Origin of the sequence: Chryseobacterium sp. Marseille-Q3244 (genome assembly GCF_940807095.1) — a bacterium.
GTDB lineage: Bacteria > Bacteroidota > Bacteroidia > Flavobacteriales > Weeksellaceae > Chryseobacterium.
Window position 1 is genome coordinate 1 of sequence record NZ_CALNWX010000020.1, and the last position, 81388, is coordinate 81388.

General features: G+C 35.7%; 64 protein-coding genes and 1 tRNA gene. 18 read left to right on the forward strand and 47 right to left on the reverse strand.

All coding sequences use genetic code 11. The features are described 5' to 3' along the window. Nucleotides 1–110: 110 nt before the first annotated feature. The 10 genes from NBX25_RS22095 to catB all read right to left on the reverse strand — a co-directional run bounded on the left by NBX25_RS22095 (nt 111) and on the right by catB (nt 15157). The gene (locus tag NBX25_RS22095; RefSeq protein WP_250255443.1) at nt 111–3779 is read right to left on the reverse strand and encodes a DUF6443 domain-containing protein; all 3669 of its coding nucleotides are present in this window, start codon (nt 3777–3779) and stop codon (nt 111–113) included. A 7-nt stretch (nt 3780–3786) separates the two neighbouring features. After that, nucleotides 3787–6645, reverse strand: coding sequence for a hypothetical protein (locus tag NBX25_RS22100; protein WP_250255445.1), 2859 nt, complete (start codon nt 6643–6645; stop codon nt 3787–3789). Nucleotides 6646–6649: 4 nt separating this feature from the next. Continuing rightward, nucleotides 6650–8281: a T9SS type A sorting domain-containing protein gene (locus tag NBX25_RS22105; protein ID WP_250255447.1), complete on the reverse strand. Its 1632-nt coding sequence runs from the start codon at nt 8279–8281 to the stop codon at nt 6650–6652. A gap of 146 nt (nt 8282–8427) precedes the next feature. Beyond that, entirely contained in the window at nt 8428–9072 is a 645-nt protein-coding gene (locus NBX25_RS22110; RefSeq protein WP_250255449.1) for a hypothetical protein, read from the reverse strand. A gap of 1229 nt (nt 9073–10301) precedes the next feature. Further along, on the reverse strand, nt 10302–11237 hold the full coding sequence (locus NBX25_RS22115) for a hypothetical protein (RefSeq protein ID WP_250255450.1): 936 nt from the start codon (nt 11235–11237) through the stop codon (nt 10302–10304). Nucleotides 11238–11240: 3 nt separating this feature from the next. Next, a complete protein-coding gene (locus NBX25_RS22120) occupies nt 11241–11519 on the reverse strand; it encodes a helix-turn-helix domain-containing protein (RefSeq protein ID WP_250255452.1) in 279 nt (92 codons plus the stop codon). A gap of 61 nt (nt 11520–11580) precedes the next feature. Next, complete coding sequence (locus tag NBX25_RS22125) at nt 11581–12339, reverse strand: polysaccharide deacetylase family protein (RefSeq protein WP_250255454.1); 759 nt, start codon at nt 12337–12339, stop codon at nt 11581–11583. Between the two features lie 5 nt (nt 12340–12344). Next, nucleotides 12345–13592: a site-specific integrase gene (locus tag NBX25_RS22130; protein WP_250255456.1), complete on the reverse strand. Its 1248-nt coding sequence runs from the start codon at nt 13590–13592 to the stop codon at nt 12345–12347. A gap of 267 nt (nt 13593–13859) precedes the next feature. Continuing rightward, a complete protein-coding gene (locus NBX25_RS22135; protein WP_250255458.1) occupies nt 13860–14420 on the reverse strand; it encodes an NADPH-dependent FMN reductase in 561 nt (186 codons plus the stop codon). A gap of 107 nt (nt 14421–14527) precedes the next feature. Next, nucleotides 14528–15157 (reverse strand): type B chloramphenicol O-acetyltransferase, encoded by a 630-nt coding sequence (gene catB, locus NBX25_RS22140; RefSeq protein ID WP_250255460.1) that lies wholly within the window; start codon nt 15155–15157, stop codon nt 14528–14530. Between the two features lie 393 nt (nt 15158–15550). Here catB and NBX25_RS22145 point away from each other — a divergent pair, with 393 nt between their 5' ends. From NBX25_RS22145 to pyk, 5 genes are read left to right on the forward strand one after another with little or no spacing between them, the layout of a single operon-like run. Beyond that, on the forward strand, nt 15551–15790 hold the full coding sequence (locus tag NBX25_RS22145; RefSeq protein WP_002976354.1) for an acyl carrier protein: 240 nt from the start codon (nt 15551–15553) through the stop codon (nt 15788–15790). A gap of 34 nt (nt 15791–15824) precedes the next feature. After that, entirely contained in the window at nt 15825–17069 is a 1245-nt protein-coding gene (gene fabF / locus NBX25_RS22150; protein ID WP_250255462.1) for a beta-ketoacyl-ACP synthase II, read from the forward strand. A 9-nt stretch (nt 17070–17078) separates the two neighbouring features. Beyond that, entirely contained in the window at nt 17079–17843 is a 765-nt protein-coding gene (rnc, locus tag NBX25_RS22155; RefSeq protein ID WP_123909949.1) for a ribonuclease III, read from the forward strand. Next, complete coding sequence (locus NBX25_RS22160; RefSeq protein ID WP_123909948.1) at nt 17821–18294, forward strand: IPExxxVDY family protein; 474 nt, start codon at nt 17821–17823, stop codon at nt 18292–18294. Before rnc ends, NBX25_RS22160 begins: the two co-directional genes overlap by 23 nt. Then, nucleotides 18287–19732, forward strand: a complete 1446-nt coding sequence (pyk, locus tag NBX25_RS22165) for a pyruvate kinase (protein WP_123909947.1) — start codon at nt 18287–18289, stop codon at nt 19730–19732. Before NBX25_RS22160 ends, pyk begins: the two co-directional genes overlap by 8 nt. Before the next feature lie 70 nt (nt 19733–19802). Here pyk and NBX25_RS22170 read toward each other — a convergent pair whose 3' ends face one another. The 6 genes from NBX25_RS22170 to hutI form a co-directional block, all read right to left on the reverse strand. Further along, on the reverse strand, nt 19803–21740 hold the full coding sequence (locus NBX25_RS22170; RefSeq protein WP_250255464.1) for a WG repeat-containing protein: 1938 nt from the start codon (nt 21738–21740) through the stop codon (nt 19803–19805). A 3-nt stretch (nt 21741–21743) separates the two neighbouring features. Beyond that, nucleotides 21744–23039: an aldehyde dehydrogenase family protein gene (locus NBX25_RS22175; RefSeq protein ID WP_250255466.1), complete on the reverse strand. Its 1296-nt coding sequence runs from the start codon at nt 23037–23039 to the stop codon at nt 21744–21746. A 137-nt stretch (nt 23040–23176) separates the two neighbouring features. Continuing rightward, complete coding sequence (hutG, locus tag NBX25_RS22180) at nt 23177–24100, reverse strand: formimidoylglutamase (protein ID WP_250255468.1); 924 nt, start codon at nt 24098–24100, stop codon at nt 23177–23179. Nucleotides 24101–24225: 125 nt separating this feature from the next. After that, a complete protein-coding gene (locus NBX25_RS22185) occupies nt 24226–26241 on the reverse strand; it encodes a BCCT family transporter (protein ID WP_123909943.1) in 2016 nt (671 codons plus the stop codon). 428 nt (nt 26242–26669) lie between these two features. Next, nucleotides 26670–27746, reverse strand: a complete 1077-nt coding sequence (locus tag NBX25_RS22190; RefSeq protein WP_250255471.1) for a DUF695 domain-containing protein — start codon at nt 27744–27746, stop codon at nt 26670–26672. Nucleotides 27747–27766: 20 nt separating this feature from the next. Further along, the gene (gene hutI, locus NBX25_RS22195) at nt 27767–28993 is read right to left on the reverse strand and encodes an imidazolonepropionase (RefSeq protein ID WP_250255473.1); all 1227 of its coding nucleotides are present in this window, start codon (nt 28991–28993) and stop codon (nt 27767–27769) included. Between the two features lie 251 nt (nt 28994–29244). Here hutI and ruvB point away from each other — a divergent pair, with 251 nt between their 5' ends. From ruvB to coaE, 4 genes are all read left to right on the forward strand, one after another. Then, the gene (gene ruvB, locus NBX25_RS22200) at nt 29245–30267 is read left to right on the forward strand and encodes a Holliday junction branch migration DNA helicase RuvB (RefSeq protein WP_123909940.1); all 1023 of its coding nucleotides are present in this window, start codon (nt 29245–29247) and stop codon (nt 30265–30267) included. Between the two features lie 66 nt (nt 30268–30333). Next, nucleotides 30334–30945: an FMN-binding negative transcriptional regulator gene (locus tag NBX25_RS22205; protein WP_123909939.1), complete on the forward strand. Its 612-nt coding sequence runs from the start codon at nt 30334–30336 to the stop codon at nt 30943–30945. Between the two features lie 12 nt (nt 30946–30957). Further along, nucleotides 30958–31824 (forward strand): MBL fold metallo-hydrolase, encoded by an 867-nt coding sequence (locus NBX25_RS22210; RefSeq protein ID WP_123909938.1) that lies wholly within the window; start codon nt 30958–30960, stop codon nt 31822–31824. A gap of 9 nt (nt 31825–31833) precedes the next feature. Then, the gene (gene coaE, locus NBX25_RS22215; protein WP_250255475.1) at nt 31834–32460 is read left to right on the forward strand and encodes a dephospho-CoA kinase; all 627 of its coding nucleotides are present in this window, start codon (nt 31834–31836) and stop codon (nt 32458–32460) included. Nucleotides 32461–32639: 179 nt separating this feature from the next. On the opposite strand, the gene NBX25_RS22220 is transcribed toward coaE, so the two are convergent. The 11 genes from NBX25_RS22220 to lpxB all read right to left on the reverse strand — a co-directional run bounded on the left by NBX25_RS22220 (nt 32640) and on the right by lpxB (nt 50740). After that, nucleotides 32640–37796, reverse strand: a complete 5157-nt coding sequence (locus NBX25_RS22220; protein ID WP_123909936.1) for a fibronectin type III domain-containing protein — start codon at nt 37794–37796, stop codon at nt 32640–32642. 666 nt (nt 37797–38462) lie between these two features. Continuing rightward, a complete protein-coding gene (locus NBX25_RS22225) occupies nt 38463–39128 on the reverse strand; it encodes a DUF6048 family protein (protein WP_250255477.1) in 666 nt (221 codons plus the stop codon). Beyond that, complete coding sequence (locus NBX25_RS22230) at nt 39094–39546, reverse strand: DUF6452 family protein (protein ID WP_228412737.1); 453 nt, start codon at nt 39544–39546, stop codon at nt 39094–39096. The genes NBX25_RS22225 and NBX25_RS22230 overlap by 35 nt, the downstream gene beginning before the upstream one ends. Before the next feature lie 54 nt (nt 39547–39600). After that, the gene (gene rlmD / locus NBX25_RS22235) at nt 39601–41013 is read right to left on the reverse strand and encodes a 23S rRNA (uracil(1939)-C(5))-methyltransferase RlmD (RefSeq protein ID WP_123909933.1); all 1413 of its coding nucleotides are present in this window, start codon (nt 41011–41013) and stop codon (nt 39601–39603) included. Between the two features lie 108 nt (nt 41014–41121). Further along, the gene (locus NBX25_RS22240) at nt 41122–42651 is read right to left on the reverse strand and encodes a TlpA family protein disulfide reductase (RefSeq protein ID WP_123909932.1); all 1530 of its coding nucleotides are present in this window, start codon (nt 42649–42651) and stop codon (nt 41122–41124) included. 313 nt (nt 42652–42964) lie between these two features. Beyond that, the gene (locus NBX25_RS22245; RefSeq protein ID WP_123909931.1) at nt 42965–43732 is read right to left on the reverse strand and encodes a succinate dehydrogenase/fumarate reductase iron-sulfur subunit; all 768 of its coding nucleotides are present in this window, start codon (nt 43730–43732) and stop codon (nt 42965–42967) included. Between the two features lie 24 nt (nt 43733–43756). Beyond that, nucleotides 43757–45769, reverse strand: a complete 2013-nt coding sequence (locus NBX25_RS22250; protein ID WP_123857908.1) for a fumarate reductase/succinate dehydrogenase flavoprotein subunit — start codon at nt 45767–45769, stop codon at nt 43757–43759. 15 nt (nt 45770–45784) lie between these two features. Beyond that, nucleotides 45785–46447, reverse strand: coding sequence for a succinate dehydrogenase cytochrome b subunit (locus NBX25_RS22255; protein WP_123909930.1), 663 nt, complete (start codon nt 46445–46447; stop codon nt 45785–45787). 147 nt (nt 46448–46594) lie between these two features. Beyond that, the gene (locus NBX25_RS22260; RefSeq protein ID WP_250255479.1) at nt 46595–48367 is read right to left on the reverse strand and encodes a ComEC/Rec2 family competence protein; all 1773 of its coding nucleotides are present in this window, start codon (nt 48365–48367) and stop codon (nt 46595–46597) included. A 143-nt stretch (nt 48368–48510) separates the two neighbouring features. Then, a complete protein-coding gene (locus tag NBX25_RS22265) occupies nt 48511–49602 on the reverse strand; it encodes a glycoside hydrolase family 99 protein (protein WP_250255481.1) in 1092 nt (363 codons plus the stop codon). Nucleotides 49603–49636: 34 nt separating this feature from the next. Then, nucleotides 49637–50740 carry a lipid-A-disaccharide synthase gene (gene lpxB / locus NBX25_RS22270; RefSeq protein WP_250255483.1) on the reverse strand — a complete coding sequence of 368 codons (1104 nt, stop codon included), beginning with the start codon at nt 50738–50740 and terminating at the stop codon, nt 49637–49639. 146 nt (nt 50741–50886) lie between these two features. On the opposite strand from lpxB, the gene NBX25_RS22275 reads away from it, so the two are divergent. Continuing rightward, nucleotides 50887–51396, forward strand: coding sequence for a DUF2480 family protein (locus NBX25_RS22275; protein ID WP_250255484.1), 510 nt, complete (start codon nt 50887–50889; stop codon nt 51394–51396). Between the two features lie 209 nt (nt 51397–51605). After that, nucleotides 51606–52259, forward strand: a complete 654-nt coding sequence (locus NBX25_RS22280; RefSeq protein WP_250255486.1) for a DUF937 domain-containing protein — start codon at nt 51606–51608, stop codon at nt 52257–52259. A gap of 58 nt (nt 52260–52317) precedes the next feature. Here the strand turns inward: NBX25_RS22280 and NBX25_RS22285 are convergent, their stop codons facing one another. Further along, nucleotides 52318–52437, reverse strand: a complete 120-nt coding sequence (locus tag NBX25_RS22285; protein ID WP_123857915.1) for a 30S ribosomal protein THX — start codon at nt 52435–52437, stop codon at nt 52318–52320. 184 nt (nt 52438–52621) lie between these two features. Next, nucleotides 52622–54016 carry an MATE family efflux transporter gene (locus NBX25_RS22290; RefSeq protein WP_123909924.1) on the reverse strand — a complete coding sequence of 465 codons (1395 nt, stop codon included), beginning with the start codon at nt 54014–54016 and terminating at the stop codon, nt 52622–52624. 297 nt (nt 54017–54313) lie between these two features. Here NBX25_RS22290 and aspS point away from each other — a divergent pair, with 297 nt between their 5' ends. Next, nucleotides 54314–56068, forward strand: coding sequence for an aspartate--tRNA ligase (gene aspS, locus NBX25_RS22295; RefSeq protein ID WP_250255488.1), 1755 nt, complete (start codon nt 54314–54316; stop codon nt 56066–56068). A gap of 169 nt (nt 56069–56237) precedes the next feature. Here aspS and NBX25_RS22300 read toward each other — a convergent pair whose 3' ends face one another. Beyond that, nucleotides 56238–57506: an adenylosuccinate synthase gene (locus NBX25_RS22300; protein ID WP_250255489.1), complete on the reverse strand. Its 1269-nt coding sequence runs from the start codon at nt 57504–57506 to the stop codon at nt 56238–56240. 312 nt (nt 57507–57818) lie between these two features. Then, entirely contained in the window at nt 57819–58391 is a 573-nt protein-coding gene (locus NBX25_RS22305; protein WP_123857919.1) for a Crp/Fnr family transcriptional regulator, read from the reverse strand. Between the two features lie 144 nt (nt 58392–58535). Between NBX25_RS22305 and ku the strand changes: the two genes are divergently transcribed. The 4 genes from ku to NBX25_RS22325 all read left to right on the forward strand — a co-directional run bounded on the left by ku (nt 58536) and on the right by NBX25_RS22325 (nt 62454). Beyond that, complete coding sequence (gene ku / locus NBX25_RS22310) at nt 58536–59321, forward strand: non-homologous end joining protein Ku (protein ID WP_123909921.1); 786 nt, start codon at nt 58536–58538, stop codon at nt 59319–59321. Then, entirely contained in the window at nt 59321–59926 is a 606-nt protein-coding gene (locus tag NBX25_RS22315; protein ID WP_123909920.1) for a DNA polymerase ligase N-terminal domain-containing protein, read from the forward strand. Before ku ends, NBX25_RS22315 begins: the two co-directional genes overlap by 1 nt. A 71-nt stretch (nt 59927–59997) precedes the next feature. Then, nucleotides 59998–61881, forward strand: a complete 1884-nt coding sequence (gene ligD / locus NBX25_RS22320) for a DNA ligase D (RefSeq protein ID WP_250255491.1) — start codon at nt 59998–60000, stop codon at nt 61879–61881. Nucleotides 61882–61911: 30 nt separating this feature from the next. Then, nucleotides 61912–62454, forward strand: a complete 543-nt coding sequence (locus tag NBX25_RS22325) for a hypothetical protein (RefSeq protein WP_250255493.1) — start codon at nt 61912–61914, stop codon at nt 62452–62454. A 78-nt stretch (nt 62455–62532) separates the two neighbouring features. Here the strand turns inward: NBX25_RS22325 and NBX25_RS22330 are convergent, their stop codons facing one another. The 5 genes from NBX25_RS22330 to nusB form a co-directional block, all read right to left on the reverse strand. Beyond that, nucleotides 62533–63378 carry a mechanosensitive ion channel family protein gene (locus tag NBX25_RS22330; RefSeq protein ID WP_123909917.1) on the reverse strand — a complete coding sequence of 282 codons (846 nt, stop codon included), beginning with the start codon at nt 63376–63378 and terminating at the stop codon, nt 62533–62535. Between the two features lie 318 nt (nt 63379–63696). Beyond that, nucleotides 63697–64431, reverse strand: a complete 735-nt coding sequence (locus NBX25_RS22335) for an SDR family NAD(P)-dependent oxidoreductase (protein ID WP_250255495.1) — start codon at nt 64429–64431, stop codon at nt 63697–63699. 273 nt (nt 64432–64704) lie between these two features. Further along, the gene (gene yajC, locus NBX25_RS22340) at nt 64705–65070 is read right to left on the reverse strand and encodes a preprotein translocase subunit YajC (RefSeq protein WP_123857925.1); all 366 of its coding nucleotides are present in this window, start codon (nt 65068–65070) and stop codon (nt 64705–64707) included. A 10-nt stretch (nt 65071–65080) separates the two neighbouring features. Beyond that, entirely contained in the window at nt 65081–65596 is a 516-nt protein-coding gene (locus NBX25_RS22345; RefSeq protein ID WP_123909915.1) for a DUF1573 domain-containing protein, read from the reverse strand. A gap of 1 nt (nt 65597) precedes the next feature. Further along, the gene (gene nusB, locus NBX25_RS22350) at nt 65598–66503 is read right to left on the reverse strand and encodes a transcription antitermination factor NusB (protein ID WP_123909914.1); all 906 of its coding nucleotides are present in this window, start codon (nt 66501–66503) and stop codon (nt 65598–65600) included. Between the two features lie 91 nt (nt 66504–66594). Here nusB and NBX25_RS22355 point away from each other — a divergent pair, with 91 nt between their 5' ends. Together NBX25_RS22355 and NBX25_RS22360 are read left to right on the forward strand one after the other, a co-directional pair. Then, nucleotides 66595–68256, forward strand: a complete 1662-nt coding sequence (locus NBX25_RS22355; protein WP_123909913.1) for an ABC transporter ATP-binding protein — start codon at nt 66595–66597, stop codon at nt 68254–68256. A 99-nt stretch (nt 68257–68355) separates the two neighbouring features. Further along, nucleotides 68356–68691, forward strand: coding sequence for a DUF3276 family protein (locus tag NBX25_RS22360; protein WP_027375472.1), 336 nt, complete (start codon nt 68356–68358; stop codon nt 68689–68691). 114 nt (nt 68692–68805) lie between these two features. Here the strand turns inward: NBX25_RS22360 and NBX25_RS22365 are convergent, their stop codons facing one another. The 11 genes from NBX25_RS22365 to NBX25_RS22415 form a co-directional block, all read right to left on the reverse strand. After that, entirely contained in the window at nt 68806–73851 is a 5046-nt protein-coding gene (locus tag NBX25_RS22365) for a DUF4132 domain-containing protein (RefSeq protein ID WP_250255497.1), read from the reverse strand. 26 nt (nt 73852–73877) lie between these two features. Beyond that, complete coding sequence (locus NBX25_RS22370; RefSeq protein WP_250255498.1) at nt 73878–74312, reverse strand: hypothetical protein; 435 nt, start codon at nt 74310–74312, stop codon at nt 73878–73880. Nucleotides 74313–74658: 346 nt separating this feature from the next. After that, a tRNA-His gene (locus tag NBX25_RS22375) sits at nt 74659–74734 on the reverse strand. 35 nt (nt 74735–74769) lie between these two features. Continuing rightward, complete coding sequence (bshB1, locus tag NBX25_RS22380; protein ID WP_250255500.1) at nt 74770–75489, reverse strand: bacillithiol biosynthesis deacetylase BshB1; 720 nt, start codon at nt 75487–75489, stop codon at nt 74770–74772. 82 nt (nt 75490–75571) lie between these two features. After that, nucleotides 75572–77224 (reverse strand): tetratricopeptide repeat protein, encoded by a 1653-nt coding sequence (locus NBX25_RS22385; RefSeq protein ID WP_250255502.1) that lies wholly within the window; start codon nt 77222–77224, stop codon nt 75572–75574. 90 nt (nt 77225–77314) lie between these two features. Further along, the gene (locus NBX25_RS22390; RefSeq protein ID WP_250255504.1) at nt 77315–78187 is read right to left on the reverse strand and encodes a PstS family phosphate ABC transporter substrate-binding protein; all 873 of its coding nucleotides are present in this window, start codon (nt 78185–78187) and stop codon (nt 77315–77317) included. Further along, nucleotides 78177–78374: a DUF308 domain-containing protein gene (locus NBX25_RS22395; RefSeq protein ID WP_185145561.1), complete on the reverse strand. Its 198-nt coding sequence runs from the start codon at nt 78372–78374 to the stop codon at nt 78177–78179. The genes NBX25_RS22390 and NBX25_RS22395 overlap by 11 nt, the downstream gene beginning before the upstream one ends. A 78-nt stretch (nt 78375–78452) precedes the next feature. After that, nucleotides 78453–79295, reverse strand: coding sequence for an energy transducer TonB (locus tag NBX25_RS22400; RefSeq protein WP_123909908.1), 843 nt, complete (start codon nt 79293–79295; stop codon nt 78453–78455). Nucleotides 79296–79323: 28 nt separating this feature from the next. Then, entirely contained in the window at nt 79324–79890 is a 567-nt protein-coding gene (locus NBX25_RS22405) for an ExbD/TolR family protein (protein WP_250255506.1), read from the reverse strand. An 11-nt stretch (nt 79891–79901) separates the two neighbouring features. Then, a complete protein-coding gene (locus tag NBX25_RS22410) occupies nt 79902–80510 on the reverse strand; it encodes an ExbD/TolR family protein (RefSeq protein ID WP_123909906.1) in 609 nt (202 codons plus the stop codon). A gap of 61 nt (nt 80511–80571) precedes the next feature. Continuing rightward, a partial coding sequence (locus tag NBX25_RS22415) for a MotA/TolQ/ExbB proton channel family protein (RefSeq protein WP_250255508.1) occupies nt 80572–81388 on the reverse strand: 817 nt, incomplete at its 5' end.

An 81388-nucleotide genomic window follows, 5' to 3' on the forward strand; every position in this document is an offset into this window, starting at 1 on the left:
CTTCACAAACCATGAATCCAAAGGATAGTATAATACCGGTTTGTCAGTTCTCCAACAGTGTGGGTAGGAGTGAACATATTTTTCTACTTTGAAAGCTTTGTTCTCTGTTTTCAACAAGATTGCAAGCCTCCTTTACCATTAGGGTGCATTGTTTTCCAAAATATACTTCCGTTAGTATGTTGAGCTTTTGGAACTAATTGCATAACTCCCTGCCCTACATCATGATGCCAAACCCAATTTTTTGGAGATGTACCTCCAATATTTCCTGTTACAGACTTTGGAATTGTAATTCCTAAATCTGTAATTCCTGCCGCAAATTTGGCATCTTTAGCCATAGCTTGAGATAATGCGGTATTTGCAGTTTTAAAATGTGTATAGGATCCCACACCTGGATACAAATTATCTGCTAATTTCATTTCATAGGCCACCGAATAATATGCGCCTGTCGCTTCTTTTGTAGCTAACCCTGGTTTTCTTAATGCTATAGCCCCTATAATTCCGGCAGCCATTGCAAGATATCTATTTTCAGGTTCCCATGTACTTAAAACTTGCCCTCCAATGTCAAATATTCCGGCAGGATCTCCCGCACCACCAATCATCATAATACCTCTGTCACCTCTCACCCCAGACAATCTCCAAGCCATATCGTCAGCTTTCACACGGTGTGTCCAGCTTTCAGATGCTTTTATAAAGCCATTCATCATGGCCATTGCATTAGGAAGGTAATTGCTTCCGAAATTCCATGTAGAGGCTGTTCCTTTACCACTCATAATAACCGGATCAAGGTTAAAATGCAAACCTCCTTCTTCGCCATTTAGCCCGCTCCAGAATGCACTGTTGTTTCCGCCTCCCCAGCCATTCAACTGTCCTGAAAAGAAACCATAATCTCCGCCACCACTAAAATAGCTTCCGAGACGGTCAATATCGCTTCCTGTAAATTTCCAGCCGCTTCCGGAACCTATTATTTCTCTTCCGTCCGGGTCAAAGAAGCTGACAGGGTTATTGGCTACATAGGCATATGGTGAATGTGAAGCATAACTTTCAGATAATTGATCTATCCCATTCCAACGGCCTAAGTCAGACATGTATTGTCTCCATCCGTAGTCGTACATTCCTGTTTCCTGTACCTCTTGGTCATTATATTTGTAAGCATTATAACTTCCTATACCAGACAGAAAGGAATTCCCAATATGGTTTAACCCAAAAGGATAATAGTTATTAGTGTCTATAATTTCAAGAACGCCTGCGCTGTTTTTGGCAAAATTGACCCTGTTGTTTCCAATCTGGTCTTTGTATTGGTAAATATAACGGTTTTCAGTGAAACTGTAGAATCCTTCTGCAGTAACAACAAAATCAAGTTTCCATTCAGGAGTTGTCACAATAGGACCGTTAATTCCCTTATATGCCTGTGCTTCATAGGCTACTCCCAGCCTACAGGTGATACAGCTTCCGCCTTCCTGATACTGGTATTGAAAACCATCCAGATAATCCGTTATCTGGGTAATATCTAAAGCTCCTTTTCCTTCGCGTTTAGAACGTTTTGTTTTTCTCAGCTTTGTTCCATCTGCGCTATACAACGTATTGATATTAGCATTTGATACTACACCAAGAGAATTTTCTATTACAGAAAGCTGGTTAGGCAGATCAAGGAAGTTATACCCAATTGACTGTATTCCTTTATCCAGCATATCCTTCATATTTCCATTCTGGTCATAAGTGACAAGATTATTTCCGCCTTCATATCCAGTTTCATTCAGTGCATTTTCTATCACTTTGGTTAAACGGTTTCCAGAGTATTCATATACAAGATCATCAACCTGAGTGGCTGTATTTCCTGTTGCTGGAAAAGCATTTCGCTTCAATGTGGCAATATTTCCGTTCAGGTCATAGGTCAGGTGTTCATTGTAATAGTTGTTAAACGGAGCGGTAGCATTAGGCTCCGAATAAACAGCATCTTTCAAACGGTTAAGGGCATCATAAGAATAGGTATATCTTTTCAGAATATTTTCAGAGGCATTTTTCCAATCTACTTCCGTAATATTCCCGCTAAACTTTCCTGGTGTAATATTGGTATTTAAAGGATTGGTATATTTCATTTCATATCCAAACAGTTTTCCGCCAAGGTTCGCAGGATCGTTCACGCTGGTCATCCAACCCTGAATATTATAAGCATAATCTATGCTCTGTAGATTGTTTCCAACTTTTTTATTGGTAAGTTGAGAAAGTTCATTGTAAGTATACTCTGCCAATAATTCTCTAGCGTTACCATCTACCTGATGCCATTGTTTCTTCAGGCGGTTCCCATCATCATATTCAAAGGTCTGGGTAATGATTTTTTCAGTATCGGAAGGAATTCTTTTATGGTATACCTTTGACTGTTTTGCCATTCCGGTAAAATCCAGCTCAGACTCCGTTCTGGTGTACCCACCAAGATGATTCATAGAGTGGACAGCAACAGCTCTTTGTTTAGTATCATACCAGACATAGTTTTTTGTCCAGTTGTCATCCTCTATATTTTTTACAAGACTTAAAGTAGGCAGTGTCCGGGTATTAACGGACGTATTTTGTGCATCTGTAATAACAGGCTGTTCCAATATTGTAGCCGGAAATGGTGGCGCAAAACTGTATGACGGATAGGTATCATAATAATTAACTGACAGAAGAGTTACCCAAGTCCCATTGGGATAAGTGCCATTAGGATCATAAAAAACATCCATGCCCTGTACATAGAAAAATGATTGTAAGGTTCTTTTTACATTATTATTATCAAACACATCTGCAACAGACTGTTCTCCCTGTCTTGTGCCATTTCCCTGGTTTGTACAAATACCTGTTATCGCTACTCTTCCAAACTGATCATATTGGGTATATAACCAGTGTCCTTTCGTCCTTAAATTAGCATCCTGAGTAGAGACCAACCGATCTTTTTTATCATACACCATATATTCCCAACCTTTTCCGGGAATTTTCTTCTCTACCAATCTTTTCCAACCATCATAATGATACTGGTAGCAGAGATTATCCAGAGTTACCTGGTCTACTAAACCGGATTGTGAGGCCAGTGGTGGAATTACATAAGCAAGCTGGTCAAATTCATTGTATACATAATAGGTATCTGCATTCTGCCCATTAATTTTCTTTCTTATGAGTATCGTTTGTCCTTTTTTGTTGTTGAATGTGGTACTCATATTTCCATCTTCATCGGTAACTGTATTTTTAGCCAGTGTATTGCTACTGAAAGTCCCCGGCCTGGTAATTCCATATTTTGTTCTTCCTTCCTGCCAGGAGGTTGAAATGATATACTGAGACACTTCACCATCCACATTAACATCATAATTAAAACTAACAGGTTTATCAGCCCATTGATTCCCTGTATGTATTTTTTTCACTAGCCTGCTTAAAGGAGAACTTTCCAATATGTTTTCTGAATAAATCTTTTCTGAACCATATACAGCTGGGGCATTGGCTAATGGAGCGGTATAGATGGCTCCGTTCAGGGTTCCCGCCTGGGGTACCGGAAGATAATTTTTCACCTGCCTTCCAAACGGGTCGTATTCAATATGGCTTACCATATCTTTTCCCTGTGGGGTAGCTTTTATATCAATAACCTGAACCGGTTTTCCCCATCCGTCAAAATATTGCACGGTTTCTGAAACTTTGGAACAGTCATTAGAAAGACAGGTTTTACTGTAAATATAGTTTTCTGAAGAAGTTAGATTTGTTTGTGCAAAATACAAGCCTGCAAACAACAAACTTAAAATACTTAAAATCTTTTTCATGATTACATTAGGGTTTATTGTTGTACTGATATTCTTTTAATGTGGTATAGGATACAGATCCGCCGGCATCTTTTTCCATTCTTTTCACAGCTTTAAGTCTTCCTGTACTGTCATACTGAAAGATGTTCCTTAATCCGGAAGGAGATGTTGTGCTGGTAATGCCCACACCCGGATCATAGGTGTAAGTAGTTATCTGATAACCTGACAGAGCGGGATTCTTTCTGAAATTATCCAGTGCAGCAATCAGTGCAGGTTCATGAGCTCCATTCAGGTTATCGCTGTTAGACGCCTGAATAATATCGGCTGCCAAAGACACAACCTGGCTATAGGCAGCTCCCTCCACTTTTGCAATTAAAGAGGTTTGGTTGTACCCATAGATCATTGCAGTAGGGTATCCTACGGAATTGGAAACCTGAAGAAGGTTACCTTTACCATCGTACAAATCCATTTTTAAGCTTTCTTTGCTGCTTCCATCTGCTATATTGGTTGTAATAACAGAGGTTGGCAGTAAAGAGCTATTGCTAAATAACGTTTTAGTCCCGGATAAGATCTTTCCGTTTTTCTTTTCCTGGATTTCTACAGGAAGTCCTGTTATAGAAGCATTTTGAAGCTGTGTATAGCCAGGTAGGTTGGCAGGATAGGTTAAAAATTTTTCAAGAATTTCTCCATCAGTAACAGATTTCGTATAAGAAGGCTTAAAATTCAGCGTATTAATCTGGGTTTCCGATTCATTCTCCAGTACTTTTCCTCCGGGATAAAACAACTTTTGTTTTTGAATTACCCTTTTTATAAAAGAGGGTTTGGTGGAGTGTTGAGTCGCTATAAAATTTAAATTATATTCATTATCAGAATAATAGTCTAATTCATAATTAGATTCATTAGAAATCAATAAAGTATTCTGCTCATCATAAACATCCTCTTTATAGGGCACACCTGAACTTGTCACCGAATAATACGGCCAAAAATAAGTAGGTTCTAATTGAGTTCCTCCATTTTGAACTTTGGGATAATCATCAGGCGTTTTATATGTTTTTTTAATGTAGCCTTTGCCATTTTCCGAAACCTTGACATTTTTGTAAAGAATATAGGAAGATAACCTGTCTCCGGCATCTTCTCTCTCGCTATTAAACTGGTACCCACTGGTACTATTGGATAAGGTGAAAGAATCATATCCATAACTGATGGTTCTTTCAGGTAAAGTTGCCGATATATCTTTATAATACTGAATATTTTTAATTCTGCTGCCTTCTGCCGGAACTGAATTCCTAAATGGACCTGGTAAAAATTTAGTTCCTATGATTGAAAAATCACCATTTCCTTTAGCCTCATCTACAGATACAATTTCAAGAGTATAGTTTCCTGGATTATTTCTGAAGATAAATGTATCCTGATACGCTATATTATTGTATGTTTTCGTCCAGATTTGCTGTGTCCCTTTCTTTAAAACAAATTTTAATTTTGGATTCTTACTAACAGGTTTTGGAAAGAAAGGATCATCAGGTACTTCGGGAGAGGGAAAATCAAAGTTCTGTATGTTAATTAATAATTCAAATCTCTTTACTTTACCTGCATCTCCGGGAATGGTGAAATTGTATGTTTTTGCGATTTCAGTATTAAGAGAAGAACTGTATAATGATTCTTTAGTTTGAACAACAGGATTAAAATCATACTCTTCCAGATAAGCCAGATAATTCGGATCGCTATAATCAAAAAACTTTTCATTACCTTCATAATTATAATGGATGACACCACCTGCAGGACTCACTATTTTTTCTAAAATACCGTCTTTTCTAATCCGCCCAAATTCGTCTGTAATGTTCTTATAGACAAAAGAAGTTTGTTCGATCTTGATTCCGTTTTTATCATTTTTCTTTACAAGGTTTAAAAGTCTTTTGCTTTTCAGCGGATCATCATATGGATAAGTAAGAATGCTGTTATCTATTGCATAGCTGTACAGCACTTCACCGGCCGGATTTTTTAGGGTAACCTTTTGCAGGGTGTAAGGGTCATTAACTGTCTTTTGGAGGTTTTCATCATAGGCAAAATCAAACGAAACTTCTCCTTTTGGTGTTTTTATTGATTTGATTTTACAATACTGATATATAATTTGTCCGGCAGATACAGATGAAGTTTTTGTCTTTTTTTCGTAGTCTAATGTTGCAACTTCGATCCCTATAGGGCTTATAATTTTTGTCAGATAATAAGCTGATTTAAAGACGGGGATGCTACTGGTACAGTCAAACTGATTATAATCATACTGCTGGAAATAGTATTTATATCCATTATCAGCAGTTATCGTAAAAGTGTCTGCTCTGAATATGATTCCAGTACCACTTTCTCTCACATATTCTATTTTGGCATTATTGGGGCTTAGATTAACCAGAGTAATAGTATTGGCTGTAAAATCTCTTTTAAATATAAACTTCCCTGATAAGCCGGGTAAACTGTAATAGTAAATATCATCAGATTGAACGGCAAAATTTGGAGATGAAGACTGAGAATCATAGCACTCATCCAAAGTACCTACTATTTTTTTATAAATAACACTGGTTCCCAATAGAGACCATCCAAAGCCAACATCACTGATCCTATCCGAATTCTCAGAATTTTTAACATTATAGCTCAGACTGATCGGATAGCTGATATTATTATCCAAGGGAAAATTTAAGAGTGGAATATCAATACTTGGGAGTCCTGTGGCTTCATTGACCGGAACATTGGAATAGCTGGATAGTGAAGCATTGGATGAAGAGGCAATTGAGCTTTTTATTGGTCCGCCAATACTGTTTTGTGCATACCCTTGCTGGAACCCCATTGTAAGAAAGAGTGGTAATATTAAAGTATGTATATCTATTTTCTTTTTCATCATTTTATTTTTTAATCAGCTTTGCATTCGCTGTTTTATTATTATCTGTTTTGATGGTTATTAAGTAAGCTCCCTGAATTAAATTTTGTGTATTAATCTTAGTCACTCTATTCTTTGTTTTTACATTCTGAAGCAGCCTTCCACTCATATCATACAGCATAATATCAGCCTCTTTGAAGTCAAAGCCGATTTCTACATACGCATAATCCAATACAGGATTTGGATAAATCTTAATATCATACTTCTCTATCAGGTCGTTTACCTGTTTATCACCCAGCTTTACAATCTTCCAGTTTTCTTTTCCTAGTTCCTTTGCACTGGTTCCGGCCAGGATAATAGAACCATCCCTATTTAATTTCAAATCTGAAAGCCGTTCTTCTTTTTGCCTGGATTCTCCGCTTACATATTTTCGCCACTGTTCATTTCCATTGCCATCCAGGTACAACATCCAAAAGGTTTCATCATCTTTTTCTATCCTTCCTTCTGCCTGGGTGTAACCGCCTAACAGGATTCCTTTGGAAGACTTATCATCTGCGGAATGAATAACACTTGCTCCCATTAAAATATCACGGTTTTTGAAATTATAAGACTTCTGCCACTGCTCTTCCCCTCTTTCGTTAAGGGCAATAATCCAAAGGTCAGTACCTTCTTCAATTCCTACAGTTTTGTTTCCTGATCTTTCTGAACGGGATTCCCCTCCAATGATAAAACCATTTGAAGTTAAAGACAGGGTTCTCACATGGTCGTCTCCTTTACCCCCAAAGTTCTTTTCCCATTCTACTTTTCCCGTTTTATCCAATTTGATGATCCAGTAGTCCCCTTCACCGAAGTTTTCTGTGGATTTTGCGGTGCGGGATACGGGATTCGAGTTTTGACCATTTGATACAGAACCTGCATCTCGCATCCCGGAACCTTTCTCAGAGCCCGAATCACGAACCTCGGAACTTCTGGAATAAATTCCCAATAAAGCACCGCCATCTTTTGTTGGAATCATTTTCTCCACTTCATCCAACCCTTTTCCACCTAAAATCAATTGGGAGAGTTCTTTTCCATCTTTGTCTAACTTTATAATCCAGACATCTTTAGAACCGTAGCCTTGGGAAGAATTTTGCACATTTCCAGCAACAAAAAAGCCTAAATCAGTAGTCTGGATGACTGATTTTGCTTCTTCATCGGAAGACGTTCCCAACGTTTTCTGCCATAATTCATCCCCGGATTCGTTAATCCTGATGAGCCAGATATCGGAGCCGCCTCTGGAGTCTTCTTTTTTGTCCAGCCCTTTCCCGGAATAAGAGGTTCCTGCTAAAAGGAATCCGCCATCCTGGGTATTTACGGTTGATGATAAATAATCGTGGTTGTTTCCTGAGAAATAATTTTCCCAGGCCTGTTCTCCCTGTTGGTTTAACTTTACCAGATGAAAATCGTAGCCGTTATTTTGCCTGTTTCCAGCCTCTATCTTTCCGCTTCCTGACTGTATAGAGCTTCCCGTAATAAGATACTGCTGATCGATCGTAGTGGTTACCTGGCTTAAAAAATCCTGGGTAGAGGATTTGATGTCTTTTTGCCAAAGTATTTCCTGGGCAGACAGCCCAAGAACTGTGCATAAGAGAAATGCACTTAAGTAATTTTTTTTCATTGTTCATTTAAAAATTTTGTGTGAATTTATATAAAGTCAAAAAACTATCATGTAGGTATTTTCCCTATATTTTGATTTATTTTAACTGTGGTAAATCTAAAGATAGAATGCGACAGAACCTGTCGCATTATCTTTACAATTAATATTTATTTACCAGCCTTAATAAGAGGTGTTAATTTTTCTTTTAAGGCATCAAATTCCTCTTTTCTAATAATTTCAAGATCTAATTCTTCTTTTTTCTTTTTAAGGATTTCTATCGCTTCTTCTCTGGTCAAAGGTCGAGTATTTCTCAATGGTTTAATTTCTCCTTTAGCAAGAGCATTATCAACCATTGTTACGGTAATATACTTGTCAAGCAGATTAAAATTAGTAGAAGGCAACGGTTTCACATAGAAGAAAACATAATTTTCCAATCCTAAAGAGCCTTTATTAAATTGAATCTTTTCAACCGTTACTTTATAATCCTTATACTCTTCCTCAACATACCTCATCCCTTTAAGAAGTACACCAGCAGGCTTTCCGTAAAAGAGGTATTCAAAATTTCTTTTTTTACTGAATGCTGATTTTGATTCTCCCGTAGGATTACCAAGCACTAAAGTATCTCCGACCTTGTAAACATTCTTATCTGAGGCTAAATAATGCTTAATATCCATTCCCATTTTAAAGCTCTTTGCTTCCTGTTTATCTACCATTTTTGCATAGGTCAAAGTGTCAATTTCAGATAGCTTTTGTGCACTTGCTGAGGAGAAAACAATTAGCAATAGTCCTAATGTGTAAAGTTTTGATTTCATTTATTTGATTTTAATAAGTTTTTATGATTTAGAGATAACTTTATACACTGTGGGATAATAAGAGGATTTTTGAGCATCTTTTGATTCTAATAAGAATGCAAATACTTGATAATGGATGAGGTTTCCTTACGGGAATCCACAGGAAAGAATAAAAGTTTAGTAAAACATTTGTCATAATTTGATATTGTTCTACCAGTTCCGAAAATAGAGAGTTAATAAAAAGAGCGCGGAACTGAAGCCAATCGGTCAAGAGGTACCGCGAAGAACCTAACATCCAGAATGACTCAGCCCGCGCCAATATAGGACACGGGCATAAGCCTATTACTCTTTGGATGTTTGTAGAAAATTCGCGGTTTTCTTGAACCAATTATAATAGCTTACGCCTTTGTTTCGTTAAAATTTGAACTTCAAAATTAGTATTTTTTTCTTTCCTACAAAATGGGACTAAAAACGAAAAATTGGAAAGATTTTGTTTTGACGTTACTACTATAGTCTTTTTTGCAAGGCAACTGACTGTGTTCAATTAGCAAAAACACCCATGAATAAAAGCAATCTATCTCTTTTTAATCGCCCAAAACAGTTTTAATTAAAATGGGCATTTTTTATCTCTTAATGATTGAGAATAAACTACATTTTTGATTTTCAATTGTTGTTTATATTATATGTTTAAACAGTCATAAAAAAACCATTTAAAACATTAATTAGTCTTTTTCATTTAGAAAAGTAACTAATCATAAAAGGCACACTTTATAAAATGCTTGTAAAATAATTTGTCATGCGAAAACATTGCTTTATTTAATGAGAGAAACAGAAAAAAGGCAAAAAGATATTTTTTATCAATTGTAAAGCTCCTTTGATGTAAAACATAGTAAAGCAGAAGAAAGGCTATGAATAAAGCTATTTTACTAATTAAAATAGAGCTTTACACCTTATACCTTCTGCGTTTGCTTTTCTCTTCCTATGAAGTACTATAGTGTGAAGTAGCTCTTTTCCATTTTCATTAGTAAAGTATGATGAATAGGATAAATTAGCTACTTCACAAAATTACTTAATATTTTAATTTTAAAATGGGCTTAAGTGATTCAGAACTTTGCTCATTTTCTTTTCTTTTTTTACTGCTGATAATTTTTACATTTATAATAGGGCAAGGCTCACGAACTTCAGAATAGTACTTTTGTATTACTAATATATTTTTATTATGTATTAAAAAAATTCCCATGTTTCCGAACTCACATTTGAACTTCGGAAACATGGGATTTTGTAAAATATTCTTTTTGCAAAAGCTCTAAAGTTCGTATAACGTTGTCTTTGATAATTGATAAATAATTTTCGTAGCCATACTTTTTAATGATAGTACGGAATTTATCTTTTGCGCTCCTACGTCCCTCTGCATCCAAACCCTTAAACAAGATATTTTTTTGATTTTTATCTTTCCTACACCAATATTCACTATTTCGATACTTTGCCAGTTCCACTTGCTGTTTGGTTGTTAATTTATTTTCGTCTATACTCCAATCATCGAAAATAAAAAACTTAAATATTTTTAATAACTCATTGGCAAGCTTTTCTACATTTATTTTTTTGAACAGGTCTGCCAGTGTATAAATACCCTTTTTACGCAAATAAACACTATCAGTGACCTTTCTTTCAATTCTTAGAACATGGGTAGATAGACCGCACTGAAAACTCTTGCTATAAAATTTATCCTCATACTCTGTAAGAGTAAATCTACGTCCAATCTTTCCCATTCGGTCAAAAGAAGTATGCCCATAGGCAATCAATCGGTTAATAAAATCGAACGGATCAAAATCAATTGGAATATTTACTCCGAACTCAAGTTTTAAAATCAAACAATTTATAAGTTTAATACCGAATTGACCTAACAAATGAGTAAACGCCTTTTCTATCTCAGTAAGTGTAATAGAACTGTAATTGTTTCCGTTCCAGTACTTATGGATGCTACCGCTTATCCAGACCCTACCTGTTTCAAATTGAATAATCTCAAAACTACATCCTTTTCTATCGAATATTTTTAAGTAGGCTTTGTAATTTTTTCCAGTTATATCTCCTGTTTTTTTGCACGTAACTATTTCCCAGTCTAATTTTTCTATAAGGATATCCGAAAAAGGTCTTAATACCTCAATTTTAAGCCAGTCGTAGCCCATAGTCTATTTTTTAAGGATTAGACTTTCTAATAGCTCATTCTTTTTGTAATAACGTCGATTGGCTATTCCATAAGCTTTTACTTTACCTTTATTTGTCCAATGCCATAATGTAGAGGCATCAATTTTGAGCAGTTCGCATACCTCAGCACGGGTTAACAACTCTTCGGAGTCTTTAGGTGAATAAGACTTTAAAACCTCTTCCAACTGAACACGTACAGTTTCGCTAATTAGCTCCGAAAGAGTTTCTTTGTCAATGCTTTGTAAAATGATTGCTTTATCCATATCTATTTGCTTTGAGAGCAAAATTAGATACACTGCAAACCATACAAATTATTGATACGTATTACTTTTGTATTGTTTTTGATTGGTGTTGAATAGTATTGTATTTCTTGAGAAACTCACGGCAAAGCTCAAAATTATTTTCAATACAATATTCATAAATTATTTTAGTATGTTCAGGATCGTAATAAATATTCTTATTTTTATCAGGAGCACTATCACCAAAAGAAGAACTAAAATACGGAGCATAACTTCTATTTCCTAATTCATCAGCAATATAAGCGAAAGACTTAAATCGCCCATTAGGTTGCTTTTCCTCTCTCATTCTGTACAAATCCCCATTTGCAATGTGTATACCTGCCTTAAACCAAACTTTATCCTTAAAATTACTAACGTTTTGGATACTTTCATTTATTTTTTGGGTGGAGTACCTTTGTTCTAACTGAATTACTCCTACAAGCTCTTCAATACGACTTTTAAAATATTTGTATTGAATTTTATTGATGAGGTCATCCGCTTTGTGTGTTTTCAGTACATTTAATAGCAACTGATACATATCTAAAAATACAGCCAAATTATATTTTTTGGCTTGAATTCTTTTTAACTCCTCACTGTAAAACATATCAATATTATGCTTAAATTCTTCATTAAGTATGTCCTTTGAATCGTAATCAGGTTTTCTGCTTGCCAACCTTTTAAATCGCTCTATATAAGCCTTTCTCAAATGAAAATTTTCATCGATGTTAATAAATTCAGGACGCTTTTGTAAAAAATTTTCTATTGGTATTGAGTTACCATTTTCATCTATAATGTGCGTAATCATAAAGCCTAAAAATAATTAAAAAGTTCAAGAGCAGTATCTTTTGTACTTTTCCCTATATATTCTAAAAACATTCTTTCGGTAGTATGCCCAGTCATAAAAATTAAATGGCTTGTTGGTATTTTACCGTAGAAGTTGGTAGCAAAAGAACGTCTCCCTATATGTGAGGACACAAGTTCCCATTTTTCATATACCCCCTCATCTTTCCTATATTTCCCGCTGTTTACTTCTACCTCCATTTTTTTGCTACCCTCTATTTCTTGATTTATTTCCGCTTTTTTACAGACTTCTTTTAAATAATCATTGTATTTCTGGTCAGATATTTTGTTAGGGAACTCCCCACCTCTTTTTTCTAATATCTCCATTACTTTAGGAAGTACTGGGATAGTCATTAATTTATTGGTTTTCTTTTGTCTAAACTCAAGCAGGGGCTTACCATTTTCTACACGAATCATACTTGCATTGAAATTCATAAAATCGGATATTCTTTGCCCTGTGTAGCACGAAATAATTAGCCAGTCTCTAACATTGGAAAGACTTTCGTTTAGCTTCGTTTTTTCTATTTGTTCAAGTTCTGAAAGTGATAAATAGGGATGCTTAATTTCTTTTTTGACTTTTATACGTAGTCTGTTGAGGTTTCTATCTACTTCTAATCCTTTTTCATAAGCATAATTACAAAAAGTTTTAATAAATACTAAATCTCTTTGTATAGTACCAATTGCGTAGTTTTCCTTTGTACAGTATGCTATAAAATTATTTTTGAATTGCTCATTTATTTCAGAAATAAGCAGCGTAATTCTCTTGTCTTTTTCGTAACGCTCTAATTTATGCTTGACTACATTTAACTTTTTAACTGTAGATGGAGTAATATCATTACCTTTCTCTTGTATGTAATAATCCACAAACTGGATTAATCCTTGCGGAATTCGAACCCCCTCAGGTTCTCGGTTATAATAGTTGTCTATTTTCGTTTGTAGCCAAGACTTATCAACCTCAGACGGCAAGGCTTTTTCAAACGCACTTAAAACAAAGTTCTGAATATTATTAATCTCTGCGTTTACTTCTCGTTGTCTGTTCGCAATTTCAATAGATTTAGGACGTTTTTGGTCATGGTATTTCTCCCAGTATTCCTTATCAACTTTTAAAAGGGTTTTCGCCCCATATACATAATCTATTCCTTCGAGACGGTATAATAATCTTATATTAAGAGGTGCTTGTTCTTTTGTAGAACGGTAAAGAAAATTTATTGTAGCCAAGCTGTTTGTTTTACCGTACAAATATATAAAATACTGTACGATTTTTGTACGGTAAATTTCAATTTAATCAAACCCACCTCAACTTACATCAAAATAAATCAGCTTTAAAATTATATCTAAAACATTGTAAATAAAACAAAAAATATACAAAATAGATATTTTACAAGATGTATAAAATTGAATAATTAGTACTCCCTCCAACTCCACTAAAAATAAAAAAGCCACTGAATGATTCAGTGGCTTTTTTTTATTCTAAATTCCAATCTATTACGAACTACAATTCTTCTTAAACCACTCAATATAAGCATCCACAGCCTTCTGAAGAAAATCTTTCACCTCTTCATCATTTAAATTTCCGTTCTCATCCCATGCTTTATCAATATGAGGAAGATAAACTTCTGGTTGCTGCATTGCCGGGACATTAAGAAACACAAGACTTTGTCTAAGGTGATGATTAGCCCCAAAAGCAGAAAGGTTTCCTGGCGAACTACTAAATACCGCACCTGGCTTTCCATCCCAAACATTTTTACCTGCCGGCCTTGAACCAACGTCAATTGCATTTTTCAATGCTGCAGGAACCGACCTGTTATGTTCTGGGGTAATAAAAATAACACCGCCGATAGTTCTTATTTCATCTCTGAATTTCATATAAGATTCGGGGACCTTATTATAATCATCAAAATCCTGATTATATATAGGTAAATTGTCAATTGAAATAATTTTAAATTCAAAACCCTGAGGAGCCATAGGAAGTAATGCCTTCGCTATCTTTTTAGAGAAAGATTCTTTCCGCAAACTTCCTGCAATAAGCCCAATTTCTGTATTCATAATGATAATATTTAGGTGATTGATATTTTTTAAACAGCAAAAACGATGCGAAACATTAAATGATATTATTTATAAAATACAGAAGGTTCCGAAATGGAATCTTCAAATTATTTTATTTTTTTATAAAATTCGTAGAGCGCATCAATATCTGCTGAGCAAAGTATTGGAACAGCTTTTTCAAGAACATTTTCATCCCAATCCCACCATTTCATTTCAAGAAGTAGCGCGATATGTTGTTCGCTGAATCTTTTTCTGATAGGCTTTGCAGGATTTCCTCCTACAATAGTATAAGGTTCTACATCTTTTGTCACCAATGCACGGCTGCCAATAACAGCTCCATCTCCGATTTTAATTCCAGCCATTACCATAGCCTCCGTACCAATCCAAACATCATTTCCAATAACAGTATCTCCTGCCAATTCGAAAGCATCCTTGCTATTTTGGAAACACTCTACTTCTGACATATAATAGAATGGGAAACTTGAAATCCAGTCATAACGGTGTCCTTGATTTCCACACATGATAAAACTGGCACCACTTCCAATAGAACAATAGGAACCAATAATTAATTTATCTACATCATTTCTGTCAGGAAGCAGATATCGAGCACAGTCATCAAAAGAGTGTCCGTGGTAGTATCCAGAGTAATAGGAATATTTACCAGCAATAATATTGGAGTTTTGAATATGGTCTTGTATGATTTTGCCTTTAAAAGGACTTTCAAAGAAATTTTTCATTTTTTAACTTTTTAAATATAACAATAGTGAGAAAGAGAACAGCTATAAGCCATCCTTTATAGAAAAGAGATTGGTTAATTTAAAAAAGCTAACGTGTTAATTTCATAACACACAAATATAGGTAAAAAAGCATAGACTTTTCATTCATTTTTATTCCGAAAAAGTCAAATCTTGACCTTTTTCAACCTTTTTGTTTAGAAATTTTTTCGGTTCATTTGAAAATAAAAATTAAACCTCTCTAATACAATTAAATATAAATAGCTGAAAACTAAAACACTAAACCTAGCATATCTAAAATGAAAAGTCTCTGTCCACAAAAAAGACTAAAAAAATGTTTTATCGTAAAGAATTTTATATATTTGCAGCATCTAACAATTAAAAAAATAATTTACTATGTCAGACATTGCATCAAGAGTAAAAGCTATCATCGCTGATAAGCTTGACGTTGAAGAAACAGAAGTAACTCCTGAAGCTAGCTTCACTAACGATTTAGGAGCAGATTCACTAGATACAGTTGAGTTAATCATGGAATTCGAAAAAGAATTTAACATTCAGATCCCTGATGACCAAGCTGAAAAAATTACTACTGTAGGGCACGCTATCGCTTACATCGAAGAAGTAGTAAATAAATAATATTCTTCAACAAAAAAGAAATTAAACAAAGTTTATGGAATTAAAAAGAGTAGTTGTAACAGGTTTTGGAGCAATAACACCAATCGGAAATAATGCAAAAGAATACTGGGAAAATCTTGTGAAAGGTGAGAGCGGAGCCGCTCCGATTACTCTTTTTGATGCCACAAACTTTAAAACCAAGTTTGCTTGCGAGGTAAAAAAATTCGATCCATTACAGCATTTCGATAAGAAAGAGTCTAAAAAAATGGACCGAAATACTCAATTGGGACTTGTTGCTGCTAAAGAAGCAGTAGAACATTCTGGTATTATTGAAGATAATGTAGATAAAAACAGAGTTGGTGTAATTTGGGGCTCCGGAATCGGAGGTCTGGAAACCTTTGAAACGGAAGTTTTAGGATGGGCTAATACCGAAATTCCTAGATTTAATCCGTTCTTTATTCCTAAAATGATTGCTGATATGACTCCTGGTCAGATCTCAATTGAATATGGTTTCCACGGACCGAATTATACAACGGTATCTGCATGTGCATCTTCAGCAAATGCTATAATTGATTCCAAAATGCTTATCCAATTAGGAAAAGCAGACGTGATTGTATGCGGAGGCTCTGAAGCAGCCGTTACAGCAAGTGGTGTCGGTGGATTTAATGCAATGATGGCACTTTCTACAAGAAATGATGATCCTACAACAGCTTCAAGACCTTTCGACAAAGACAGAGATGGATTTGTATTAGGTGAAGGTGCTGGATGTATCATTCTTGAAGAATATGAGCACGCGGTAAAACGTGGTGCTACAATTTATGCAGAATTACTAGGAGGCGGTATGAGTGCTGATGCATATCATATGACGGCTCCGCATCCTGAAGGCCTTGGCGCTTATCTGGTAATGAAAAACTGTTTGGAAGATGCAGGTTTAACTGCTGATGAAGTAGATCATATCAACATGCATGGTACCTCTACTCCATTAGGAGACATCGCAGAATCCAACGCAATTTCGAAGTTATTAGGCGAGCATGCTTTTGACATTCAGATCAATTCTACAAAATCAATGACAGGTCACCTTTTAGGAGCAGCCGGTGTTATTGAAGCTATCGCTGCGTTAGGAACTATTATTCATGGTATTGTTCCTCCTACCATCAACCATTTTACTGATGATGAAAAGATTGACAGCAGACTAAACTTTACGTTTAATACTGCCGTTAAAAAAGATGTAAAAGTAGCCATGAGCAATACTTTTGGATTTGGCGGGCATAATGCTTGCGTTCTATTTAAGAAAATCTAAATTCAATGAATGGAGTTACAGAAATACTTTTCTAAATTCCTTCTCAAAAAAAGAAAAAGACAATTAACGGAAAGAGATTATTTTCTCAGCACTGAGCTTAAAAAAGTCTTGGGTGCAGAGGTACAAAATATTGCTCTTTACCGCGAAGCTTTTTCTTTAAAAAATTCTTCTAAAAATCAAGACATCAACTATGAAAGGCTTGAATTTTTGGGAGATTCTGTTTTGGGTACAATTATTTCTTGTCATTTGTTCCAGACCTATCCTCAAGCTAATGAAGGATATCTGACACAGATGAAATCTAAGATTGTTAATAGGAAAAATCTCAATAAATTAGGGGAAGACCTTAAGCTTACAGACCTTCTGCAAAAGCAGAATAATTCTTCGGCTCTAGGGGAAAATATCTCCGGGAATTTATTTGAAGCTTTAATTGGTGCCGTTTATTTGGACTTTCATTATGATGCTTGCAGAAAGATCATTCTGGAAAGACTTCTGACGCCTTCCGAAATTAACAAACTTGAAAATAAAATTGTCAGCTATAAAGGTCTCCTTCTCGAATGGAGCCAGAAGAAGAAGGTAAATATAAAGTACGAAACTTGCGAGGAAATACAGGCTAATAAAGCAGTCATGTTCCGTTGTCATGTATGGCTGGGAGATGAAAAAATTGCTAATGCTATGGAAACCTCCAAGAAAAAGGCTGAGGAAAAGGCAGCACAGAGAGCTTTTTATATTTTAAATAAAAAAGAAAATATACTTGGAAATTCAAAAACTTTATGATCTTGATGATATAGAATTTGAAGATATTGCCATAGGATTGGTAAGATTAGCAAAAGATATACCCGCTCATGAGTTTTTCTACAAAATAAATCAACTTAACAATCTCAGTTTTTCAAGAAAAAAAGATCTTGTCTTTCATGGAGATTATTATGATTATCTTTTTCCCAGGTTTGAAGCCTACCACAAGTTTTCCAAGACCTGTTTCACCTTCATTTCAAATAAATCTTCAGAAAGTAAACAAAAAAAAGTTCAGACCGAGCTCTTTACAGAAGAAGAAAACATTAAATTTTTATTAAATAATCAGGTAGGTGTGGAATATATTCTGCATAGTTCGGATCAGTTTCCTGATTTTTCCGTAATTTTGCTCCCTGAAAATCTTGTGTTTCCAATTCAAGACTATACACTGAGTTCTGATGAGGAACTTTATCAAATTATCCAGTATTATGAATAAGTATTTAAAGAAGACAAAAATTATCGCAACACTAGGGCCGGCTTCATCATCGAAGGAGGTAATGTTAGATCTAATGAAGGCAGGTGTTGATATTTTCAGAATAAATTTTTCCCATGCAGATTACGACTTAGTTCGAAACAATATTGAAATAATTAGAGAACTAAACAGCGAGTACGGATATTCAGTGGGTATTTTAGGAGACCTTCAGGGACCTAAGCTAAGAGTAGGTGTCGTGAAGGAAGGATCTTACCTGAATCCAGGGGATATTCTTACTTTTACCAATGAAAAGATCGAGGGAGATTCTACTAAGGTATACATGACTTACCAACAGTTTCCACAGGATGTAAAAGTAGGGGAAAGAATCCTTATTGATGACGGGAAACTGGTATTAGAAGTTACTGAAACCAATGAAGTAGATACAGTAAAGGCTAAAACGATTCAAGGGGGACCTTTAAGCTCTAAAAAAGGGGTTAATCTTCCTAATACATTGGTATCTCTTCCTGCATTAACAGAGAAGGATATTCAGGATGCTAATTTCATGCTTGATATGGAGGTAGACTGGATCGCTCTTTCTTTTGTACGTCATGCACAAGATATCATTGACTTGAAAGAATTAATTGCAAAACATCCAAACGGTAAATTCAAAACTCCGATTATTGCGAAGATTGAAAAGCCTGAAGGGGTTAAAAATATTGAAGAAATCTTATTGGAATGTGACGGACTAATGGTTGCCCGTGGTGACTTAGGAGTTGAAGTTCCAATGGAAGAAGTTCCAGCCATCCAGAAAAACCTGGTAGAAAAGGCAAGATTCTATTCTAAACCGGTAATCATCGCAACACAGATGATGGAAACAATGATCAACAGTTTAACGCCAACCAGAGCGGAAGTAAATGACGTTGCGAACTCTGTATTGGATGGTGCTGATGCAGTAATGCTTTCAGGAGAAACTTCTGTAGGAAGATATCCTGTACAAGTAGTAGAAAACATGGCTAAAATTGTGAAAAACATTGAAACCACTCACTTCTACCAACACAAGAATGAACCGATTGAAAAAGACTACAACTGTATCGATGAGAGATTCATTACCAACAGAGTATGTCTTGCAGCAGTAAGAATTGCTAAAACAACGAATGTTTCTGCTATTGTTACATTGACTCATTCAGGGTATACGGCTTTCCAGCTTGCAGCACACAGACCAAATTCTCACATCATTGTTTACAGTGGTAACAGAAGAGTAATTACGATGCTAAACCTTCTTTGGGGTGTTCACGCTTACTACTATGATATGAAGAAGTCTACTGATGAAACGATTATCCAGGTAAATATGTTAACGCATAACTACGGTTATATTGAAACTGGTGACTTCGTTATCAACATCAATGCAACTCCGTCATATGAAGGTGGAAAAACGAATACGTTGAGATTAACGACAGTTTAAAAGCAATAAGCAAAGTTACTTTTTGCCAAAGCATACAAAAAACTCCCGGAAATTGATTTCCGGGAGTTTTTTACTTAAAATCATTACTGATAAATCTATCTTTGTAATAATATTCATAGTTGTTTTTGTAGAGATCAAATAAAATCCCATCAGTAGAAATTCCTATTCCGTTAGAATAAGACCAAACTTTATTGTAAAACTTCAAGAATTGGCTTCCATTAAGATTCAATATATAAGAAGTATCCTGATCTCTTAAATATATTAACCGCTCATCAAGAACAATTGGTTCTGCAAATTTCGGATAGCTAAGAATAAAATCTGTTTTAAAAACCATATTATTATTTTCATTAATACCAACAAGGTTTTTATCTTTAAACAAATAATAAATACCGTTTTCAAGCAAAGCATAACTTTTATTATATTCTGCAGGAATTACTTTCCCATTCTTTGTCATAATCCCCATTTTAGAATTCTTACCATAGGCAATAAAATTCTCATAAGGCTCCTGAAAATCAAATTCAAAAGGATCTATTGTCTTATTAGTATAATCAATAGTCCCCACTTTATCATTTATTTTCCAAATAAAAAAATAAGATTTTATATTATTAATCTGAGTCGTGTCTTTAATGTAATAGATATCCCTTGAAGCAGAATATTCGTTGGTAAAAGGAAGAATAGTTGTATTATTAGCACTAATCAGACCTGTCTTAAGATCTAAATTAGTAGCGAGAAAGTAACCTGTATTATCAACAGGATTAATATCCTCATAAATATAAGGAACTAATAATTTTCCATTAAAATCAAGAATGCCTTTCTTCTTATTCTTACCTATTGCTACAAAATATTTATTTTCCAGAATTGACTTTTTATCAGTAAAAGAAACTGTTTCTGACAAATTATTTAAGTATATAGCATCGGTTTTTTTAAATTTCACCTTTTTTATATCAATAAAATTCAGGGTTCCATCTTTTTTTTCAAAAACATAAACCGGAGAATCAACAGTATCTCTTAATGCATGACTTTCAATGTAAATATTCGGAGATTTTAAAACCTCTTTCCCCTTCAAATTTAATAATCCAATATTTTCTTTATCCAAAAATAAAATTGAACTGCCATATTGTTTAAGATAGTCATATTGTTTAGACTTTACAAAACCATTATTATTAATCAGAAAGTATTTTTCTTCATTTCTTACAATAACGGTATTACTACCTTTAATACTCTCAGAAATATAATCTATTAAAAGATTATTATTAAAAGGGATTTTGGTATAAGGGTTAAGCAGGGTATACTTTGTTACTTCACTGTTAATATATAATCCCACAAAAAGGAATCCATTTCGAGAATCTATTGATTTGTATTTAAAACCGGTTAAAGGCTTCCCTTCCTTATCTAAAAAGTCCTCTCTATTATTTGTATAAGCCTTTAATCGATAATCATTCCCTCTATTTAAAATCAATATTCTATATTCTCCTTTTGAATCTGCTACAACCTTTAAAGAAGACGCATCAAGTATCTTTTGAATGTTATTTATACGACAGTCATAAAAATCACCGCTTTTATCTTTTTTCACCTCATCAAAATAATCAGAAACTTTTTTATTTTGACTGTCAACAAAGTAATAATATGTTTTTCTCTCCTGTCTAACACAAGGTTTCTGGCTGCCGCATTTGTATTCTGTACTGATTTCAACGTTATCTTTGACTAATATATATCCGTTCTCAAAAGGTGAAACAGATATATATTTTGGTGGGATTATTTCTTCCTTCATTAGATTAATATACCCCCAATAAGGAATCCCACTACGATCTTCTTTTAAAATACGAGCATATTTCACTTCAGACTTTGGAGAGACCTTGTGAAATACGCCTATAATTTTATATTCTTTCTTTAGATATTTAATCTCCACAGAATCTGTAACCACTCCCAATCTATCTATAGTAAGCTGCTTTTGGGCAAAGCTTAAAATAAATCCAAACAGAAAAGATAATAAGAGTGATTTCTTCATATATCAATTATTACCTACAATAGTCTTCGCTGTTACAAACTCTTTTAAAGCGTGTAAAGAAAGCTCTGTTCCGTATCCAGAAGCCTTTGATCCACCAAAAGGGAAACGCGGGTCAGAACTGGTCATTCTGTTGATATTAACCGTTCCTGACTCAAGATTTTCAATAAAGAATACCTGACGGTCTTTATCTTTGGTCCAAACCGAATTGGAAAGTCCGAAAGGAATATCGTTAGCAATTTGTAATGCTTCTTCAGCATTTTTAGCAATCATCACCATCCCAAGAGGTCCAAAAAGTTCTTCTTTTAAAATTGGATTTCCTTCCTGAACTCTGATTAAACCAGGTTTAAATTCATTATCAGAAACTCTTTCCAAAGGAAGGATAATTTCTGCGCCATTTTCCAATGCTCTGTTAAATTGAGCTTCCAACTCATCAGCTAAGTCAGGTCTTGCCATCCCAGCTAATTTTGTGTCTTTATTCAAAGGATCTCCAATTTCATACTTCTTATATTCCTCAATGAAAATGGGTAGAAACTGATCTTCAATCTTTTCATCAATAATAAATCTTTTAGCTGCAGTACAGGTTTGTCCACAGTTCTGCAGTCTTGATTTTGCACCAGCTTTTGCCGCTGATTCAAGATCTCCATCTTCAAAAATGATGAATGCATCACTTCCTCCTAATTCAAGTAAAGATTTTTTGATGTTTAAACCTGCAATAGAGGCTACTTCACCTCCAGCTTTACCACTACCGGTAAGACTTACTCCTTTTACGGCATCATGCTCAAGGATTTCTTTTACCGCTTTGTGACCTACTTCAAGATTTTGGAATACACCTTCCGGAAAACCTGCTTCTAAAAGAACTTCTTCTATTGCATTTCCACTTCCGAAACAAATTGAAGCATGTTTTAGAACCACTGTATTTCCTGCTAAGATTGCAGGGACCGCAAACCTCAATACCTGCCAGAACGGAAAATTCCAAGGCATTACTCCCAGGATGACTCCTTTCGGAGCATAATGAACTTCAGAATAGGTAAATTCGGATTCTATTTTTTCAGGTTTCAAAATATTTTCAGCATCAGCATAATAATGCATCATTAAAGCACATTTCTCTACCTCAGCAATGGATTCCGAAATAGGTTTATTCATTTCAGTAGTAATGATCCTTCCAAATTTCTCTGAATTATTTTTTAGTATTTCTGCCGCTTTTGCAATTAACTTCTGCTTTTCTTCAAACGGCACTTTGCGCCACACTGAAAACACGTCATCTGCTTTAATAAGCTTGTTTTCAATAAATTGTTCCATAATATAATTTCTGTTTTAAATTCAGCTAATGAATTTATGAGTGCTTTTATTTTAAAAGCACGATAAAGTCAGCAAATTCTATTCCTTAAGGGTCAATAAAAGAATGATTTTCTCTATCGGAAGAATATAGCTTTATCTTAAATCATTAGCCATTCATTCACCAGACAAGCTGCCAGCCTTGCCGTCCTGTCCTGAATATCGAACGACGGATTGACTTCTGCCACGTCCAGTGCAACCAGTTTTTTGTTTTTTAAGATATGCCTGTAAAAATGCATAAAGGTTGCATCTGCAAAGATACCATTATATGCTGAAGCTGAAACCCCCGGAGCAATAGATGAATTAAAAACATCCATACAAATAGTGAGATAGGCATAATCCACGTTCTCCAGCAAGTCATCGATGCGTTGATAAATGGAAGGAAGGTTTTCAAAAAACAATTCGTCCGAAAGGATATACTTCATTCCATATTGATGTGCGGTATCAAAGAGTTTCAAGGTGTTTGAGTTTCTTTGAATCCCAATGTGAAGAGAATTGATAGGGCCTTCCTGAGCAATTTGCCAGAATCCTGTTCCTGAGCTTGGTCCTACTCCTTTTTCCGGCTGTCTGTTATCAAAGTGAGCATCAATATTGATAATTCCTATTTTTTGCTCCGGAAAGGCTGTTTTAATCCCTAAATAATGAGCATAGGTCACTTCATGTCCACCACCCAGAACAAGCGATTTTCCTCCTTTTAAAAGTACTTTTGAAACATTTTTAGCCAAATTATTCTGAGCATTCTCAAGATTACCGTCTTCACAGGTAACGTTTCCAAAATCCAGCATAGAGAAATTGGGAAGAATCACCGGAAAATTAGACATATTTTTTCGGATCACGTTGGGAGCATCTTTAGCACCCTGACGGCCTTTATTCCTCCTGACTCCTTCATCCACGGCAAAACCATGCAATGCAAAATCATTCGTTAAAATATTGTCGTAATTCTGTTCTTCCTTTACTCTCTGAAATAGTCTGTGGAAAAGAAGCTCTTCCCCATCTAATCTACCCTGCCAAATATTTTGAAGCATAATCCTTTAAAATTCAATTTTAGTCACATCATTCTATTCAGTAAAGCTAATTAATATTGTTTACATATAAAAACTCCTTTCATATATTACCTAAATAATTTATTGTAAGATGAATAGCTTATTTTTTAATCCTTATTCTGATTGGCATTGCTGCTGATAAACATTTCATTTCGTTCTTCTGAAATAATTTCTAAAAACCGTTCGTAATGTTTCAGTACATCAGAAATCAGTTCATTTTTGGTAAAATACTGAACATCATAACCTTCTCTTCCATCTCCAAAATAGGATCTTGGATAATGTGTTTTATTATCGTCAAGATCCGGAAGGTTCTCTTCATTCATGATATATTCAGAAACTGTTTTTATTTTATTTTCCACTCCATAAACGAAGTTATTAACAACTCCCTGATGGATTTCGATCTCTATTCTGACAGGATTTTGATGATGATTTATTTTAGCTTCAATTCCATTAGCTGCAAATTCCTGCTGTAAATCTGTAAAGGCTTCTTTTGCTTTCACATTAATAAAACGGTCTACAGAAGCATTATCTTTAAAAGAAACGATATTTTTTAATCGTTCTTTCCAGAATTCACCAGACCAAGGCACTGTAGAGGCTGAAAAATTTGTATCGTAATATTTCTGGTCAATCACTAATCCTTTCATCAAGCTTACAATGAACAAAATAACCACAATAGAAAACGGCAATGCGGTAATTAAGGTCATACTTTGAAGTGCTTTCAAACCTCCTACATTCAATAATAAAAGGGAAAGAACAGCCAGTAATACTCCCCAGAATACAATTTGCCATTTTGGAGACTTACTGGCATTTTTAGTGGCAATACTGTTCATCACAAATATCCCAGAATCTGCTGATGTTACAAAAAAGATAAGAATGATAAGGATGACGAAGAATCCTGTAAACTCTGATAAGGGTAAATAATCCAGGAAACGGAACATTAAGGCATCCGGATCTGTTGCAAATTGGCTTAATTGCCCATTGGCAACATTTAAATCAAACCAAATAGCACTGTTTCCAAATACGGACATCCATATAAAATTGAATAATGTAGGAAGTATTAAAACTGCCAGAATAAACTCTTTGATAGTTCTTCCTTTAGAAATTCTTGCAATAAATAAACCTACGTAAGGGGACCATGAAATCCACCATGCCCAATATAAAATCGTCCAGTCGTAAAACCATGGCAATGCATTTTTCTCATAAACATGGGTATTGAAGGTAAGATTGAAGAAGTTATTGATATAGTTTCCCAGCCCTTCTGTAAAGCTTCCAATCAGATAAACTGTTGGCCCCAATATTAATACAAAAAGAAGGAGACCGATCACACTGACTACATTAATATTACTCAAAATCTTTACTCCCTTCCCTACTCCTGAAATGGCGGATATAACGGAAAGAGTGACAAGAGTAACTACAATGATAATCTGATACGTAAAACTATTCTCCGGAGTAACGTGAAGAATATTTAATCCTGAACTAATCTGTACGACTCCAAAACCTAAGGTTGTTGTAATTCCGAAGAAAGTACAACATAAAGCAAAAACGTCAATGGCATTTCCCCATTTTCCGTTAATTTTATCTTTTAACAGTGGATAAAAACAGCTTCTTAATGAAAGAGGTAATCTGTAACGGTATGCAAAATAAGACAAAGAAAGTCCTACTACTCCATAAATTGCCCACGCATGAATTCCCCAATGGAAAAAAGTATAGAGCTGCGCCTGCTTAGCCCGGCTTACATAATGATTGTCTGCGAAAACTTCTGAGGAATAGTGCTGCATAGGTTCTGCCACACTGAAATAAATCAATCCGATCCCCATTCCAGCGGCAAACAACATGGAAATCCAGGAAAAGAAAGAATATTCTGGTTTACTGTCATTAGCCCCAAGCTTTATATTGGCATATTTACTGAATAACAAGTATACCAGAAAAATAACGAATAACGTTACAGACCATACATACACCCAGTTTAAGTTGACAAATATAAATTGTTTAATCTCATTCAGGATGCTTTCAGTCGGTTTTGGATATACCGCTGAAAGAAAACAGGTTCCTATAATAAATATCAAACTCGGAATAGTAACCCCTTTGTTAAAAGTAGATCTAATATTTTTAAAATTCATCATTTTTATGTTCGTTTATAATATTGACAAGTTTTCCTTGTACGGGATATAGCTGTAAAAAAAGTACTGAGAAATAATAAAATATCCAGTTTTTCCGGTGCACTTAAGAACTATAGAAAAATGCGTTATTTATCTAAAAATCAACGCTAATTGCAGTGCAAGATAAGAAAACTTATAGAAAATATGAAAAATATGGAAGATTTTATGATTTGGCCCTATGGCTTTCTATCGTTGTCGACCAACAGAACTTCCCTTTGGTATTTATGTGATTTCCCTTAGATTTCACAAATTACACAGATCATTGTAAACATTAGACTACCATGCTTTTAAAACACATAGTTTTTAGCTTAGGGCTCTATGATTTTAAGGAAGTGGGAGAGATAATTTTATCCATAAAAAATGTGGAAAAAAAATTCTTCCACATTCTAATTTTAAACAGCATTATTATAATATTTAAAATACTGCCAATATTTATCTTTAAAGATTCTGAATGAAATTTGATATTCAGGATTGTTATCTTTTATGGCTTTAAAAACTTTAGAGATTTCTCTGAAATCTTTACCGGCAAAATAGCTTTCTTTGCTATTATCTGCCGTTTCTCTGCCTATATACAAATATCCTTTCTCTTTTAGATCTTCAATGACTTTATCTTCAATATCACTTAATTTTTCAAAATCTTCTTTTTCAGGAAGTCCATCATTGTTCTCTCCGTGATAATGAAATGTAAGAACTGAAATCCATGGATAGGAAGCCTTTGCATCATAATTCAGTAAAGGAAGATTCATACAGGCGATAAGAGGTTTCTCATTATCTAAAGTAGCTCTGAGAACAGAAAATTCTTCTTCCACATCAGCTCTCTTTACGCTCTTATACTTTTCTGTAAATTCTCTTTCCCTCCATAGTAGAAAATCTTTCAGCTTTTCAATAGGGACAAGTTCTTGTTTGGCTTGCTCTCTTCCTACAACGGTAAATGTATCAATTTGTGTGGCAAAATTTAATTCCCCTAAAAAATTATCTAAAAAGATGCAGACACCTGTTGTGATAGCCTCTTTGTTTTCGGCATTTCCATCGTAAATAAAGACAAGATCTATCTCATCAGGATATTCTTCCTGTTCATTGGAATAGAAAAAAATATTATCCTTTGTAAACCTGTAATCCCCCATCGTAACGTTTACATTCTTTGCATCCATTGCCGGTTTTAAAGCAGTAAACTTCCAATGATCGAGCTGGGGAGCAGCTTCAATAAGTTCTTCAATAAAAACAACATTCCTGATCTCTCCATCTGCTGTTAAAACTAATTCTGCTGTAGAATCATCGCTCATTCCGGTCAGAAAGTAATATCCTTCATTGATCTGGCTGAGTCTGGGAGCAATATGGTCAAAAAAATCTTTTTCAATAGATTCCTGACCTCGGTTTTTAACGGCATCATAAAAGTCTTTTTCTTTTGTTAAGAACCAATCCCAAAAACCTTTATAGTCAAATTCTTTTCCCAACTGCTTTTCTTCCATTTGAATTAATCTTTTATATTCTAGTCAACTAGTTCTCCATCAATATAAACGTGTTCAGCGCTCAGGCTTCCCTGATTATAAAGAACATTCTGGAAATTATCGGTTTTAAAAGTCACAAAATCGGCTTTTTTACCTGTTTCAAGTTTTCCTCTGTCTTCCAAATTAAGGGCATAAGCTGCTCGATAAGTCATTCCGGCTAGTACCTCAGCTGTTGTCAGCTTTTGGAAAGTCGCTAAAATAGATGCTTGAGTGATTAAGTTCCCCATTGGGGCTGATCCCGGATTCCAGTCACTTGCGATCGCTACAATGGCTCCTGCATCCAATAATTTTCTTGCCGGTGTAAATTTTTCACCCAATCCTAAGCTTGCTCCCGGGAGTGCTGTTGCTACAGTATCAGATTGTGCAAGGAAGTCTATATCTTCATCAATGGTTGCTTCCAAATGATCTGCCGATTTTGCTCCTACTTCTACAGCAATTCTTGAACTTCCGGGGGTAAACTGATCGGCATGAACAGTAATTTCAAAACCTAAATCTTTAGTTTTAAGTAAAAACGCTTTACTCTCTTCAGGCTGGAACGCTGATTTTTCAATAAAGATATCTACACGGTTAGCCAGGTTTTCATCTTTTACTTTTGGAAGAATCTCGGTAAGAATATAGTCCAGATATTCCGGATTGCTTCCTTCAAAATCTCTTGGTTTTAAATGTGCCGAAAGACAGGTAGGAACTAATGTTGCCTTTGTTGACTCCTGTGCCTTTTTGATCATTCGAAGCATTTTCAGCTCGTTTTCTACATCCAGTCCATATCCACTTTTAATCTCAATAGTTGTAATTCCAAGATCAACCAGGAACTTTATCCTTTCCAATAATGTCTTCAGTAATTCTTCTTCTGAAGCATTTCTTGTATGCTGTACGGAACTCCAGATTCCGCCGCCACTTTCAGCGATTTCCAAGTATGTTTTCCCTGCGTTACGCATGGCAAAATCATTGGCACGGTTTCCTCCGAAGCAGATATGAGTATGTGAATCTACAAAGGCAGGAAGAACTACCTGTTCTCCTTCAATGGTTTCTATTTCTATTGTTGGATTTTCATTTTTTAACAGTTCAAAATCACCAATTCTCTGAATGGTACCATTTTCAACAATTATTCCTCCATCCACAATAATTTCTAATTGTTCGTCGGTAAGTTTTCCTCTTAATGGAAGATTGGCAAGTGTTACAACCTGCTTAAATGGGCCTATTAATTTCATTTATTTAGGTTAAAGGTTAGAAAATGACTGATCTCTGTTGACAATTTTCATCAAGCAAATTATTCATTCAAAATGAAATCAATCAAATTTTAATTTTCCTCTCAAAAATACTTAAAATATCTCAATTCTGTTCTTAATCTCAGTCTAAACCTCAGCTCTAATCTTAATCTCAGTTTCAAATTCACCTTTTCTCAATCTTCATTTCAATCTTAGTCTAAATTTGCTATCTTTGAGGTAAATGAAATGAATTAATGCCAGATTTTTTACATCCAGATAAGGAAAACTACTCACGAGAGGAGCTGATGCAGGAAGAACAAATTCGCCCCCAAAGCTTTAAAGATTTTGCGGGACAGAGAAAAACGCTGGAAAATCTTGAGGTTTTTGTGACTGCTGCCAAGAGGCGTGGCGGTGCACTAGATCATGTGCTTTTGCATGGTCCGCCAGGGTTGGGAAAAACAACTTTAGCTAATATTATTGCTAATGAACTTGGGGTAAACTGTAAGATTACTTCCGGTCCTGTATTGGATAAACCGGGAAGTTTAGCCGGATTACTCACTAATCTGGAAGAAAATGATGTTCTTTTCATTGATGAAATTCACCGTCTTTCTCCTGTTGTAGAAGAGTATCTGTATTCTGCCATGGAAGATTATAAGATCGATATCATGTTGGAAACAGGTCCTAACGCAAGAAGTGTACAAATCGGACTAAATCCTTTTACTCTTGTGGGAGCTACTACCAGAAGCGGAATGCTGACTAAGCCGATGCTTGCGAGATTTGGTATTCAAAGTAGACTTGAATATTACTCTATTGAACTTTTATCTATGATTATTCAGCGAAGTGCTAGAGTTTTAGGCGTAGTAATTTATGAAGATGCTGCTATTGAAATTGCCAGAAGAAGTCGTGGAACTCCAAGAATTGCGAATGCATTGCTGAGAAGAGTCCGTGATTTTGCTGAAATTAAGGGAAATGGTGAAATTGAGATTAAGATTACCAAATATGCACTAGATTCTTTAAATGTAGATGAGTTTGGGCTGGATGAAATGGATAATAAAATCATGCGTGTCATGATTGAAAACTTTAAGGGAAAACCTGTTGGAATTTCTGCTTTAGCCACCTCTATCGGAGAAAATCCGGAAACCCTGGAGGAAGTTTATGAACCATTTTTGATTCAGGAAGGTTTTATCATCAGAACGCCGAGAGGTAGAGAGGTTACCGATAAAGCGTATACCCATTTGAATATTTCCAGATCTAAAAATCCGGGAGAACTTTTTTAGTTTAAAGTTCAAGGTTTTGGATTCAAAGTTTTGAGTTTAAGATTTTAAAAGAAGAGTTGTTAATATATGTTTATACCTAAACTGTATAGAAGTGAAGATATGGAGGTGATGAGAGAAATTATCAAGGTAAATTCTTTTGCATTACTCATTTCTTCTGTTGATAAAATCCGTGCTACCCATTCCATGATGATGCTGAATGAAAGTGATCCGGAAAATTCTTATATTGAAACTCATATTTCCAGAGCTAATCCTCAGGCAAAAACTCTGAAAAACGGCGATGAGGTATTGTGTGACTTTTTAGGAGCGCATACTTATATCTCCAGCAGCTGGTATGACCATATCAATGTTTCTACATGGAACTATGAAGCGGTCCAGATCTATGGAAAGGTAGAATTAATGAATCAGGAAGAGCTATATACACATCTGGATACATTAACCTCAAAATATGAGCAGTTTCAGCAATGCCCTATGATGGTAAAAGATATGGGAAAGGAATTTGTAGAAAAGGAAATGAAGGGAGCTTTTGGAATTAAGGTGATTCCTACGGAAATATTTATCAAACAAAAACTGTCTCAGAACAGAAAGGAAAATGATTTTAACACGATCATTTCGCATCTGGAACAATCGGATGAAGATGCTAAAAAAATTGCTGAGAAAATGAAATTAATAAAGAAATAAATCAAAATATATATGAAGTTATATCCAATACAATGTGGAAAATTTAAACTGGACGGCGGTGCTATGTTTGGTGTCGTCCCAAAGAGTCTGTGGGAAAAAACTAACCCAGCAGACGAAAAAAACTTAATCGAACTGGGAACCCGTTCCCTGCTTATAGAGGATGGAAAGAAGCTAATCCTTGTAGACTGCGGTCTGGGCAATAAACAGGATGATAAATTCTTTGGACACTACTCTCTTTGGGGAGATGATACTCTGGATAAAAATTTAAAAAAATATGGTTTTGTAAAGGAAGACATTACTGATGTATTCCTTACTCATCTTCACTTTGACCACTGCGGTGGCGCCATAGAATGGAATGATGACAGAACGGGATACAGACCCGCTTTTAAAAACGCTCACTTCTGGACGAATGAAAATCACTGGCAATGGGCAACGGAGCCTAATGCAAGAGAAAAAGCAAGTTTTCTGAAGGAAAACATCATGCCTATGCAGGAAAGCGGGCAGCTGAACTTTTTACCTCTTCCTACTACCGGAAATTATGGATTTGCTCCGGATCTGAAAATGGATGTCATCTTTGTAGACGGACATACGGAGAAGCAAATGCTTCCGGTCATTCAGTATCAGGAAAAAACGATTGTTTTTGCAGCAGACCTTATCCCTACTGCCGGACACATCAATCAGGTATATGTGATGGGGTATGACACCAGACCTCTTTTAACATTGGAGGAAAAGGGAAAGTTTCTTAAACAGTGTGTTGATAATGAGTATTTATTATTCTTTGAACATGATGCTCACAATGAACTGGCTAGTCTTAAAATGACTGAAAAAGGCGTAAGACTTGATGAAACGTTCAGTTTTAATGATGTTTTTGGGTATTAATTTTTAATTATGGAAGAATTACATTCAGAGGGCCAACAGGCCGAGCCGCCCGCACCCAAGATCATTGGTTTAACCGGGGGAATTGGCTCAGGAAAAACTACAGTTGCTAAGTTTATTGAAGAATTCGGTTTTCCGGTGTATTATTCTGATGACCGGGCAAAAGATATTGTCAATGACAGTGAAGAACTGAAAATTAAAATCAAGGAGCTTCTAGGTGAAGAATCTTATGATGAAAATGGTCTATATGACAGAAAGTTTGTAGCAGATAAGGTTTTCAATAATAAAGAGCTTCTTCAGCAGTTAAATGAGATTATTCATCCTGCAGTACGTATTGATTTTGAGCAATGGGTAAAGCAGCAGACCAAATATCTGGTTTTTAAAGAAACAGCCTTATTATTTGAGTTAAGACTTAACAGACAATGCTATAAGTCTCTTTTGGTAACTGCAGAGGATAATATCCGAATCAAAAGGGTCATGGACAGAGATAACAAAACCTACCGTGAGGTAGAGGCTGTTATGGAAAAGCAAATGCCAGAAAGGGATAAGATTAAAATGGCAGATTGTATCATTTATAATAATACCAATCTGGAAGAGCTAAAAGAACAGACGGAAAAAGTCATCTTTGCTATTGAATAAAAAAGCTTTTAGAACATTCACTAAATACAAAAAGCCCTCAGAAGTGAGGGCTTTTTCAATATCCATTATATCGGTCTTATAATGAATGAATAACAAATCAACTTATTCTAAAATGAACTGCTGAACAAAAAAATAAGCCTTCATTTCTGAAGGCTTATTCTATTTGAAATTTAAATTATTTATTCTTTAATAAATTTCTTTTGAGCAGTATTACCATTGTCATCAATATCTATTACATACACTCCATTAATCAATTTTGTTACATTAATTTCGTTATTTAATAGAATACCTTCTACGATGATCTGCCCTGCAGCATTGTAAATTTTATATTTAGCTCTTTTGCTAATATTTTTCACATACAATATTGAACTTACTGGGTTAGGATAGATTAGGATATCCTTCTGGTTAATTGGATTAGCAACTCCCGGTTTAGAAATTCTTACCGTATAGTCCTCAACTTCTCCATTCTTAACGTTCATACAGCTTACAGGAACACCATCTCTTTCCATTGCCACTCTCATCACAACATATTTATAATCTGTTGTACTTACAAAAGCATCTGCCGGTACATTAAATTTACCTGATACAGGAGTTGTTGTGTTTGGAGATGAAGTGAATATTTTTTCGTAAATATCAAATTCACCATTTCTATCGAAGTCGATCCAAACTGCAATTCCTTCATTATAAGTTTTTCCTAACCATTTTTTCTCGATGATAATCTCATTATCTGTAGATCCTTGGATTAGCTCGATAAATGTTTTAGGAACTCCAGTATAATCTGTATAAGTAGATCCTTTTGATTCATTCTCCATTTTATCTTTTCCGTTTGGAATAACAGTTACCTTGGAAATATATTCTCCTGCTGAGCTTTCTGACTTCATCTGACAGTAAATTACTGTAGGGGTTGTAAAGTAGTAAGGAGGAGTATAATTTCCTGGTTTTCCACTACAGATATTGACTACCTGCATTTCATACTTCGTCATTTCTACAAGGCCATTCAATATAACTGTGTTAACCGCTGTAGGGACTTCTGTCCAACTTGGAATACCTACTTTTCTGTATCTAAGAAGATATGTTGCGCCTGGATATGCATCCCATGTAACCTCTGCAGTTGTAGGCAATAGTTGAGTAATTGTCAATCCCGGAGGTGGAATCTCACATATTCTTACCGTTGTAAATACTTTAGAATTTGAGAAATTATTCCAAGTGGTTTCACCAGCACACTGATTAGCAATCTGAACTTCATAAGTAACAAACGAATCCAGATTATTTAACAAGAATGTATTAGGTGAGCTTGGAAGAGGAATTTCCGGTTCCCAAGCCGGAGCACCCACTTTTCTCCATCTCATTTTATAAGTTGCACTTATTACGACTGGGTTCCAAGTAATTAAAGCACTTGTTGGAGTAATATTGCTTACTGTTACTGTTGGAGGTGTAGGATCACATCTTGTTGAGAATGTCTTAATTGCAGTAGCTGTACCTGTAGTACCTCCACAAACAGCAGCCACTTCCACTTCATAAGTTGTTGCCGGGCTTAATCCAGTAAGCGTAAGTGGAACGTTACCTAATGCTGCAGAAGCATATATTTGCGTCCATGTACCAGTTCCTGCCACTCTGTATCTTACAAGGTAAGTTACCGTATTAGCACCACCGGTTAAATTAACAACAGCCGTTGTATGGGTTATTGTAGTAAAGGTCGGTGCATTTGGCATCGCATTACTACACGGTCTGATTCTTACTGCATAATCTTCAACTTCCCCATCAATAGCATTAGCACATGCTGTAGGAATAGTTGTACCTGTTGAACGTTTCAATACGACTCTCATCGTAGTTGTATACGGTCCAATATAAGCAGGAGGTGCGTTAGGAACATTAAACAGGCTGGTAACCGGTGTAGTAGTACTAGCTGCAGAACCAAGAATTCTTTCAGAAGTATCAAACTGTCCGTTTCTGTCAAAGTCAATCCAAACGGCCACAGCATCATTCCCTGTTGATCCTGTCCATCCTTTCGCAACAAGAATTTTATTGTCAATAGAACCTGCATCTAAAGTAATAAGAGTTGCCGGGGTTGTATAGCTTGTATATGAATTCTGAACAGTAGTGTTGCTCATAGGCGGCACTCCTGAATTAGCAGACGTAACAGTAACATTTGAAATATGATCGTTATCTCCACTACCTGTTACAGGACAATATTGCAGTGGTAATGTCGTAAATTGTACTGAGCTTGAGAAAGCTCCAAAAGTAGTAGTACATTTCGTTGATACCTGTACTTCATATTTGGTTTGCTCTTTCAAAGGAGGAGTTGCAGGTGTAGTGTATATATTCCCTGGTGCAGGAACAGCAGCAACGGTTGTCCAAGCAGTAGTTCCAACTTCTCTATATCTCAATTGATATGTAGCACCTGTAGAAGCTAACCATGAGAACGTAGCACTTGTATCTGTAATGTTTGAAACCGTTATGTTTGTTGGCGGATTCGTTGTACATACCGGCTCGTCAATTAGTCTTACAGCATAATCTTCTACTTCTCCTACATTGTATGTTCCAAATGATGAACATGGTGCATTAACAGTACCATCCATCATAACGACACGCATACGGGTAAGAAGAGTACCATCATAAGTAGCAATATTAGGTGGAAGTTCTATTTTGAAACCAGCTGCTACAGTTCCCACAGGGTTTGTAGTACTGCTAGTAGCGTTCACAACTCTTTCAGTTGGTTCAAAAATTCCATTTCTATTCAGGTCAATCCATACTCCCACTCCATAACTAGATGTACTTCCAGGCCAGAATTTTGTAATACTAATTTTATTACCTGATGTCCCTCTAATCAGAGTAACTAATCTTGTAGGATCAGTAGAATAATCTTTATATCCGTCATATCCTGAACTACTTACCATTAAAGGTCCATTTGTAGGAGTAACAGTCACTTTACCAATATATCCACTTGGCGTACCTGTAGGAGGTACGTTAGGACAGTAAGTCAGAGCTAACGTTGTAAACTGAGTACTTGTAGAATATGCTCCCTGAGTACCGCTACAGATTGTTGCAATCTGAACTTCATACAGAGTTCCATCTATCAAATTATATAATGGCCAGCTGCTTGTTAATGGAGCTGTAATATCAATTACTTTCCAAGCTCCACCTGCTGCTGGTCTGTATTGTAATTTATAAGTAGCCCCTATTGCAGGCGTCCATGAAACGATAGCTGTACTCGCTGTAATACTATTTACTTTAATATTAGTAGGTGGTGCAGTTGTACAGGCTACTAATTCTATACCTTTAAGGACAATCTGTGGAATGTTGGCCTGCTTAGTACCTGATGGCGGAGAAGCAGGATCAGGATTAGTACCATCACTAATATATTGTAATCCTCTTTCAGGTGTTCCTCCGGCAAAAGCTCCCCAATTAGCATATGGAGTTGAGGAATAGGCTGGTGCATTTTCATCTACAGCCACTACAATATTACTTGTTCCGTCCCAAAGCAAAGGAGTTGTTAATGGTATAGTTACCCAAGTCCCTGCCGTCATTGTAGGTAAAATTCCTGACCAAACCTGTTTCAATGAAGAGATTGGCACCCAACTTGAGGTTGTTGCAAAATTATTCTGTGTAGTATTCCCCATATAAACTACCCAATCATTGTATTTACTTTGATCAGGAGCGGGATTATCTACATAGAATTTAAGTTCAGTAATGAATTTATTTGGCCCCACAGCTGCCGACACTTCGGAAGCTTTATAAATTTGCTGAGAATAATTATATCCCCAGTTTGAATTTACTGGAAGTTGAGTACTCTTACCACTACCAGATCCTATTTGTCCTAATTGAAATGGAGGTCCCGGCACCCAAGCACTTCTATCTGTAGAAGTACAAACTGCTCTTACCCACCAATAATAGGTAGTCCCTGCAACTAATGGAGTTAATGGTGTAGAGTTTCCTGGAACAATAGTACCTTGTGTAGTGGCATTATTTGTTGGCGCTACACCAGTAGTATTGTAATATACTTCATATCCTCCCGCAGGTGCAGAAGGTGATGCTGCCCAACCAACAACAGCACTGTTAGTTGTCATTGTTCCTACCGTTAATGAACCTGCAGTCGTAGGAACTGGCAGACATGTAGGTGGTGTTGCAAAAGATTTTGGTATAATATTCCAAGTACTTTGATCTGTTGAGCTACATCTTGCTCTCACCCATACATAATAAGTTGTATCAGGAAGTAAAGGGCTTAATGTTGCCGTTGTTCCTGATGGAACATTTTGCGATGGCAAAGTAGTACCATTAGGTGCAGCACCTGTGGTATTGTAATAAATATCATATCCTTCTGCAGGGGTATAACCAAATGAAGTCCAGTTAATCACCCCAGTTGTTGGTGTAATCGTTCCTGTTGTGATCGTTCCAGAAGTAGGCATCGCCGGACAGGTTGCCGGTGTAGCAAATGATAATGGTGTAGACCATTCACTTTGTTCTGTTGCACTACATTTTGCTCTTACCCACACATAATAGGTTGTCAATGGAGTTAATGGTCCGATAGTCGCAGTGGGTGCTCCTGGCGGAACAGTTAAATTAGGTGTTGATCCTGCTACTGGCGGTACGTTCGTTGTATTATAAAATACGTCATATCCCGCTGCCGGAGCCGGTACGTACGCAGTCCAATTGATTACAGCATTGGTTGCGGTAACCGCTCCTGTACTTAGTGATCCTCCCGGAGGCATAGGTAAACATGCCGGTGGTGTACCGAAAGTCATCTGAATATTGGGTCTGTTACTGGTAACTGTTCCGGTCTTAGTCGTAGGAGGTGTACTATCCTGCTCAATATACATGTGTCCTGATGTAACACTAGAATAAGCAATCTTCGCTCCTGTACTAAACGATCCGGAACCACCATAATTGGTTTCAACAAGTACCATTAGGTTATCTATTCCATTATAAGTATAAGGAAGCTGTAAAGGAATTGTATACCATCCTATGGGTATAAGACCTACACTTCCACTATATAATAAAGTAGCTCCGGTAGTTAAAGTATTCCAGCTTTGCGCTGTCATAGTTGTTGTAGTTCCTACCGGTTTTATATAAACTTTTACCGGCATACCAATATTAGAAACTCCGGTAGAATTCCATCCCAAAGATAGAATACTTCCAGTAGTTCCAATTTCAGCTGCCGTGTAAATAGATGCAGAACGTTCAAACCCCCAACTAGCTCCTAAAGGATACTTTTGGGTAGACGTTCCGGTACCAATTGTAATGGTTTGAGCCTGTATGGACAATCCGATGACCATACAGAGCAATGCAATGAGCACCTTAAAAGGTCGGCTCATTTTACAGAGTAAAAGTCCACTCATATTTTTTAAATTTAATAATGATAACGATAATTAAGAATTATAGTATTTCGCATTTTATGAGGCTGATTCACAATTCTGAAACCTCATTATTTACAGAAAATCTGTAGTAAAAAGAATAATTTTATCCCATAAGCTAATATTTTAATATTTACACAAATCTAATGATTTTTTCATTATAATATATCTATTAAAATGTTTTTTTGAAAAAGTTAAGCAACATTACCCTATATGATTGAAAATAAAAAATAAATCAAAATAACACAAATTCACCACCATTTAGCATCATTATTAATTTTTAATTAATTATTTACTTTCTAAAATATTATCACCTTTTATAGCAATAGCGTGCTTTACTTTTAACGGTTAATACTCATTTATATTATTATTATCAATCCTATTTTTTTTTACGATTTAATATACCACATCATATATTACAACTATTTTTCACGATAAACCTTTACAATATTTACGATACTGCTGATGAGATTAAAATAAATTCTGAAGTTTTTATCTTTTTATCATTCATGCAGGAAACATAAGTGCTCATTTAAAATCCTTCCAAAACCACATAGCTTCCTTAAGGATAATCTCCATAAAAACAAATGAGCCTTAGGAAATTTCCCAAGGCTCATTGATATGATAAACAAATTGTTTAATAAACTTTCATTAGAACTTATACGCTATATTCCATGCGAATCCCATATTAAATTTTGAAGAGCTTTTTCCAAACCCTGGAATAATCATTGGAGAAATATTATCCTGTTTGGAAGTATAAGCTAAATAACGAGGCTGTAGATTTACATCTATATAAAAATTAGAGTCAAATAACTGTACTCTTCCTCCCAAGGTTCCCTCCAACCAGAAAGAAGATTGTGATGATGCAGGAAAAGCCACAGAAGAACTACTTCCCCCATATCCTCTGACTGGGATAGCCATATATTCCTGATTATAAAAGGAGCCGGCTACTTTTCCTCCCGCATAGAATCCATTGAATTCGTTTTCTTTATCTTTAGCCAGCATATAGAATGCTCCAAGTTTAATAAATGGGCCATTGGCTTTAGCATCGTATCCATTTTTCTGGTATATATTTTTTTCAAAACCAGCCTCTGCAATACCATGAACACTTCCATTAATTTTTGAGGAAATAAATCCCTGATACAGTTTCCTGTCTGAAAAAAATCCAACACCTGCATTCAAAACATCAAACCCAACCATAAAATTCGGTTCATACTTCCAATGAGTTTTTTTTACTTCTTCTTTCTTCTCCTCCTGTGCCCAGGTTAAGATTCCAAACAGGCTAAAAAATAAGGTAAAGATTAGTCTTGTCTTCATTCAATATTTGATTTTGTCCGTTTTCCACATTTTGAACAGGATCAGGAGTTATTAATTGTGAGCTTACATTCTCATATGTTTTTTTAGCACCACATCCAGCAGAAACATAGGCAGCCTTTGTTGTGTAAGTTACTCTTACTTTTGATTCTTTGCTTTTAGTAGATGTTTTAAAATAAATATCTGTATAAGGAGAATCATCCACTCTCAAAGGAATAAGCCTTGAATCAATATTTTTCTGCCATCCAAGATCTACCTTCCCTGAGCCATAATCTACGGCTACAGATAATGAATCCATTGTTCTCTCCTTTCCCGAATCTGCTGTTTTAAAAGCAACCTTCATTCTTGGTGTACCTTCACCGCTTTCACAGATGTCATCATCGCTGCCACATGAAAAGAACATTCCAACCAAGCAAAGCATTATGAGAAATTTAAAATACTTCATACTAAAGATTTGAACTCAAATTTAATTAAATTATTTTTTAATCAGCAATGCTATATTTTCCACATGATGAGTTTGTGGGAACATATCAACCGGTAATATCTTTACTACGGTATAGTGTTCTTTCATCAATGCCAGATCTCTCGCCTGTGTTGCAGAATTACAGCTTACATACACTACTTTCTCCGGGGCTAATTTCAAGATTTGCTCCACTACTTTTTGGTGCATTCCATCTCTTGGAGGATCCGTAATCAGGACATCTGCTTTAGGATGGTTTTCCATAAACTCGTCATTAAAGACATTCTTCATATCTCCACAATAGAAAGTTGTATTGGTAAGACCGTTTAATTCAGCATGTTCAATGGCCGCATCAATAGCTTCCTGAACAGATTCTATCCCAATGACCTGTTTTGCATTTCTTGCCACATACTGCGCAATTGTACCTGTTCCGGTATACAAATCATATACTACTTCATCTCCTTTTAGATCTGCAAATTCAAGTGTTTTTCTGTATAATTCAAGTGCTTGTTTATAATTGGTCTGGAAGAATGATTTTGGTCCGATTTTAAACTTCAGCCCATCCATTTCTTCCATTAAATATCCTTCTCCAAAATATACATTGATGTCAAGATCATAAATAGAGTCATTGGCTTTTGGATTAATAGCATACACCAATGTTTTAATTTGCGGAAATTTCTCTAAAATAAAAGCAAATAATTTTTCTCTATTCTCTTTTTCTTCTCTAAAAAGTTGGAATAATACCATCCATTCTCCTTTAGAGTTCTGTCTCATCATCAAAGTTCTCAGGAACCCTTCATGATTTCTTACATCAAAAAAGTCTAATCCATTGTCAACAGCATATTTCTTCACCGCTAATCGGATTGCATTAGATGGATCTTCCTGTAGAAAACATTCTTTAAGGTCTAAGATCTTACTCCACATTCCCGGAATATGGAACCCTAAAGCATCTTTGCTTCCAAAATTCTCTTCAGAACTGATCTCATACTGAGTAAGCCATCTTGCATTGGAGAAAGAAAACTCCATTTTATTTCTATAAAAATACTGTTCTTGTGAACCTAGAATGGATACAGTTTCAAAGTCTTCGATCCCTCCAATTCTTTTGATATTGTTATATACTTCTTCCTGTTTAAAATCAAGTTGTTTTTCATAGCTCATATTTTGCCACTTACAACCGCCACAAGTTCCAAAGTGAACACATTTTGGTTCTGTTCTGAAAGGAGATTTTTCCAAAACATCTACCGCTTCTCCTTCATAATATTTGGATTTCGCTTTTTTCACTCTTACATTCACAATATCTCCCGGAATTGCTCCTGAAACCAATACTGTTTTTCCGTCTTCTGTTTTTCCGATAGCCACTCCTTTTGCTCCGGCAGTTAACAGTTTTATATTTTCAAGAACTAAATTTTTCTTATTCTTTCTGCTCATTCTAAAATTTTCTATTTTCCTAATTGAAACTTTAAAAGTTTCATCTTGCAAAAATACAATAAAAAAAACCTTATCCGAGGATAAGGTTCTGATCTATATTAAAGTTTATTATTTTGTAGGTGCTGGCTGTGGATTTGTTTGCTGCGGTGCAGTAGGATCAATCTGCAATTGCTGCTGCATCTGTGCATTCGGATCTACTTTTGGAGCTGCAAGCCCTGTTAGTTTATCTAGAATGGTTACAAATTCCTGTTCACCAAGATTTACAAATGATCTGCTGGCAATTTTACCGTCTTTATCAACGATTACAAAGCAAGGTAACTTAAATCCGTATACTCCATATTTTTTAGCAATATCAGACTCCATTCCTTTTTCTCCGTAAACATTTACTCCCGGAATACCTTTTAATAACGAATTGCTTGTTTTGATAAACTGATCTTTTGTATCATCTACATTTACAAAAACAAAGTTCATTTTAGATTTGTAAAAATTAACTACTTCTTTTAAAACCGGTACTGTAGCTTCACCGATATAAGGATTCCATGAAGCGTAGAAAAACAACATATAAGGTTTTCCTTTGTTTTCAGAAAGTTTGTATGCTTTTCCATCCTGTTTTACTAATGCTGCTTCCGGAGCTGCTTCTCCAATCTTAAGTCCTGTAATTGCCATCTGCATTTTTAACAGGTCACTTTTGATAGTAGCATCTTTGATATCTGTATCAATAAGTTTTTTGATTTTATCAATATTAGCAGTAGTTGTTGTTGGATGAATATCAGCCTGAGCCATTACAAATGCTAAAAGATAATCTTTTGCTGTTTGAGAAATATCTTTTTTAGTTCCCAAATATTTAGCAAACATTTCTGAAGTGGTAATTCCAGTTTTGTTTTTACTGTTTGCCTCTGCATATTTTTGGAAATCAGGAGTCATTTTTACAAGAAGATATTGTCTGTAAAGTGGAATAGTTTTTACCATCGCCTCTTTATCATTATCTAATTTAGCCTCATAATCTGTTAAAGCCTTAGAAGCTTTATAAGATGGGTTACCAGCCATGGCTCCATGAGACATTTCATAATTGGCAAGAAGGTTAAGAATGGTTACTTTAACATCGTTTTTCTTCCAATTCAAAAGAGCTTTACTAGGATTATTTTTAGCCGCAAGATCATCAACATTCTTATTGATATCTGCTTCTACTTTTTGCATGCCTTTAACGAATGCTGCTTCATCACCGGCCATTAATTGTCTTAAATCAATTTTATTACCATAGTCACCTAAAAACTTCTGGCTTGCTGCAAGAAAATCATTATTCTTTTTAGCATCGCCGGTAATAACATACTCGTTCGGGAATGTCATTGCATTTCCTGAGATATTTACTTTTTGTCCTCCTTCAAGGTAGATCAGGTTTTGTTTGTTAGCATAATTGATAACATACATTCCATCTTTAGGTGCTTCAAAGCTTCCTGAAAAGTTACCCTCTTTATCCAGACCGATATTAATTAAAGGCAATGTCCCTACTCCGGAAGCTTCTACAAATTCGATTCTTTCCAATGGTGAGCTTCCTGTAATTTTTCCTTTTACTTCTACTTTTTTTGAACAAGACATCACGAAAATCGCGATGATAAACAATAAAAGATATTTTTTCATTTCAATTTTTAATATTACACAAAAATACGCTTTTTAGGGCATGTTAATTCACACTGATAATTTTTTTAAAAAAAATTTATTATTACCGATAGAAAGGGAACTTTCAATTATTTTATCTATCCATTTTTTACCGGTAAAAAGCAACGGAAATGATGTACTTTTTACATCCTCCAACTGCCCTCCAAATATATACTTATTCAGCAAAGTAAACCTATATTTTACTGATAAGTTAACAAACTTTAACAGCTAAAAGGTTTCTATAAAAAAAATCGCCCCCGAAACGGAGGCGATTTTTAAGTATTCTGAATCAATTCTATCCTTGATCTACAAGAGCAGACATGTATTCTCTGTTCATTCTTGCGATATTTTCAAGAGAAATACCTTTAGGGCATTCAATTTCACAAGCACCCGTATTTGAACAGTTTCCGAATCCTTCTTCGTCCATAGCTTTCACCATGTTCAGAACTCTTCTCTTAGCTTCTACTCTACCTTGAGGAAGTAATGCATACTGAGAAACTTTAGCTCCTACGAATAGCATTGCAGATCCGTTTTTACATGTAGCGACACAGGCTCCACATCCGATACAAGCAGCAGCATCCATTGCTTTGTCTGCATCTTCTTTAGGAACAGGAATTGCGTTAGCATCCAGCGTATTTCCTGAAGTATTTACAGAGATGAAACCACCTGCTGCCATTACTCTGTCGAATGCGCTTCTGTCTACCATTAAGTCTTTGATAACAGGGAAAGCTGCACTTCTCCAAGGTTCAATAACGATGGTCTCACCATCTTTGAACATTCTCATGTGAAGCTGACAAGTAGTAATCCCTGTGTCAGGTCCGTGAGCTCTACCATTGATGTAAAGGGAACACATCCCGCAAATACCTTCACGACAGTCGTGATCGAAAGCGATAGGTTCTTTACCTTCGTTAATTAAATTTTCGTTCAGAATATCCAACATCTCCAGGAATGAAGAATCTGTAGATACATCTGATATTTTATAGGTCTCAAACTGACCTTTAGTTTTACTATTTTTTTGTCTCCAAATTTTCAGCGTAAGATGTAAGCCTTTTTTTGCACTCATAATGTTATATTTATAGGTTGGAGATTATTTATAACTTCTTGTTTTAACCTCGATGTTGTCATATATCAGTTCTTCTTTATGCAATACTTCCGCATTGATATTTTCTCCCTGATATTCCCAAGCTCCGACGTATTTGAAATTTACGTCGTCTCTTTCCGCTTCTCCATCCGGAGTAGCGTGATCCCAACGGAAATGACCACCACAAGATTCTTCTCTGTTTAACGCATCGATAGCCATTAGCTGTCCTAGTTCAAGGAAGTCTGCCACTCTGAATGCTTTTTCAAGCTCAGTGTTCATCCCATCACCTTCTCCAGGTACTTTTACGTTCTTCCAGAAGTCGTTTCTTACTTCTTCAATTTCTTTGATTGCTTCTTTTAATCCTTCAGGAGTTCTACCCATTCCCACTTTATTCCACATAATGTGTCCTAGTTTCTTGTGGAAGTGATCTACTGAGTGAGTTCCCTTATTATTAATGAAGAAATCAACTTTATCTTTAATTCCTTTCTCAGCTTCGTCAAACGCTGCTGAATTCGTAGGAATTGCTCCTGTTCTGATGTCTGCAGAAAGGTAATCTGCGATTGTGTAAGGAAGTACGAAATATCCGTCTGCAAGACCTTGCATCAATGCTGATGCTCCCAATCTGTTAGCTCCGTGATCTGAGAAGTTAGCTTCACCAATTACGAAACATCCAGGGATCGTAGACTGAAGGTTATAATCAACCCATACACCTCCCATTGTATAGTGAACAGCCGGATAGATTTTCATTGGCGTTTTGTAAGGATCATCAGCTGTAATTTTTTCGTACATTACGAATAAGTTACCATATTTCTCCTCAACCCAACTCTTACCAAGATCATAGATCTGCTGATCTGTAGGATTATGAATATGTTTTTCGATAGCGGCTTCTTTACCTTTTTTCATGATCTCTGTAGAGAAATCAAGGTAAACCCCTTCTTGAGTATCATTATTTTCGATTCCGAATCCAGCATCACATCTTTCCTTAGCAGCTCTTGATGCAACGTCTCTAGGTACAAGGTTACCGAATGCAGGATATCTTCTTTCTAAATAATAATCTCTATCTTCTTCTTTAATATTTTCAGGTCTTAATTTACCTTCTCTGATCGCTACTGAATCTTCAATCTTTTTAGGAACCCAGATTCTTCCTGAGTTTCTTAATGATTCAGACATCAAAGTTAATTTAGACTGCTGAGTTCCGTGAACCGGAATACAAGTCGGGTGAATCTGTACGTAGCAAGGGTTTGCGAAGTAAGCTCCTTTTTTGTGGATCTTCCAAGCTGCAGAAACGTTAGATCCCATTGCGTTGGTAGAAAGGAAATATACATTTCCGTATCCTCCTGAAGCGATAACTACTGCGTGAGCAGAGTGTCTTTCGATTTCACCTGTTACAAGGTTTCTTGCGATAATTCCTCTTGCTTTTCCGTCAACAATTACCAGGTCAAGCATTTCATGACGGTTGTACATCTTGATTCTTCCTTTACCGATCTGACGGCTCATTGAAGAATATGCTCCTAATAATAACTGCTGTCCTGTTTGTCCTTTTGCGTAGAATGTTCTTTTTACCTGAACCCCACCAAATGAACGGTTATCTAACTGGCCACCGTAATCTCTACCAAAAGGAACCCCTTGAGAAACACACTGGTCAATAATATTTGCAGAAACTTCTGCTAATCTGTAAACGTTAGCCTCTCTTGCTCTATAGTCACCCCCTTTAATAGTGTCATAGAATAATCTGTAAGTAGAGTCACCATCTCCCTGGTAATTCTTAGCTGCGTTGATCCCTCCCTGAGCTGCAATAGAGTGCGCTCTTCTTGGTGAATCCTGGTAGCAAAATGCTTTCACATTATATCCTTGCTCAGCTAAAGTAGCTGCTGCAGAACCTCCTGCCAAACCTGTACCTACAACAATAATATCAATCTTATCTCTGTTGTTTGGTGCAACAAGGTTCATATGATCTTTATGATTTTTCCACTTGTCTTTAAGAGGACCCGCTGGAATTCTTGAATCTAATTTACTCATACTAGTATATTGATATTATTGAGTTATAAAATGATAAACTGCCACAATGATAAATCCTGCCGGAATAAGGATAGAATACCATGTTCCGAAAGCCTTAATCACAGGCGTATATTTTGGATGTCTTGCTCCAATAGACTGGAATGAAGACTGAAATCCGTGAGCTAAGTGTAAGCCCAATAGTACAAAAGAGATCACGTATAAAGCAACTCTCCAAAGGTCAGCAAACTTCTCATGAAGCTCTGGCCAGAAACGTTCTGAATCAGGAGCTATTCCCTCTACATACTTATAGTTGATTTCATGTAACCAGAAATCATATAAGTGAAGCGCCAAGAAAGCCAACACAACTGCCCCGGAAATAATCATATTTCTAGACATCCATGAAGAATTTACAGCAGCATTGTTTGATGCATACTTTACTGGACGCGCTTTATTATTCTTGATCTCCAATACAAATCCCATCGCAAAATGGAAAATTACTGCAAAGCCAAGAATAGGCTGCATTAAGAACTGCACAAAAGGATTATAGCCCATAAACTCAGATGCTGTATTGAACGCATCTCTGTTTAGAACTGATAACAAATTGGTTGTCAAATGCAGTATAAGAAAAATCAGCAAAAACATAGCTGATAATGCCATAGCGTATTTTCTACCTATCGTAGAACTCGTTAAACCTGCCATATAAGTTTAAATTTGAATTTCCCACAAAATTAAGAAATGTTAACAATATCGGGAAGTGAGAAATCTCACAATTAGACAGTTTGTAATCTTTCTAAATAAGAGCCTAACACGTTATAAATAAAGAAAAATCAAAAAAATCAAAAATATTTATTTCATATCATAAACATGATCTCCAAAAACTATTTTTTTAGTTGAAAAAGGAATCTGTTTTATTTCAAAATGATCTATTCTTCTGGAAGAACAGTAAGGCTCAATGATAAATTGTAAAACCTTTTCCCTGTCTGCCTTATCCTGAATCCAAAAGCAGGCCTTACTTCCTTTCTTTATTGATATAATTTTGTTCTTACTAAAGGAATGTAAAAGCACTTCTTCTTTCTGATTTTCAATAATATTACATCCTATTCTTATCATCATAAACACTAAAACAGCAATGATGAAATTCATTGAATTTTTAAAGTTCAGTTTTAAAATCAATGCTCTTAACAAATATATTGCTATTAAAACGGATATTACTTCCATCAGATTCATGGAAATGTTTTTAATGAATACCATATCTGCACTGGCAAACCAATGAATACTCTTCAGAAATAATTGTATAACACCATCATAAAGCTTATCAATAAAGCCAAAATCAAGACCAAAGACAATAAGAAGTGTCATCAGAAATGAAAACACAATAATCAATTCGGAAAAAGGGATAATGATAAAATTGGCTGCAATTGAAACGAATGAAAACTGATGAAAGTAATACAACACCAACGGAAGTGTGGCTAACTGTGCGGATAAGGATATTGTAATGGTATTAAAAATCAGTTTTTTAAAATAATTATCAGCTCTTGAAAAATATTTCAGAAGTGGTTGATTCAACAAAAAAATTCCTAATACCGCCATAAAACTCAGCTGAAATCCCACATCAAAAAGCTGTTGGGTATCCAAAATCAGAATAATAAAGGCTGACAGTGCCAATGAGTGCAGTAAATCTGGTTTCCTCTGTAATAAAACAAACATAAAATATACACTCAACATGATACAGGACCTCAACACGGAGTTACCAAATCCAATAAATAAAGCAAATAGCCAAATAAAAACTAAACTAAAAATAATCGCATATTTTCTGAATTGTAAAGGAATACAACGGGTCATCAAAAAATAAAAAAGTCCAAAAATAATCACGATATGGGTTCCTGAAATAGCCAATAGGTGAACCAACCCAGATCTGTTAAAATCCTGTACAGTTGTCGCCTCCATCTCCGTTCGGTCTGCCAGGATAATTCCTTTTAAAAATTCTTTGGTACTCCCGGACATTTCTGTTTTGTCAATTTTCTTTAGAACATGGGCTCTGTATTGTTTGATCTGCTCTATAAAACTCAGATCATTTCGCTCTATAGAAGAAATGTTTTTTGAAATATAAGCCTGATAGTCAATATTCTTTCGTTTCAAATAGTGTGCATAATTGAACTGGAAATCATATTGTGGCTGTTGGGGTTGTGCAATATAGGCTTCAGCCTTGTAGTAATGTTCATAATCTAATTCTTCATGATTTTTCGGGATGTAAACCATCGAATTAAAGCTATTCTTCCCTAATTGAGCGATCCCTTCATATTTCTTATATTTTTCTGTTGAATTTAATTTCTGAGAAATTTTAAAAACAATAGTCTCATTTTTATTCACAGCTATTGCCATTTTTTGAGGCAAAGAATTACAGAAATGAAGAACTACACCTATTCCAAAAAACAGTATCCCAAGCAAAATAACTTTGATCTTATGGAGAAAATAGGTGTTGAAGAATAGAGAAATTAAAATCCCAACATTTATAATAATTACACCATAGATCCATCCTTTTCCCAATAAAAATGTATCCTGAAAAAAAATTCCAAGAATAAAATAGAGAACTAAAATCAGTAACGGTTCCTTATTCAATTTCAATTGTTTATATCACCAATATAGGAAATTGAAAATTTGATTGCTATCACTGTAATTACTAATAAAACACCCTGCTATCTTCAAAGAGATTAACAGGGCGCTTATTTTTTTGCTATGAAATTACGTTTAGGCTAAAAGTTTTACTTTCCTTTCAAAAACTTATCCGTTAAACGTTTCGTTTCTTTGATATACATCCATGGATCTTTTCCATAGTCTTCGTAGATGAAACTTCCAGTCTTTTTAGGAATTGCAGGCTCTATTTGTGTGCCTTCGTGCCATTCGTTAAATGAAGTAATTCCTATAAATTCAGGATTGACTTTAATCGCAGCATCAAACATCTTTTCGTAATATTTGCCATTATCCCGGCTTTTAAAGTTGGCTTCATTCCAAGGTCTGATTCTTGTATCTGAATAGCCTGGACCAACACATGGAATAAAAATAAGATGATGATCTTTCGCATATTGAGCCATAAAATTCCAATTGGAAGTTGTGCTTCCATACACAAAACCTTCACTGGCAAAATAAGTGTAAAAACCATCAAATCCGCTTGTATTGAAAAATGCAGAATCTTTTTCTTCTACCCATAATCCAATATATAATGCATCCAGTTCCGTATTGCGTAAAGTCTTCTCTCCATTTTTAGAAAGCAACTTTGACCATTCTTCCGGAGCTATTTTATAACTGTCATACACGTAATACAGAGGCTTTCCGTCTTTTTTATAAAAAGCATGATGATGGCCATATGTTTTAACAAGATAAGAAAGCTGCTCTCTAAACTCTGTAATTGATTTATAGAAAGGCTCTATATGAAATGCTATTTTCAAATTAAAACGGTCTGCAATGTCCAGATACTTCATCAAGCTTTTATCAGTAAAAGAATCTTTTCCCAACCAACTCACCACCACAACCCCTACACCAGAATCTTTAATCATCTTCATGTGCTTCTCTATGATTGCTTTATCATTGGAGCTATAATTACCTAATGCCGGATAAAAGTTGGCACCAATATCATCCCCGCCTTTGTGATTCTCAAGATTATTCCATTTAGGATTGCTCCAGTGCGGGATAATTTCGTGATTCCAGTGTTGTAGGCTTCCATCAGTTTTTGGGTTTCCATACCAGCCATAATAAAAAATCTGAACTTTATCTCTCAATGCTGTTTCTTTCTGAGCAAAGCTTATTGAGAAAATGGTACAGGCAATTAATAATAGAACATTCTTTATATGTTTCATTGTAATAAAGGAATTATATTTCCTGAGATTCTTCTCAGACATTTAAAATCACCTCAGCTGCATGATCACTGGCTCCGCTCCCCCCAAGCTTTTCTCTCAAAAGGCTATAGTCGTTCAGGACCTGTTCTCTTTTTTTTCCTTCTAAAATTTTGTTGAGTTCGTCCACCAGATTTTTAGTATTCAGATCACTCTGGATAAGTTCTTTTACGACTTCCCTATCCATGATAAGATTCACCAGGGAAATGTAGTTTATATTTTTAACCAATCTTTTGGCAATGGCATAAGAAACAGTGCTTCCGCGATAACAAACCACTTCAGGAATATTCAACAGAGCCGTTTCTAATGTAGCAGTTCCTGAAGTTACTAAAGCCGCTTTTGAGCACCTCAGCAGATCATATGTTCTATTTGAAACAAAGTGTACATTATCATCCACATATTTCTCATAAAATTCTTTAGGAAGACTTGGTGCTCCAGCAATAACGAACTGATAATTTTTAAAATGCGGTCTTACAGAAAGCATGATTTCAAGCATTTTTTCAACCTCCTGTTTTCTGGAGCCTGGTAAAAGTGCAATAATTTCTTTTTCGTTCAGTCTATTTTCTTTCTTAAAACCATCAATATTGATTTCCTTTAAATCAGAGATTGCATCCAGCAAAGGATGCCCAACAAAGTGTGAATGTACACCATGTTTTCTGTAAAAATCTTCCTCAAACGGAAGAATTACCATCATTTCATCCACATATTTTTTAATAATTTCCACTCTCCCCTCTTTCCAGGCCCAAAGCTGTGGTGAAATATAATAAACTACCTTAATACCTAATTCTTTGGCAAATCTGGCAATCCTTAGGTTAAATCCCGGATAATCCACCAGAATTAAAACATCAGGTCTGTTGTTCTGAATATCTTCTTTGCAGAATTTAATATTATTTAAAATGGTTCTCAGGTTCATGACTACTTCCAAAAACCCCATGAATGCCAGATCACGATAGTGTTTTACCAATGTTCCGCCCTGAGCTTTCATCAGATCACCGCCCCAAAACCTGAACTCCGCATTTGGATCCTTTTGTTTAAGAGCTTTCATCAAATTACTTCCATGAAGATCACCGGAAGCTTCTCCTGCAATAATGTAATATTTCATTTCTTCCGAAATCTTTATTTGTTTTAATAACCGATAAAAACAACCTGTTTCTTTAAATCATGGGCAGTTTCTATGGTAAGGATAGAGAACAAATTAAAATGTATATTGATCTTAATTCGTAAATTTGTTCAAAGATAATGATAAAAATGTCAGAAGAATTTGAAATACGAAATAAAGTTGCTGAAAGCGGCCTTGTGAATTTTGACCTTACCACTTTGCTTCCAAAAGGGGAAAGAAAAGGTATTGACCTTAAAGATTTTCTTTTCCAGGAAATGATTCTGAAGGAAAAGGATTTCCGTGAAAAAGTAGAAGCAATCAACGTTGAAGAATACAGAGATTCTTACATCTATATATACAATTCTGTAGACACTATTATTCCACTTTGGGCTTATTTTGTATTGACAGCTAAGCTTACTGATGTCTCCAAGAAAATTGTATTCGGAAACCGTGAAGATCTGGAGGTTATTTTGATGCATAATGCGATCCAGATCTATGATTTTGAAGACATGAGAGGAAAAAGAGTTCTGGTAAAAGGATGTTCAGATAAAGAAATTCCTGAAAACGCTTATATTGAGTTGGTAGAACAGCTGAAACCTATTGTAAAATCTCTGATGTTTGGAGAAGCGTGCTCTAATGTTCCTATTATAAAGAACTAAGACTCAGACAGAAATTTTATACTTTATTGTTTAACAATTTTTCTCCTTTCTATTTTGTTTTGTTGATGAGTATCTTTCAGAGAAAAATCCATAGACTATTTCAAATGGGAGATCAGAAAAACTTTAACAATAATTATGAATCCGGAGTATTTTATCAGGCACATTTTTTGATAACTTTGAGTCAATTAATACTTTAACAAACACAAACAATGAGCTTATTAGACCTACTTACAGGGAACACTAGCAACCAGGTTGCTGAACAGGCTGAAAACAAATTCGGAATCAATAGAAACCAGGTAATTGCTTTATTGGCAGTAGCTACTCCTCTCATCATTTCTTATTTAAGAAATAAATCTCAGGATGCTAAAGAAGCGGAAGCATTAAACAGTGCTTTAGACAAAGACCACAATGGAAGTATCTTAAATGATCCTTCACAAATTGAAGCCAGACAGGCTGAGGGTGGATCTATCCTTGACCATATCTTTGGTGGACAAAAGAGCACCGTAGAAAATCAGTTATCACAAAATACAGGAATCTCAATAGATAAGATAGGACCTATTCTTGCCATGTTGGCTCCGGTTGTAATGGGATATATTGGTCAACAAAAACAACAAAGTAATGTGGGTGCCGGAGGTTTAGGAGATCTTTTAGGAGGAATTTTAGGAAATGCTTCTAATCAGGCACAAGCTCAACAATCTAATCCATTAAATGACATTCTTGGAAGTGTTTTGGGGAATAATGGACAAGCTCAGTCATCAGGAAATCCATTGAATGATATCTTAGGAAGCGTACTTGGTGGTGGAAATCAGCAACAGCAAGGCGGCGGATTAGGAAGCATCCTTGGAAATATTTTCGGAAAATAATTAATTTAATTTTTAATAAAAAAGGGCGGAGAAAAATTTCTCCGCCCTTTTTATATCATTACTTTTTAGATTTCTCTTCAGAGGCTACAAAAGATTTTGAAGCTTTTCTAGGCCTTCTTTTTCCATAGTTTCCAGAATTGATCTTACCTCGTCTTGATTTTTTGTCTCCTTTTCCCATAGTAATAAATGTTTGTTGTTCTTACGAATTTAGGGAATGCATGATTAATATCCAACTATTTAAGCTATTAAAGTTGATAAGAAAGGAGAACTAAGACCGAAAGAAGGAAGTTATGCGCGTCGTTAATTCGATATTATTATATAAGAAAAGATGACATAAACTTCCAGCTCATGCTTTTCTGCTATTAAACCTGAACCGTTTTCCATTTTCCTTTTCTAAACAGAATAAAAGCAACAATAGTAATCAAAGTCTCTGCGGCCGGGATTGAAATAAAAACTCCTTTCGGCCCCATTTCCAGGTATTTGGAAAGGAAATAAGCTAAGGGAATCTGAAACAGCCAGAATCCGAAAAGATTCACCCATGTTGGGGTCCAGGTATCCCCTGCTCCATTAAAGGCATTAATCATTACCATTCCAATTCCGTAGAATATAAAACCTATACTCATGATATGAAGTGCATTTTTAGCAAAATTCTTGATCTCAATTTCCTGGGTAAAGAAACTCACCAGGAAATTACCGAAAAGAACAAATATTAAACTTACAATCACCATGAAAATCACATTGTATTTTACCGTTTTCATCACAGACTGTTCTGCTCTCAACATTTCATTCGCCCCCATATTCTGTCCCACCAACGTGGATGCTGCATTACTAAGCCCCCAGGCCGGAAGCATAAAGAACATCATTAACCGTAAGGCAGTCTGATAACCGGCAGAGGCATTTTCACCTCCTGTAGTAGCCACCAGTTCTGCGAGAAAGATCCAACTGCATGATGCAATCACAAACTGGAAAATTCCTGGAGTCGCAATTTTTATGATGGATTTAATTAACCCATAGTCTGCTTTAAAATAAGGAAGTTTAATACGGATCTGCGTATCCGCTACCAAAAGATGATACAGCTGATAGAATACTCCGATACTCCGTCCAATAGTCGTTGCCAACGCTGCTCCGGTAAGTCCCATGGCAGGAATAGGCCCAAAGCCCTTAATCAGAATAGGGCAAAGAATGATATTGGCAATATTGGCAATCCACAAGCTTTTCATTGCAATCATCGCATTACCTGCTCCTCTAAAAATCCCATTGATAAGGAATAAAAGCATAATAATGGTACTGCTTCCCATCATAATCCTCGTAAAGTTTTTTCCATAGGCTGCGGCTTCCGGTCTTGATCCCATCAGGATCAGAATTTCTTCGGCATAAACAACACCTAAAATACTTAAAACAAGAGTTATTGCAAATGAAACCAACAATACCTGTGCGGCACTCCGGGAAGCTTGTTCCGGATTTTTCTCACCAATTCTTCTCGCTACCATTGCTGTTGCCGCCATACTCATCCCAATGGCAATAGAATACATAATGGAAAGTACAGACTCCGTAAGTCCTACGGTCTGAATTGCAAAGCCACTCTCTTTCAAATGTCCCACAAAATAGAGGTCAACCAGTGCAAATACTGACTCCATCGCCATTTCTAGCATCATCGGTATAGCCAGAAGCAAAACTGCACTCCTGATGTTTACCTTGGTAAAATCGGTTTCTTCTCCTCTAAAGGCTTTCTTGAAAAAGTCAATATATCTGGTCATTTCTTTGGTTATAATTTTATTATCCTCAAAAATACAAATCTGTATCGGAGTAAGTCTTAGCAATTGGCAATAAAAATTAATAAGAAGTTTTTTTATTTATAAAACCTGCAAAAATCTTATCTTTGCCAACGAAAAAAAAGAGGTTATATCAAAAGTTTCATTCTGAACGAAATGAAATACAGTAAAGAATCTTAAGTATTTGATTCTTAGAGATTATTCAGCAAGCTCAGAATAACAAAAATCAATTTCAACAACTTTTGAGACGGTCTCCAAACATTGAACTTTAAACAAATAATTATGTTTCGATCACACACCAACGGAGAGCTATCTCTGAAAAATCTGAATGAAGAAGTTACACTATCAGGATGGGTACAGACTATCCGTGATAAAGGATTTATGATTTGGGTAGATCTTCGAGATCGTTACGGAATTACCCAGCTGGTATTTGACCAGGAGCGTTCTTCTGCACAATTGATGGAAGAAGCTAAAAAATTAGGCCGTGAGTTCGTTATTCAGGCTACCGGAAAAGTAATTGAGAGAGTAAGTAAAAACCCTAATATTCCTACAGGAGAAATTGAACTTTTAGTTGAAAAACTAACGATTCTGAACGATTCTCAGCTTCCTCCTTTCACTATTGAAGATGAAACTGACGGTGGAGAGGAATTAAGAATGAAATACCGTTATCTGGATATCAGAAGAAATCCGGTAAAAGATAAATTGATCTTCCGTCACAAGATGGCTCAGAAAGTAAGAAATTATTTATCTGATGAAGGTTTCATCGAAGTGGAAACTCCTGTTTTGATTAAATCTACTCCGGAAGGAGCAAGAGACTTCGTAGTACCAAGCAGAATGAACCCGGGACAGTTTTATGCATTGCCACAGTCTCCACAGACTTTCAAACAGCTTTTGATGGTAGGTGGAATGGATAAATACTTCCAGATTGTAAAATGTTTCCGTGATGAGGATTTAAGAGCAGACAGACAGCCGGAATTTACACAGATCGACTGCGAGATGGCTTTTGTAGAACAGGAAGATGTAATGAATGTTTTCGAAGGAATGACCAAAACGCTTATCAAAGACATTACAGGTCAGGAATTCGGTGATTTCCCAAGAATGACATTCGCAGAAGCGATGCAGAAATACGGAAATGACAAGCCGGACATCCGTTTCGGAATGGAATTCGTAGAGCTTAACGAGCTTGTAAAAGGAAAAGACTTTAAGATATTTGATGATGCTGAATTGGTTGTCGGAATCAATGTAGAAGGATGTGCAGACTATACAAGAAAGCAGATTGATGAACTTGTAGATTGGGTAAAGCGTCCACAGGTTGGAGCTTCAGGAATGGTTTGGGCAAAATTCCAGCATGATGGAGTAAAAACCTCATCAGTAAACAAATTCTACAACGAAGAGGACTTAGCAAAAATCATTGAGAAATTCGGAGCGAAAGAAGGTGACTTAATGTTGATTCTTTCCGGAAACGAAAACAAAGTAAGAGCTCAGCTTTCTGCTTTGAGAATGGAGCTTGGAAACCGCTTAGGATTAAGAAAAGGAAATGTATTTGCACCACTTTGGGTGGTTGACTTCCCTCTATTGGAATGGGATGAAGATACTGAAAGATTCCATGCCATGCACCACCCTTTCACCTCTCCAAAACCTGAAGATATTCACTTATTGGAAACTGATCCTGGAAAAGCAAGAGCCAACGCTTACGATATGGTACTTAACGGTAACGAAATCGGAGGTGGATCTATCAGAATTTTCGACAGAGATCTTCAATCTAAAATGTTTGACCTGTTAGGATTCTCAAAAGAAGAAGCAGAAGCTCAGTTTGGATTCTTAATGAATGCATTTAAATACGGAGCACCGCCACACGGTGGTCTGGCATTCGGATTTGACCGTTTGGTAGCTATTCTGGATGGAAATGAGGTAATCAGAGATTATATTGCATTCCCTAAGAACAATTCCGGGCGTGACGTGATGATTGATGCGCCGGCTTCTATTGCTGATGCACAGCTCGATGAATTAGAGTTAAAATTAGATTTAAAAGCATAAATTTAAAGCGGGGCAAATGCCCCGCTTTTTTATACTATGAAAACCCTTATTCAGCTCCTTTCTTTAATTATGTATGTATCAGCTACGATTGGAATCATAACGACTTCGAAATTCAATTATATAAAAAAATAAAATTCCTTTTACAGATCAACAATAGTTGTCGGGAAAATTATTTCATCTTCAACATCTCTTCTCTTCCCGGTCCTATAGAAAGATACGTTACCGGAACTCCCACTTCTTCCTCCAAGAAGGAAAGGAAGTTCATCAATTCCTGCGGAAGAGCAGAAGGATTTTTAATTACTGAGAAATCCGCATTCCAGCCATCCAGCCATTTGAATACTGGTTTAGCATTTTCAGGAAGGGTTCCGGCAGTGATTTCAATAGTTCCGTCTTCCAACTCATAATGAGTACAAACTGCAACAGATTGTAATCCACTTAAAACGTCTGCTTTTGTCAGAACCAATTGAGTAACTCCATTAATCATTACTGCATATCGTAACGCAGGAAGATCCAGCCAGCCTGTCCTTCTCGGGCGTCCTGTATTGGAACCAAACTCATTTCCTTTTATTCTTATTTCTTCACCCATTTCGTCAAAAAGCTCCGTTGGAAATATTCCATTTCCTACTCTTGTACAATACGCTTTGGCAATACCGTAAATCTCACCGATCTTTTTAGGAGAAATACCCAATCCGCTGCAAGCTCCTGATGCAATAGTAGAAGAAGAAGTTACGTAAGGGTAAGTACCATGGTCAATATCTAACAATGTTGCCTGAGACCCTTCACCCAAGACAGTTTTTCCTTCAGTTAAAGCTTTATTGAGAAATAATTCAGTTTCTGTACAATTGAATTGTTTTAAAAATTCTACGGCTTCAAAAAATTCTTTGCTTACTGATTCAAAATCGGGCAATTCCATTCCTCCATCAGCAAGAAATTGATAATCTCTCTCTAAAATACGTTCTACTCTCTTTTTAAAATCCGGAGCATACATATCCCCGATTCTTACATTCTGTCTTAAAATTTTATTGGAATACGCCTGGGCAATTCCATTCTTTGTTGTTCCTATTGTTGTATAGGCTGGGCTTTCTTCCATGAAAACATCCATCAGTTTATACGTAGGCAATACAAAATGAGCCTTTTTAGAAATAATCAAATTTTTCTCCGGACGAAGCGTTTCATCAAACTTTTTTAAATTCAGAATTTCATTTTTAAAGCTTACAGGATCAAGAACAGTTCCAGTCCCAATAACATTCTGTACCCCTTGCATAAAAATTCCTGAAGGAATCATTTTAAGCGTAATTCTTTTCCCATTTCTTTCAATGCTATGTCCAGCATTTGAGCCCCCATTAAAGCGGGCTGCAATATCATAATTTTCACTGATAAGGTCAATAAACTTTCCTTTACCTTCATCTCCCCACTGAAGTCCTAATACAATATCCATATAATTATTTTTATGTTGCAAAGCTATGGCAGTTTGAAAGGGAGACCATTGTCATTTGACAAAAACGTATTTTTTATCAATACAGGGTATAAATATTTATGAATCCGAAGTCGGGATTTAACTTTATTTTTATAACAGGGTTCTTGTTATAGGTTTTGGCTAAAGCCAATGGAATTTTTATAAAATGATAGAACGGGCTAAAGCCCGTTCCTATTGAATATTGTCAATTTGTATGTTTAATTTATAAATAATAAGATCGATAGACATTATATTTTGACCTTTACATTTATATTTTACAATGAAGAGACCACATTACTCATTGATAGTTCTCCTAATCCTGCTCAGCGACGAAGGCGTCACCCCAAGATAAGAAGCCAACATAGACTGCGGAACTCTATTCGCCAGCCCAGGATAATGATTGAGAAAATGAATATATCTTGATTTTGCATCCTGATTGAGCATAATGCTTGCCACTTTAAGCTTATTTTCGGCAACAAAACCATGAATTCGGGCAAATAAAACTGGCCATATTGCAATTTTCTCTTCTAATATTTTAAAATGGTTGAGGTCAATTACAAGTAAAACAGCATCTGTAATCGCTTCTATGTATTCATGGGCAGGAAGCTGATCGGTAAATCCCTGAAAGTCTCCAATAAAACGGCCTTCATAAATAAAATAACGGGTAAAATCATCTCCTTCTTTGTTATAATACAAAGATCGGAATACCCCTTCCTTTACAAAAGCAATCTTTTGACTTACTTTCCCTGCCTCTACGAAAATTTCTCCTTTCTTCACGGAAATCTCCTGGATTCCTTCCGTAATCAGAAGCTCATCCTGCGTATTCAGTAATCCAAATTTTTTGATATAGTTAAAAAGTTCTTCCATGTTATTTATCCACAGATTGCGGAAAGATAAAGGTATAAAAGTGGAAGCTAAAAACAATTGTCATTTGGCAAAAAAGCTTTATAATACATACCACGCACCCTCCTGACGGCACGCTAATTGCTTGATTTTTAAAAACGTAAGACAATGAAAGCAATCTGGAATGGCGCCATTGGCTTCGGTTTAGTAAATATTCCTATTAAAATTTACTCAGCAACGGAGACCAGCAAACTCGACCTTGATATGCTCGATAAATCCGATTTTTCCAATATCCGGTTTAAGAGAGTCAATGAAAATACAGGAAAAGAAGTAAAATGGGAAAATATCGTTAAAGGCTATCTCATGGATGATAAATATATCGTTCTTGATGAGCAGGATTACGAAGCAGCAAGCCCTGAAAAAACAAAGATCCTATCCATTGATCAGTTTGTCAAAGAGGAAGAAGTAGACAGTATTTATTTTGAAACGCCCTATTATCTGGAACCTCAGAAAAATGGTGAAAATGCATACAGACTTTTGCTAAAAGCTCTTGAAGAAACCAAAATGGTAGGAATCGGAACGTTTGTACTCCGTGACAGTGAAGCTATAGGAATGATACGACCTTACAATGATAATATACTGATCCTTAATAAGCTGAGATTTGATCAGGAAATAAGAGATTATGGTGATCTAAAAATCCCGGCCCGCAAGGCTCCAAAACCAGCAGAATTGAAAATGGCAGTAAGTCTTATCAAGCAGCTTTCTCAGGATTTTGATCCGGCAATGTATAAAGATACCTATTCTGATGATCTAATGAAAATCATCAAGCAGAAAGCCAAAGGTAAAAATAGTAAAGCCAAAAAAGCACCGGCTGCAAAAGAAGGTAAAGTGATTGATCTGATGGCCCAGTTAAAGGCCAGTTTAAATACCTCCCAATCTAAATCGGCATCGTGATGGCACTCAAAGATTATCAACAAAAGCGTAAGTTCAATGAAACAAGTGAGCCTAAAGGAAAAACGAAAAAGAGTGAAAACAAACTGATCTTCGTTGTTCAAAGACATGCCGCTACCCGGCTTCACTATGATTTCCGTCTGGAAATGGAAGGTGTCTTAAAGAGTTGGGCTGTTCCAAAAGGACCCTCTTTAGACCCTCAGGACAAACGCCTGGCTATGATGGTGGAAGATCATCCCTATGATTATAAGGATTTTGAAGGGAATATTCCTGAGGGGAATTACGGAGCAGGACAAGTGGAAGTCTGGGATAGTGGAACTTATGAACCTTTGGAAGAAAGCAGCAATGTTTCCGATGAAAAAGAATTGTTGAAAGAACTGCACGCTGGCTCCTTAAAATTTACCTTACATGGAAAAAAATTGAAGGGTGAATTTGCTTTGGTTAAAATGAAAAATTCTGAAGACAACGCATGGTTGCTTATTAAACATAAAGATGAATTTGCAGAAAGTCCTTATAATGCTGAAGAAAACACCTCTCCAAAATCTTTAGTCACCAAATTTCTTGAGGAAAAAAAAAGCCTAAAAACAAACGAAAAAAAGAAATCATAACTTCGGAAAACAGATTCCGGAGTTTTAATTCTTTAGCTGGCGAAAAAAAACTTAAGTCTTTTATAAAACCCATGCTTGCCAAATCTTTTGATAAAGCATTTGATGATAAAGACTGGCTTTTTGAAATAAAATGGGATGGTTATAGGGCTATCGCTGATCTTAGCCATGATGCTCCCCTTTTTTATTCCAGAAACGGAATTTCGTTTTTATCAAAATTTGATAAAATAGCCCAGGATTTTGACCAGCAGAAATATAAAATGATCCTGGATGGTGAAATTGTTGCATACGATAATCAGGGAAAACCAAGTTTTCAGCTTTTACAGCAAATCGACGATCATCCCAATCTTGCTTTGGTTTATCAGGTTTTTGACCTTCTATGGCTGAATGGCCATTCTACGGAAGAACTTCCACTCGTACAACGGAAAGAACTTTTAAAAGATGCATTAATTGAAACTGATACTCTTAAATACTGTGATCATTTTCCTGAAAAAGGTATTGCATTTTTTGAACAGATGAAAAAAATGAAGCTTGAGGGTATGATTGCTAAACGGGCAGCCAGTCAATATGTAGAAGGTTCCCGAACCACAGACTGGCTTAAGATTAAATTTTCAAATACGGAAGAAGCCATTATCTGTGGATTTACAGAACCTAAAGGCTCCCGAGAAAATTTCGGAGCTTTGATTCTGGGAAAATATGTGAATAACGAACTGATCTATTGTGGACATACGGGAACTGGATTTAATCATACTTCCCTAAAAGAGCTCCATCAAAGACTTGGAAAGATAATTATAAAATCTTCACCATTTGAATCCATCCCCAAAACGAATATGCCTGTAACATGGGTACAACCCAAACTGGTCTGCGAAATCAAGTATTCAGAAATTACCAAAGACGGTATTTTTCGCCATCCTGTTTTTATGGGGATTCGGGAAGATAAGAAACCTGAAGAAGTAAAAGGCTCAACAGATCAGGCAATTCAACCTAAAAAATCAAAAACTATGAAAACTAAAGCGTCATCAAAAAAAACAGAACCTTTGGAAAAAGAAAAAGAAATTACCCTAAACAAACACATTGTGAAACTGACGAATCAGGATAAAATATATTTTCCAAAGGATGGAATTAGCAAAGGTGATGTCATAGATTATTATCAGTCTGTTGCAAAATATATCCTGCCTCATCTAAAAAACCGCCCTTTATCCCTCAATCGTTTTCCTAATGGCATAGAAGAACAGGGTTTTTATCAGAAAGATGCGGGAGATCATATCCCTGACTGGATAAAAACAACTCAGGTTTACTCAGAATCTAATGACAAATACATTGATTACATCTACTGTAATGACAAGGCAACCTTAGCGTATCTGAATAATCTCGGATGTATTGATTTCAATCCTTGGAACAGTTCACTTCCTGATCTTGAACATCCTGATTATTTGGTTTTGGATCTTGATCCGTCAAAGAAAAACAGTTTTGATGAGGTTATTGAAACAGCTCTTCAAGTCAATGAAATTTTACAATCAATCAAAATTAAAGGGTATTGTAAGACTTCCGGAAGTACAGGTATTCATATTTATATTCCGATGGGTGCACAATATGATTTCGAACAGGTAAAAGACTTCGCACATATCCTGATGAAACAGGTTCATGAAAAACTTCCTGAAATTACAACATTAGAAAGAAGCCTTCAAAAAAGAGATCGTAAAAAAATATATTTGGATTATTTACAGAACCGAACAGGTCAGACTTTAGCAAGTGCTTATAGCCTTCGACCTAAACAAGGAGCCTCTGTTTCTATGCCTTTAGATTGGGATGAGCTGAAACCTGGATTATTACCCACAGATTATACCATCGAAAATGCTTTGGAAAGAATTCTAAATAAAGGGGATTTATTTAAACCTGTTCTGGGAAAAGGTATTGATATGATGAAGGCATTGGAGCTACTGCAGAATATTGAATAATTTATATATTTTTACCTGCAAAAATTATCCATGAATGAATCTATTAAATTAGAAGTTCCTTTTAATGAAACAGCGGAACGGGAACACCAACAGTTTTTCTTTCGCTATACTTGGAAAAACGGGTTTACTGAACTAAAGAAAGCGATCCTATATGCCATCGTATTTCTATGCCTTGGTTTTTCTCCATCAAAGCTTATCACCAGTACTCCTGCTTCTGCAGTTTTCAGATACGGAGGATTTATTTTTCTTGCCTATATTTTCTTACTTCTTTATCAGTTTTTCACCCGTAAAAAGAAGTTTCATGCATCCATCGAAGAACAAATCAACGATTTTAAACAAAAAGATGAAAAGTTCAGTTTTATAATTCTCAATAAAGATCATATTACTCTGGAGAATTCGTTGAACACAATAGGAAGTATTTGGAGTAGAACCAGCTATAAATTCGTTGACAAATACCTTATTCTAAGTATTCTTACCAATGCTAATTTTATTTTTACCGAAAATGATTTTAAAGAAAATGATTATAAAGTTTTAAAAAGTTTTCTGGAGCAATACTCAAAGGAAGAAAAATAAAAAAACGACTTACATTAAAAAAATCCTGCATTATTGAATGCAGGATTTTTTATGATTGTTGTAAATAATATTATCTGATTACTTATTATAAACGTGTACATCTCTTTGTGGAAAAGGAATTCCGATTTCTGCCCTGTCCAGAGCTTCTTTACAATCAATAATAAGTTCTTCATTCATTTTCCAAAAGTTTTCAGTAGAAGCACTCACTCTGATCGATAAGTTGATTGCACTATCACCTAGTGTTGTTACAACTACCTGTGGTGCAGGCTCTGCAAGAGCATATTGATTCTTTACGATCACTTCCATTAATACCCTCTTTGTCTGTCTAAGATCTGCATCATAAGCAACTCCGATATCCAGAGATGTTCTTCTAGTTCCAAGCTGAGTAAAATTTGTAATACTGTTATTAGAAACAACTCCATTAGGAATAATGATTAATTGATTTTGTGGGGTAATCAGCTTGGTATGAAAAATATCAATGGCCTCTACGGTCCCGGAAACTCCGGAATTGGTAGAAATAAAGTCTCCTATTTTAAATGGTTTTAACAGCAGAATAAGAATTCCACCAGCAAAGTTCGTTAAAGATCCCTGCAAGGCCAAACCTACGGCTAAACCTGCAGCACCAATCATGGCTACAAAGGCAGAAGTTTGCACTCCTAATTGAGTAACCACTACAATGAAGAGAAGAATATTAAGTCCCCAATTGATAATATTAAGAAGGAAGTGCTGCAAAGAGGCTTCCATATTACGTTTCTTGAAACCTTTCGCAACAAGTTTCTTAATCATTCTTATCATCCATGATCCGATCAGATAAATCAATAATGCAGAAATAATTGCAGTAAAGATTCTCGGTGCCCATGAAATGGCTGAAGATATTAAGGTATCCCAATGTTTTTGAATGTTATTCAATTGTAAATCGTCCATTTTTATACTACTTATTTTTATATATTATGACAGATATTCATTCCTGTAACTGCAAGATTTTAAAACGAATCGAATAAAAAGCATCATTTTTTCAAAAAAATATAATCTTAACTCTTTAGAAGTTAAAATCAATGATTATATGCATTACAATAGATTGACAGCAGAACAGATTATTTCTGCTTACTCAATGATTATTTTAGAATTTGAATCTTGCCAGGAAGAATAATTCGAGGCTAACATTACAAAAAAAATACCGAACTCTATTTTCAGAGGGAAAATCTTGATATAAAATATATTTTGAACATAAATATTAAAAGATTATGGCAGTTTTGCAGCCAGACTTTCTGGTAAAAGCCTCAGGATATGATAGATGACTTTCCATTTGAAATTAGGAACTATGGTAAAGGAATTTCCAGCATTTACAATGAATTTCGCTACATAATCCGGCTCCATAATTAATGACTCATTGAGTTCTAAGCCTTCATTGATCTTTGTCCGGATATATCCTATCACCAAAACATTCACTATTATTTTTCTAGAAGCCAGTTCCTGCCTTAAGCCTGCCAGATACTGGGTAAATGCAGCTTTCGTACTTCCATAAACAAAATTACTTTTTCTTCCTCTTACTCCCGATAATGAAGACAATCCAATGATTCTTTCCAGGTTTTTATTGATTTTATCCATAGCAATAACGTTCAGAATGGAAACTCCACCCATATAGTTGACTTCCATCATTTGTTTTGTTCCTTTAAAATCTCTCAAAGCCTTTTGGTTATCCACAAGAAAACCTGCGGAATATACTGCAATATGAGGTTTTACAGGAAGTTCATGGTAAAATTGTTGATGAGAATCGAAATCTGCAGCATCAAAATACAACACAGTTACTTTAGTCTTATCCAGGGAATTGGAAGTGATGAAATCTTCCAGTGAATTTGTATTTCTGGAAGCCGCCATTACAGAATATCCTTTTTCAAGGTATTGAATGATGCATTGTTTTGCTACGTCAGAATTGGCTCCTAAAATGAGAACAGTTTTGCTTGTGTTTTGATCCATGAGACAAAGATAATTCTTATTAAACACTAATTTCGTTAATGTTTTTACAAATGAACACAAGTATTTTAAAACTGTGAGAAAAGGAATATATTGTATGAGATTCTTCACTACGCGTTGCTTCGTTCAGAATGACAATATTACTATTGAATAATAGACACTTATTTTCCCCTACTAATGAGAACATACAATATTATAAATGAAATAACATTATATAAAAATTGGCGGTGAACTTCGTTCACCCGCCGCAGCTAAATATTTTCAGACTGAATTAAATTATTTCTTTTCTTCAGTTACTGTTTCTTTGTTGTCTGCTGATTTTTCAGCAGTTTTTGCCTTATCTCCGAAACGGCTTTGAGTCATTTCTCTGGAAACTGCAGCTTTTTCAAACTTTAGCTTTCCTGATAATGTTTCAATAATAAAACCGTCATCCTGAACTTGGGCAATTCTTCCGTGAAGACCGGATGTAAGTACTACTCTAGTTCCTACCTTAAGTTCTTCCTGAAAGTTTTTTTCCTGTTTCTGCTTCTTCATTTGAGGTCTGATCATCAGGAAATAAAACCCTACAAACATCACACCCATCATAATCAGCATCATAGATGAAGAACCTTGTGGCTGTGCCTGTAAAAATAATGTCAACATATTTTAAAAATTATGGTTGAATGTTCGCAGTGAACGTTAATTGAATTGGAGATTTCTCTACGTTAGCAAAAACATCAGCAGATTTCTGAACGTTTCCATCGAAGTTTGAAGAATCAAAGTGCAATGTAATTTTTCCTTTTTTACCTGGCATGATAGGCTCTTTGGTAAAATCTGGAGCAGTACATCCACATCCAGGCTTTACTTCAGAAATAACCAATGGATTCTTTCCTGTATTGGTAATTTCATATACGTGTTCTACTTTGTCCCCTTTTTTGATTTTTCCAAAATCGAAGGCGCTTTCAGATAAAGCAACAGAAGTAGAAGGCGCATTAGAAACCGGTGTTGCTGCTGCAGGAGCTTCTCCTGTTACAGATGTAGCAGCAGAGTCAGCTGTTACCGGAGTTCCTGCAGCTGTAGAATCAGTAGCTACAGCTTCAGGGCTTTGAGTTTCTTTGTTTTCTTTTTTACAAGAAACTAATCCAAAGCCTATAATTGACAAGGCGATAATTGATAACGTCTTTTTCATTTTATATTCTATTTTGATCTTTACAATATTTATCTAAAATACCATTAATGAAGATATTCGAACGATCTGTAGCAAATACTTTTGCAATTTCGATATATTCATTAATAATAACTCTTGAAGGTGTTAAGGCAAAGTTATCAAGCTCTGCAATAGCTGTTGACAAGATCACTTTGTCCATCAGGGAAATTCTTTCAAGATCCCAGTTTTCCAATCTTTCTTCCAGCTTTTTCTCATTGTTTTCCCAGTTATTCAGGGTATCTTTCAATAATTTAGCTGCGAAACTCTTGTCGTCTTCATCTTTAATCATTTTGATTAAAGTTCTGCTTTCTTCATCTTCTCTTAGGAATCCGATTGTTTTTTGTACCATTGAATTGGCAATATGGATATCGTCATACCATGATAGCTCCTTATCTCCCAGATAATCATGGAAATCATCATTTTCAGCAATATATCTTAAGAATAATTTCCCGATAAACTTTTGATCGTCTTCAAAAGAAAATCCTTCTTCTTTCATGAAATCCTGATAACGTTTTCCAGCAGTAATTCTTTGGAAAGTCTTTACCAATAAATCATCATGCATATCCCACTTCAGCTGCTTATGTTGGCCTGTGAAGAATAATCTTTCTGGATTTTCTTCAAGTTTAAGCAATATCTGGTTGTTGATGAATTTTTGGTTAGGATTAATATCAGCATCGGTTTTAAGGTATTTATTCTTACCGATTTCAATTTGATGCTCAGCTAATTCTTTTAGACCTACTAAAAAATTAAGCTGATAGATATAGAGATAATAGATTTTCTCTATTCCAGCGAACATGTTTTTCTCTAAAACATCAAATTTTACAGGGTTTTGGTAGTATGAATACACTGCCTGTACTACTTTTTCACGAATTTGTCGTCTTCCTAACATTCAAAGAGCTTTTTAATGACTGCAAAGATACAAAATTTAAAATTGATTGAATTCGTAGTCTGATGACATTTTTGTAATTTTGTGAAACTATATGAAAGCGCTAAAAACCTTAAACCCCTATTTTTGGAAACACAAAATACTTTTGTTTTGGGGGGTACTATTCATCATTGCCAGTAATTTTTTCAATATATATAAAGTTCAGTTTGTAGGAAAATCCGTAGATGAACTCACTAAAAGCGGGAATCTCGGTTTCAATCAACAGGTACTTATCTATGTGGGAATCATTGTAGGATGTTCACTTTTAACTGGAGTCTTCACTTTCATGATGCGACAAACCATCATCGTTGCCTCCAGAAGAATTGAATATGAGCTGAAGAACAAAATCTACAGACATTATCAGGATTTATCTTTAACGGATTATAAGCAGACGACCATCGGAGATCTAATGAACAGATTAAGTGAAGATGTAGTGGCAGTCAGAATGTACCTTGGACCAGGGGTAATGTATGTGGCTAACTTAATTGTTCTTGTTCTTATTACAGCTATTTATATGGTAAAAACGGATGCTTCCATGACTTTATGGACCTTGCTTCCACTTCCCATTTTATCACTCGCTATTTATAAGGTAAGTTCAATCATCAATAAAAAGTCGAAGATCATGCAGAAAAGCCAGTCTGCTATTTCAACTTTTGTACAGGACAGTTTTTCAGGAATTCGTGTGGTGAAATTTTTCGCACGAGAAAAATATATTCAAAAAAACTATGGAATAAAAGTCACCGATTACCAGAATAAGGCATTAGATCTTGCCAAAACAGAAGCTTATTTTTTTACTATTATCCTGTTTGTAATTGGTTTACTGAATGTTGCCATTATCTGGATTGGAGGAACAAAATATATTGCGGGAGAATTGAGTATTGGTAAAATCGCGGATTTCTTCATGTATATTAACACTTTGATCTTTCCGTTTTCTATGGTAGGATGGGTAACTTCCGTAAATCAGAGAGCTGAGGCTTCTATGCAAAGGATCAATGAGTTTATGCACAAAAAATCTGAGATCATTAATACCAACTTTGAGACGTATCCTATTAAAGGAGATATAGAGTTCAGGAATGTATCTTATGTTTATCCTAATACCGGTATCAAAGCGCTGGAGAATTTGAGCTTTAAAATTAAAGCCGGAGAATCCCTTGCCATTATGGGGAAAACCGGAAGTGGAAAATCTACCATTGCCCTGCTTTTATGTAGGCTGATTGATCCTACTGAAGGGGAAATCCTAATTGACGGTAAAAACCTGAAAGAACATAATCTCGAGAACTACAGAAACTTTATCGGATACATTCCTCAGGAGAGTTATTTATTCTCTGATTCCATTGAAAATAACATTGGATTTGCAATTGATCATCCCTCGCATGAAAAGGTAATTGAGTATGCTCAGATTGCAGATGTTCACAAAAATATTGTTGAGTTTAAGGAGCAATATAAAACACTTGTGGGTGAACGCGGGGTAATGCTTTCAGGGGGACAAAAGCAAAGAATTTGTATTGCAAGAGCCTTAATTAAGGACCCAAATATCATTATTTTTGACGATTCTCTGTCTGCTTTAGACACCGAAACGGAGCAGAATATTCTTGAAAATATTGATCGTAAAATCAGTAATGCGACCTCCATAATTATCACACACAGAGAGTCTAGCGCTCAAAAAGCACATCAGATAATCAACCTTACCGAAATTGCTAATTCTGTAACCGCTTAGCGGTTTCATTCCTAATTGTTAAATAAATCATAAAAAAAATTTTGTGATTAAAAGAATTCTTTTATATTTGTTCTTAACAAGATTAAAAAATATCTAACAATGAGTGAATACAAGGAACGCCATGAAAATGAGATTTTCACTAAGGTGTTAAAAGCAGGGAGAAGAACTTATTTCTTTGATGTGCGCGAGACGAAAGCAGGAGATTATTATCTTACAATCACTGAGAGTAAGAAAAATTTCGGAGAGAATGGGGAAGCTACATTCGAGAAGCATAAAATTTACCTTTACAAGGAAGATTTTAAGAGTTTTCAGGAGATGTTTAATGAGTCCACAGATTTCATCATTAATGAAAAGGGTGAGGATGTAATTTCAGAAAAACATGACAAAGATTTCAAAAGCAGATCATTCACAATAGATTCTGACGACGAAGTTTAAAAAAAGAATATCTAAAAACACAAGCATCTGAAAAAGATGCTTTTTTTATGCCCTAAAATTGGCTTATGGCAAAAATAAAAGGTACACTTTAAAAAGCATACCTTTTTGTTTTCATTATACATACTCTCGCTTGATCTGCGATAATATGGTTGGATCTTGTATTTCATTGTCTTTAGCCAGCATTAATACTTTAGACAATACTTCTGCTGATTTCGGGTCATCATCTGCAAAAGGCAGGAATATTCTTCCTCTATGCTGGGAATGTACCGGAAGAATGGATAAATATCTGCCCGGAGTCTGATGAACAACTGCACTTCCTAAATGTACACTATATTCAGCCATCTGCCCTTTTATCAATACATGTGAACCTTCAATTCTCACATTATCTAATTTAAATAAGCCTGCTGTTTCCTTCATCAATACCGCTCTCATTTCGATAGATGAATGACTGGCTTCCGGATCTACACTTCCTACATGTGCCACTGACACTACCAAATCTACATCCCGCATTACTTCCGAGAACAATCTTGGATTAATATCTTCAAAAGGAATATTCTTATAATCCTTTAATGAATGGAATTCTATAGTTTCCAGGGTTGGGCTTTCTATATCTGCTGGTGAGAACCAGTCTGCCATAGCATATAATTTCACCTGGAAGCCTTCTTTGTGATATACTTTCTGTAGTCCTTCCTCATAATCTACCTTCCATCCTCTTGTTTTAAGCAATGCCAAGGTCTGTTTAGGCTGAATCTGATGTCCTGCATATCTACGGGAAATAGATTTCTCTTTCAATTCATCAGGAGTAGGAACATATAGCTCTCTGAAAATCTGTTTGAACGGCTGAATCAGTTTTTCTTTAAAACAATAATGCTGGTAATCACTCCAAACTGAATGTTCATGCAGATCTACACAATGGGCAATACGTAAAGTGTTTTCTTCATTTAACTCCTGGGTCTCACCATGAGCATTGACAAGACCTCCATCATAGTAGAAACCTATTTTATGGTCATTGGAAATGAAGACAAGCTTTTCTAAATGTTTTACAATAACCGGATGTTCAAAAAGGGTTTTAATTTCTTTTAAGAAGAATTCATCGCCTCTTATCATCGCTTCTTCCAATCCTTTTCTGGAACGGGTCCATTGCTCACGCATGATCTTACGGTTATTGGTTAATTCCACAATGGCTTTATCTTTCTTAATTTTCGGAGGAATAGATTTCAGCTGTTTATCATCCCTGAATACAACTAGCTCCGCTTTTCCATTATCTTCTATGATTAAACCTACGGTCACTCCATCAATGGTCACTTGAGTTTCTTTTGATAGAAGTGCTTGAATTTGTTTGGTTTCCATAGCCCAAGTCAATCTTATCGGATCAGGATAGCCAGCATTTCTTGCCAGATTTTCAAGAGCTACGCGAATTGCTAAAGCTTCGCTTGCCTGTTTCATGGAGCCAAACTCTTTACTCTCTTTTTTGAACTTTTGGATATATTCATATCTGCCCAATACATCTTTCTCCGGATTTGTTTTGCTTAATGGCACCAATCCATACACGCGAAGATAATCCTGGTCACGTTTATCTTTAACTTTAGCCGTAACTTCTTTGATCTTTAAACTTCCGGACAAAGTATCGGAATACAGTCTTGCTCTTCGGTGCCCGTTTCCGTCTGATATATATTTTGCAGATTCATACAACATCTCCCAACGGGCTTTTCCTAATTCTTTATAGGCTTTTGTAAACCAATCTTTGTCCACAGCTCCATCTTTAAACTCCTGAATATCTACGGATGAATATTTAGCCACCTCACTTTCCAGTTTTGCATTCTGTTCTTCATAAGCTCCGGTTTTGGTATGAGCGTGCATCCACCAAATCGCAGAATCCAAGCCTTTCCAGCCTAAATAATTACTGACTAGCGATTGCCATTGCGGGGCATAAACCGCTGCCTGAATCAAGCGAAGCTCAGAAATTTTCTCTTTCTTCATGACTTCATCAAAAGCTTTCTGAGTATCAGTTTCTAAAGGATAAGAATTCGAAATTAATTTAGAGAAGAGCTTTTGCTTGGTCATACTTTCATGACCATAACTGTATATATAATTAGCATATAATCCTGATTTGCCTAGCCCTTTCAGAATCTGGGTAAAACGCTGAGCACCATATATCGTTTGAAAATCCTGTACAAAGTGAGATACAGCTGTATTCGCATCCCCACGGATAAGTTCAATATCAAGAAATTTCTCCTGAATTTCAGCAATCATAGGCTTTAAGAAAGGAAATCGCTCAAGATATTTTTCTTTGTTATAATGATTAATTTTCACCGTTGTAAGTTCTCTTATTGCTGAATCGGCTGTCAGAATCCCTTCATACAGTTCTTCCTTTGTGATGAGTTTTAATTCATATGCTTTACAGAAGAAATAGAAATTAGGCACAGATTTTTTAATATTTTCTTTCAAACCGTTATACTGCATCCATCGGTATAAATTCCATTGCTTGATATGCTGTTCATCCGTAAGGTTCATCTGTGGAACAGCCCATAAGAAAGGCATGAAAAAATCAAGCTTCTGCCAACCATTTCCCTGATCCTGATAGTAATAATCATTACTATCTTTTCCTTTATAGTTGATAATGCTTTCAGGAAGATTAGCAAAAACAGTACTGGCAGCATCTAATGCAAAATCTACGCGCTCTTCGAATACGAATTTATCCTTTAACGACTGCAGAATCATGATGATTGGATTTTCCCATGCATATCTTCCTTTCAGAGGATTTATTAAAACATCTTTGTAGTAGAATACATAATTCTCCATAAAATCCCTGAAAATTTTTCTGTCACAACTCTCAGCCAATGTCAATAAAAATAAATCTCTCGGCTGTAAACCTGAATCCAGATACCATTGTTCCCAAACCTCATGCAGAGGATAATTTTCTGCCAATTGTTCAGAAGTAAAACCATCTGTATTTCGTTTGATTTGACGGAAAGTATTCCCCATCAATAAAGTTGTTACAGAGCCATCCCATTCATCAGCTTCATATTCATGGTCTTTATGTTGAAGGAATAAATCATTAAGCTTCTTTATTGCTGCTTTTATATCATCCAAAGATTTTGTAAACCCATATTTATCTTTTTCAGTAGCCAGTGCATATACCGAATTTGGCTCTACCTTTGGCAACGCAAACGTTGTGACTATATTAGGATCATAAAAACCATATCCATTATCTTCAGAAAGAACAGTATGATCTCCGGATGGATGAATCTGATCCAATAAACCTTGCTCTCTTTCCGTTATTTTTGACCTTTCAGCATATTGTTGAGTCCAGTTAGTAATCTGGCTGGATACTCTTTTTTCCTTTTGAAGCTGAAGCATAATATCCAATGAAGCTGCACGCTGTTCCAGGTCGCCTTTATTCATCAATTCCTCAACCAATGGAGTAACAACACCATCTTCCTGCTCCATGACAAGCTCTACAAGCTTTTTACGAAGTACACCCCCTTTTCTTTTAAAGAGATCAAAGAAAACCATGATTTCTTCAGTATTTAAAGGGTCCTGCAACAATACATTAATTCCGGAGGCTACCAGTGCTTCTCCTCTGTCTTTTAAAATTTTAAAAGCAAATTCTTTTTGGAAAGCCGTTACTTTCAGCTTCTTTTTTCCTGTTGCGTATGACAGGGAATAACAGTAAAACTCGCGTAATATATTCCGGGCCAATAATTCACGTAATGAAAGGTCAAATTGCTCGAAATAAGAAAGTAGCAGATCCAGCTTATTGGTATCCTCTCCTACCAAATAAAACATAGAAGCATACAGATCGCTTTTTTTGAAAATAACATTTAGCCACGAAAATATCTTTCCTTCAAACTTCTTTTCCTTTACCTCAATCTTTTGCGTCAGTTCATGGAGTTTTTCAAAGAATTCCGGATAATCTCCATTATTGATAAAAAATTTTGTCTCTGTATTAGCGCCCAGTAATGTAGACATAGGATCACCGGCAAAAGCCAATACTTCTAAGTTGCCATCCAATACCGCTTTATAATACAATGGCATCTGAATGTAAGGATCAGCTGTTTCTGTAGCAAATTTAACCGCCAGACATTTCTTTTCCGTATCACCCTTATCAAATAGTTCATGCAGATAAGGAACTGTTTTTTCAACATCCCATACTGCCTGTACCCAAAGGGCCATATAGACTTCGTTATTATTCTTACTTTTTACCGCTGATGAAATTTCTGTCGGGTTTTTAAAATAATAATCTGCCAATGACAGAATATTCTTTATTACAGATTCTTTTTCTGCTTCCCAGCCTAAACCGGTCCAGGTATCTATAGCTCTTACAACAGATGAAAATCGGGTAAGTTTTTGCTCAATAATTACATTCGTCATATATTCCAAAGCCCCGATGCTTGTTTCATCCAAAGCTTCCAGAATCGTCTGACGCAGACCTTCCTGTCTTTGAGCAGCCAGCAAAAGCTTTTCAACCAATTCCCAGCACTTCTTCTGCTCACTATTGAGTAAAGCCTTGACAATATTCTGAGAGATTTTTCCTTCAGGATGTTTATTGAAAATAATATCCTCAATCAGTTGATAGATGGCTGTATTTCCAGTATCTATTGCGGCAGACCAAACATAAAAGCGGCTTGAGTTATGAACGAATTCATTATCATAAATAATTTGCTCTTCTAAAGACAAATTAAAATTTTCATCACCATTATAAGAGTAAACACAAGGGAATATCATCAGTTCCCGGATTAAATTGATCTGATTAAGCAATACATAATGTTCACTATGAGGAGCCCTGAACGAACGTCTGAAATAACTGCTCTGATACATTTTGTAAGGCATTTTGTTCCATGCATATTTTACCAGGTCTGCATTGTTTCCAAAAAGATAAATCAATAGATTATAATACTCCTGATCTTCCCAGATATCAGGTTTGACAAATTCTTTGAGCTTTTCAAATTCTTTTGAACCTAAGCTTACTCTCTCGAAATAATTAGGTTTACCTTTCAGCAATTTGCCTAGTTCCCCTACTTCTTTTGTAAGAATCGGCCTGTCTGGAAAAAGCGAAGAAACAGTCCCTTGTTCCGAATGTTCCAATAGGTCTTTTCGCTGCTTTTCATAAAAGTTTTTAATTAGTTTTTTCGATTCTAATTTTTTTGTGATTTCCATGTATTTTGTTTGTTAGTATAGTTTGCTTACCAATAACTCCCTGCCAGAAATGCAAGCCTGATAAAGGTAAATGGGTGTCGTAGACTTAGATCTATAGATTGGTCAAGGTTTTCAAGTTGTTCATCATTATAAAAAACAGCAAACATACCGTCTTCAAATGCCTGAATGGCATTATCCTGAGCTTTTTGCACATCTGCTTTTTTAAGATTATAAATACTTCCAAAACCTACCTTACCGGTATCTGTAAGGATATTCAGATAATTGTCCGTTGGAATTTTGGTATAATCTTCATCTTCAAGCTCAAATGACTGAGCATTAAACTCTGCTACCTGCTGATGAACGACGAGCTTTAATAAATTTTCTAAGGAGATAACTGAATCTTCGTAATCGATTTCAATTTTTTGTTCCGAAAGAACAGGATGTTTCCTGCCTAACTGCTTTACAGTGACTTTTATATCCATATTTGAACTTAGTGTGGACTAAAGATAATGAAATTTTTCAGCGCTATTAGATCAATTTGAGATTTTATGACGAATATCAAGAAAATGGAAATAAAAGATGAATTGTAAATACAGATAAAAAGAAAGGCTAATACTTATAACTCATTATTTATTGTCATTACTCATTAATTTAGCTCCGATAAAACGATTGCACCTAACAAGCAATGCCATTTTTAGGTACTGACGTGAGGAGTATGAGTAGATAGCAGGGAAAAGCTTATGGGAAAAAGATAAAAAATAAGGATTATTTCACCATCAAAACAGGTATAAAATAAAAAAGTACACTTTCAAAAAGTGTACTTTCTTTGGGTGAATGAGGGGTCTCGAACCCCCGACCTTCGGAACCACAATCCGACGCTCTAACCAACTGAGCTACAATCACCGTTTTCTGAGTGCAAATATAGGACAATTTCCTCAACTACCAAACAATTCCATCAAAATTTTTCAAAGAAATTAATCTTTCCGACGTAAAACCCTCAGCATAAGTAACTCCCGATAACCGGCCTAAATCCTGTGCTCGGTATGTTAAGCTCTCAAAAAAGTCTTTGGTGGTAATCGGAGTCTCAGGTTCTTTAGAAGTTGGGTCATAAAACTGAGTTTTATATGCCATACATGATGCAATCTTTTTATCCAGGAATTCTGAAATGTCAATAACGAACTCCGGCTTGATGTCTTTCCACTGGATATAATGAAAAACATGTTTAGGCCTCCAGACTTCCTGAGCTTCTCCATCTATTACGGTCTCTATTTTTCTCAATCCGGACAAAAAGCACGCATCCGACACTAATTTCGCTCCTTTTGCATGATCCGGATGTCTATCATCGATTGCATTCGCTAAGACGATTTCCGGTCTGTATTTGCGGATCATTTTTACAATCCTCATTTGGTATTCTTCGGAATTCACCAAAAAGCCATCTTTCATTCCCAGATTTTCTCTTGCGGAGAGTCCAAGAATTTTTGCTGCATCTGCCGCTTCTGCCTTTCTTGTTTCATCTGTACCTCTTGTCCCGAGTTCTCCTCTGGTAAGATCTACTACAACACATTTTTTTCCTTCAGAAACCATTTTGGCAATAGTACCTCCACATCCTAATTCTACATCATCAGGGTGTGCTCCAAAAGCAAGTATATCGATTTTCATATAATCAAAGATAAGGTTTAAAATAAAAACTTCCCAAACATTACGAATGGGAAGTTTTAATATCTATAATTTAAATTTTAAATTACTTGTTGATCTCTGCATTTAGTTTTACAGCATCCTGATAAGTAGGATCTAACTGTAAAGATTTAGCAACATAATCTTTTGCTTTTGCTACATCAGAATCTTTGCTCATATAAGCTACCGCAAAGTAAGCATATGCAAGAGTCTGCTTATTAGCTTCCTGATCAGCAGGTTTTACAGTACTGATGAACTTTTCGTAAGCAATTTTAGCAGCATCGTTGTTTCCTGCCTGTTGGTAAGAATATCCCTGGCTGTAGTAAGCCGGAGCCCAATCAGGAAGAAGCGCTGACATTTTCTGCCATGTAAGAATAGCTCCGTTCCAGTTTTTAACATCCTGGTAAGCGGTTGCTAATTTGAATAAAGCATCAGAATCCTGGCTGTTAGCAGCTACTTGCTTCTTCAATGCTTCAATTGCAGGGTTTGTAGGTCCTTTATCAGCGTCAGCCTGAGAAGCACCACCACCTCCAGCGATGTTTGCCAATTCTAAATCCCACTTCATCGTCTCATCTTTTGCAGCTTTAGCAATAGCGATTTTCTGCTGAGATTCTGTAGTTAAAGCAGATTTCTTAGCAGCATCTTTTTCATCTTTTGCTAATCCTGCAGCAATAAGTCCTTGTAGACCTTGGTCAGCAGGCAATACTCTTGTTTTCTCTGCTTGAGAAACGAAAGTATCCATATTCTGCTTAGCACCTGCATAGTTCTTATCTGCATAATCCTGATAAGCTCTTAATTTGAACTTGATAGGATCTTCAATTTTATCAAAAATTTTATCTAATACACTTTTAGAGTTGGCATAATCTTCATTAGTAAAATAAAGTTTTGAAATCTCTAACAGAGTATATGGATCTTCGTCAGCGTATTTTGTATAGTTGATAAGATCTTGTGTAGCCTTTGCATTTTGCTGGTATCTGATATCATAACCTGCCAATGCTTTGTATGCTGGTGCATAAGTAGGATCTACAGCGATTGCCTTATCCACACTTTCTTTAGCTTTCTGCCATATCTGAGCAGCCATCCATAATGTAGCCATTCTTGTATAAACAGAAGCTTTGTTTTTAGCTAATGGTAATGCTTTGTCATAAGCAGACATAGCTTCACCCGGAGCTCTTTTTAATCTGTAAGCATCTCCTAATGTATAATAGTAATGTGCAGGAACTCCTTTTTTCTCAGCTTTTTCAATTGCTTTAGTCAGGAATTGGATCGCAAGATCCGGAGAACTGTTCTTTTCAAATAACGTTAAAGCTTCTGCTGCTCTGAATAATACTTCAGCATCCTTTTCTTTAGAATCAGTTACTATTTTCTGAATTTCAGCAACAGCACTTTTATCTCCCTTTCCTAATTTTACGGTAGCTAAACCGATTTTGTTAACAAAGCTTTTAGCATCTGCAGCTAATCCTTTATTAAAGTTTTCAGTAGCCTTTGCATAATCTGGCTCTCCTTGCTTTAAGAAAGTATTTCCTAAATAGAAGTAGTTTTCAGCCGTAGGCTCTTTAGCGATCATATCAGTGAAGTTTGTTTTTGCCTGAGCAAATTTATCACTGTCTATACTGTTAATACCATCCTGCAATGTCTGTGCAGAGGCAAAACCGGTAAAAAATACCACGGCTGCTCCAAAAGCAATCTTCTTTACATTCATATTCATTATATCTTTCATTTTATATTTTCTAATAATTGAGTTATATTCTACACAATTTTCAGACCAAAATACTTTGTTTATTATAGCTAAATTGTGAAATTATATTTTCTAACGCATCTGCACCTCTCTTTTGTAGAGGTTATAAGGCTGTAGACCTTCTTTCTGAACAATTTTCTGTCCTAAATGAGTACATGAAAATCTTATAAATCCGTTTGCAATATTAAAATTACCCTCGTTTTCCAGGAAATAAAGAACTCTTGTAAACGGATATTCCATAGAACGAAGTCCTTCAAAATCTGCATTATATGATTTTCCTTTATCTACAACCGGAAGAACTTTAACCATTTCTCTCAGTTTTTCAGAAGCTTTATCATAGGGACGGCTGAATGTATTAAGACCAATAACGCCTATTTTATTAGGATACATTCCTAGTTCTTCTATGATCTTCTGATTTCCTGGAATAATAGAATATTTAAGATCTTTAGGCTGCTTTTTTAACTTCTCAGCCACAAAGTTTAAATTACTGGAGTTTGTTCCATCAAAAATAAATTCTTTATTATCGGAAAGCAGTCCATTATTGATCTCATCCATTGAGATATTTTCTTTTGGAGAGTCTTTTGGAACTACAAAAACTACGGCATCTGCTGCGAATTTAGCAGGAAGAAACTTCAGGTCTGTTCTCTCTTCGTAAGTTTTTATTTCTTCAGGAGTAAGGTTTCTAGACATTACAATGACTTTAGCATTACCATGCAACAGGTCAAGAAAGCCTAAATCTTCTTTTTTTGTTTCTACTTTGATATGTGTTTCAGGATAATTAATCATATAACCATCGGCTAATGCTTCTGTAACACTTTGAAAAGATTCATCTGTAAAAATCGTAAGATCACCTTTATTATAGGAAGGAGATTTCTCCTCTTTTTTGCAGCCTGCCAGCATAATAGTTATTACAAAGACAAGTGCAATTTTAAAACTATTCTTCATCTTTCGATTTTTTGATTTTAGCAACTGCTCTATAGATTCTGAAAATACCATAAATAATCAACACTGCACCCAATGCATAAGCAATAGCAGGTTCTAAAATAGTAAAAAAGAATTTATAGATAATGACTACAATTCCTAAAACAATATAAAACAATCCCGTAACCAGGGATAACCAATTGAACATCATGTAACAAAAATACCAAAAAAAATAAAAAGAGAAGCATATGCTTCTCTTTTTATTTATATTCTGAATAAATAAGTCTAATTATTCAAAGTTCATAGTAAATGGTACGCTATAGTAAGATCTTACGCTTTCTCCATTTCTCTTAGCAGGAGTCCACTTTTTAAGTTTCTTAACTACACGAATTGCTTCATTGTTGAAGTCGCTATTTGGAGATTTCTCTTCAATAGTAACTGCAGAAACAGTTCCGTCTTTTTCTACAACGAACTTAAGCTTAGCTTTAAGGGTACCTTCACCTCCTTCCATTAATGAAGTATCGAAGTTTTCACCTAAGAATTTTCTTAATGCACCCATACCTCCAGGATATTCTGCAGACTGGTCTACATCTTTGTAGATTTCGTTAGGGTTATTCGCTTTCACTTCTACAGTTGCAGTTTTTGTACCTGTAGATGGTGGTGGCGGTGGTGGTGTATAAGCCGGAGCTTTAACTCCCTCCTGATTATTCAAACCAGTTGTAGTTTCCAACTGCTTAGAAATTGGTGGTGGTGGAGTTTCAATCTTCGGAGCTTTTACAGGCTCAGGAACAACGTTCTGAATAACCTCAATTTTCGGCTCCTCTTTTGGAGGTGGCGGTGGTGGAGGTGGTTCTTCTTCTTTAGGCTGCTCGATAATCGGTTCTTCTTCAAGGATATCTACAAGATCTGCCTTTACTTCTTGCTTAGGCGGAGCTGTAAGATTCTTGATCGTAAGATAGATGAACGGAGACAAAGCTGCCAAAAGGAATAATGCTGTTCCGATAATAAATGACTTTGTTAAAAGTCTCGGATACTGATGTCTAAGATCATAGGCACCATATTCCTTGTTTCTATTTTCAAATACGATTTCGTCTAGAGTAAGATTCTGACCGTATACATTTTCATCTGCCATAGATTAGATATACAATTTTATGGTTAAATTACTTTGTAGCAGCCGGTGCAGCAGCACCTCCTATTTTCTTTTCATAAACAGCTTTCTCCCAAGACTTCACATCGGTAACACCGTATTGTTCGCTCTTAGTAATTGCCATTTCGTCAAGAATATCAACAAAGTTCTTATATACAGCATCGTCTGTTGGCTTAATGATCACGGTAAATTTCGTTTGATCTGCAGCTCTAGATTTTGCCTGCTGAATTATTTTTCTAATTCCATCTCTATCAAGAGTAGTTTCCATAAGAGTTTGGTCATTCAAGGAAGTTGCATCCTGCTGGTGCCAGAAAACTCTATTGTTTTTTCCTAATAAGATAGAAATTGAGTTAGAAAGTTTAATTTCTGTTGGTGGAGGTTTAGGAGCATCTGGCTTTGGTTTTGCCGGAAGACCTAAGTCCATAACATTCGGTTTACTGAATGTAGTTGTGAACATAAAGAAGGTAATCAATAGAAAACCCAAGTCCACCATCGGAGTCATATCGACTCTGGTACTCTGCTTCTTGGAACGGACCTTGCCGCCCTTGCCGCCTTTTTCTTGTACTTGTACTTCTGCCATTTCTATCGATATTATTCGTTAGGTTTACCTTCTTGTGATGTAATCAACCAGAATTTAAGAAAATCAATATCTCTTAAACCTTCAAACAGACCTTTAACTTTAGGGTACTGAGTTGTAACGTCTCCTTTAATTGCTAACTTGTAGTCAGGGTTAACGCTCAAACTTTCTTTTACCCAATCAATTAATTGCTTATTTGTACTGTCCATAGGAATACCTGTAGGACTCTTATAATTTTTCTGCTCATCTGCAGGCATATCCAAGTAACCTTTTAGTTGGTTCATTGGAACTCCAATTGCCTGAACTTTCTGGAATGCAGCTTTTTGGTTATTGTCAAAAGTAATACCATACTTTTTTCCCATTTTATCCAAAAGAGCAACTCTTTCTGATGCGTTTTCTACCGGTTGGAAATAGAATTTTCCGTCCGGAGTAGCGTTGATAGTCATTAAACTAGCATCAGGAAGCAATTTTTCCGAAATTGAAGATGGCGGTTTGATCTGCTCCACGTCAGGTTTTTTAAACTGAGTGGTCAAGATAAAGAACGTAAGAAGTAGGAACGCAACGTCACACATTGCGGTCATGTCCGTCACTACTCCATGTCTTTTAGGTTTGACTCTCGCCATTATTATAAAATATTTTTAATTAAACTTCTTTTAATTGCTAATGCAAATTTCTTGCTAATTCTTAGTTGAATTCAGCGAAAGACTGCTGGATGCTCATAGAGATCTCATCGATCTTGTAAGTTAATCCATCAATTTTAGATGTAAAGAAGTTATAAAGGATAATAGCGATAGCTGAAGTACCAATACCTAATGCCGTGTTGATCAAGGCTTCAGAGATACCTGTAGATAGAGCAGCAGCATCTGGAGTACCACCTCCTGAACCTAACGCGAAGAATGCCTTGATCATCCCGATTACCGTTCCAAGTAGTGCTACTAATGTTGCAACAGTACCTAAAGTAGAAAGGATCATCATGTTCTTCTCAAGCATTGGCATCTCAAGAGTTGTAGCTTCTTCGATAGCTTTGTTAAGCGCTACCATTTTCTGCTCTTTATTTAGTGTGTTATCGTGAGCAAGAGCTTTGTAAGTAGTAAGACCTTCTTTTACTACGTTACCTACAGAACCTTGTTGTCTGTCGCACTCTTCAATAGCTTCGTCGATTTTGTTTTGGTTTAGTAAGCTTCTTACTTGTACTACGAAGTTGTCTAAGTTTCCTTTTCCAGCAGCTTTACCAAGAACGAAATATCTTTCAAAAGAGAAAACGATTACCGTAATCATGAAAGTAATCAAGATTGGTACAATAACTCCTCCTTTGTAGATAATACCTAAAAACGACTCTGGGTGAATGTCTTTTCCTTCAATACTTGAGAAAGCTACAGATCCACTTCCTAGTTTATCTGCATCTTTAAAGTTTCCTGGGCTACCAAGAACGAATAAATAAATACATACTCCTATAATAAATAGAATAGGAATAATAACAGCTGGATTTAAACCTCCTGCC

Excerpts from the sequence above, each read along its gene's own strand:
- NBX25_RS22095 (WP_250255443.1), bottom strand. The coding sequence starts at position 3,779 with ATGAAAAAGATTTTAAGTATTTTAAGTTTGTTGTTTGCAGGCTTGTAT.
- NBX25_RS22100 (WP_250255445.1), bottom strand. The coding sequence starts at position 6,645 with ATGAAAAAGAAAATAGATATACATACTTTAATATTACCACTCTTTCTT.
- NBX25_RS22105 (WP_250255447.1), bottom strand. The coding sequence starts at position 8,281 with ATGAAAAAAAATTACTTAAGTGCATTTCTCTTATGCACAGTTCTTGGG.
- NBX25_RS22110 (WP_250255449.1), bottom strand. The coding sequence starts at position 9,072 with ATGAAATCAAAACTTTACACATTAGGACTATTGCTAATTGTTTTCTCC.
- NBX25_RS22115 (WP_250255450.1), bottom strand. The coding sequence starts at position 11,237 with ATGGGCTACGACTGGCTTAAAATTGAGGTATTAAGACCTTTTTCGGAT.
- NBX25_RS22120 (WP_250255452.1), bottom strand. The coding sequence starts at position 11,519 with ATGGATAAAGCAATCATTTTACAAAGCATTGACAAAGAAACTCTTTCG.
- NBX25_RS22125 (WP_250255454.1), bottom strand. The coding sequence starts at position 12,339 with ATGATTACGCACATTATAGATGAAAATGGTAACTCAATACCAATAGAA.
- NBX25_RS22135 (WP_250255458.1), bottom strand. The coding sequence starts at position 14,420 with ATGAATACAGAAATTGGGCTTATTGCAGGAAGTTTGCGGAAAGAATCT.
- catB (WP_250255460.1), bottom strand. The coding sequence starts at position 15,157 with ATGAAAAATTTCTTTGAAAGTCCTTTTAAAGGCAAAATCATACAAGAC.
- NBX25_RS22145 (WP_002976354.1), top strand. The coding sequence starts at position 15,551 with ATGTCAGACATTGCATCAAGAGTAAAAGCTATCATCGCTGATAAGCTT.
- fabF (WP_250255462.1), top strand. The coding sequence starts at position 15,825 with ATGGAATTAAAAAGAGTAGTTGTAACAGGTTTTGGAGCAATAACACCA.
- rnc (WP_123909949.1), top strand. The coding sequence starts at position 17,079 with ATGGAGTTACAGAAATACTTTTCTAAATTCCTTCTCAAAAAAAGAAAA.
- pyk (WP_123909947.1), top strand. The coding sequence starts at position 18,287 with ATGAATAAGTATTTAAAGAAGACAAAAATTATCGCAACACTAGGGCCG.
- NBX25_RS22170 (WP_250255464.1), bottom strand. The coding sequence starts at position 21,740 with ATGAAGAAATCACTCTTATTATCTTTTCTGTTTGGATTTATTTTAAGC.
- NBX25_RS22175 (WP_250255466.1), bottom strand. The coding sequence starts at position 23,039 with ATGGAACAATTTATTGAAAACAAGCTTATTAAAGCAGATGACGTGTTT.
- hutG (WP_250255468.1), bottom strand. The coding sequence starts at position 24,100 with ATGCTTCAAAATATTTGGCAGGGTAGATTAGATGGGGAAGAGCTTCTT.
- NBX25_RS22185 (WP_123909943.1), bottom strand. The coding sequence starts at position 26,241 with ATGATGAATTTTAAAAATATTAGATCTACTTTTAACAAAGGGGTTACT.
- NBX25_RS22190 (WP_250255471.1), bottom strand. The coding sequence starts at position 27,746 with ATGGAAGAAAAGCAGTTGGGAAAAGAATTTGACTATAAAGGTTTTTGG.
- hutI (WP_250255473.1), bottom strand. The coding sequence starts at position 28,993 with ATGAAATTAATAGGCCCATTTAAGCAGGTTGTAACACTTGCCAATCTT.
- ruvB (WP_123909940.1), top strand. The coding sequence starts at position 29,245 with ATGCCAGATTTTTTACATCCAGATAAGGAAAACTACTCACGAGAGGAG.
- NBX25_RS22205 (WP_123909939.1), top strand. The coding sequence starts at position 30,334 with ATGTTTATACCTAAACTGTATAGAAGTGAAGATATGGAGGTGATGAGA.
- NBX25_RS22210 (WP_123909938.1), top strand. The coding sequence starts at position 30,958 with ATGAAGTTATATCCAATACAATGTGGAAAATTTAAACTGGACGGCGGT.
- coaE (WP_250255475.1), top strand. The coding sequence starts at position 31,834 with ATGGAAGAATTACATTCAGAGGGCCAACAGGCCGAGCCGCCCGCACCC.
- NBX25_RS22220 (WP_123909936.1), bottom strand. The coding sequence starts at position 37,796 with ATGAGTGGACTTTTACTCTGTAAAATGAGCCGACCTTTTAAGGTGCTC.
- NBX25_RS22225 (WP_250255477.1), bottom strand. The coding sequence starts at position 39,128 with ATGAAGACAAGACTAATCTTTACCTTATTTTTTAGCCTGTTTGGAATC.
- NBX25_RS22230 (WP_228412737.1), bottom strand. The coding sequence starts at position 39,546 with ATGCTTTGCTTGGTTGGAATGTTCTTTTCATGTGGCAGCGATGATGAC.
- rlmD (WP_123909933.1), bottom strand. The coding sequence starts at position 41,013 with ATGAGCAGAAAGAATAAGAAAAATTTAGTTCTTGAAAATATAAAACTG.
- NBX25_RS22240 (WP_123909932.1), bottom strand. The coding sequence starts at position 42,651 with ATGAAAAAATATCTTTTATTGTTTATCATCGCGATTTTCGTGATGTCT.
- NBX25_RS22245 (WP_123909931.1), bottom strand. The coding sequence starts at position 43,732 with ATGAGTGCAAAAAAAGGCTTACATCTTACGCTGAAAATTTGGAGACAA.
- NBX25_RS22250 (WP_123857908.1), bottom strand. The coding sequence starts at position 45,769 with ATGAGTAAATTAGATTCAAGAATTCCAGCGGGTCCTCTTAAAGACAAG.
- NBX25_RS22255 (WP_123909930.1), bottom strand. The coding sequence starts at position 46,447 with ATGGCAGGTTTAACGAGTTCTACGATAGGTAGAAAATACGCTATGGCA.
- NBX25_RS22265 (WP_250255481.1), bottom strand. The coding sequence starts at position 49,602 with ATGAAACATATAAAGAATGTTCTATTATTAATTGCCTGTACCATTTTC.
- lpxB (WP_250255483.1), bottom strand. The coding sequence starts at position 50,740 with ATGAAATATTACATTATTGCAGGAGAAGCTTCCGGTGATCTTCATGGA.
- NBX25_RS22275 (WP_250255484.1), top strand. The coding sequence starts at position 50,887 with ATGTCAGAAGAATTTGAAATACGAAATAAAGTTGCTGAAAGCGGCCTT.
- NBX25_RS22280 (WP_250255486.1), top strand. The coding sequence starts at position 51,606 with ATGAGCTTATTAGACCTACTTACAGGGAACACTAGCAACCAGGTTGCT.
- NBX25_RS22285 (WP_123857915.1), bottom strand. The coding sequence starts at position 52,437 with ATGGGAAAAGGAGACAAAAAATCAAGACGAGGTAAGATCAATTCTGGA.
- NBX25_RS22290 (WP_123909924.1), bottom strand. The coding sequence starts at position 54,016 with ATGACCAGATATATTGACTTTTTCAAGAAAGCCTTTAGAGGAGAAGAA.
- aspS (WP_250255488.1), top strand. The coding sequence starts at position 54,314 with ATGTTTCGATCACACACCAACGGAGAGCTATCTCTGAAAAATCTGAAT.
- NBX25_RS22300 (WP_250255489.1), bottom strand. The coding sequence starts at position 57,506 with ATGGATATTGTATTAGGACTTCAGTGGGGAGATGAAGGTAAAGGAAAG.
- NBX25_RS22305 (WP_123857919.1), bottom strand. The coding sequence starts at position 58,391 with ATGGAAGAACTTTTTAACTATATCAAAAAATTTGGATTACTGAATACG.
- ku (WP_123909921.1), top strand. The coding sequence starts at position 58,536 with ATGAAAGCAATCTGGAATGGCGCCATTGGCTTCGGTTTAGTAAATATT.
- NBX25_RS22315 (WP_123909920.1), top strand. The coding sequence starts at position 59,321 with ATGGCACTCAAAGATTATCAACAAAAGCGTAAGTTCAATGAAACAAGT.
- ligD (WP_250255491.1), top strand. The coding sequence starts at position 59,998 with ATGCTTGCCAAATCTTTTGATAAAGCATTTGATGATAAAGACTGGCTT.
- NBX25_RS22325 (WP_250255493.1), top strand. The coding sequence starts at position 61,912 with ATGAATGAATCTATTAAATTAGAAGTTCCTTTTAATGAAACAGCGGAA.
- NBX25_RS22330 (WP_123909917.1), bottom strand. The coding sequence starts at position 63,378 with ATGGACGATTTACAATTGAATAACATTCAAAAACATTGGGATACCTTA.
- NBX25_RS22335 (WP_250255495.1), bottom strand. The coding sequence starts at position 64,431 with ATGGATCAAAACACAAGCAAAACTGTTCTCATTTTAGGAGCCAATTCT.
- yajC (WP_123857925.1), bottom strand. The coding sequence starts at position 65,070 with ATGTTGACATTATTTTTACAGGCACAGCCACAAGGTTCTTCATCTATG.
- NBX25_RS22345 (WP_123909915.1), bottom strand. The coding sequence starts at position 65,596 with ATGAAAAAGACGTTATCAATTATCGCCTTGTCAATTATAGGCTTTGGA.
- nusB (WP_123909914.1), bottom strand. The coding sequence starts at position 66,503 with ATGTTAGGAAGACGACAAATTCGTGAAAAAGTAGTACAGGCAGTGTAT.
- NBX25_RS22355 (WP_123909913.1), top strand. The coding sequence starts at position 66,595 with ATGAAAGCGCTAAAAACCTTAAACCCCTATTTTTGGAAACACAAAATA.
- NBX25_RS22360 (WP_027375472.1), top strand. The coding sequence starts at position 68,356 with ATGAGTGAATACAAGGAACGCCATGAAAATGAGATTTTCACTAAGGTG.
- NBX25_RS22365 (WP_250255497.1), bottom strand. The coding sequence starts at position 73,851 with ATGGAAATCACAAAAAAATTAGAATCGAAAAAACTAATTAAAAACTTT.
- NBX25_RS22370 (WP_250255498.1), bottom strand. The coding sequence starts at position 74,312 with ATGGATATAAAAGTCACTGTAAAGCAGTTAGGCAGGAAACATCCTGTT.
- bshB1 (WP_250255500.1), bottom strand. The coding sequence starts at position 75,489 with ATGAAAATCGATATACTTGCTTTTGGAGCACACCCTGATGATGTAGAA.
- NBX25_RS22385 (WP_250255502.1), bottom strand. The coding sequence starts at position 77,224 with ATGAAAGATATAATGAATATGAATGTAAAGAAGATTGCTTTTGGAGCA.
- NBX25_RS22390 (WP_250255504.1), bottom strand. The coding sequence starts at position 78,187 with ATGAAGAATAGTTTTAAAATTGCACTTGTCTTTGTAATAACTATTATG.
- NBX25_RS22395 (WP_185145561.1), bottom strand. The coding sequence starts at position 78,374 with ATGATGTTCAATTGGTTATCCCTGGTTACGGGATTGTTTTATATTGTT.
- NBX25_RS22400 (WP_123909908.1), bottom strand. The coding sequence starts at position 79,295 with ATGGCAGATGAAAATGTATACGGTCAGAATCTTACTCTAGACGAAATC.
- NBX25_RS22405 (WP_250255506.1), bottom strand. The coding sequence starts at position 79,890 with ATGGCAGAAGTACAAGTACAAGAAAAAGGCGGCAAGGGCGGCAAGGTC.
- NBX25_RS22410 (WP_123909906.1), bottom strand. The coding sequence starts at position 80,510 with ATGGCGAGAGTCAAACCTAAAAGACATGGAGTAGTGACGGACATGACC.